Raw genomic sequence first — 83643 nt, forward strand, 5'->3', positions numbered from 1 at the left:
TACCTCACCTGGTTTTAGGGTTGGGGGGATTTCGGAGAGTGTCTCGCTGGTCTGCGGAATGCCCTTGATCTGCTTGAGTTCCTTGCGGCCGATCGAGGCCAGGACCGCGGCGATGATGCCCCAGATTACGGCGACGATCACGGCGGCCCAGCCCAGCGGAATCAGCGCGCCGAGGGCGAACATGAGGGCCAGGGACAGGAAGACCAGGACAAAGTGCCCGGCCACGCCGGCGCCGGCGAGCATGCCGGAGCCTTTGCCTGCCTTGGTGGCGGATTCCTTCAGTTCGGCCTTGGCCAGCTCGACCTCCTGGCGCATCAGGGTGGACAGGTCCCGGGTGACATCACCCAGCAACTCACCCAACGACGCGTTATCCGCCTTCACATGCGCCGCACTCGGCGGCGGTTCGGGAATGGAACTACTCATCAGAACCTGCCTGACTGGCCGTCCGCGCGGCGGTCCCGGGTGAGGGGATCGTCGGCCAGGGGATCATCGGCAAGCCTGCGGTCGCCAAGGGGGTCATCGGCAATCTGGTTGCCGGACCATGGTTCTTCGACCAGCTGGGGGCTGTCCAGCGGGCTGGCGGGTCGCGCAGCGTCCGGGTACGCGGTGCCGGGAGCGCCGCCGTCGTAACCAGCAGTAGTAGTGGCCGGGCCGGGGAGCTGGACCGGGGGAGGCGGGACGGTTCCGCCGGCGGGGCTGTATCCCTCGGTGTACTGGTCGCCGTATGGGCTGCCGGAGTACTGGCCGGCGAGACCTGCCGTGCCGGCATTGCCGGAGGTGGATGAGGTTGCGGTGGTACCTGCGGTGAGGCCACGGGTCAGGCGGCCCGCGAGGACGCCGGCGCCGGCGGCGAGCAGGAGGAAGGTGCCTGGCTTGTTGCGGGCGAACCGCTGGACTTCGCCGAGGAGGTCGCCTGGCTGTTTGTTCTCGAGCCAGGAAGCCACGGATTCGCTGCGCTGGGCAGCCTGCCGGATCAGGTCGCTGGCGACACCCTGCTGGTCCGGGGCGCTGGCCATGCTCTGAAGCTGGCTGGAGATGGTCCGAATGCCTTCAGCGGCCTTCTGCTGCTGCGTACCTGCCTGGCTGGAGAGCCCGGACTTCGCCTGGGACAGCAGGTCCTTCGCGCTGGACTTAGCCTCCGAGGCGACGTGTGCTGCTTCTTCCTTTGCCGTCTGGGCCACGTTCTGCGCGGAGCCCTTCGCGGTGCGTGCTACATCTGCTGCTTCTTCCTTCGCTGCGTCCTTGCGGGATGACCCGGAGGCATCACCGATGGGGGCGTCACCGTAGGGTGGAGTGGCGGCGGACGGGAAAGTGGTGGCGCTTCGCTCGCCCGGAATTCCTGTAGAGGCCGGGGGAGCCGTGTAAGCGGGATCCTCGGGCCATTGGTTCTCTGTCATCTTCGCTCTCTCTTTCCAAGAAGGCCGGTTGTTGATCAAGAACCAGCGATACTGGCCCTAAAATAATAAGCATGATTACTAATAAAAGGTAAGTACGCTTGCTAAGCGAGTTATAAACAGTTCCGAAATGTCAGCCGGAATGGCCTCCGCCGGACCGGTCACATCGAAGTGGAAGTGGTGGGTAATTTGGAAATAGCTCCGTGGGTTTGGGTGTTGATCGCCGTGATTGTGGTGGTGCTGATTGTGCTGCTGCTGCTCGCAACGGGACGGCGACGCAAGGCGATTCAGCAAAAGCGGGACGATGCACATCGCGAGAAGGCCGCGGAAATCCGTCGTGAGGCCAAGGACAGGGAACTCGATGCCCGGGAGCGCGAAGCGAAGGCGACGCGCGCCAGGGCGGATGCAGAGCAGGCGCAGGTTGAAGCTGCCCGGCTGCGGCAGCAGGCAGACCAGCAGGCCACAGAGGCCAAGACGCTCCGTGATGACGTCAGCGAACGGACGCGGAAAGCGGACGAGCTCGACCCCGACGTTAAGGGGGACCGCGACGGCGCCAACCGGGGCGCCACTAACGCCGGCAATGCGGCCCGGGATGCTGCTGACAATGCCCGCGGCGGCGGGGCCCGTGACGGTGCCCGTGATGACCGCCGGGACGACAGCGCGGATCGTCATTCCGTCGCCCGCGATGACCGGCGCGACGACGGTGCGGATACTCAGGGCGGTTCCCACGTGGATCGGGACAATCCGCGCTCCGGCATCTAAGCTGCGGGCCGCGGTACCTGCCCTCCGGCGTGGCGGCCCTAGCTCTTGGCTGGAATGCCGGGCCTCGGCTTCAGGACGGGGGAGGGAGTAACTCCTTCCCCCGTCCCCATGCCGTCGAGCACGTCAAGAATTGCAGCTAATGACGAGGTCTTCGGTTCCCAGCCCAGGATCCGTTGGGCGCGCCCGGTATCCATGACGGGGACTCCCGCTGCCATCTCCACCCAGCCGGAGTCGGTGGGTATCAGCCGGAGCCGCCAGGCAAGGCCAACTGCCCGGTGCAGCAGACCCATGGGGATGGGCAGGATTCTGTGTGCCCGCAGAATCCTGGCAAGTTCCTGCGGGGTGATGACCGGCTCGGCCGCCACGTTGAAGGCTCCGGAAGCCCGCTGGTCGATGACCCGCCAGTAGGCTTCGGCAACATCGTCCGCGTGGACCGCCTGGAAAACCAGGCTGTCCGGAGCGGGCAGCAGCGGCAGCCGTGGCCGCCTTGGCAGGAGCCGGGGAATCAGCGGCCCCAGGAAATACCGGCCGATCTCGCTCCCGGCGTCGCGCTGGAAGATTAACCCTGGCCGGAGCCTGGCGACGGCGATGCCCGGCTCGGCCGCCGCAAATTCGTCCAGGAGTTTTTCCTGCGCCGCCTTATGCCGGCTGTAGTGTGAACCGGCCATGCCCTGCACGGGCCAGGACTCATCCGTGCGCCGGTCCTTGGGGCCCTTGCTGTAGGCGCCGATCGATGACGCGCAGACGATCTGCTTGACCCCGGCCTTCTTCGCGGCCGCCAGGACATTGGCCGTTCCGGTGACGTTGGTCCGGTACAGCTGGTCCAGATCCCGGTTCGGCTGGATTTGCCAGGCCAGGTGGACAACGGAATCCACCCCTGCCAACGCCGATTCCAGCTTCGGCCGGTCGTGTTCCAGGCCAACATTGAGCGTGTGCCACTTTACGCCGGCATAGGGGGCGCGTGAGGTGTCCGGCAGGCGCCTGCTGATTCCTGTCAATTGCAGGCTTCCCGGCTTCCCGGCGAGCTGGCCCTGCAGGTTCCGCAGCAGTGCTGTTCCTGCGTTTCCGCTGGCTCCGATAACGGCGATGTGCATGGCAAAGACTCCTTGGCAGGAATGAGCGGTTGCGTCTTACATGTCGAGCCTAATGCCGCCAAGGATTGTTTTATAAGCAACCTTATGATTTCCTATGGCTAAGTCTTGCCGCAGGCTTTCGGAACCTGACCGAGGGAACCAACGACAATGCACGAATCTTTTTCCGCGCTTGCCGTGGACGTTACGCCTGTCCAGGAGCCGTGCCTGGAATCCATGAAGGACAACCGCTCCGACGCCCAGCCCGGGCGGTTGCGGGAGACCTTCGAAAATGACCTGGTCCTGAGCTACCTTGACCTTGCTGAGAGCTTGGCCGCCCGCTTCGAAGCCCGGGGCCGGGAACGGGCAGACCTGAACCAGGTGGCCTATCTCGGCCTGGTCAAGGCCGCCAGGGGCTTCGACCAGACCAAGGGGGAAAGCTTCCCTGCCTATGCCGCTCCCACCATCGCAGGGGAGCTGAAGCGATACCTGCGTGACCGCACGTGGGTGGTCCGGCCGCCCCGGCACATCCAGGACCTTCGCACCAGGATGTTCCGGGTTGAACCGGAACTGGTGCAGTCCTTGGGCAGGAATCCCAGTGTGGCCGAACTTGCCACTGAGCTGGAGGCGGAGGCCGCTGACGTCCAGGAAGCCATTTCGGCGTCCAGCAGCATGCACCCGGACTCCCTCGACGCGGCGAACCCCCACAGCGACGCGCCGTCGATCGGCGACCTGCTCGCCTGCCCTGAGACACCCCTGGAGCGACTGGAGGACCTCGCCTGCCTGCGGGAGGCGATGCAGGACCTGGATGCCGCGGACAGGGAACTTCTCTACCGCCGCTATTTTTGTGAGGAAACCCAGGTCCAGCTGGGGAAGCGGCTGGGAATGTCGCAGATGCAGGTTTCGCGGCGGCTGGCCCGGGTGCTCGTTGAACTCCAGCGCAGGCTCCTCAGCAGCACCCGGGGAGACGGCCTGGGTGGGGAACAGGAGCGCGCCACGGGCTCCACACCTTCCAGCCCGCCAGTCCGCCGGCCCCGGAGTTTCCGGTCCGGTTCCTGCCCGCCGTAGCGGCGCCCCAGACCAGGAGCGGCCGGGACGCAACGCTGGCCCTCCCGCCGGCGGGAGCAGGCTCCGGACTGACTGGAGAGAGCTCAGCGGGCCTATCTTGCCTGTTCAAACGCCCGGCCCTTTCACCAGCTGAAAGGCGAAAAAACCAGTGGCCCCTGTTTAGGGGCAATAGCAGTGGGGAACAGGGAGGGTATGGGAAGCTCCGAATCGTCCAAGCTCCGCGCTGTCCTGTTCGACCGGGATGGAACCCTGGTGGTTGATGTGCCCTACAACGGGGACCCCGGCCTGGTCACCCCGATGCCCGGTGCCAAGGCAGTCCTGGATGCACTCCGCGCCGACGGTATCGCGACTGGAGTCATCAGCAACCAATCGGGCATTGCCCGCGGCCTGATCACCGCCGCCAACGTGGCCGACGTCAACGCCCGGATCGAGGAACTTCTGGGTCCCTTCGATGTGTGGGAGGTCTGTCCCCATGCCGAACAGGATGGCTGCGCCTGCCGCAAGCCTGAACCCGGAATGGTGCACAGCGCCTGCCGGAAGCTCGGCATCCAGGAATCGGAAGCGGCACTCATCGGCGATATCGGTGCCGACGTCCGTGCCGCCGAAGCGGCCGGAGCCACCGGTGTCCTGGTGCCAACACCGGTAACCCGGGCCGAAGAAGTGGCAGAGGCCCCACTGGTGGCCCGGAACCTGGCCGAGGCCGTCTCGCTCCTGTCGGTGTGGCCCTGATGGGCCGCGTCCTGGTGGCACGCCTGGACAGCATGGGCGACGTCCTCCTGGCCGGACCCGCCGTGCGGGCCGTGGCCAACGGGCGGTTTCCGGACGGCAGTCGGCCGAACCATGTGGTGATGCTCTGCGGCAGGCAAGGCGAGGCGGCGGCGGGCATGTTGCCGGGCGCCGCGGAGGTTTACAGCTGGGACAGCCCGTGGATAATGAATCCCGCGCCCAAGATGACCGGCCCGCACGCTGACAGGCTCATCGAGTACGTACGGAACTCCAGGATCACCGAAGCGGTTATCCTCACCTCCTTCCACCAGTCACCCCTGCCGCTGGCCCTGCTTCTCCGGCTGGCCGGCGTCGAACGAATCACCGGAGCGTCCACCGATTATGCGGGCTCCCTCCTTGATGTCCGGCTCAAACCCGGTGAAGACTTCCCGGAGGACCAGCCCGAGGCCGAACGCGCATTGGGCATCGCGGAGGCAGGAGGATTCCGCCTGCCGCAGGGCGACGACGGGAAACTCCGCCTCACGTCCGTCCCCGACGCCCGCGGACTGGTAGGTGAAGACCCCTATGTGGTGGTCCACCCCGGAGCCGCCGTCCCCGCCCGGGCATGGCCGCCGCTGCACCACGCGGCCGCCGTCGAACTCCTCCAGGGCGCCGGCTACCGCGTGGTGGTGACCGGCGGTCCCGGGGAGACCTCGCTGACCGCCACGGTAGCGGGGCCTTCCGCCCTGGACCTTGGCGGGCGCACGGACCTGCACACCCTGGCCGGAGTCATGGCGGGTGCGGAGGCCGTGGTCACTGGCAATACCGGGCCCGCGCACCTCGCAGCAGCCGTGGGCACACCCGTTGCCTGCCTTTTTTCGCCCGTGGTTCCGGCCATCCGCTGGGCGCCGTACGGGGTTTCACTGGAGCTGCTCGGCGACCAGAACGCTGCCTGCCGGATGAGCCGTGCCCGTGTCTGCCCCGTTCCCGGCCACCCCTGCCTGGACTCCGTTTCGCCTGAGGAGGTGGTGGCGGCCGTCGAACGTCTGATCGGCGGGGTCAGCTCCTTCAGCACCCACGTCAGCACCCGTAGAAAGGCCCGCAACAGATGAGAATCCTGCTCTGGCATGTCCACGGTTCCTGGACCGACGCCTTCGTCCGCGGCCGTCATGAGTACCTCCTTCCCGTCCTGCCCGAGGGTGGTGCCTGGGGGCTTGGCCGTGCCGGCAGGGACTGGCCCGCATCAGTGCGGGAGGTGGACCTGGCAACGCTCGACGCCGAGGCCGTGGACGCCGTCGTCCTTCAACGTCCCGAGGAAATTGACGAAGTTGCCAGGTTGCTGGGGCGCAGGCCAGGCATGGACCTGCCGGCCGTGTACCTGGAGCACAACACCCCGAAGGTTGACTTTCCGTTCGCGCGGCACCCGCTCGCGGACCAGGACCGCATCCCCCTGGTGCACGTAACCCATTTCAACAAGCTGGCCTGGGACAACGGCTCAGCCCGCAGCCTGGTGATCGAACACGGCATCCCCGACCCTGGTCAGCTCTACACGGGGGAACTGCCGGAACTGGGAGTTGTGGTGAACGAGCCCATCCGCCGCGGCCGTGTCACCGGTACCGACCTGCTGCCCGCCTTTGCATCGGTGGCGCCGCTGCAGGTCTTCGGCATGAAGACTGACGGTCTGGGCGCCGCTGCCGGGATTGACGGGTCCAGGCTGACGGTACGCGGCGACCTGAAGACCCCGCAGCTGCACCGTGAGCTCGCCCGCTGCCGCGTTTATGTGCACCCCATGCGCTGGACTTCCCTGGGATTGTCCCTGCTGGAGGCCATGCACCTGGGCATGCCGGTGGTGGTGCTGGCGGCAACCGAAGCGCCGCGGGCAGTGCCGCCGGAGGCGGGCGCCGTTTCCGCCGACGTGGATGAGCTGCTCCGTTGCGCACGTCAGCTGGTCGCCAACCCGGATGAAGCCCGACGGCGGGGCGTTGCCGCCCGTGAGGCTGCACTGGAACGCTACGGCCTGGGCAAGTTCCAGGACCGCTGGGATGAGCTCCTGGCCGACCTGGGCGGCCGGGCCCGGCACTCCGATAACGATCGTTTGGACGGGAAGATCCTTGTTCCAGCGCGAGAGAGGAAGACGCCATGAAGATCTCCATGATTTCCGAGCACGCCAGTCCGCTGGCGGCTTTGGGCGGGGTGGATGCCGGCGGGCAGAATGTGCACGTTGCCGCGCTGTCCGAAGCCCTGGCCAGGCGGGGCCACCACGTGACTGTTTACACACGCGGGGATGCAACGGAGCTCCCGGCCAGGGTCCGCGTGGGGAGCCGCCTCGAAGTGGTCCATGTGGACGCCGGCCCGGCGCGCCATGTTCCCAAGGACGAACTGCTGCCCTACATGGGCGAACTTGCCGACGGCGTGGCCGGGGACTGGAGCCAGCGGCCGCCGGACGTGGTGCACGGGCATTTCTGGATGTCCGGCCTCGCGGCGCTGGACGCGGCGCGCCGGCCGGACCAGGGCTGGCGGGTGCCGGTCATCCAGACCTTCCACGCGCTGGGCACCGTCAAGCGGCGGCACCAGGGCGCTGAGGACACCAGCCCGCTGGAGCGCCGCTGGCTGGAGCCCGGCGTGGGGCGGTCCGCGGACCGGATCGTTGCCACGTGCTCCGACGAGGTCTTCGAACTCAAGGCCATGGGAATCGACACCGGCAAGATTTCCATCGCCCCGTGCGGTGTGGACCTTGGCTTCTTTTCCGACGAGGGGCCCGCAGCCGCCGGGAAGCGCACGCACCGCATCCTTTCTGTGGGCCGCCTGGTTCCGCGCAAGGGCGTGGACCTGGTGATCCGGGCGCTCCCGCACCTGCGCGCGGCGGGCTTTGACGACGTCGAACTCCTGATTGTGGGCGGCGGCGGAGACTCCGGTGCACTCCATGCAGACCCCGAGGTGCGCCGCCTGATGGACCTTGCAGCAGAACTGGGTGTTTCGGACCAGGTGAGCCTGCAGGGCCAGGTGCCCCGCGGGGAGATGCCCGGGATCTTCCGCAGCGCCGATGCCGTGGTGTGCGCCCCCTGGTACGAACCCTTCGGCATTGTCCCGCTCGAGGCCATGGCCTGCGGCGTTCCGGTGGTTGCTGCCGCAGTGGGAGGCCTGCGCGACACCGTGGTTGACCACGGAACCGGACTGCACGTGCCGCCGCGGGACCCCGAGGCCATCGCCTCCGCGCTCGCGCTGCTGCTGGAGAACCCCACGCTGCGGGCTGAGCTCGGCAGCGCAGGCAAAAAGCGTGCCCGCACCCGGTACTCCTGGGACCGGGTGGCGGCCGAAACCGAAAAGGCGTATCAGCTGGCGGTGGCCGGAGCTGCCGCCGGCGTTGTCCCGATGGAAGGAGCGGCACTATGACTGCGGAATCGTCCCTGCGGGAAGCGGACCGGCCAACGTTGCCCACACCCGAGGCATTGCCTGCAGTGCTGCCGGGTGCTGCCTTTGTGGACCCGGACAGTGCGGAAGCGGTCCGCGTTCACCTGGACAACGTGATACCGGCTCTCGATTCGCTGCGGAGCCAGTCCGGCCGGCTTGCGGCCTGGGGCGTGGAACTGGCCCAGCGACTGCTCCGCGGCCAGCGCCTCCTCGCCGCCGGCAACGGCGGCTCAGCCGCCGAAGCCCAGCACCTCACGGCGGAGCTCGTGGGCAGGTTCGACGGCGAGCGGGTTCCGTTTTCCGCCATTTCCCTGCATGCCGAGTCCTCAGCGGTGACGGCCATCGCCAACGATTACGGCTACGACGACGTCTTCGCCCGCCAGGTGCGGGCGCACGGCCGGTCCGGCGATGTGCTGATTCTGCTGTCCACCAGCGGCAAGAGTCCCAACCTGCTGCGGGCAGCCGAGGTTGCCTCACGCCTGAACGTGACCACCTGGGCGCTCACCGGGGCAGGCCCCAATCCGCTGGCCGATGCCTGCCACCAGGCCGTGACGATCGATGCCCTCAACGCCAATGCCCAGGAGGGGCACCTCATCGCCCTGCACGCGATCTGCCGGGCCTTTGACCTGGAAGTCGCCCGGCACAGTTCCACTGACGCGTGGAGCCTGCAGAACCAGGGCCTGCCGGGCCGAGGACTGCAGAAGCGGGGCCGGGCATGAGGATCGTCGTTGTGGGCGATGTGATGCTGGACGTTGACCTCTCCGGCGAAGCCACACGGCTGAGCCCCGACGCGCCCGTGCCGGTGGTGGATGTGTCCGGCATCAAGCGCCGTGCCGGCGGCGCCGGGCTGGTGGCCCGGCTGCTCGCCGGGGACAACTGGCCCGTCACGTTGGTGACGGTCCTGGGCGATGACGACGCCGGGCGGCAGCTTGAAGCGCACCTCGCCGGTGTGCGGCTCGTGACGGGTCCGAGCGGCCACCCGACCCCGGTCAAGACCCGGGTGCGGGCCGGTTCGCATCCGGTGGTCCGTTTCGACCAGGGCTGCGAAAAGGCTCCCGTCCCCGGGATCAGTACCGCCATGCTCCGCGAAGTGGAAAAGGCCGGGGTGATCATTGTTGCCGACTACGGCCGGGGACTGGCGGCCAACCCGCAGCTCCGGGAGCTCCTGGCCCGGCTTGCCGGTCACGTGCCCATCGTGTGGGACCCGCATCCTGCCGGGCCGGACCCGGTACCGGGAGTTGCCGTGGTGACGCCCAACCTGGCGGAAGCCCAAAAGGCCGTGCAGTCGCGAGGCCGGAAGCCAGCTGCCGGCCGCCCGGCCGCCGGGGATCCTGCCGCCGGGGTGGGCGGGGTCCTGCTGGAGGAATGGGGCAGCCAGGCCGTCCTGGTGACCAAGGGCGAGCAGGGCGCTGTCCTGTGCCGGCGTGGCCAAAGCCCCCAGGCGGTTCCCGCGCCGCGGGTGGAGGCCGGCGATCCCTGCGGAGCCGGCGACCGGCTCGCAGCCAGCCTCGCCGTCCACCTTCTGGCAGGACGGGACATGGTGGAAGCCGCGGAACTGGCCGTCCATGACGCCGCTGACTTCCTCGCCAACGGCGGGGTGTCTGCCCTTCCCGAGACCCACGGGGAACCTGCGCAGCCCAGGCCGCGCGTGAACGACCCCCTCCTGCTGGCCCGCGCGGTGCGGGAAAGCGGCGGCAAGGTAGTGGCTACCGGCGGTTGCTTCGACCTGCTGCATGCCGGGCACGTCCGGTCCCTGGCAGCGGCACGCGAGCTGGGGGACTGCCTGATCGTCTGCCTCAACTCCGACGACTCCGTGCGCCGGCTGAAGGGTCCGGAGCGTCCCATCATCGGCCAGCACGACAGGGCCGAACTGCTCCTGGCCATGGAATGCGTGGACGCAGTGATGGTCTTCGACGAAGACACCCCCGAGGCAGCCCTCGAACGCCTGCGCCCCGACATCTGGGTCAAGGGCGGCGACTACAAGGGTGCCAGCCTGCCGGAGGCCAGCCTGGTGGAGAGCTGGGGCGGACAGTGCCTCACGGTGCCGTACCACCCCGCCCGTTCCACTACCGGCCTCGCCGATGCCCTCGCCAAGGTCAGCTGAAGCCAAAAAAGTCGAACGCCGCCAAGGTGAACTGACCGCACACCACAAGTTTGTATTCCCCATTGAAAGGAACACCATGACTGCAGATTCACATTCACCCGGCCGCGTGCTCGTGACCGGAGGTGCCTCCGGACTCGGGGCCGCCGTCGTCGACGCCGTCCTGAAGGCCGGCGGCACGCCTGTGGTGCTGGACCGCGATATCAGCAACGTGTCCGCGGTGAAGGCCTTCGAAGTGGACGTCGCGGACCGGGTTGCCGTGGAGGCAGCCGTCAAGGAAGCCGCCGAATCGCTCGGTGGGCTCGAAGCAGTGGTGACCGCTGCGGGCATTGACCGGTGTGGCAAGCTGGCCGACGTCGAGGCCACCGAATGGGAAAAGGTCATCGGGGTCAACCTGATGGGCACCGTATCGGTCGTCCGTGCCGCGCTGCCTTACCTCAAAGCCTCGCACGGAAGGGTGGTGACCATCGCCTCCACGCTGGGCAAGCGTGCCGTGGCTGATGCCACCGCCTACTGCGCGTCCAAGTTCGGCGTGGTGGGCTTCAGCCACGCGCTGGCTGCTGAGACCGGCGGCGAAATCGGCGTGACCACCATCATCCCGGGCGGAATGAAAACGCGCTTCTTTGATGACCGCACCGAGCAGTACAAGCCGCAGGACGACTCGCGGCTCAACGACCCTGCCAACACGGCACAGGCCATCCTGTTCGCGTTGAACCAGCCCACCGGCTGCGAGGTCCGCGAAATGCTGATCTGCCACGAGGAAGAGGGCTCCTGGCCCTAAAGGCTGAACGCAACCCACGCCGGAACCGACGGGAGGAACATCATGCCCAGCATTGCCACAGAAACCACAGCACGTCCGGAAACCGCTGACAGCAGCGGCATCACCATCCGGAACCCCCGAACCGGTGAGGTCCTTTGGACTGTGCCGGAGGCCGAACCCAAGGCGGTATCGCATGCACTGGAGGTGGCCCGGAGCGCGGCAGCGAATTGGGCTTCCACTGCGCCGGCAGTGCGGGGTGCGGCAGTCCGCGCCGCTGCCAGGGCGCTCGCTGCGGCGGCCCAGGAGCTCGCGGAACTCAACGCCGGCGAAACCGGGCGGCCCGTGGAGGAATCCCTCGCCGGCATCGGTGCGGGGGTTTCCACGTTGGAACAGTACGCGGAGCTGTGGCCGGTGCACCGTGGCCACAGCCTGCGCGGAAACCGGTTTGCCTCCGATTACACGGTGGCCGAGCCGCGCGGCGTGGCTGTTGTCCTGACCCCATGGAATGATCCCGTGGCGGTGGCCTGCGGCCTGATCGGCGCCGCACTGGCCACCGGCAACACCGTGGTGCACAAGCCGAGCGAGCGCTGCCCGCGGCTGGGCGAGGCGCTGGGCGAAGTTTTGGCACCTGCCTTTCCTGCCGGCGTGTTCCAAACGGTTTCCGGCGGCGCCGGCGTCGGCGCGCTTCTGGCCCAGTCCGAGGTTGACGTCATCGCCCATGTGGGCTCCAGCGCGGCCGGCGCCCGGATCGCCAGGGCCGGAGCGGTAACGGGCGCCCACGTCATTCGGGAGAACGGCGGTAACGATCCGCTGCTGGTGGACCGTGACGTGGACCCGGTCTGGGCGGCCGGGCAGGCGGCAATCGGTGCGTTCAGCAACAGCGGTCAGATCTGCGTGGCCGTGGAACGGATCTACGTCCATGAGGACATCGCCAACGAGTTTTGCAAGGCCCTTGAAGCGGAAGCCGCGCTCCGCAACACCAAGGGGAGCGTTGCCCCCCTCGTTGATCTCCGGATGCGCGCGGAGGTCCACGCCCAGGTGGGCGATGCGTTGCAGCAGGGAGCACGGGCTGTGGAGGGCGGAACCCTTCCGGAGGGGCCCGGGTCCTTCTACCCGGCCACCGTGCTGCTGGATTGCACAGACGGGATGCAGGTCATGACGGAGGAAACCTTCGGGCCGGTTGCCCCCGTGCAGGTGGTGAAATCGTTCGACGACGGCCTCCGCCTGGCGTGCAGCGGCAGGTACGGCCTGGCCGCCACCGTCCTCAGCGCCAACATCGCCCACATCCAGCGTGCTGTCGCCGCGCTCCCGGTGGGAACCGTCAAGATCAACGCTGTGTTCGGCGGGGCGCCCGGCGGCGCTGCCCAGCCGCGAGGTGAAAGCGGTGCCGGTTTCGGGTACGGCCCGGAACTCCTGGACGAGTTCAGCCGGGTGAAAGTGGTGCATATTGAAGCACCGCCAGTGGCACCTGCTGACGCGGAGGAAGCGGACTCCGCACCTGAAAATTCCGATGTTGAACAGCGGGACGAGTCGTGAGCCTGTCACCGGAAGGCTTCTCAACTGACAGCACGCCTGCAGGCCTGCCAGCGGACATACCCGCCGAAACCGGCAACGTGGACCTTTCCACCCAGCGAGCGCTGTCCGAGTGGCTGCCGGGGCGGTTGGCGGCTGAGGAGCCGGCGGTCCTGGTGATCGGCGACCTGATGCTGGACGGCTGGTGGAGCGGCAGCATCGAACGGCTCTGCCGCGAAGCCCCCGCGCCGGTGGTGGACGTTCAGACCCGCGAGTCAGTCCCGGGCGGGGCGGCCAACACCGCCATGAACCTGGCCGCCCTCGGGGCAAGGGTCTCCGTGGCGGGGATTATCGGAACCGACGACGCCGGCATGGACCTGCGCAACCAATTGGTGGAAGCAGGCATTGACGTCAGCCACCTGCACAGCCACCCGGACATGGTGACCACCACCAAAATCCGGATCAGCAGCGGCGGACAGGTGATGCTCCGCATCGACGACTCCGCCAGGGCCGTCCCGGCCGAGGCGCTGGCGGCGCTGGCTGCTTCCGTGCGTGCCGCCGTCGAACAGCGGGACGCGGTGCTGGTCTGCGACTACGCCAACGGGGTGCTGGCGGACCCGGTCCGCTCAAGCCTGGTGGAGGCGCTCGCCGGCCCGGTTTCCGGGGCTCGGGACCGCCCGCTGCTGGTGGTCGATTCCCACGACCCCCGGCCCTGGGCGCCGCTCCGCCCTGACCTGGTGACGCCGAACGCGCAGGAAACGGCGAGGATGCTGGACCTCCGGCTACCCGACGGGCAGGAGAGGGTGGAGGCCGTCAGCAGGCATGCCGATGCGCTGCTGGACGCCACGGGGGCAGGGGCCGTGGTGGTCACCCTGGACCGTGACGGCACCGTGCTCCTCAGGCCCGACGGCGTGACGCACCGTACGTGGGCCCGTCCCGCCGCGGAAAAGCAGGCGTCCGGGGCCGGCGACACGTTTGTGGCGGCCCTGACCCTGGCGCGCTCGGCGGGGCTGCCGCTGACGGCGAGCCTGGACCTTGCGCAGTCGGCCGCGGACGTGGTGGTGCACCAGCCGGGCACCTCCGTTTGCAGTACCGGCCAGCTGAGCCGGTACCTCAAGGCCTTCGCTGACACTGCGCTTGGTGCCGACGAACTGCAACGGCAACTGGAGCTGCACCGGGTCCAGGGCCAGCGCATTGTGCTGACGAACGGCTGCTTCGACGTGCTGCACAGCGGCCACACACGCTACCTGAACCAGGCAAAACAGTTGGGGGACATCCTGGTGGTGGCGCTGAACAGCGACGACTCCGTGCGCAAGCTCAAGGGCTCCGGCCGGCCCATCAACGGGGTGGCGGACCGTGCCGCGGTGGTGGCCGCACTGAGCTGCGTGGACTACGTGACCGTCTTCGACACACCCACCGCGGCTCCGTTGATCACGCAGCTCCGGCCGGAGGTCTACGCCAAGGGCGGGGACTACTCCCCGGAGATGCTCGCCGAGACGCCGGCCGTGGAGGAGTACGGCGGAAGGGTTGCCATCCTGGATTACGTGGCTGAACGGTCCACCACGGCCGTGGTGAAGCGGATCCGGGAAGGCGAAGGAGCGGTGCCCACCAACTAAGGTTGATCCTTGGACTTGGTTGGACGGACTGAAGCGGGGCACGGATCATGGCAAAACGCGGAAAGTCCGGAGGCCGGAACGGCATGCGCCCGGTGGCGGGAGTGGTGGACGTTCCGGCGGGAGCGCGGTTCAGCGGCCCTGTTGAAGGCGTCTATTACATCGACACCGGGGACTGCGAACTGATAGCAGACCAGGACAACTCCACGGGCTGGCTCCTGAAGATCAACGGCGTGATGAGTTCCCACATCGACCTCGCGGATCCGCTGTTCCTGGACTTCGAATACATGCGCTGGATGGCTGCGCTCATCGAGTCACGCTGGCCGGCGTCGGGCCCTGCGGGGACCAAGCCCAAGCTGCGCGGCTTGCATCTTGGCGGTGGCGCCTGCTCCCTGGCCCGCTACTTCCACGCTGTCTATCCGGACGCCCGGCAGGTGGTGGTGGAGCTGGACGGCAAGCTGGCCGAATACGTGCGCGGCTGGTTCGATCTGCCCAAGGCGCCGCTGCTGCGCCTGCGGGTGGGCGAGGCTCGCGAGGTGACGGAATCGCTGACCGCCGAAACCCGGGACTTCATCATCCGCGACGTTTTCGCCGGTGCGCTGACCCCGCGCCCGCTGACCACGGCGGAGTTCAACCAGCACGTCAAGCGCGTCCTGGCGCCGGGCGGGCTGTACGTGGTGAACTCCGGCGATGCACCTGACTTGAAGAACGCCCGTGAGGACGCCGCCACCATAGCGGCCGCCTTCAAGCACACCATGATCATCGCCGACCCGGCCATGCTCAAGGGCCGCCGCTACGGAAACATGGTGATGGCCGGCAGCGATGTCCCCTTCGGAGACGACCCGAAGCTGGCCCGCAGGCTCCTGGGCGGCGCTGTTCCGGCGCATCTGTGGGACGACGCGCAGGTGCGGTCCTTCGCAACGGGATCACCCGTACGCCATGACCCTCCCCACCCGCACCCTAACCTCGCAAGCTCGGTCAGGGAATCCGGCGGGCGTGGGCCCACGTAGTTGTCGCTTTCGCGGCCCAAAACGGCAGTTACGGAGCAACCGATGGTGTTTTTCCCCGGCCCAGCAGCCACTCCCGGTGCCCGGCCATCTGCTCGCGCAGTGCCTGCACAACGGCTGCCACCGCGGGCCGGCGCAGCGAATCCGGCCGCAGCACCATCCAGTACGGCAGCCGCTCGGCCACCTCGGACGGCAGCAGCCGGACCAGGTCGTTATGCAGGTCGCCCATAAAACAGGGCAGGAAACCGATCCCGGCACCGGCACGCGTCGCCTCCACGTGGACAAACACGTTGGTGGAGGTGAGGCCGTCGCGCATGGCAGGCACCAGCCGGCGCGGTGCGTCCAGGTCATCCACCTGCAGCATCGAATCAACGAAGTAGACCAGCGGGTGCTCGTTGAGCTCAGCCACAGTGGCGGGCGTTCCGTGCTCCTCCAGGTAGGCGCGGGAGGCGTACATCCCCAGCACGTAGTCACCCAGCCGCACGGCCTCGGCCCGGTGCACCTGCGGTTCGCCCACCACCACTTCGATGTCCAGTCCGGACCGCTGCTGCAGCGCCCGCCTGGTCATGGTCACCACCTCCACGCACAGACCCGGGTGGTCGCGGCGCAGCCGCGCCACGGCAGGTGCGGCGATGTACGCGCTGAACCCGTCAGTGGCCGTCATACGGACGACGCCGGCAATCGGGTCGGGTGCCTGCCCTGCGGCCCCGAGCGTCCCCATCACCCCTTCCACCTGCTCGGCCACCTGTACGGCCCGGGCTCCAAGTTCCGTCAGCTCCCATCCTCCGGTGGCACGCGCCAGCACCCGTCCGCCGAGAGCCTTCTCCAGCGCCGCTATCCGGCGCGAGACAGTGGTGTGGTTAAGTCCCAGGGCCTGGGCCGCCGTCGTAAATTTTGCAGAGCGGGACACGGCGAGGAGTACCAGCAAATCATCCGGGTTGGCTTTCATATCTGCAATTGTGCACACGGTTAGTGCTGGTTTGGCTATTGAACGTGCATCTCTGCGCAGCAATACTCGGTGATGCCATGAGTGCTGGGGATCACAGCACGTGTCACCGTGGACACCGAGGAGCTTGCGATGGAAAACACTTTGAACGGACGTAAGGCCCTGGTCACCGGGGGTGCCAGCGGAATCGGCGCAGCCTGCGTCCGTGAACTGGCCGCACGGGGAGCGAAAGTGGTGGTGGCCGACGTCGACTCCGCCGGTGCTGCCTCCCTAGCCGACGAGGTGGGCGGCACCGCCTGGAACATTGACCTGCTGGACGTGGACTCGCTCGCCACCTTGACCCTGGACTGCGACATCCTGGTGAACAACGCCGGGATCCAGCGCATCAGCCCCATCGAGGAGTTCGATCCCGTGGAGTTCCGCAGGATTATCGCCCTGATGCTGGAGGCGCCGTTCCTGCTGATCCGGGCCGCCCTGCCGCACATGTACACCAACGGGTTCGGCCGCATCATCAACGTGTCCTCGGTTCACGGAATCCGGGCCTCGCCGTTCAAGAGTGCCTACGTCTCCGCCAAGCACGGGCTGGAAGGGCTCAGCAAGGTCACAGCGCTCGAAGGCGGGGATCACGGCGTCACGTCCAACTGCATCAACCCGGGGTACGTGCGCACGCCCCTGGTGGAGAAGCAACTCGCGGACCAGGCGCAGGTGCACGGCATCCCGGAGTCCGAGGTGCTGGCCAAGGTGATGCTCACCGAGTCAGCGATCAAGCGGCTCGTTGAGCCGGAGGAAGTCGCATCACTGGTCGCGTGGCTGGCCTCAGACCACGCAGGCATGGTGACCGGCGCCAGCTACACCATGGACGGCGGCTGGTCCGCCCGTTAGTCAGGCCTGCCTGTAGCTCTCAGCCGCTGGGCCGGCCGCATCTGCGGCTAGTCCAGCCTTTTGAGCTGCCGGTGGTCGTAGAAGAAGACTCCCTGAGCGGTATCCACGCCCGCGGACGTCCCCTGGAGGAATACCACCACACCCTCCCGCCGGCCCCTGAAGGGATCGTCGCCCACTACCGCATCCCCGATCCGGTAGGGGGACTGCGGGCTGAAAACACTTAGTGCCCGTCGCCACGCCCGCGCCACGAGCGAGGTCAGGCTGACGGGCCGTCCCATGGCGGACAGGTCAGGGACAATGGCTTTGACCATGCTTACCAACTCCTTGCGTGCGGCGTGTCAGCCGCTGCCTGGCGGTGCAGGTTTAACCGGAACGCTCCCAGCGTGAGGGCGGCCCTCCAATTCCGGCTGGCACCTGACGCCTAAGCTATTCGCTATTCACACCAGTCACACCAGTAACAGGTACTCATATTTTCAAAGCGCCGGTACTGGCCCGCTCCGAGTACCTGTGGAGGCGGTCCATCTGCCCTTATTGGTCCGCTCCGCCTGACGTTCAGCGCTGGCCGTTGATGATGTCGTCCGCGTTCTCGAAGGCCCAAGCCACCAGGGGCACCAGAAGTGCGCTCAATTCGTACCCGCGCTCCGTGAGGCTGTAGTCCACCCGGGGCGGAATGACGGGCTGGGCTGTCCGCGTGACAAGGCCGTCCCGCTCAAGGGTCTTGAGGGTCTGGGCCAGCATCTTCTCGCTGACGCCCTCGGCCCGCCGTCGCAGGTCGCTCCATCGCTGCTCGCCTTCGGACAGGGCCAGCAGGATCAGTACACCCCATTTACTGGTGATGTGGTCCAGGACGGTGCGGCTGGGGCACCCGGCCGGGAAAACGCCGTCGGCAAGGGTGGCAGGAAGGGGGGCTGCATGGGGCGTCCGGGCATGGGTACTAACTTTCATGTAAGTACCTTACTTGAAAGTGCGTACTCTCTACTGGGAAGTTATCAGGAACCTGTCTGGTTGTGCCCCGTGACAGACGCAGAACGGAAGGTAAATCATGACCATTGTTATCACCGGAGCAACCGGCCAGCTGGGCCGCCACGTCCTTGAGGCCCTGCTGGAGCGCAAGGTTCCCGCGCAGGACATCGTGGCTGCCGGCCGCTCCATCGAAAAGATCGCAGACCTGGCGGACCGCGGTGTCCGGGTCAGGAGCATGGACTACGGGAATGCAGCGTCTGTAGCTGCGGCCTTGCAGGGCGCATCAAAGGTGCTGCTCATCTCCGGCAGTGAAGTCGGCCAGCGGGTGGAGCAGCACCGTACGGTCATCGAGGCGGCGAAGGCGGCGGGTGTGGAGCTGGTCGCGTACACCAGCATCGCCAACGCGGATACCACCGGGATGAAGCTGGCCGCCGAGCACCAGGCCACAGAGGCCATTCTGCAGGAATCCGGTGTTCCTTTCGTCCTGCTGCGCAACGGTTGGTACCTGGAAAACTACACCGACCAGCTGCCCGGCACCCTCGCGCAGGGTGCCATCGCAGGCAGCGCCGGGGAAGGGCGGGTCAGCGCAGCGTCCCGCGTGGACTACGCCCATGCGGCGGCCGCAGTGCTGGTTGCCGACGGGCAGGCCGGCAGGATCTATGAGCTGGGCGGGGATGAACCGTTCACCATGGCTGAGCTTGCCGCGGAGATCAGTGCCGCGGCCGGCAGGAACATCTCCTACCAGGACCTTCCTGCCCGGGAGTACGCCGGCATGCTGGCCGGCTTTGGCGTGCCGGAGGCGTTCGCGGACATCCTCGCCGACTCGGACCTGGGGATCGCCCGCGGAGACCTCCTGGTGGGTTCCGGCGATCTGCGCAAGCTGATCGGACGCCCGGCCACTTCGCTGGCGGACGCGGTCCGCTCGGCTGCCGCCGCTGCGTAGCTGTCTGCTGCAGGGGAGCCCTGCTGGGGGGACCGGTGCTTCCGGGGTGCAGTTGTTCCCGCCGGGGCAGCCGCTTCCGGGCAGCCGCGCCTGCCGGCCCTGAAAGCGTCCCTCAGTCCTGGTTGCCCTGCCTTACGGCCGGGCAACCAGGACTTGGTGCCGGTCAAGGCCAGCGTGCCGCCCAAACCGGCGCGGAGCCCACGGGTTGTGGAACCGTGCCTGATCCCAACTCCGAAAGGCGGGTTGGCCCCCTGATCGTGGTCTTTAGTGGCTGTTGCCCACGGCGGTGCCCAAACTTTCGGTGTCCAAGCTTTCGGTGTCCCGGGCTGCGGTGACCACCGGAAGCGGCGGGGTTTCGTCCACAAGGTCGGCCCGGCGTCGTCCGTCACCCTTGACCCACAGCCGGTAGGCGAGGACCAGCAGCGCCAGCCAGGCGCCGCCCACGTAAAGCGCGATCCTGGTGTCTTCGAAGGCGCCGAGGACGGCGATCACCAGTGCCATAAAAGCTATGGTGAGCAGCGAAGCGGCGGGCCACAGCGGCGACGGGAATTCCGACGCCGGCAGGCCGGTACGCGCGATTTCGCGCTTCATCGCCACGTGGGAAGCAAGGATCATCACCCACACCCAGACGGTTGCGAACGTGGCGATCGAGGCAATGAGGACAAAGACGTTTTCGGGAATGATGGCGTTCAGGACTACACCAACCAGGAGGATTCCGGCCATCATCACCACGGTCATCCAGGGGACGCCGTGCCGGGATACCTTGCCGAAGGCCGCGGGTGCGTGGCCTTGCCTCGAGAGGCCGAAGAGGATGCGGCCCGCACCGAAGATGTCGCTGTTGATGGCGGAGAGTGCTGCCGTGATGACCACCGCGTTCAGGATATGGGGTGCGGCAGGAATGCCCAGTCCGCTGAAAATCTGAACGAAGGGGCTGCCGTTGCTGCCGATTTCATCCCACGGGAAGAGGCTCATGAGCACTCCCAGCGTCAGGACGTAGAACAGCAGGACACGTACCGGGACGGTGTTCACTGCCTTGGGGATGACCCTTTTCGGGTTCGCTGCCTCGCCGGCCGTGATGCCGAGCGTCTCGATCCCGCCGAAGGCGAACATCACCACCGCAAAGGACGCGAGCAGCCCCTCAAAGCCGAAGGGGAAGAAGCCGCCGTGCTCCACAAGGTTGCCCAGGCCAGGCGCCACGGTTGAGCCGCCGGCCTGGAAGCCGAACATAATGATCGCTGCGCCGCCGGCGATCATGGCGATGATGGCCACCACTTTGATCAGCGAGAACCAAAATTCCAACTCGCCGAAGACCTTGACGCTGAGCAGGTTCAGCGCAGCGAGGAAAAAGATGATGGCCAGGATCCACACCCAGCGCTCCACCTGCGGGAACCAGAAGCCCATGTAGATACTGAAGGCGGTAACGTCGGCGATAGCCACGATCGCCATTTCGAAGACGTACGTCCAGCCGGTGACGAAGCCTGCCAGGGGACCGAGGTAGCGGCTCGCGTACTGGCCGAACGAGCCGGAGACCGGGTGCCTCACGGCCATTTCGCCCAGGGCCCGCATCACCATAAACACTGCCGCGCCACCGATGATGTATGCCAGCAGGACTGCCGGGCCGGCCTTCTGGATGGCGGAGGCGGAACCATAGAAAAGGCCGGTGCCGATCGCGGAGCCGAGCGCCATGAACCGGATGTGACGCACATTCAACCCCCGGTTAAGGACGCTTCCGACGGCGGCCGTTGCGGTTTGTTTCCCGGCAGGACTGTGGTGCCTGGCAGGGCATGGTGCTGGTTGCATACAAATACCTTCTCGTCTTTGGGAGGGGAGCCGCTAACCAGCAGACCACTTTCGGCAGCGACGTGATGAGCCTCACGGGCCGTTGGTGTCTTTGATTCCAGACCGTCTAATTTCGGCCCATCGCGCAGCCGGGAAAGGCCGGGCAAACCGTCGGGTAAGCTTCTCGCAGTTAACTCCGGACACGGCACGGTGGCGTTCCCGTAATTCCACCCCGGCCGCTGTTTCCGTTCAGTTGCTTCCACGTCTCTTGGGGGAAATCTTGATTAGTGCACTGCCGCGCGCCCTGCGCAGCCTCGCTACTGCTGCCACGACGGTGATCTTCGTCGCCACCCTGGCCACGGCCGGACTGGCATTTTCGCCCGTCCCGGCGTACGCGGACCAGGCGCTCGATGACCGCATTCGCTGCTATCAGCTGATTGATACCGGCTCTTCGGCAGTGAGGCTCGCCGCGCAGTTGGCGCTGGACTCGGATTCGCCTGCAGTGATCCGGGAATTTCTCCGCTACGGACAGTACGTCGCCGCCGGCCACGATGCCGAGGCAGCGGAGATCGAAGGGCTGGTTGAGAAGGCCAGATCGGCAAGAGTGACGTCCGGCGCTCAGAAGGCTGTTGCTTTTGAGGCCCTGGCGCAGGCCGGCGATCCCGGCGATTCGACTGCCACCGGGCGTGCGCGTGTTGCCGCCGAGGCTGCGCGGGAAGCGGCGAACGCCGCTGCCGGGGCAGCTGAAGCTGCGTGGAAAACCGAGAAGGACGCCCGTTCGGCCGATGCAATGCGCCTGATGGCCGAGCGGGAGTTCGGCCTGGCGCAGGCCCCGATCGCCAAGCAGTTGGAAGACGCCCGGCTGGCGGCAGAAGCCCGGGAACGCCTGGACAATCCTGCCCCGGCGCCGGACGCACACCAGATCGCGGCCGACAGAGAGCGGGCGTACCAGTACTTTGCCACCGGAACACCGCACGTGAGGTCGTCTGCGGAAAAGGTGCTCGCGGCCAACGACCCCCTGGTCGTGCGGGAGTTCCTTGAGGCCGGTGTGTTCAGGACTCAGGCGCTGGACAACAGGATCGCGGCCTACCAACTGCTGGAGACCGCCGGACCTGAGGTCCGGATCGGCGCTGAGGTTGCCCTTGAAGGTTCCATGGACGCGCTCGGCGTCTTCATCGCTTCCGGCCAGTTCCGCCTCGGAGAGCGCGACCGGGGGACTGCGGCGCACGTTGCGGCTATCCAGGCACGGATTTCTGCTGCCGCTGCATTCGCCGCTGCGGCAGGGACAGATGCAGATGCCGCATCTCACGCCGCTGCGGCGGCGGAGGCGATGGCTGCCGGGGCCGCGGATGCCGCTGCTCAGCCGGCCACAGGCGGATCGTCCTCAACCGTAGAGGCCAACACGACGGATGCACCGCGGGATGCTGCGGTGGCCTTCGTGCCCCCTGCTTCGGCTGGTGGTTACGTGCAGCCTGGGGCAGCCGCAGCAGCCGTGTTGCCACCGGTGGCGCTGGCCAACGTCAGCGGCAGCGCCGTGCCGGAGCCAGCCAGGGCCACTGAGGCGTCTGCCGGGCAGTTCCCGGGCGGCGTATCTTCCCACGGGCAGTCCGCCGTCGAACCGGCGACCGCTGACCGAGCTTCTGAGGGCCAGCCGGGTGGTCTTGACGGCTGGACCATCCTGCTCAGCCTCGGTGTGGCTGCCGTTGGTGCCGGAGCCGTCTTTGGGGTACTGCGAATCCGGAACAGCATCCGCTAGGCCGCGCAATTCGGCGTCTCAGCGGTACCCGGAAGCGTTAGCCGGCGACTGGCCGCCTGACACCTTGAAAGCCAGGCTATCCGCAGGATATCCGGGGACCCCATCCTCTTCAGTCAGGGCACCAGATCACCGAGGCACCTCAGGGCTTGAAGGTGAGCCCGCGCTCCGCGGCGGCAGTTTCGAGGATCCTCACGGCCTTCGGTCCGATGCCGTGCATGGCCAGCAGCTTCCTTCGGCCCAGTGAAGCTGCCTCAGCCAGCGAAGTGATCCCCGCTTGGAGCAGGGCACTGTTTGCGGGCCGGCCAATCGGGGGCAGATCCCCGACCTGTGCAGGAACGTCCCGGGTGTTCATACCTGCCTCGCCGCAGCTTCGATGACGGCCCGGTGGGCGGCCCATTCATCAGGACTGCGCGCGGTGAGGTTGGGATCCCCCGGGCGTTGTCCGGCCATGCCGTCGATGAGTTCGCGCAGGATGTCGGCGTGGCCCAGATGCTGGGCGCGTTCGGCGAGCATATGGACAAGGACCTGGTGCAGGGTGACGTGGCGCCGTTCCTCCGGCCACCATGGAACGCTGCCGACGGCGTCAGAGGGCAGCGCCTCGATGGTTGCGTCGCTGTGGGCTGCGGCGAACTGGTGCAGTTCGATGATGTCTTGACGAGACTCATCAGCGGTCACCCACATATCAGCGTCGGGGCTTGCGTCATCGTCCAGCCACGGCAGGTGCCGCCCGCTGGGGCGATCGAACACCTCGCCAAAGTAGCCGAGCTCCATGCTTGCCACATGCTTGACCAGGCCCAGCAGGTTCGTACCGGTGGGCGTCAGGGGCCGGCGGATGTCATATTCATTCAGCCCATCCAGCTTGCCCAGCAGGTTTTGCCGGCGGACACGGAGATAGTGATGCAGCGTCTCTTTTCCGTCCATAGCCGGGACTCTACCCAACACGCTGGTGAGAAGATATCCGCCTCCGGCCCGTGCTGCACGGCTGCTTCACCCACCAAATTGAAGTGCGCAGCGCAGTTGACATCCACGCTGTCGCCGCGCTCGGCTGGTTTGAGGAGTCAGCCGCTTGGGGCCGGACACAACGGTGAGCCCCATCTGGTATTCCAGACACTAAAGAGTTCTGAGCAGGCGTGGAGCAGCCAGTGAGGACGCAAGCTTGAGTACGGGATCCCGGATAGCCCTGGGGTGTGCCGCTGGAAACCAAGGAGGAACGGGTGTTAGCTACGGAAGCGAGGCCGCAGGCCGGCGAACCAGGAAACTCCGCAAAGGTGACGTCGAAGGTGCCCGCCGCCGAGAACACACTGCGCATCCTCAAACTGCTCGCCTCGCGGCGTGGGCCGATGGCGGCGTCGCAAATTGCCTCTTCCCTCGGACTGCCCCGGTCCAGTGTCTACCACCTGCTGGGCGTGATGGAGGCCAACGGTTTTGTGCTCCATCTCCATGAGGAGCAGCGGTATGGGCTTGGTATCAGTGCCTTCGAACTTAGCTCCGCGTACTCGCGGCAGGAACCGTTGTCCCGGCTGGGCCGGCCATTGCTCGCCTCCCTGGTGGATGCGCTGGGGGAGAGCGCGCACCTGGCGGTGCTGCATGGGCGGGATGTGCTCTACATCGTGGAGGAACGGGCTAAGAACCGTCCCTCCCTGGTGACAGACGTGGGCGTCCGGCTCCCCAGCCACCTCACCGCCAGCGGGCGGGCCATCCTCGCGGCGCTGCCAAAGTCGCAGGTGCGGGCGCTGTACCCGAACGCCGCCGCCTTCACCGCCCGGCACGAGGTGGAAGGCGCCATCATGAAGTACTCGGCGCTGTCCTCACACCTCGACCAGGTGAGGCAGCGCGGCTACGCCACCGAGCACGGGGAAGTCACCCCGGGCTTCGGCTCCATCGCAGCCGCCGTCACTGATCACACGGGATGGCCGACGGCGGCAGTCGCCGTCACATTCCTCGAGGACAAAGTGCCCGCCCAGGAATGGCCCGTGCTGGCTGGCCGCGTCCAAAAGGCGGCCGACGACCTGTCGGTCCGGCTGCACGGCCGCCCGGGTAAGTAGCCCGGCCGCTTTTGACCTATCAGTTTTGGTACCCATCCTGGCCTTTTACGGACCAAAACTGATAGGGCATCGGGAGGGCGGAATGCGTCTGGAATACCGGACAGCACCCCATTGAAACCCCTGTGAAGCCCGTCCTCCAGAGGCTTTAGTTGATACAGAACTTCTTTTCAAACATAGGCACACGATGAAAGGAGCCACCATGGCACCCGCCAATTTCACCACCGGTGCCCGCCCGGTCAAAGCAGCCCGCGGCACCGAGCTCACAGCAAAGTCCTGGCAGACGGAAGCCCCGCTGCGCATGCTCATGAACAACCTGGACCCCGAGGTGGCTGAACGCCCTGATGATCTGGTGGTCTACGGCGGCACCGGCCGCGCCGTCCGCTCCTGGGCAGCCTTCGACGCCATCACCCGCACCCTGGAAACCATGGAAAAGGACGAAACCCTCCTGGTCCAGTCGGGAAAGCCGGTGGGAGTATTTCGTACCAATGAGTGGGCGCCGCGCGTCCTGCTGGCCAACTCCAACCTCGTGGGCGACTGGGCCAACTGGCCCGAATTCCGCCGGCTAGAGGCAGAAGGCCTGATGATGTACGGCCAGATGACCGCCGGGTCCTGGATCTACATCGGCACGCAGGGCATCCTGCAGGGCACGTTCGAGACCTTCGCCGCGATCGCCCGGAAGCTCACCGGGGACGAAAACGGCACCCTCGCCGGCACCCTCACCCTCACCGGCGGCTGCGGCGGCATGGGCGGCGCCCAGCCGCTCGCCGTCACATTGAACGACGGCGCCTGCCTGATCGTCGACGTCGACGAGACCCGCCTGCGCCGTCGCGCCGGCAAGCGCTACCTCGACGAAGTGGAAACGGACCTCGACGCCGCCATTGCCAAGGTGCTGAAGGCCAAGGAAGAGCGCCGCGGCTGGTCCGTAGGCTACGTGGGCAACGCCGCCGAGGTGTTTCCCGAAATCCTGCGCAGGCACAAAGCCGGCGAACTGGCGGTGGACATCGTCACCGACCAAACCTCCGCCCATGATCCGCTGAGCTACCTCCCCGAAGGCATTTCCGTGGGGGAATGGCAGGAAGAAGCCGCCGCCGACCCGGAGGGTTTCACCAAAAAAGCCCAGGCCTCCATGGCGCGGCATGTCCAGGCGATGGTGGAGTTCCAGGACGCCGGCGCCGAGGTGTTCGATTACGGCAACTCCATCCGCGACGAAGCCCGGAAGGGCGGCTACACCCGGGCGTTCGAATTCCCCGGCTTCGTGCCGGCCTACATCCGCCCGCTGTTCTGCGAGGGCATGGGCCCGTTCCGCTGGGTGGCCCTCTCCGGTGACCCCGAGGACATCGCCGTCACTGACAAGGCCATCAAGGAGCTCTTCCCGGACAACAAGCACCTGCACCGCTGGATCGACGCCGCCGGTGAACGCGTGGAGTTCGAAGGCCTGCCGGCCCGGATCTGCTGGCTTGGGTACGGCGAACGCCACAAAGCCGGGCTGCTGTTCAACCAGCTCGTGAAGGACGGCAAGGTCAAGGCCCCCATCGTGATCGGCCGCGATCATCTGGACTCCGGATCCGTGGCGTCCCCGTACCGCGAAACCGAAGCCATGGCAGACGGCTCTGACGCCATCGCCGACTGGCCCTTGCTGAACGCCCTCCTCAACACCGCCTCGGGAGCCACCTGGGTATCCCTGCACCACGGCGGCGGAGTGGGCATCGGCCGTTCCATCCACGCCGGCCAGGTATCGGTCGCCGACGGCACGGAGCTGGCCGCGCAGAAGCTCGAACGCCTCCTGACCAACGACCCCGGCATGGGCGTCATCCGCCACGCCGACGCCGGCTACGGCCGCGCCCTCGACGTCGCCACAGAACGCGGTGTCCGCATCCCCATGCAGGAAAACCGCTAACCACATCCCACTGACCCAACTAGGTCGCAGTAGATGTCGTTTTGAGCGTTCGTAACGACACCTACTGCCACCTAGTTGGGAGCAACCACCGAAGTAGGAATTATGACTGCCATTACCCACGAACCGCTGACCGTCACCCTCGGGTCCGGCGGCGTGACGCCCGAGGATGTGGTCGCCGTCGCGCGCCACCATGCCAAGGTGACCATTTCCCCGGAAGCGCTCGAGTCGGTAGCGAAGGTCCGTGCGCACATCGACGACCTCGCCGCCAGCGACGTCCCGGCGTACGGAATCTCCACCGGCTTCGGCGCCCTGGCTAACCGCCACATCCCCAAGGAGCTGCGCACCCAGCTCCAGAAAAGCCTGATCCGCAGCCACGCCGCCGGGATGGGCCCGGCGGTGGAACGCGAGGTGGTGCGCGGAATCATGTTCCTGCGCGCCAAGACCCTGGCCTCCGGCCGCACCGGCGTCCGCCCGGTGGTCCTGCAGACCATGGTGGACGTGCTCAACGCCGGCATCACCCCCGTGGTCCGTGAGTTCGGATCCCTGGGCTGCTCCGGCGACCTCGCCCCGCTGTCCCACTGTGCGCTGGTCCTGATGGGTGAGGGAGAAGCGGAAGGGCCCGACGGCGAACTCTATGGCACAACCGGCCGCCCCGCCGTCGCGGAACTCCTTGCAGCGCACGGCATCGAGCCGGTCACGCTCGCCGAGAAGGAAGGCCTGGCACTGGTCAACGGCACGGAGGGCATGCTGGGCATGCTTCTGATGGCCATTGCGGACCTTCGCCAGTTGCTGACGACGGCGGACATCACCGCCGCGATGAGCGTCGAGGCCCTGCTGGGCACCGACCAGGTGTTCCTGCCCGAGCTTCACGCCGCGCTCCGCCCGCACCCGGGGCAGGCGGCGAGCGCCGACAACATGCTGCGCGTGCTCTCCGATTCCCCGATCGTGGCATCGCACAGGGTGGGGGATTCGCGGGTGCAGGACGCCTACTCGCTCCGCTGCGCCCCACAGGTGGCAGGCGCCGTCCGTGACACGCTGGACCACGCAGCTTTGGTGGCTTCGCGCGAACTGGCGGCCGCGATCGACAACCCGGTGATCCTGCCCGACGGCCGGGTCAGCTCCAACGGCAACTTTCACGGTGCCCCGGTGGCGTACGTCCTGGACTTCCTGGCCATCGCCGTCGCGGACCTGAGCTCCATCGCCGAGCGGCGTACTGACCGGATGCTGGACCCGGCCCGTTCCCACGGCTTGCCTGCCTTCCTCGCCGCCGACCCGGGGGTGGACTCCGGGCTCATGATTGCCCAGTACACCCAGGCGGGGCTTGTCTCGGACAACAAGCGGCTGGCTGTTCCGGCATCGGTAGACTCCATCCCGAGTTCGGCCATGCAGGAAGACCACGTCTCCATGGGCTGGCACGCCGCCCGCAAGCTGCGGAAGGCAGCGGACAACCTCCGGCGGGTCCTGGCCATCGAGCTGGTGACATCGGCCCGCGCCCTGGATATCCGCACGCAGCTGTCCGGTGGGGTGCTGACGCCGGGACCGGCAGGTGCCGCCGTCGTCCTTGCCCTCCGCGGGGTGGTGGACGGGCCGGGCACGGACCGCTTCCTCTCTCCGGAACTGGAAGCGGCGGACCAGCTCGTCAGGGCAGGGGAGGTGCGCCGGGCGGCCGAATCTGCTGTGGGTGCGCTCGCCTGAGCGCGAAGAATCTTCACTTCTACCCGACAAAGCGTCCGCCTGGTGAAATTTACGGCGACACGGTCATCAGGCAGGCGGTGAGTGTAGTAGAACTGAAGGTGTAGTGAAAGTCACATCAAAGAGGCTGTGGCGCAGAACGTATACAAAGGGGTAGTAGTTCACATGAAAGCACGCGGGGCAGTCCTATCGAGGCGCAACGCCCATTCCGCCGCGGTTTCCGACTGGAGGACTCTTCAGGCCGGGGAACGCGTCGAGATCATCAAGCAGGCGCACGTGGTAGCCGCCGGGGAGGTGGAAGAAGTGTCCCAGAGCGGCAACGTTCTGTGGCTTGTGCCGGCTGGTCCGTCCGAGAAGGAGCTCTTTTTGAAGTCCGACGGCGTGCAGGTACGCCGCGGCTGACAGCCTTGGCCACCGCCAAACAGAAGTCCCCGCCACTGCTTGACGCAGGGCGGGGACTTCTGTTTGTGCGCGGAGAGGCATCCGTCGCAAACTGTCAGGCGGCGATGGCCTCATAGGTTTCACCAAAAGGCACTGATTCATCCAGCGCTACCGTGTAGCGTCCCGGGCGGAGCCGGGTTACCAGGATGCCGCACGAGGCGTCCTTGGCAGCTACCTCGATCAGCTCAGCGACTGCCTCTTCCAGGCCGGCGTGCATTTCGCCTGAAGTGGAAAACTCCAGGTCGATGGTGCGGCTCAGCGGCTCGTCCGTGGAGACGGAAGGGGCCGGAACGCGTTCCAGAGTGGCTGTAAACATTTACTGAACTTTCTGTGTTTTTGTCCCCCAGGGCCTCCCCAGTCTACCGTCTGCGCCGTCTAATGTCAGATGACTGCCCTATTCCGGCGGCGCAACAGGGATTGCAACGCCGTAAACCGCAAGAACAGGTGCAGTCATAATCGGTCCAGTGGCATATTCATCCCGGCCTCGGCCACCATGGGGGTAAGCCATCGTGACGGACGTCGGAGAGAAGGAAATCCAGTATGAAGATCATGCGCCTCGGGGACATTGGCAAGGAACAGCCCGCCGTTCTGGCGCCATCCGCGGACGGATCCGAAAAGTACTTTAGCCTGCTGCCCCTCACCGGGGACATCGACGGCGCCTTCCTCGCCGGCGGAGGGTTGGCGAAGGTGCGGGAAGCGCTGGCCGGTGGCACCTTGCCCGTCCTTGAGGGGGCAGGCAACCTTCGGGCCGGCGCCCCTGTGTCCCGTCCCGGAGCAGTAGTGGGAATCGGCATGAATTACGCGGCCCACGCGGCGGAGTCCGGCGCTGCGCCGCCCGAAATTCCCGTGGTGTTCCTCAAACCGACCAATACCGTCACGGGACCGTACGACGCCGCCCCGGTTCCGCCGCACTCCAGCAAATACGACTGGGAGGTGGAGTTGGGCATCGTGATCGGCAGGGAAGCCAGCTACCTGCAGTCCTTGGAAGAGGCCCGGGACTGCATCGCCGGCTACGTCACCGCCAACGACTACTCCGAGCGGGAGTACCAGATTCCGGGAGCGGCCGGGCAATGGACCAAGGGCAAGTCCCTGCCCGGATCCACGCCCTTGGGGCCCTGGCTTGTTCCCGCGGACGCGGCGGACGGCGGCAGCCTGCCCCTGCGCAGCTGGGTTAACGGTGAACCGCGGCAGGACTCCAGTACGTCCCGGCTGATTTTTGATGCCCCAACCCTGGTCCACCACTGCAGCCAGTACATGCGGCTGGAGCCCGGTGATGTGATCATCACCGGGACTCCAGAAGGTGTTGCCCTCAGCGGCCGCTTCCCCTATCTCAAGCCGGGGGACGTCGTTGAGGTGGAGGTAGAGGGGCTGGGACGCCAGCGCCAGGAACTCTTCCGCGCTTAGCCTGCCTTCACCGCCAGGACCGGGCAGTCCGCCTCCAGCAGGATCCGCTGGGACACGCTGCCCATGATGAGCTTGCCCACCGGCGTGCGGCGGCGCAGCCCGATCACGATCAGTTCGGCATTGTGCTCCTCCGCCGCGTCCAGTACCTCTGCGGCGGCATCGTGGCCACGGACCGGCTGCTTGATGATGTGCTGGATGCCCTGGGTGGCCAACCGGTCTTCAATGCTTTGGATTTCAGGCTCCTGGGCGTAGCGGTTGTCCACCAGCGCGTCGCCCTTGGACGAGTTGATGACCAGCAGGGTGGTGTTGCTCTTCCGGGCTTCGGTGATGGCCTGGGTCAGGGCTGCTTCGCCCTCGGGGGTTGGGACGTATCCCACCACGATGGTCATGGTGTCTCCTTGATTCTGCTGATTGTTGTTCAATATTGCCGCGAGGATGAGCGGGACCGCTTCTAGCCGTCGCCGTCCGCCGGTCCGTCCGCGCGATGGCTGCCATGGCTGATGCTGCCGCCGACTTCGCGGGGCGAAGTTGCACCGGAACCAGTGGCGGGCACAACAGCAGCTGCCCGGTTCCGCCGGACCAGCTTGTAAAGCAGCGGCCACAGCAGGATGAGTCCCACAATGATGTAGATAACGACGGCGATCGGCTCGCTGAAGAGCCCGGCCGGATCGCCGGCGCTGAGCTGCAGCGTCTGCCGAAGCTGCTTTTCAATTCGTGGGCCGAGAATCACGCCGAGGATCAGCGGCAGCACCGGCAGTCCGAAACGCCGCATCATGAAGCCCAGTGCGCCGAGCGCCAGTAGGAGCACCAGGTCAAACGCCTGCAGGTTCACCGAGTAGGCGCCCAGGGTGGCGAAGAACAGGATGCCGGCGTACAGGTACGGGCGCGGGATTTGCAGGAGTTTCGCCCACATCGGTGCCAGCGGCAGGTTGATCAGCAGGAGCAGCAGGTTGCCGATGAAGAGGCTGGCGATGAGGGCCCATACCAGCGGTCCCTCGCTTTCGAACAGCTGCGGACCGGGCTGGATGCCGTACTGCGTGAACGCCGCCAGCATCACCGCGGCCGTGGCGTTGGTGGGCAGGCCGAGGGCCAGCATGGGGGTCAGTGTGCCCGCGGCTGCAGCGTTGTTGGCTGCTTCGGGACCTGCCACACCCTCGATGGCGCCTTTGCCGAACTCCTCGGGGTGCTTGCTGAGGCGCTTTTCCGTGACGTAGGAGAGGAACGTGGGAATCTCGGCGCCGCCGGCGGGCAGTGCACCGAACGGGAAACCGTAGGCGGTGCCGCGGAGCCAGGGCTTCCAGGACCGCTTCCAGTCCTGCTTTCCCATCCACGGGCGTCCCACGGGAATGACCTGCAGCGGGTTGCGGCGGAGATGAGCGGCAACCCAGAGTGCCTCGCCCACGGCGAAGATGGCCACTGCCACCACCACGATGTCCAGGCCGTCCGCCAGGAGCGGCACGCCGAAGGTGAGCCGGGCCTGGCCGGTGACCACATCAAGGCCCACCAGGCCGATGGCGAGGCCGAGGCCCAGTGACGCGAAGCCCCGAAGCCGCGAGGAGCCCAGGACGGCCGTGACCGCCAGCAGGGCCAGGACCATGATGGCGAAGTAGCTGGGAGCGCCCAGGCTAACGGCAAAGTCCACCACGATCGGCGCGCAGACTGCCAGGAGAGCGGTGCCGATGGTACCGGCCACGAACGAGCCGATGGCCGCCGTCGCCAGTGCCTGTGCTGCCCTGCCGGCTTTCGCCATCTTGTTGCCTTCGATGGCCGTCACCACGGACGACGATTCGCCCGGCGTATTAAGCAGGATGGAGGTGGTGGAGCCGCCGTACATGCCGCCGTAGTAGATGCCGGCGAACATAATGAATGCGCTGGTGGGTTCCAGGGCGTAGGTGACCGGGAGCAACAGTGCCACGGTCATGGCCGGGCCGAGGCCCGGAAGGACGCCGACGGCGGTGCCCAGGATGACGCCGATGACGGCGTACATGAAGTTCATGGGGGTCAGGGCGGTGGCAAAGCCGTCCATCAGGGAGGAAAAGACATCCATCAGAGAATCCCTTCCAGGAGACCGGCCGGCAGGTTAATGCCAAGGCCCAGGTAGAAGCCATAAAAGGTCAGGAGGGACAAAGCCACGGAGATGAGGCCGTCACGGATGTAGTTCCGGCCGCCCAGCGCCCAAACGCTGCCCCAGAACAGGACGGTTCCCGAAATCACCCAGCCTGCCCAGTCGATCAGCAGGATGTTGGCGATGAAGGCTCCCACCAGCGGGAGGACGGTCTTCCAGTCGGCAGGGTGGGTGAGGTCCACGTCCTCGCCGCCTTCGGCTTCACCCTGGCCGCCGCGGAGTACGTTGACGGCCAGGAAGACAGCGCAGACCAGCAGCAGGCCGCCCACGATGAACGGCAGTGTCTTTGGCCCTACGGGATCAGACTGGGAGTAGGGGGTAACGATGCGGGCCGCGTCCGCAATGACCAGGGCCCCGGCCGCCCCGAGCAGGAGGACAACCCCCAGCTCGGAGCGGCCTTTGAGCCGTGAGGCCAGTGTTGGTGAGGAGCTCACGCCAGGCCAAGCTTCGTGAGGACGTCCGCCACCCGCTTGTCCTGCTCGGCAAGGAAGCTTTCGAACTCAGTTCCGGTGATGAAGGCGTCGGACCAGCTGTTGGTCTTCAGGGCTTCCTTCCAGGCGGCTGTGCCGTGCATCTTTTCGAGGGCAGCGATCAGCGTGGCCTTGTCGGCGTCGGTGATGCCCGGAGGGGCCACGATGCCGCGCCAGTTGGTGAACACCAGGTCGATGTTTGATTCCTTGAGCGTGGGAGCATCCACGCCTTCCAGCCGCTTCTCGCCGCTGGTGGCCAGAACGCGGACCGCTCCGGATTCGATCTGTTGGAGGTACTCACCGGCACCGGAGGCCGCGAAGCCCACCTTGTTGCCGAGGATGGCCGGGAGGAGGTCTCCGCCGCCGTCGTAGGACACAAAGTTCACCTTGGTGGCATCGATGCCGACGGCGCCGGCGAGCTGCATGGGCAACAGGTGGTCCGGGCCGCCGGGGGAGGAGCCGCCGCCAACACTGATGGAACCGGGGTCGGCCTTCCAGGCGGTGACCAGGTCATCGATGGTCTTGTAGGGCGAATCCTTGCTGACCATGATGGCGCCGGGCTCTTCGATCAGTTTGGCCAGCGGAGTGGTTGCCGTCAGCTTGGACTCTGACTTGTTCGTGTAGCTCGCTCCCACCACGCCCAGGCCCATGAGCATGGTGAGGTCGCCGTTGCCCTTTTCGTTGACGATACGGGCGAGGCCTACGGTGCCACCGGCGCCGGCCAGGTTGAAGACCTCGGGGTTCGTGGCGATTTTCTCGTCTTCGAGGACTTTGGCCGCCACGCGGGCGGTGGTGTCGTAGCCGCCACCTGCAGTATTGGGAACCATGATCTGGAGATTGGTCAACGGACCCGCAGCGGCGCCCGTGGTGGTGGAATCGGTGGAGCTTTTTCCGGTGGCACCGCAGCCGGTGGCCATCAGGGCGATGCCGGCGGCGACGGCGGCAACTCGCAATGCGCGGATCTGGCGCATGGTGTTCCTCTTCTCAGTAATACAAATCTCAACAGGATGGCCAGCAAACGTGGCCTGTGCTTCGATGCTAGGCCCGCCCGTGACGTCCATCACTCTTGTGTACGCAGAGAAAGTTAAGTTCATTGCGTTCACGTTTCCGGCGTCCCACCCGGTCGCCGGGCAGCGGCAGCTGCGGCGTCCCGGTGGGATATAGTTCCCGTTACCGCCGCAGGTTCAAGTGCCGGCATCAGAAACAAAAGGAACCCCCGCAGTGTCTCGACGAAGAGGAATGTCCCTCGCCGGGCAGTACCTTGTGCTGCAGCTGCTGATTGTCCTGGCCGTCCTGGTGGCAGTAGTTGCTATCTCCCTTGCCCAGTCCGCCGCGGCGTTTGAACGGATCGAGGGCCGACGGGCACTGTCCGCCGCCGAAGCCCTGGGCAACAACCCTGCAGTGCGGGCCCTGCTGCCGGATGCCCAGCCGCGCGGTGGCGCAGCCCTTCCCGCAGTGGCCGAATCAGTCCGTACCGTCTCCGGATCATCCCAGGTGGCACTCGCAAAAATCGACCGGACGGTGGTTGCAGCCAACGATCCGGGCTTGGTGGGGAACCCGCTGGAGCTTGGAGCCAGCAAGGTGATGGAAGGCCGCGCCTGGACCGGCGTCGTGGGAGGAAGCGGTGCCCCCGTACTGTCCGCCCACGTGCCGGTGCTGGATGACACCGGAAAAATGATCGGCATCGCAGCCATCAGCCGCAGCTACCCCTCCACCCTTGAGCGGCTGGGCGACGCCGTTCCCAACCTGTTGACCTATCTCGGCGTCGCGAGTGTCCTGGGTGTTGCCGGGTCCCTGCTGCTCTCCCGGCGCGTCAAGCGGCAGACCCTGGGCATGGAGCCCAGCGAGATTACCGGGCTGGTGGAAAACCGGGAAGCGATGCTGCACGGCCTCAAGGAAGGCGTGGTGGCGCTGGATCCCCACGAGCGCATCACCGTGGCCAACAACAGCGCCCGGGAGCTGCTCGGGCTGCCGCCGGACTGCGTGGGCAGGAAGCTCGGATCCCTGCCCGTGGACCCGGCGCTCAAAGAGGTCCTGACCCGCGAGCAGCAGGACCCGGACCAGCTGGTGCTCGTGGGGGAGCGTCTGGTGGTGGCGAACCGCGTCCCCATCCGCTCGCGCGGCCGCGACATCGGCTCGGTCACCACGCTCAGGGACCGGACCGAGCTGTCCTCACTGGAGCGTGAGCTCGGCGCCACCAGGACTGCCACGGACACCCTGCGCGCCCAGGCCCATGAGTTCGCAAACCAGTTGCACGTCATCTCGGGCCTGATCCAGATCGGCGAATACGATTCCGTGGTGCAGTTCGTCAACGGCGCCACGGTGGACCGAACCAGGCTGAATGATGAAGTGACCAGCCGCATCCACGATCCCGCGCTCGCCGCCCTGCTGATTGCCAAGTCCAGCCTCGCCACTGAACGCGGTGTGGCACTGAAGCTGGATCCCGAGTCTGCCCTGGCCCGGGTCAGCGACGAGTTGTCCCGGGACCTCACCACCGTAGTGGGGAACCTCGTGGACAACGCGTTCGACGCCGTCACGGGACTTCCGGAAGCCGCTGTCCGGGTATTGGTGGAGGATGGCGCGGACCAGGTGACCGTTACAGTCCGGGATACCGGTGCGGGCGTCCCGGCCGGGGCTGTCGAGGACATCTTCCGGCAGGGGTTCTCCACCAAGGAAGCGGCACCGGCCGATGGCCGCGGCTTCGGACTGGCTCTCTCCCGGGTGGTCTGCCGGCGCTCCGGCGGTGACCTCACCGTGGCCAACCACAACGGGGCCGTCTTCACCGCACGATTCACCCGGGGTGCAACCCAGCTCAAAAGAGGTAAAACACAGTGATCAAGGTACTGATTGTCGACGACGACTTTATGGTGGCCAAGGTCCACGCCGGGTTTATCCAGCGCACGCCCGGGTTCGAGGTGGTGGGGGTGGCGCATACCGGCACCCAAGCCGTGTTGGAAACGGGCCGGTTGAGCCCTGACCTGGTGCTGCTGGACATCCACCTTCCGGACATCAACGGGCTGGACCTTATGCACAGGCTGCGGGACGTCGCCCCGGAGCTGGACGTGCTGGTGATCAGTGCTGCCCGCGAGGTGGAAACGGTGCGCCGGGCCCTGCGCGGCGGGATCGTGCACTACCTGATCAAGCCGTTTTCGCAGTCCGACCTGCAGGAACGCCTGGAACACTACCGGAGCGCGTACCAGGGCCTGGACTTAGCCAAAGACGTGGCCGAGCAATCCGACGTGAACCGGGTGTTTGGCCTGGACAGGACAGAGCGGCCGCTACCGAAGGGCTGCAGTATCGAAACCCTCAAGCTTGTGGAAGCGGCGCTCCAAACGGCCAAAGGCGATCTGTCAGCGGCGGAGGTTGCGGAACAGCTGGGAACATCCAGGGTCAGCGCCCGCCGGTACCTTGAATACCTGCACGACGAAGGAACACTGGAGGTCCGGCTTAAGTACGGGGTGGGTCGTCCGGAGCGGCGTTACGTCCTCAAGGGCCCGTAAACCGCGGCCGGCGGCTCAACGTTCGCCGCCCGGCGTCGGGCCGGGAAGGAATTCCGAGGGCAGCTCCGCCACCGGGATGATCACCATGTCCTGGACCTTCCAGTCCATGGCCACGCAGGCGCCACGCGCTGCATCGAGCTGTTCAAGGGAAGGCGTGGTCTTGCCCGCCGGGACCACGAAGGACTCCACGTGGAAGACATGGCCCTCGTCGCGGATCCGCGACTTGGCGCCCTCCGTCCAGTCGAGGCTGCGGAGGTAGTCATCCAGTTGCCTGCTCAGCGGGTGGGGCTTCGCGTCGTCGTACGTCATGGCGCGTTTATCCATCAGCGCGGAAACCGCGGCGCGGGTGTTTTTGAAGCCGTCATGCAAAATGCTGGCCGAGATGATCAGGGCGGCAGCATAGTCGGCCCACCAGAGCCCGATGCCGATTCCCGCTACCCCGGCCACGGCTGCTATGGCCGTCATCCAGTCGGCTTTGTTCATGTCCGCGTCCGCGTAGAGAACCTTGTCGTGCAGCTTTTCTGCGAGCTTCATCTTGATCCGGCCCAGGATAACCGGCGGCGCCGCAGTCAGGATCATCACGGCCATCATCAGCCACCCCAGCCAGATGGTGGTGCCGAACAACTCGATGCCGCCAATGGTCGGATGTTCCGCCTGGAGCAGGCCCAGCCCGGATTCCACCAGGATGTAGCCGCCCATCACGGTCAGCGCGACCGCAGCCACGAGGTGTGCCACTCCGGTGGACCGGTGATAGCCGTAGGGATGCTGCTCTGAAGGAGGTTTGCGAATGGCATGCGCCGCCACCAGGAAGGAGATGGGCGGCAGGAAGGACAGCAGGTCCTCGATCCAGGCGGCCTTCATGGCCTGCGAGTTTCCGAGCACCAGGAAGACCATGGTGGCGGTGACCACCAGGAAACCTATGGTGGTCCATTCGATCCTGATGGCCTTGCGCAGCGCCTCCTGCTGTTCGGACGGCAGTTCGGTGTTCCCGAACCGGACGGCGTCACGGCCCTTGAGGTGTGTCATTTCCGCTCCTTTGCCGCCATCAGGAACTTATCGAGCTCCAGCAGGAAGGCGTTTTCACCCAGTGGCACCAGCATGACGTGTTTGTGGAGGCTCCCACGCTCGTCGCGCGATTCAGCGTAAGGGCGGGTAATTCCGGCGTGCGTCACCCACGGGGTCTTGTTATCCAGCCCGCCGATCACCAGGTCCAGTTCGCCGTGCTTGATCTCTTCGGCCAGAACCTGCTCGGTTCCGGCCACCCACTCGATGTCCGATCCCAGCTGCGCTGCGAAGTCCCTTACCAGGTCCGCCTCCGTACCCTGGACGTCGCTGCTGCGAACCTCCCCGCCGGCGTCCGCGGAAATGCGAACCCAGTCCCCGTTCATGCTCGCACCTACACGGAGGGTTCCGCCCTGTGCCTTCTCCAGTGTTCCCTGAGGATCGGCGGGAAAGCTGCCCGCGCAGCCAGTGACCAGCAACAGGGCGGCAAACAGCAGTCCTGCCATCCATCCTCTGCGCCGCATTCCGCTGTCTCCTTCCGTAAAGCTCAATAATAGACAGGCTGCTTACTTTTTGGCGTATGGCGCAGTTGCGGTAGGGCTGACCGCGTAAGGACCAGCTACAGGGGGCCAGTTAAGATGGGCCAGCAGAAGGATCAGCGCAGCAGCGTATCGATCAGGCGGGCGGCAACTTTAGCCGTCCTGCCGTCGATATCAAACTCCGGGTTCAGCTCTGCGACGTCAAGGTGGAGCAGCTTTCCGGACCGGGCCACCTGGCGGCACACGGCACTGATGACCGCAAGCGGCACACCGTACGCGGCAGGTGCACTGACGCCGGGGGCCACCGCTGCCGGCAACACGTCAAGGTCGATGGTCAGGTACAAGACATCAAGGTCCGCCAGGAACGCCGCCACGAAGTCCTGGACGCGCTCGGCGCCGCAGTCTTCGTCCAGCAGGTACCGGACGCCCAGCTTCTCCGCGGTGTCGAACAGGGCGCGTGTGTTGTTGGGTTCGGAAATTCCGACGACGGCGTACCGGAAGTCGCGGTCCGCGGCGGCTTCCGCCCGGGCCATCTGGAGGAACGGCGTGCCGGAACCCGGCTCGGGCTCGTCACGGAGGTCGAAGTGGGCGTCGAGGTTCAGGACACCGAGCCGCCGGCCCCCCTGGACAGCAGCGGATTCGGCCACGCCCAGGTAGCTGGCGTAAGCAGTCTCGTGGCCGCCGCCCAGCACGACGGGGAGGTGCCCGCCGTCGAGCAGTGCGGTCACTGCTTCGCCGATGCGTTCCTGGCCGGCCTCGAGACCGGTCCCGGAGACCACCACGTCCCCTGCATCGGCAACCGGGCGGTTAAGGTGGAACGCCAGCGGCCCCAGGGCGGCACGGACTGCGGCCGGAGCGGCGGCCGCTCCTGTCCGGCCCTTGTTCCGCCGCACGCCCTCGTCGCTGCAGAAACCGAGCAGGACAGCGTGTGGTGCGGCGGCTGGTTCGGTGCCGGCGTCGTACGGCGTTACCGCTTGCCACCACCGGCGGTGCTCCGCGCCGTCGCCGTCGAACCTGCCGGTCCAGGGTTTCGGCGGGACGTCGATGGCGGGGTGTGCGGCAAACATGTTCCAAGCTCACCGCATGCCCGGGGCGAAAACCAGCAGCGCCGCCGTCGTGATGTCTGGAATCCAAGAACCCGGCCCGGCGAAACTGAAGGGGCTAAGGTGGATCAATCCCTTCCCGGGACCGACATTCCATCTTGCCGCGCCGCTAAGGCGCAACGAATCAGGCCGGAGAACAGCAACGTGTTTGAAGCCCCCAACATCCTGTTTGCGGCCGCGGGCCTTGCGGTGTTCATCGCCGCGGTGCTCCCCAAGCTGCTGCGGGACATGCCCTTTTCCATGCCTATGGTTTTCCTGGGGGCGGGTATGGGGGCCTTCGCCCTGATCCCCACCCTTCCGGACCCGGACCCGGTAGCGCACGACGACTTCGTCCTGCACCTCGCGGAAGTCTGCGTGATTGTCTCCCTCATGGGCGCGGGGCTTGCCCTGGACCGGCCTGTGGGACGCCAGCGGTGGTCCACTACGTGGCGGCTGCTGGGAATTGCCATGCCCCTGTGCATTATTGCCCTGACCCTGCTGGGCCTGTGGTTCCTTGGCCTGGGCCTGGGCGCCGCACTGCTGGTGGCCTCAACCCTCGCGCCCACGGATCCCGTTCTGGCTTCCGAGGTGCAGGTGGGAGAGCCGGCAGACCACGACGACGCCGCCAACAAGGAGGACGAGGTGCGGTTCGGACTCACCTCCGAAGCCGGCCTCAACGACGGACTGGCCTTCCCGTTCGTTTACCTCGCCATCGCCATCAGCATCGCCGGGTCATCCCCGTCGGCCTGGTTCCCGCAATGGTTCGGGGTGGACGTGCTGTGGCGGCTCGCTATCGGGCTCCTGCTGGGTTTCCTCACCGGCAAGGTATTGGCCCGGCTTTTCTTCTCTGCACGCGCCGAAAGCCTGCGGCTGTCCAACCACTCTGAAGGCTTTGTGGCGCTCGCGGCCACGTTCCTCGCCTATGGCGTCACCGAAATGATCGAGGGCTACGGGTTCATCGCTGTGTTCGTGTGCGCTGTGACCATCCGCGCCGCTGAACGCACGCACGGCTATCACCGGGTACTGCACTCCTATGTGGAGCAGTTGGAGCGGCTCCTGACGGTGGTGATCCTGGTCCTGCTGGGCGGTGCCATTGCCCGCGGGCTGCTCGAGGGCATTGGCTGGGCGGAGGTGCTGGTGGCGCTGGCGTTCCTGCTGGTGGTCCGGCCGGCGGCAGGGTGGCTGGGGCTGCTGGGCGGAAAAACCGGGCCCCGCGAGCGGATCGCCCTCTCGTTCTTTGGTATCCGGGGGATCGGCTCGCTGTACTACCTCAGCTATGCACTGGGCAAGGGCAAGTTCGCGGACCAGGCGGAGTGGCTGTGGGCCTTTGTGGGCCTGGTGGTGGCGCTTTCCATCGTGATCCATGGCGCCACCACCTCGCCGCTCATGAACCGGCTGGACAAGCTCCGGGAAAGGAAAGCCCGCGCGGTGTCCGGTGACGAAGGTTTGGCCCCCAACACTCCTGTGTAGGCGGGCAACGCCCCGGCCAGCCCGGCCAGCCCGGACAGCCCATTCAGGCTGGGCTAGATCATGCCGATGGCGGCCTCGATCGGGCCGATCGCGAAGAACAGCAGGAACGCCCCGGCCACTGCCCACATCAGCGGGTGGACCTCCTTGATCCGGCCCTGCACGGTGCGGATCAGCACGAAGGCGATGAACCCGGCGCCCAGGCCGTTGGCGATGGAGTAGGTGAACGGCATCAGCGTGAAGGTCAGGAAGGCCGGGATCGCGATGCCCCAGTCCTGCCAGTCGATCTTGCCCACCTGGGAGACCATCATGAAGCCCACCACCACGAGCGCCGGGGCAACGGCTTCGAAGGGAACCAGGTTGATCAGCGGGGTGAAGAACATGGCCACCAGGAACAGCAGCCCGGTGACGATTGAGGCGACGCCGGTGCGCGCGCCCTCGCCGATGCCGGCGCCTGCCTCGACGTAGATCTGGTTGGAGGAAACGGAAGCCCCGCCGCCGGCGATCGCGCCGAGCGCGTCCACCTGCAGGACCCTGTCGACGTCGGGGATGTTGCCGTGCTCATCCACCGTGCCGGCCTCGTTCGCCAAGCCCACCATGGTGCCCATGGCATCGAAGAAGATGCTCAACAGGATCACGAAGGCGAGCAAAGTGGCGGCCACAAAGCCCAGGTGTTCGAAGGCACCGAACGGGTTGGCCTTGCCAATCAGGGACAGGTCGGGCGCAGCCCATTCCGAGAACGTCGGAGCCACCAGGGACCAGCCCTGCGGGTTAAAGGGCTGGCCTGGCTGGACGCTGGGGCCGATGCGCAGCGTCATTTCCAGGACCACGGAAATGACCGTAGAGGTGATGATTCCGATCAGGATGGCACCCTTGACCTTCCGCACCACTAGGGCGATGGTCAGGATCAGGCCAAACACAAACACGGCGGTGGGCCAGCCCAGGAGCTTGCCGTCATAGCCGAGTCCCACCGGCACGGTGGTGCCGGCCACGTCCGGGATACGGCGGACGAAGCCTGCATTGACCAGGCCGATCAAGGCAATAAACAGGCCGATCCCCACCACGATCGCCGTCTTGAGCCCCTCCGGTACGGCTTTGAACACGGCGGTCCGGAAACCGGTTAGCACCAGGATCAGCATCGTCACGCCGGACAGGACCACCAGGCCCATCATGTCCGGCCAGGTCAGGCCCGGGCTGGTGGAGACGGTGACCGCCACGAATGCGTTGACTCCCAGCCCGGTGGCCAGCGCGAAGGGATGCCTGGCCCAGGCTCCCATCAGGATGGTGAGGATGCCGGCAACAAAGGCAGTCACGGCCGCCACCGCCGGGAACCCCAGGGTGTTGCCGGCGGAGTCCGGGACGGAGAGGATCAGGGGGTTCAGCACCACGATGTAGCTCATGGCGAAGAAGGTGGCGAAGCCGCCGCGGATCTCGCGGGACCAGTTCGAGCCGCGCTCGGTGACCATAAAATACCGGTCCAGGGCAGAGCCTTGCTTAAGCATGAGTCCTCCGGGGGAGTCTGTGGGGATACCTGAATCCTATGGGGGCTCCGGCGGCGTGCCTGCCAATTTCGCCTAGTCTGTTAGGAAGCCAACACAAAGGGAGCAGTCCAAGCATGCATTCGATTCGCCGCCACCTACTGGGCCTTGTGCTCGGGTCCTTCGTTTTTGCTGCCGCTGTCCTCGGCCTTGCGGGGCCCGCCGCCGCGCACGACGCCGCCGAATCCAACACCCCTGCCCAGGGCGCTTCGGTGGCGGTGCCGCCGGAGCAGGTATCGGTGACCTTCAACAACAACCCGCTGGGCATTGGGTCATCTTTCTCGGTCAAGGATGCCTCGGGCGCAGAGTGGGCGGACGGGCCAGTGGAGATCGTGGACAACGTGGCCAGCCAGAAGCTTAAGGCGGGCGGTCCGGCAGGGCAGTACACAGTTGCCTGGCGGGTGGTCAGCTCCGATTCGCATCCCATAGAGGGGACCTTCACGTTTACGGCCTCGGCAGCAGGGCAAGGGGCTGATCCCGCAGCGAGTGCGACGGCGGGCGCTACAGTTCCGGGAATGGGAACCGCTGAGCCTGGGGTAACGGCCGCGCCGGAGACCGCAGGTTCCGGGGAGCCGTTCCAGTGGAGCATCGTTATTTTCGCTGCGGCTGCGGTTGGTCTGCTTGCCGCCCTTGCCATCATTGCCCGCCGCAGGCTCGCAGCAGGCGCCGACGACGAGGGCTGACGGGCGCTAGCAGGGCAGGATCGCCAGGCTTCTTGTGAACGGGGGAGCCCCGGCCTCGGGGTTGACCTTCGCGGAGATGGCCTGGCCCACCGTTTTGGCCTGGCGCAGGACCTCTTTGGGGGATGGCGTGATCAGCTCTCCCACTCCCACCAGATAGATGCCGATGGCCCGCATGGCAGCGACGAGGTTACGGCCCACCGAGATGCCGAAGTCATTGATCATCCGCCGCAGCTGGCTGTGGGCGCAGCGTGTGAGCACAATATGATCGGCCACCAGGATGCCGTTGGGTGTGTGCACCTCCCACTGCGGGACGGCGTCACCGGCGGATTTGCCGTCCACCATGGTCAGCTGGACGGCCCTGGTGGTGCTGCGGACGTCTACATCGTGGCTGGCTGCGTAGTTGCGCAGGTGCCGGAGGATTTCGTTCCGTTCCCGGAGCGTAGCCGAGTCCGCTGCGTCGCAACGCTGAAGGGAAGCTGTGTTGGCCGGCTGTGCGGCCCCCAGGATGTCCAGTCCGTCCACCACTATCGAGTCCACCCCGCGGCGGCACAGTTCGGCGGCCACGGCCAGGCCGGACAAGCCGGTGCCAATGATCACAGTGGTGGTCTGCTCGGTCCCGGCATTCCCAGGCATGCTTGACACAGTCTCCTCCTTCGAAGTTTCGGCAGGTGCGGGCGTCCTCGCCCGCGCGCGTCCCGTTACCCCCAAGGTTCGGCCGCAGTGCGTTCCCGGGCACCCCTGACAGGAAAGGCAGTCGGCGTCCCGGACCAACAATGTCCTGAAGACTACAGAAGATTCGCTGCGCTGGATAGCCCAATCCGAAAAGATTCCCCTACTGGTGAACACGCTTTCCAAGGCGCCGCCCGGGCCCTGTGGATAACTGCCGCTTCCGTCCCTGGACAGGCTTGCTAAGCAACCGCGGACGGAGAATAGTGAGAACTGGAAGCGGGCCCTCCTGAGCAGCGGCTGCTGCGATACGGGTGCACGGGGAGCGGCCTGTTTTCTGGCAGAATAGCCGCAACATAGGCAGTATCGCGAGGAGGCGGCCCAATGGGCGCACAGGAGTTGCATCCGGACCCGGCGCGGGACAGCGGTGGCTCTCATGCCGCTCCTGACGGGATCGTTGTTGGCGTGGACGGGTCGGACCACGGCCAGTGCGCCTTGGTGTGGGCAGCCAGGGAAGCCCGGCGCCGCCGTCGTCCACTGCACATAGTTACCGCTTACTCGGTGCCGATCTTCGCAGCGTCCGGCCTGGACGGCGGATACGCCACGGTGGATGATTCGGTCATCCGCGAGGGCGCCGAGGCCGTGGTGAAACAGGCCCTCGAAAAGGTGTCCGCCTATGACATCGACGTCAGCGCCTCCGTGGAAAACGGGGACGCGTCCGGAGTGTTGCTGGAGATGTCCCGAACTGCAGAGCTTCTGGTATTCGGGACGCGGGGCCGGGGCGGCTTCGTCGGAAGGCTCCTCGGTTCCGTCAGCAGCGCACTGCCGGCGCACGCGAAATGCCCCACAGTGACAGTCCCCCTTTTCTGCTCGGACCGGCTGGGCGAAACCACCGAGGACCGGCGGGTCAAGGCGGAACAGGCCAAGGCCGGGCACCAGCCCGTGGAGAACGTGGTGGTGGTAGGCGTGGACGGCTCGGAACAGGCGCGTGTTGCAGTGCTCGAAGCCGCGGACCAGGCTGTGCGGCTGGGTGCATCGCTCCGGGTGCTCTGCGCCGTTCCGCAATACAGCGGCTCGTTGGCGTGGGTTCCAGCCCCGATGGACCGTAAGGCACTGTTCGCTGACATCCAGCTGACCCTGGACGCAGGCATGGCATGGTTGCGGAGCCATTACCCCAACCTTCCGGCGGAAGCTGAGCTGCTGGACGGGTCGCCGGTGGATGTCCTGGTGGATGCGAGCCGGCACGTGGAGCTGGTGGTGGTTGGAACCCGGGGCCGCGGTGGCTTCACCGGCATGCTCCTGGGTTCCACTTCTGACGGCGTCCTCCATCACGCCAAGGGCCCCGTTATGGTGGTTCCCGACCGTGAGGACCCGCGCCTCGCCGACCGGGCCCGTTTCGGGCCCATCCTCGGCGCAGCCTGATCAAATCCTGCCGGAGGGAGCGTCCCGATGACCGCCTACCCACCAGGAAAGGCAGGGCAGGCTTCCGGCCAACCTGACGGGAACACCACCCCTGCCCTGGTCCTTCGGCTCAGCCACGTTGACGGCAGCATGCTTCCCCTGGTGGGGGGCAAGGCCGCGAACCTTGGTGAGCTGATAGCAACAGGGCTGCCCGTGCCGGACGGATTCTGCCTCACCACCGAGGCCTACCTGGAGGCCGCCGGGACGGTCCAGGAAGGGGTTCTTGCAGAACTCGGCAACCTCCAGGCCACACTGCAACCGGGTAATCCCGGCCGGGCCGCGGAACTGGCAGTGCTGGCCGGCAGGGCACGGGATGCCATTCGCGCCATCCCGGTTCCGCCGCGGATCGTTGCCGCCGTGGAGCAGGCGTACTCGGCCTTAGGGCATTCGACGCCGGTAGCGGTAAGGTCCTCGGCTACAGCCGAGGACCTTCCCTTTGCGAGCTTCGCGGGCCAGCAGGACACCTACCTGAATGTCGTCGGCATCGACGCCGTCCTCGAGGCCGTGCGCAACTGTTGGGCCTCCCTCTGGACGGACCGGGCGGTGGCTTACCGCGCAGCGCTGGGCATCGCGCCGCACGAAGTAGCCCTCGCCGTCGTCATCCAGCGCATGGTTGATGCTGCGTCGGCCGGGGTGATGTTCACGGCCAACCCACTCACCGGCAGGCGCCGGGAAGCCGTCATCGATGCCGCGCCGGGGCTCGGCGAAGCGGTGGTTTCCGGAGCTGTCAATCCGGACCACTTTGTGGTTGACACAGAAAAAGCCCGGGTCCTTGAGCGGAAGCTCGGCGACAAACGCGTGATGGTGCGCCCCCTTCCGGGCGGTGGAACGCGAACGCAGGACCTGCCGGACCGGACGGAAGCCCCCAGCCTCACAGACGAAGAGGCAGTTGATCTTGCGGCCCTGGGCGAGCAGGCCGAACGGCATTTCGGCTCGCCGCAGGACACCGAATGGGCCATTGACACCGGCGGGGCGCTCTGGCTGACCCAGTCCCGGCCCATCACCACCCTGTACCCAATCCCGGAGAGCCGGTATCCCGGCACCGGAACCAGGGTGTACCTGTGCTTCAGCCTGGCCCAGGGCCTCACCCGCCCCCTCACGCCCATGGGGCTGGCATCACTGCGGCTCGTGGCCTCCTCCGTAGCCAAGGCCGCCGCCTTCACGGTCCCCGACCCCCGGCACGGCCCGTCGCCGTACGCCGAGGCCGCCCAGCGCCTCTACTTTGACCTCACCACGCCGGTCAGGAGCAACGTTGGCCGGCGGATTCTTCCACGGGTCTTCGACGTGATGGAGGCCAGGTCCGCCTCGGTCCTGCGCCACGTTTTTGACGATCCCCGCTTTTCGGTGACCCGCAGGACCCCGCTCGGACTGGTGCGCCATGTCCTGCCGGCAGCGGTGCGGGCCCACGCCCCGGAGTCGGTGTTCCGGGGACTGTTCCGGCCCAAGGCTGCGCTGCGCAGGCTGGACCGTTTCACCCGGCAATTTGCGGACGATTTGGAGCTGGCGCCGGGGGCCGGGCCGGTTGATCGGCTCGACCACGCCGAGCGGCTCCTGGGAGGCCTGCTCTTTGCGATCGTTCCGGCCATTTTGCCCCTGCCCGCGCTGGGATTCGCGATGCTGTGGGCAGCGGGGAAGATGCTGGGCGGCGCGAACCGCGGGGAGGACCTGCAGAAAGTGCTCCGGGGCCTGCCGCAGAACGTGACCACCGAGATGGACCTCGACCTGTGGCGCCTTGCCTCAGCATTGAAGGACGACCGCGAATCCCGCACTGTCCTGGAAGCCCGGCCGCCGTCAGAGCTCGCAGCCGAGTTCGACGCCGGGCGCCTGCCCCCTGTCCTGCATGCAGGGCTGGTGCGGTTCCTCGAACGCTACGGGCACCGGGCAGTGGCGGAAATCGATGTGGGCATGCCGCGGTGGTCCGATGACCCCACCCACATCCTGGGTGTCCTGGCCAACTACCTGCGCCTGGCTGACCCCGCCATGGCGCCGGATGTGCAGTTCAGCCGGGCTGGTGCGGAGGCAGAGGCGGAAGTGGAGCGGCTGGTAGCCGAAGCCCGCCGCCGCGGCAGGGTGCGTGCGCTGCTGGTGGGCGCCGCGCTGCGCCGCACCAGGCTTTTCGCCGGGCTGCGGGAGCTGCCCAAGTATCAGCTGGTCCTGGGCTTCGCTGAAGTACGGAAGCAGCTGGCCCTCGTGGGAACCGCGCTGGCCGCGGACGGCCACCTGGAGAGTCCTGACGACATTTTCTTCCTCGACTTCGAAGAGGCCCGGCAGGCACTCACCGTCCGGAGCGAGGATGGGGCCAGCCAGCCGCGCAACCTGCGCCACCTCGTTGTGGAGCGGCGCGCGGCCTACACCAGCGAACTTGGCAGGCGCCACATCCCCAGGGTCCTGCTCTCGGACGGAACCGAGCCCGAGGTGCTGCACGCCGCGCGTGCCGGGGTGGCCGACGGCGCGCTGTCCGGAAGCCCGGCTTCCGCAGGTTCGGCCACGGCTCCTGCCCGGGTAATACTCGACCCTGTGGGTGCCCACCTCGAACCCGGGGAGATCCTGGTGGCGCCATCCACCGATCCCGGCTGGACTCCCTTGTTCCTTACGGCCGGCGGCCTGGTGATGGAGATGGGCGGGCCCAACTCGCACGGCGCGGTGGTGGCCCGGGAGTACGGGATTCCCGCCGTGGTGGGGGTTGCGGACGCCACCGCCCGGCTCGCCACCGGACAAAAAATAACTGTCGACGGCGGCGCTGGAACGGTAGTGCCTGCCTAAGCCCCCGGCGGAAGCCCGGGCAGGTGTAGGGATCCGTCCCGAGGCGTACCCTTGGACTATGGGCTCCAGCGAGGGAGACGGCCGGACTACGAACCGCCGGACCAGTAACGAATCGAACGTGGGCATACTTGTGCGGCGGGGAGCCAACCGTGCCTGGTTGAGGTGGGCTCCTGCAGTTGTAGTGCCCGCAGTGATCGCCGCCGGCGCAGTGGTGGGAACGCTGCCGGCGCGGGCCGGTGACCCACTCCCCGAAAAAACCGCGGCCGAGGTAATCGCACTGCTCGCCGGGCACCGGACGCACACGTTCTCGGGAACCATTGAACAGTCCTCGGAACTGGGGCTGCCGGACCTGCCGGCCACCGGTCCTACCTCCGGCCCTGCCTCAGCCGGCGGCGCAGCCTCCGTTATGGAGTTCCTCACCGGTGAGCACACGGCGAGGGTGTTTATGGACGGAAAGACGAAGTCGCGCGTCCAGGTGGTGGACCGGCTCGCAGAACGGGACATCATCCGCCGCGACAACGACGTCTGGTTCTACTCGTCAAAGGACAACAGTGCTGCCCATCTGATCCTGCCCGCCCACGCCACCGACCTGCCGCTCCCGCAGCCGCCGCTGACCGACCCGGGGAACACCGGGATGCCGCCCCTTGATAAGCCGCAGGCGGACACGGCTGTCCCGCGCACACCACAGGAGCTCGCCGAGAAGTTCCTGGCCGCAGCTGACAGGTCAACGGCTGTGACTGTGGGTCCGGACGTGGAAGCCGCCGGGCGCCCTGCGTACAACCTCCTGCTTGAGCCCCGCTCCGGGGCCACGCTGGTGGGGAAGGTGGCTATCGCCGTCGATTCAGGCAGTGGCATGCCGCTCTCCGTGGAAGTGACGGCCCGGGGTGCAGCCCAGCCTGCCTTCCGGGCAGGGTTCACCAGCCTGTCCCTGGAAGCTCCGGACGAGGCGCTGTTCAACTTCGTCCCGCCGCCGGGCAGCACGGTAGAGGAGTTGCACGTCCGCCACCCCGAACGCTGGCCGTCCGGTCCAGGTTTCCCTGCGAATCCCGGCACGCACGCCACACCGGATGACAAGGCAGGAAGCATCAAAGACAAAATCCGGCCCTACCTGACCGGCGCCGGCTGGGAAACGGTGGTGGAAGTCCCCGCCGAGGCAGGAGCCGCAACAGCTGCGAACACCTTGCTGGCACGGAATCCACTCCTGGCCCAGGCCGCCGTCGTAGTCCCCGGCGGGCGTTTGCTGTCCACCACGCTGTTCAACGTCCTGCTTACCGACGACGGCCGGATCTTCGCGGGCATGGTCCCGCCGGAGAGGCTGCAAGCCGCATCCAAAGCTCCGTGACCGGGGCCGCAGGAAGCCCCGGCCCCCGGACAAACGGCCTGGCCATCGAGACGCAGGGGCTGACCAAGCGCTTCGGGCAGCAGCTGGCCGTCAACAGCCTTGACCTGGCGGTGCCACCCGGCGCCGTCTTTGGTTTCCTGGGGCCCAACGGCTCCGGAAAGACCACCACCATCCGGATGCTGCTGGGCCTGGCTTCCGCGTCCGCAGGGTCGGTTCGCATGCTGGGAATGGACATGCCGGGTGCATTCCAGGACGTCCTCCCGCGGGTGGGGGCGCTGGTGGAAGGCCCGGCCTTTTATCCCTTTCTCTCCGGGACAGCGAACCTGCACCGCCTCGACGCCGCCACCCGGCATGCCGCCCCCGCCACCCGCAAAGCCCGGGTGAACCAGGCCCTCGAACGGGTGGGATTGGGCCACGCCGCGGGCAAACGGGTGCACGCCTATTCGCTGGGCATGAAGCAGCGGCTGGGCATTGCCAACGCGCTGCTGTCTCCCCGTGAGCTGCTGGTGCTGGATGAACCCACCAACGGGCTGGACCCCCAAGGCACACGGGAAGTGCGGAACCTCGTCCGTTCCCTGGCAGCAGACGGCACCACAGTTTTTGTCTCCAGCCACTTACTGGCCGAGGTCGAGCAGATCTGCACCCATGCAGCCATCATGAGCGCCGGCCGGCTTGTGGCCCAGGGCCCGCTGTCCGGGCTGCGCCAGTCCGGAAGCGCCGGCATCCGCCTGGTCACCCCGGACGCCGGGGCCGCGAAGACAGTCCTGGCACGCCTGGGGCTGTCCCCCCGGCCTGCAGCGGCACAGCCGGACGGCGAGGTGGTGACGGCGGCTCTCCCTGCCGGTCCCGCTGCCGGTCCCGCCGCCGGGAATGCAGCACCCGGGAACGCCGCCCCGGAAGACATCGTGGCCCGCCTGGTGGAGGCGGGCGTCCGGGTCCGTGGTTTCGCCGTGGAACGGGAAAGCCTGGAGGACCGCTTTGTTGCCTTGACGGGGGAGGGATTCGACGTTGCCCAGTAGCGCACGGCAGGAGACCAAAGAAACTACGGGAGGAGAGCCTGCGGGGGCGCCGCGCGGATCCGGGCTGTCCCTCCTGCTGTCCGAACTTCGGGTGCTCTTTGGGCGGCGGCGAACCTGGGCGCTGCTGCTGGCGCTTGCCGCTATCCCTGTGCTGATCGCAGTGGCAGTCAGGATTTCGTCCACGGTTCCACCGGGCAGGGGTCCTGCCTTTCTGGACCGCATCACGCAGAACGGGCTGTTCGTAGCCTTCACCGCAATGCTGGTGTCTGTTCCGCTGTTCCTGCCGCTCACAGTGGGCGTGGTGGCCGGCGACACCATCGCCGGCGAGGCCAACCTGGGCACGCTGCGGTACCTGCTGGTTGCACCTGCGGGCCGCGTGCGGCTGCTGCTCGTGAAGTACGCCGGGGCGCTTGCGTTCTGCCTGGCTGCGCCCATCACGGTGGGGCTTGCCGGTGCAGCCGTCGGGGCCGCGCTGTTCCCCGTAGGTCCCGTGACGTTGTTGTCCGGGGACGTGATCGAACCGCCGCAAGCCGCGCTGCGCCTCCTCCTGATTGCCGCCTACCTGGCCGTTTCCCTCGCTGGGCTCTCGGCGATAGGGCTGTTCCTGTCCACCCTCACGGTGGTTCCGGTGGGTGCCATGGCCGCCACGGTGGTGGTCTCGGTGGTGTCCCAGGTCCTGGACCAGCTGCCCCAGCTGGAGTGGCTGCACCCGTGGCTGTTCAGCCATTACTGGCTGGGCTTTGGCGACCTGCTCCGCCAGCCCGTGCTGTGGGACTCTTTCGCCAGCAACGCCTTACTGCAGGCGGGGTACATCGCCGTTTTCGGGGCGCTCGCCTACGGACGTTTCGTCACGAAGGACGTTTTGAGCTGACCGTCCACCGGTTCGCTGCCCGGATCAGTAACGCGCCGCGTAGCCGTAGAGCTGCATGCCGGCCATTGCGCTCAGCGATGTGACTCCGATACCCTCCTGCGGGTTCAGTGCGTGCACCACCTGGCCGTTACCCAGGTAAATGGCCACGTGGTAAAAGTTCGACGGCGATCCCCACACCAGCAGGTCGCCGCGCCGTGCCTGCGAGATAGGCACGTGGGTGGCAGCAGCCGCGTACTGCTGGGCAGCAGTGCGGGGAAGGTACTTTCCGGCCGCCGAAAAGGCCGTCTGCACAAGCCCTGAACAGTCGAACCCGTAAGGGCCGGTGCCGCCCCACTGGTAGGAGTAGGGCGCACCCACCTTGCTCAGCGCCACCGAGATGGCGGCCTCGTAGGTTCCGCTTCCCGTAGAGGGGGCAGGCGCAGGGGCCGGTGCGGGAGCGGGTGCAGGAGCCGGTGCAGGCACTGGCGCGGGAACCGGAACGGGTGCGGGAGCCGGTGCTGGTGCAGGCGCAGGAACCGGTGCCGCCGGTGCCGGACGGGGAGCAGGCGCAGGTGCAGGTGCAGGCGCAGGTGCGGCTGCCGGAGCCGGCGCGGGAGCTTGCGCCGCGGGTGCGGGTGCAGCAGGAGCCTGGGCTGCCGGGCCAGTCCGGCTGCCAGGAGCAGCCGGCTGCTCCTGGACAGACCGCTCCGCAGCTGCCAGTGCCGCCGCCAGCCGGGCCTCCTCGCGTTGCCGGTCCAGGGCATCCACCCGCGCCGATTCCAGTGCAACGGTGGTGTTCCGGAGCTGGGCGAGCTGGTCCACCAGGACCGTGCGCTGGGCTTTGGCGTCCGCTACAACTTTGGCCTGGGCTGCGTTGGCTTCATCCGCCTGGGTTTTCCTGGCTTCCGCCGTCCGCGCTGCGTCGTGGGCCGCTTCGGAGGCATCCTCGGCCGCCGTCGTCAGTGACCTCGAGGCCCGGGCTGCCTCATCGGCTGCCTCGAAGGCCCGGCTCCGGCCGGCAGACAGGGCCTGCAGTGTGGCTGCCTGCTGCAGGGTTTCCCCGCCGCCGCTGACAAAGGTGCCCAGGGTGGGGTTGAGCCCGCCGTGGCGGTAGAGGTCGCCTGCCAGTTGTCCTACATGCTTCCTGGCTATGTCCTGCTGTTCCTGCGCGGCAGTGGCCTTCGCCGAAGCGGCAGCCGCCGTTGATGAACGTTGCTGCAGCTCCACCAGGGCCTCGCTGTAGGCATTATTGGCCTGCAGCGAAACAGCGAAGGCAGCCTGCTGTGAGCCGGCCGCAGTCTCGAGGAGGCGTTCGATGGCGGAGACCTGGTCCGCCGTGGCGGATTCGCTTGCCTTGGCCGCGGTGATGTCCTCGGCGGACGGCGTTTCCGGAGCTGCTGGTCTGGAGATGTGCGGCGCCAACGGCGTAGCCGCAGCTCCTGCCGGGGCTGCCAGCGTTCCAATCAGTACCACGGCGGCGCACAGGATGGCCGCTTTGCGCCCGGATCCGGTCAAAACCATCTGCAGAAACCTCGAAGTTGTAAGGCTGGAGGTCCTGATAACGGCAGGGCGATTCCCCTGGTCTGCTCCCCAGCAGTCCCGAGGCTACGTCAGCTGGTGCACTTTAGCAACAGCAGTCACATCAATAACATAAACCACAATGGTGTCATTATGCGGGGAGCCGCGCTGGCGTGTCGCAACAAGCGGGCCAGCCATGCGGCAGGACCGGCGGCTAAGCGTGCTGGCGTGCCTCGTGCTCGGAGTGCGTGGCCGGTTCCAGCTGGAACGTGCAGTGGTCCGTGTCGAAGTGCGAGCCCAGGCAGGACACCAGTTTGTCCAGCAGCTGGTCCGCGCCGCGGGCGGTCAGCACACCGTCCTCCACCACCACGTGCGCCGAAAAAACGGGCACCCCGGAGGTGATGGTCCAGATGTGGATGTCGTGGACATCCGATACGCCCTCCACGGACAGGATGTGCTCGCGGATCATCTGCACTTCCACGCCTTTGGGGCTGGCTTCCAGCAGCACATCCACGACGTCGCGCAGCAGGCTCCACGCCCGCGGCAGGATCAACAGGGCAATCACCACGGACGCGATGGTGTCGGCGGCCTGGAAGCCGGTGAGCATGATGACCACCGCGGCGGCTATGACCGCAAAGGAGCCCATCAGGTCGCCCAGGACTTCGAGATACGCGCCGCGGACGTTGAGGCTTTCCTGGTGGGCGCCGTGCAGGATCAGGAGCGACACAACGTTGGCGGCAGCACCCAGGATGGCCGCGAACAGCATGATGTCCGTCTGTACCTCAGGCGCGGAACCAATGCGCCGGATCGCTTCGGTAAAGATGACCACGGAGATCACGATCAGGATCAGTGCATTGGCCAGGGCCGCCAGGACTTCGGCCCGCTGGTACCCGTAGGTCCGCTGGTCGCTCGCCGGCCGGCCTGCAATCCAGGCAGCAAGCAACGCGATGGTTACCCCGGCCGCATCGGAGAGCATATGGCCGGCATCGGCCAGCAGCGACAGTGAACCGGAGAGGGCTGCGCCCACCACCTGCACTACCACCACAACGAGGGTGATAACGAGGACGGCCACCAGGCGCTTGCGGTGCCGGCCCGTTGCGGTAATGCCGTGCGTATGGCTGTGGTCGTGTCCCATGCCTACAAGGCTAGCCCCAGCCGAGCTCGTGCAGCCTGTCGTCGTCGATCCCGAAGTGGTGGGCGATCTCGTGGACAACCGTCACCGCCACCTCGTGGATGACGTCCTCGCGCGAGTCGCAGATTTCAAGGATTGGTTCACGGAAGATCGTGATGCGGTCCGGCAGGGAGCCGGCATCCCACCATGAATCCCTTTCAGTGAGCGGGACGCCTTCATAAAGCCCCAGCAGCACCGTGTCCGCGTCTTCTCCCGGCCGGGGCACGTAATCGTCCTCAATGAACACCGCCACATTGTCCATTGCCCTGGCCAGTTTGTCCGGGATGCTGTCCAGGGCGTCCTGGACGGCGGCCTCGAACTCGTCCGCGGACATGCTGAAGTGTGGGCGTCCGGTGAAACGAACGGGCTCGCTGGGACCTTCAGGAACGATGGGGAGGCCCGGCGGCAGGCTGGCTGGCATACTCCGACTTTAGCGAAGAACCTTCTGCTTGGCTCCGCGTCCCGGCCGGGTCCGCCGCCTGGTCAATCCGACGCCCACCAGGCAGACCAGGCCGCCCACCAGGCCCAAGGTTGTGGGGATTTCGCCCAGGAGCAGCCAGGAGATCAGGATAGTGGTGCCGGGCACCAGGTAGGTGGTGGCGGCGAGCTTGCCGGCCTCGATCAACGAAAGCGCGTAGGCCCAGGTGGTGAAGGCGATCGCCGTGGGGAAGATCCCCAGGTAGGCCAGTCCCATCGTTGCTTCCGGTGGCGCCGCCTGCACTTCGGAGACCAGCTGTCCTGCAAATGGCAGGCAGCACAGGGCTCCAACCATGATCCCGAACCACGTGGCCTGCGCGGCGGGAAACTTGCGCAGCACCGGCTTTTGAATGATGACGCTGACGGCGGCGAGCACGGCGGCAAGGAGGCAGAGCAGCACACCTGCAGCATCCGCCGTCGGACTTTCCCCTGGCGCGGATGGCTGGCCCGTACCGACAGCGATCAGCGCCACTCCTGCGAAGGCAACCATGCTCCCGATGATCAGCCAGCGCGGGAAGCCCTCCTTGAGGACGAGGCCGGCCATGATGGCCACGAGGATTGGATTGACGTTGATGAGAAGGGCACTGGTCCCCGCATCCAGCACATGCTCGGCCGCGTTCAGCGCCACGTTGTACCCGCCGAACCACATCACCCCGTAGGCCAGGATGGGCCACCACTCGCGGCTCCGGGGAAGGAGCCGGCTCTTCAGCAGTTGGGGGAGGACCAGCACCGCCAGTACGACGGCGGCAATCGCCAGCCTGCCAAGCGTCAGGGAGCCGGGGGAGAAGTGGGGGCCGATGGCCCGGATGCCCACGAATGCTGAAGCCCAGAGGACCACGGTGACCGCCATGGCGGCCGCGCCGAGTGCTTTGATCCGGGACGCGGGAGCAGGCGGGAGTGCGGTTGTGCCGACGGGGGTGCTTGATGCCATGCTGCCAATCTAGCCGGGGGTGCGGGCCCCCGGCTGGCGGAAATCAGTCATGTGTAGCCAAGTTCCCGCCAAAGATTCGCCAAAGAAGCCTGAAGGAGGTCGAGGCGCCGGTTAGGATGCCGGTTATGGTCTCAAACCTTGTCTCTCCCCGTGATACCGCACGCCTGGTGCGGAAAGTCATCTGGATCGTCCTTGCCGCTGCGGTGGTGGCCGGTGTGGCCTGGTATGCCGTGCTGACGCTTGGGAAACCACAGCAGTCTTCGCCGCCGGCCGCGGGTGCTGAACAGCTGGTCCGGGCAGACAGCCACCGCTTGACCAGCCCGGCGGAGGAGAAGGCGCAGCTGGTGGAATTCCTGGACTTTGAATGTCCGTCCTGCGGCTCGGTCCACCCCGTCGTCGAGGAGTTCAAAGCCGAGTTCGGGGACAGGATCACGTTCGTGCACCGTCATTTCCCCCTGTCGGCGCACCTCAATTCCGGCCCTGCCGCGCTGGCTGCCGAGGCAGCTGCCCGGCAGGGCCAATACCAGCAGATGGCCAACAAACTGTTCGAAACGCAGTCCCAGTGGGCCGGCAGCCAGCAGTCCCAGGCGCCCCTGTTCCGGACGTATGCCGGGCAGCTGGGGCTGGACCTTGCGCAGTTTGATGCCGTCGTCGCAGATCCAGGGACGGAAGAGCGCATCCTGGCCGATATTGCGGACGGCAACGCCTTGGGTGTTACCGGCACCCCCACCTTCTTCCTCAACGGGGAGAAGCTCACCCTGTCCACCAAGGCCGATTTCCGGCAGAAACTCGTGGACGCCGTCAAGTAAAGCTGAGGCGATGCCGGAGTGCTAGTCCGCTCCGGACCACTCCAGCAGCCGCTCCACCGGCCAGGTAGTGATGATCCGGTCCGCCGGGACGCCGTTCTTCTCCGCGCGCTCTGCGCCGTACTGCAGGAAGTCCAGCTGCCCTGGCGCATGGGCGTCGCTGTCGATCGAGAACAGGCAGCCGGCGTCCAGCGCGAGCTGGATCAGTGCGTCGGGCGGGTCCTGGCGCTCAGGCCTCGAATTGATCTCCACTGCCACGTTATGTTCCGCACAGGCCGCGAACACCTCCTTGGCGTCGAATTCCGACGGCGGCCGTGTGCCCCGCGCTCCCTCCACCAGGCGTCCGGTGCAGTGCCCCAGCACGTTGGTCTGTGGATCCTCGATGCCCTTGAGCATCCGCCGCGTCATGGTGCTCCGGTCTGCGCGGAGCTTGGAGTGGACGCTGGCCACCACAATATCCAGACGGTCCAGCAGCTCAGGATCCTGGTCCAGCGCACCCGACTCCAGGATGTCCACTTCGATGCCGGTCAGCAGCCGCACCGTGTTGTCCTGCTGCCCGTCGGATCCGGGATGCGTACCGTTGTTGATTGCTGCCACGACGTCCAGTTGCTGCAGGAGCCGCTCCGCTGAGAGCCCGTTCGCGATGGTGAGGTTGGGGGAGTGGTCCGTCAGCGCGAGGTAGTCCCTGCCAAGGACCCCGGCGGCCGCCACCATCAGCTCAATGGGGGACCCGCCGTCGGACCATTCGCTGTGGCTGTGCAGATCCCCCCGCAGGGCCTCCCGGATGGCGGAGCCTCCCGACACCAGAGGCTGGGCGCCCTTCTCCCGGAGATCAGCCAGGTACTCCGGCACTTGCCCCTCCACGGCATCCTTGATGACCTGATAGGTCCTGTCGCCGATTCCCTTCATGGATTTCAGCCGGCCGTTCCGCGCCCGGGCTGCGACTTCTTCAGCCGGCAGCGGCGCGATCACCCCTGCGGCTTTCCGGAAGGCCTGGACCTTGAAGGTGGCAGCGCGTCCGCGCTCCAGCCAGAAGGCAATCTCGTTGAGTGCTGCAACGGCGTCCATCAGTCCATCTTCACCTGTTCTCGCCGCTCCGGGCGCGTGTTTTGGCCGATTTTGGATTATTCCCAAGTAGGCCCTATAGTTTTAGAGTCCAGTTCGGAGCAACGCAAAGGACAAAGACGGAAAGCCTCGCTTGACGCCTTTTATTTTGTTTCGAACGGGTTCTGGCCCCCATCGTCTAGCGGCCTAGGACACCGCCCTTTCACGGCGGCGGCACGGGTTCGAATCCCGTTGGGGGTACGCAAGGAACTGGTCAAACAGACAAAAAATGTCTGGTAGGCTGGAAGCCTTGAAAAAAGCGGTAGCGATACTGTGAAAGCAAGAAACGCAAGGCCCTGTAGCGCAGTTGGTTAGCGCGCCGCCCTGTCACGGCGGAGGTCGCGGGTTCAAGTCCCGTCAGGGTCGCTCTGATTGTTGGAAGCAATTCCGGCTGTCATGGTGACTAGTCACCTAGGCTCTGTAGCTCAGTTGGTAGAGCGTTCGACTGAAAATCGAAAGGTCACCGGATCGACGCCGGTCGGAGCCACCACTGGGAAGCACCAGTTCTTCGGAACGGGTGCTTTTCTTCTTTAACCCGGAGGCCGAGGTGCCGACGCCCGGTGCGAGCCCCTGTTCCTAGCCAACCCCTATCCCACTCCCATGAGTCCGGCTTTGCACCCTCCTTCGGACAGCACACGCGGGCATGCGAGGGTGGCGGGCTGGGTGGGGGATGAACCCCTGAACTGACGTGCAAAAAATTTGCCTGACCTTTCGAAACATTTGACCGCTGCCAAACGGTTGTGGCACGCGCACGCCTTTGCAATGTAAGCGCTTGCGCATTGACGCGGGATGCGGCGCTTTTGAGCCTGAAACACGGTTTGAATTACCGTCCACCGGCTGCCTAGCGTGGAGTCCGGCCGGGAAAGCATCACCCTCCCGGCCTACTTCTACGGGGTCCACCCAGCCCCGTTCCCCTCGATACAACGGCGTCCTCGATGACGCTTGCTGTGTTGTCGGGATGGCCGGAGTTTGAGGACCAGGGCCTATGCCCGTCTTCCACGAACAGCTTCAACTCCGCGAGAAGAGCAAAAATGCACAAGCACCCCCAAACCTCCCGGTTGCTGCGGTGGCGTCCTGCCACCGCAGCACTGGCGGCGGCCGTAGTGGCTTCGGCCTTCCTGGCCGTTCCCGCTGCGCAGGCAAACGAGCCGGCGGATCCGCCGGCCAGCCAGCAGATGCCTGCCCCCACCCCCGGGTTTCCCCTCCCGACGGAACACACGCAGGAAGCGTTCGACCCGGCGTCGGACTTTACGTCCAAGTGGACCCGCGCCGACGCCAAGCAGATCATGGCCCAGAGCGACACCACCGTCGCACCTGGCCAGAACTCCATGAGCCCTGACGTTTCCATGCCGGAGATCCCCGAAGATTTCCCCACCATGAACGATGACGTCTGGGTCTGGGACACCTGGTCATTGACGGACGAGAACGCCAACCAGATCAGCTACAAGGGCTACGACGTCATCTTCTCCCTGGTCGCCGACCGCCACGCCGGCTACGGCTTCGACCAGCGCCACTGGAACGCGCGCATCGGCTACTTCTTCCGCAAGACCAACGCCGATCCGGCCAAGGACAAGTGGAACTACGGCGGACACCTGTTCCTGGACAACACCTCCATTGGCAACACCGAGTGGTCCGGCTCCACCCGCCTGATGCAGGGCAACCACGTAAACGTGTTCTACACGGCCACCACCTTCCACGATGTGGCCGAGCGCAACGCTGGCGGCGGCGGCATCGCCCCGGACGCCGCCATCGCCAAAGCCCTGGGCAACATCCACGCCGACAAGAACGGCGTCACCTTCGACGGCTTCCAGCACACCAAGCTGCTGGAGCCGGACGGAAAGATGTACCAGACCAAGGCACAGAACCCCGGGTTCGCCTTCCGCGACCCGTACACGTTTGCTGATCCCGCCCACCCGGGCAAGACCTTTATGGTCTTCGAAGGCAACACTGCCGGGAACCGCGGCGACTACCAGTGCAAGGGCGAGGACCTGGGCTACCAGCCGGGCGACCCGCACGCAGAGAACGTCAACGACGTCCAGAACAGCGGTGCGCACTACCAGACCGCCAACGTGGGCCTGGCTATGGCAGACAACAAGGATCTGACCAAGTGGTCCTTCCTGCCGCCCATCCTCTCCGCTAACTGCGTGAACGACCAGACCGAGCGTCCGCAAATCTTCATCCAGAACGAAAACGGCAAGAACAAGTACTACCTGTACACAATCAGCCACCAGTTCACCTACGCCGCCGGCATGCGCGGGCCCGACGGCGTCTACGGCTTTGTGGGCGACGGCGTCCGTTCGGACTATCAGCCGGTGAACAACAGCGGACTTGCCCTGGGTTCCCCCACGGACCTCAACCTGCCGGCCAACAACCCGAGCGGCACCATCTCGGGCCAGCAGAACGGCCGCCAGTTCCAGGCTTACTCGCACTACGTCCAGCCGGGCGGCCTGGTGCAGTCCTTCATTGACAACGTCAACGGCGTACGCGGCGGATCATTGTCCCCGACCGTCAAGATCAACTTCAAGAACGGCGTGACCCAGGTGGACCGCAGCTTCGGCCAGAACGGCCTCGGCCCGTTCGGCTACCTGCCCACCAACGTCCGCGTTGGCGGGGAAGGCCACTACAAGTAGAACCGGATCTACGATCCAGGCAGGGACGTCCCGCATGTGCGGACGCCCCTGCCTGCTGCCGTTAAGTCGCGGCCAGGGGATAGGGTTGGGATCAACAGAAGGGGGAGTGCCTGATGGAATACCAGAACCCACAACCCAGCCAGGGCATCCATAGCCGCGCCGTCCCGGTTCCTGTGCCAGGGCCTGGTCATGGCCGCACAGTGATCTCCGAAACCGCTGTAGCCAAGGTGGCCGGAATCGCCGCCCGTGCCGTCCCCGGGGTCTACTCCCTGGGCTCCGGACCGTCCCGTGCGCTCGGCGCCATCCGGGACGCCGTCGGCAGTTCGGACCATGCCGCCGGTGTACGGGCCGAGGTGGGCGAGACCCAGGTCGCGGTGGATATTAGTTTGGTGGCGAGCTACGGAACCCCGCTGCACTCACTGGCCAACGAGGTCCGCGCAGCTGTTTACCGGGCTGTGGAGGAACTCGTGGGCCTGCAGGTGATCGAGGTCAATGTGGAAGTCACCGACGTCTACGTGCCGCCTCCGGTCAAGCCCATTGCCGGTTCCACCGAGAGGGAGGCGCTGCTGTGAACCTCACCGTGGCCGGCACCGCGATGGGTGCCTTCGTCGCCTTTATGTCCCTTCAGTTCGGTTTGTGGGGCTTCCTGATCTCCCTGCTGTTTATGGCCATCGGGGCACTCCTGGGCCGGGCCGCGGAAGGCAAGTTGGACCTTCGTGGCGTCCTGGACGCCATCATCGGCCGGCGCTCGTCCTCATGAGCTCCACCGCCCCGGCCGTCCGGGGCCAGGAGCTGAGCGGCCACAACCGCATCAGCACGCAGGCCCTGACAAGCCTCGCCAAAGCCGCGGCCGCCCAACTCCTGGGCGTGGACGCGGAGGACGTCCGCGCTGACTGGGCGGACGACGACGGCATGCTGGCGCTGTCCCTCGTCGCACCCATCAGCATCCCGCCTTTGAACGCCGTGGTCCTCGACCCCACCTGTGTGGAGGGCAGCGGCGGCTCCATCTGGGACCGCACAGTGAGGGCAAAGGCCCGCATCCTCGCCACCGTGACAGAGCTGAGCGGTGCACGGTTGAGCCGGGTGGACATCAGGATCAGCGGAGCAAGGATCAGCGAAGGGGGACGGGTGCAATGAGCCGGCGGATGGAAAGCCAAGGCCCGCATATGGGCCGGATCCTGCACCGGGAAACGCATTCCACACGGGCAGTGGTGGCCACTGCCGCTGCGGTCCTGGTCATCGGGCTGGCTGCGTACGGGCTCCTTGAGGCTGCTGTCCATGCCTTTGGCCAGCCGGCCTGGCTGATTGAGCCGCAAGTGGCAGCAGAACGACTGGTTGCCTTGCCCGCGGGCATTTCGCCCCTGCTGCTGGGCGCCATCGGAGCGGTGGTGGCCATGATCGGCCTGATCTTTTTCCTCAACGGCATCCTGCCCGGCCGCCGCGCCCGACACCTTGCGGGCGGCGGCAGCGGCGGTGGCCCCGCCGTGGTGGTGGACGACGAAGTCATTGCTTCCTCGCTGGCACGCCGCGCCCGGCTTGCCGCCAACGTAACACCCGAACAGGTGATGGTGGTCGTCTCCCGGCGTCAGGTAGTGGTGAATGTACGCCCCACCTCCGGCGTCCCCGTGAACCGGGATGCCGTGCTCGCGGCCGTCCAGAGCGAACTCGAAGGCATGGCGCTTGATCCTTCACCCGACGTGCAGGTCAATGTGGCGCCGTCAGGAGTGATCGGCGCATGAACAGTACCCCCACCCTCCTCAACCGGATCCTGATTGCGGCCCTGGGCCTGGTGCTGCTTGCCGTGGGCGGACTGCTGATGTTGCTGGCCGCTGTCCCGGCCGTGGCTTCCTGGTGGCATTCCTGGTCCCTCGGGGCCTGGAACCACATCAACCAGGCCTTCAACGCCACCAGGTTCCCCGGCCGCGCCGAAAGCTGGCTGTGGATCCTGGTGGCGCTGGTCCTGCTGGTGCTGATCGGACTCATGGTGGCCTGGGTCGCCCAGCAGGGTAAGGGCCGGGCAAACCTGCTGGCCGTCGAATACGATCCCGGTGAGGTCCCGGGCGATGTGCGGATCGGCGGAGGAGTGGCGGAGCAGGCACTTAAGCACGCACTGGCGAACCGTCCTGATTTAGCGGGTGCAACGGTGACCACTTACGACGTCAAGGGCAGCCCCGCCTTGAAGGTGCGTCTCCTGCCGCGCCACGGTGTTGCCCCGCACCTGCTTGCAGACGAGGTGCATGCGCTGGTGGCGGCGCTGGAGACGGTGGCTGGGAAGAGGATTCCGGTGCTGATCCATATCGGAGCCGGCGCACGGACGCGCTTCAGCAGGGCTGAGCGCGTCCGCTGACCGCCGGTGGTCCTTCAGTCCTTGACGAGGTAGACGGTGCAGTCCACTGGCACTTCGCGCAGGTCCGCCCATTCGCCGGCAGGCTCAGGGCCACTGGAGAGAACCACCGAGTACCCGTCCGGGACGGGGGCCGAGGCGAAGCCCAGGTTGCCCAGCACCAGGACGTCCCCGTTATGGAAGGCCAGCAGCCCACTGTCCGGCACGTGGCTTTCAGCCCAGGCAACGGAGCCCGCACCCAGCCGCCGGGCGGACCGGAAGGCAAGGGCAGCCCGGTAAAGCTCCAGGGTAGAGCCTTCCACTCCTTCCTGCTGGTCCGCCGCCAGAGGGCCAAAACTTTGCGGCTGGGGGAGCCAGGGCTGCGCAGCCCCGCCTTCGGGTACTACCGAAAAGCCGTAACCCGGCAGCTCCGCGGACCACGGCAAGGGGACGCGGCAGCCGTCACGGCCAATCTCTGCGCCCCCCGTCCGGAAGAACGTCGGGTCCTGACGCGCCCCGGCTGGAACGGTAGTGTGCTCGGGAAGCCCCAGCTCCTCGCCCTGGTACAGGTAGGCGGAGCCCGGCAGTGCCAGTGAAATCAACGTGGCTGCCCTGGCGCGGGCCAGCCCCAGGGCAGCGTCCGGCTGTTCGTCGTCCGCTCCCAGGCCCTTGGGGAACGTCGTTGGGTCCTTGAGTCCGAACCGCGTGGTGTGGCGGACGGTGTCGTGGTTGCTCAGTACCCACGTGCAGGGTGCACCGACGGAGGCAGAAGCTGCCAGGGAAGCGTCAATGGACTCGGCCATGCCCTCCGCGTCCCAGCCTGCCAGCAGGAAATCGAAATTGAATGCCTGCTGCGTTTCGTCTGGGCGGGTGTAGCGGGCCAACCGTTCCGCGGGCTCCACCCAGGCTTCGGCGACCATCATGCGGTCACCGCGGTACTCGGCGAGCACACGGTGCCAGTCCCGGTAGACGTCGTGCACCCCGTCCTGGTCAAAGAACGGCGAGGGGGGATACACCGGTGATACCGCGCGGTGTGGCTCTTCGGCGTCGGTGTGTGCCCCGGGTGCATCGCCTGGGCGGTGTGCTGCTTCCCGGGTCACTTCCGCGGTGCCTTCAACCATTGCGGCCACGCCTTCCCAGTCGGGCAGGCCGGGCTCTTTGACCAGGCCGTGGGCCACGTCCACACGGAAGCCGTCCACACCCCGGTCCAGCCAGAACCGGAGCACCGAGCGCATCTCCTCGTGCACCTCGGTGTTTTCCCAGTTGAGGTCCGGCTGCTTGGTGTCGAAAAGGTGGAGGTACCACTCGCCGGGAGTTCCATCAGCCTCAATGATCCGGCTCCAGGCCGGCCCGCCGAAGATGGATTTCCAGTTGTTCGGTGCCAGGTTGCCGTCGCCGGAGCCCGGGACCTTGTCCTTGCCCGGCCGGAACATGTAGCGGTCCCGTTCGGGCGAACCGGGCGACGAAGCGAGTGCCGCCTGGAACCATACGTGCTCGTCGGAGGTGTGGTTCGGCACCAGGTCGACGATGACCTTGAGTCCGCGCTCGTGGGCTTCCTGCAACATGGCGTCGAAGTTATCGAGCGATCCGAAGAGCGGGTCCACCTGGCGGTAGTCGGCGACGTCGTACCCGGCATCCGCCTGTGGGGATTTGTAGAAAGGAGACAGCCAAATGGCGTCCACGCCCAGCTGTTGCAGGTACGGCAGGCGGTCCGTGACACCGCGAAGGTCACCCATCCCGTCGCCGTTGCCGTCTGCGAAGGACCTGGGGTAGATCTGATAGACCACGGCGTCCGCCCACCATTCAGAGCGGGCCGTGCGGTCAACGGGAACCTGCGGGTTGGACATTTGGTTCCTCTCAGATAACTTTTTGATGTAAACGCTTGCATTATTCGCAGCAACCTTACTAGTGTGAGCGTCACCACATCAACCTCACCTAGCAAGCGCACTTTCTACTTTCTTGTACTCAGCGAGGAGCTTCAAGCTTATGAAAACCCCTAGATTCCTTCTGCCGGCTGCCACCGCCGGTGTCCTGGCCCTGACCTTGACCGCATGCGGCGGAGGCGGCGGCGGGACCACCGGCGGCGGTGGCGGGGACGCCGAAGCCAACCTCGACAGCCGGGGTCCCATCACGTACGTTCAGGGCAAGGACAACAGCAACGTTGTGCGTCCCCTGATTGAGAAGTGGAATGCGGCGCACCCCGATGAGAAGGTCACCTTCAAGGAGCAGACCGACCAGGCGGACCAGCAGCACGACGACCTCGTCCAGAACTTCCAGGCCAAGAATGCCGACTACGACGTAGCGAGTGTTGACGTTGTCTGGACCGCGGAGTTCGCTGCCAAGGGCTGGCTCCAGCCGCTCAAGGACAAGATGGCCGTCGATACCACGGGCATGCTCGAACCCACTGTCGAGGCCGGTTCATACAAGGGCAACCTGTACGCGGCCCCGGTGTCCTCCGACGGCGGCATCCTTTACTACCGCAAGGACCTGGTTCCCGAGGCGCCCAAGACCTGGGACGAGATGATGGAGATGTGCTCCATCGCCAAGGCCAACAACATCGGCTGCTACTCGGGCCAGTTCAAGCAGTATGAAGGCCTGACCGTGAACGCTTCCGAGGCCATCAACTCGGCCGGCGGTTCCGTCCTGAACGACGACGGAAAGCCGAACCTGAACACCGCAGAGGCCGAAGAAGGCCTGAACAACCTGGTCGAAGCCTTCAAGAACGGGAACATCCCCGCGGAGGCGATCACCTACCAGGAAGAGGAAAGCCGCCGTGCCTTCCAGGAAGGCAAGCTGCTGTTCCTCCGCAACTGGCCTTACGTTTACAACCTGGCCACCACTGAAGCTTCCTCGCAGGTCAAGGACGTGCTGGGCATGGCTGCCCTGCCGGGCAAGGATGGCCCCGGTGCGTCCTCCCTCGGCGGCCACAGCGCGGCCATCAGCGTCTACTCCGACCACAAGGCGACCGCCCTGGACTTCGTGAAGTTCCTGGTTGAAGAGGAACAGCAGAAGTTCTTCGCAACCCAGGGTTCCCTGGCGCCGGTGTTCGGCGCTCTGTATGAGGACCAGGAGCTTGTTGCCAAGCTGCCGTACCTGCCCGTGCTGAAGACGTCCATCGAGAACGCTGTTCCCCGCCCGGTGACCCCGTTCTACCCGGCCGTCACGCAGGCCATCCAGGAAAATGCCTACGCGGCATTGAAGGGTGAGAAGCCGGCCAAGGACGCGCTGTCAGATATGCAGAAGTCCATCGAGACCGCCGGCGCAGGATCGTAATAAGCCATGGCTACCGAATTGGGCCCGACGCCGGTCAAAGGACCGGCGTCGGGCGCCACCCCGGTCCACCACGGACCCAAGGGCGTAGGCGAAGACAACAAGATCCTGAGCCAGGGCAAGTGGGCCTCGTGGCTTCTTGCCCCCACCATCATCGCGCTCGGCATCGTGATCGTTTACCCGATCATCAGCGCGATCATCATGTCCTTCCAGAAGGACGCCGGACTGGATCCGGTCACCGGCCTTTTCACCGAGGGCGGCCCGGCTGGCATCCAAAATTATGTGAACTGGCTGGGGCAGCAGTGTGCGGCACAAGGCGGCGGCACCGTCGCCTGCCCGCCAGGCACCCTCGGCGGCCAGTTCTGGAGTGCCACGGGCACCACCTTCCTGTTCACGGTAATCACTGTGGCACTGGAAACCGTCCTCGGGTTCTGGATGGCCATGATCATGGCGCGGACGTTCAAGGGCCGCGGCCTGGTCCGTGCTGCCGTGCTCGTTCCCTGGGCCATCCCCACTGCAGTTACAGCCCAGCTGTGGCTCTTTATGTTCGATTTCAATGGCATCATCAACAAGCTGTTCAACGTTTCCATCCTCTGGACCGGCAGCGAATGGCCAGCCAAGTGGGCTGTCATCATCGCCGACACCTGGAAGACCACGCCGTTTATGGCGCTGCTCATCCTTGCCGGCCTGCAGATGATTCCCGCGGAAGTGTATGAGGCCGCAAAAGTGGACGGTGCCACCGCATGGCAGCGGTTCCGGATGATCACCCTGCCGCTGGTTAAGCCGGCGCTGATGGTGGCCATCCTGTTCCGCACCCTGGATGCGCTCCGTATGTTCGACCTGCCGTACATCCTGACCGGCGGCGCCAACAACACCACGACGCTGTCCATCCTGGTGATTAATCAGATCAGGCAAGGCTTCAACTCAGCAGCCGCCTTGTCCACCATCACGTTCATCATCATCTTCCTGGTGGCGTTCATCTTCGTCCGCTTCCTGGGAGCAAATGTTGTGGAACAAAGCGGAGCCACCGGCAAGGGGAAGAAATGACAACCACGGCTGACGCAACGGCATTGCGGGCGCAGCAGGACAAGGGACGAAAGACTGCCCAGAACCGGGAGAAGTGGGCAAGTGTCCGCACGTACGTCAGTGCGGCCGTCATTCTGGTCTGGTGCCTGGCTCCCGCGTACTGGATGGTGGTGACAGCCTTCCGCGATGTGGATTTCACCTATGACACATCGCCGTGGCCCACCCACGTGACGATGGACAACTTCATCACGGCCTTCGATACCTCGTTCGGCAACAGGTTCGGCCAGGCACTGCTGAACAGTATTTTCATTGGTGTCACGGTCACGGTGATCTCGCTGGTGATCGGCGTGTTCGCGGCCTACGCCCTGGCACGGCTGAACTTCCGGTTCAAGTACCTGGTGCTGGGCTTCATCCTGGGGGCCTCCATGTTCCCGGGCGTAGCCCTCATCACCCCGCTGTTCCAGCTTTTCACCAACATTGGCTGGATGGGCACGTACCAGGCGCTGATCATTCCGAACATCTCGTTTGTGCTGCCGCTCACCGTCTACACGCTGACCTCATTCTTCCGGGAAATGCCCTGGGAGCTGGAGGAGTCTGCGCGGGTTGATGGCTGCACCCAGGGACAGGCGTTCCGGAAGGTGATTATGCCTCTGGCCGCTCCGGCGATCTTCACCACGGCCATCCTGGCGTTCATCTCCTCATGGAATGAATTCCTGATCGCCAGCCAGCTGTCCAACGAGGCAACGAAACCGGTTACGGTTGCCATCGCCAGCTTCGCCGGCGCGCAGCCCAACCAGATTCCCTACACGGCCATCATGGCCGCAGGCACCATCGTCACCATTCCTTTGGTGATCCTGGTACTGGTCTTCCAGCGCAAGATCGTTGCCGGCCTGACGGCGGGTGCGGTCAAGTGACAGGCGAAGCTTCCCGCTCCCGGTCCGCCGGGGCGGGAAGCAACCGCCGCCGGATGAGGTCCGGCGAGGACTTTGACATCATCATCGGGTTCCTCGGATTTTGGGCGCTGGTACTGACTGTGGTCACTGTCTGGATGGAGGTGACGGCGCAGCCGGCACTCGGTTGGGCGTTGGGCCTCCTGGCTACGCTGCTCGCACTTTACGGAATGGTGCGGCTGCGCCGCCGCCTGCCGGACCGGAGATAGCCCACCCGGTGGCCCCGCCGTCGTCGGACAGCCGGCGGAATGGCAACACTGTGCGAAGGTAACACTGCGATGCACTCCGGCGCCCGAAATACTATGGCCCAGGGGTATCGCGCGAAGCAGGGCGGATGCCTGCAGGGAGTACATGAGGGGAAACCGTGGCACGCACAAGTGAGAGGTCGCAACGGGGCGGCCACAGCGGGGTCAGCATTGAAGACGTCGCAGCCGCCGCGGGAGTATCCACCGCCACGGTCTCGCGGGCGGTCCGGGGACTGCCCCGGGTATCACCGGCAACGCGGCAGAAAATCCTCGAGGTGGCCGGAGAACTGGGCTACGTGGCCTCCAGCTCCGCTTCAGGCCTGGCAACTGGCCGGACCCGAACCATTGGTGTCCTGGCGCCCTTCGTCAGCCGTTGGTTCTTTTCCAAAGCCATCGAGGGCGCAGACCGGGAACTGCACGCCCGGAACTATAATCTTTCGTTGTTTAACCTTGGCGGCCACGGCAGCAACCGTGAGCGGCTTTTCAGCAAGACCATGGTCTACAAGCAGATTGATGCCCTGCTGGTCCTGTGTATGGCGTTATCCCACGATGAACTGGAACACCTGCAAAAGATCGACATCCCGCTGGTGGTTGTGGGCGGCCATGTGGAGGAGTGTTCCTATATCGGCATTGACGACTACGCCGCCGCCTCCACTGCTGTCAGGCACCTGATCGACCTGGGCCACCGTGACATCGCCCTGCTCCACGGCGACGACGAAACAGACCTGAACTTCGATGTTCCCCGCGTCAGAATCCTTGCCTTCAAGGACGTGATGACCGCGGCCGGCCTTCCCACCCGCCCTGAATGGGACGAGTGGGGAGACTTTACGGTCCACAGCGGGCAGGAGGCCTTCCGGCGCCTCTGGGCAAAGCCGGGCAACAAGCCGACAGCAATTTTCTGCGCATCGGACGAAATGGCCATGGGCGTTATCTTCGAAGCTTCCCGGCTCGGTGTTCCCGTGCCGGAGGAACTGTCCGTGGTGGGCATCGACAACCACGATTTCGCTGACGCCGTGGGCCTGACCACCGTGGGCCAGCGGCCGGACGAACAGGCCGAGCTGGCCACCAAGATGCTCCTCGACGAACTGGACGGCGAGGCAGGCGCGGTACAGTCCGCCGTCGCACCCCATGAACTGATTATCAGGAGGACGACGGCGCCGCCCCCGTCCCAGCGCCCGAACCCTTAGTGCCGCCGGGCTTCAACGCGGCAGCTTTAAGAGGCGCGGGCCAGTTGCCGGATGGGGATCCAGCGGGATGCCAGGCGGCGGTACGCTGCAGCCGCGCCGGTCATGTCGCCCTCGGCCAGGCATTCGATGCCCAGCCTGATGTCCATGGGCGAATCGTCCGGGTACACCTTGTCTGCAACAGCCCCGTAGTCCAGCTCCACCATCGAATTCACATGGAAGAGCTCCAGCCACTCGGTGAGCTGCGCCAGATCGTCCAGCATGTCCAGGTCCGGTGCGGCCAGTGCCAGGTTGGCCACGGCGTAGCGCGCACGCTCAAGGGCTTCAGGGATGGGCGCCCATACCCGGACGGTGAGGATCCGGCCGGCGGCCTCCACCACGTCTTTATGGTCTGAATCCATGAACAGGGAAAACCAGCTGAAGGGGATTCCCCAGGTGGACGCCCGGGTGTGGACGCGGGTGGACCCGTCACGGGCCTTCACCTGGTCGATCCGCTCCTGGTGCCTGTCCCGCTGTTCCTCCGGGATCAGCAGTTCCGCCAGCGGGCCGTGTATGCCCTCCATCAGCGCGTTGGCCGCCAAGCCGGCCCGCAGCACCAACTGGCTGGGACAGTACAGCAGCTCAGGCTCGGCGTCAGCGCCGTCGTCGGACGGGCCTCCTTTAGGAGCCGGGGCAGTGGTGACCCGCACCAGGTCGGTCCGTCCGGTGGGGAACGGGTCGCCGCCGGAACGGGTGATCCGCCCCAGCGAGGCCAGCAGTTCCGCGTTTTCGACCGCGGCACGCGAGGCAGCCTTCGCCCCCGCCGCCGCGATGGCTTTCCGCTGCTCCTCGGGGAAGGCGTCAAGGGGTTCATAGACGCGAAGCGTTGAGGAGAACGGCAGGCCTGCCTGGCCCCGGTAGAGGTTTCCCGTCATCACGGTCTCCTTGGATGGGTCCAGGATGATGTCATCAGTCTGCCAGTTCCACCAGCACTGGTGCATGGTCCGACGCGCCCTTGCCCTTGCGCTCCTCGCGGTCGATCGAAGCGCCGGTCACGCGTGCGGCCAGGGCCGGGGAGCCCAGCACAAAGTCGATCCGCATGCCTTCCTTCTTGGGGAAGCGCAGCTGGGTGTAGTCCCAGTAGGTGTAGACGCCCGGGCCGGGGGTGTAGGCGCGGGCAACATCGGTGAAGCCGGCGGACTCGAAGGCATGGAAAGCGGCACGCTCCGGCGGACTGACATGGGTGTACCTGTTGTTGACGAACAAATCGATGTCCCACACGTCCTCGTCGAACGGTGCGATGTTCCAGTCACCCATCAGCGCCACCTGGGCCTCAGGGTTCTGCGTCACGAGTTCCTGGGCGTGCGTCTTCAGGCTTTCGAGCCACTTGAGCTTGTAGGGCATGTGTTCGTCGTCCAGCGAGCGGCCGTTGGGAACATAGAGGCTCCAGATCCGGACGCCTGCGCAGGTGGCAGCCATGGCGCGGGCTTCCTGCACGGGATCCTTGCCCGCCTTGCCGAAGGTGGGCTGGTCCAGGAAGGTCCGCTCAACGTCTTCCAGCCCCACCCGGGACGCGATGGCCACGCCGTTCCACTGGTTCACGCCGAAATGGGCAACCTCGTAACCCATCCGTTCGAAGAGTTCCCAGGGAAAGTTATCGTCCTTGCACTTGGTTTCCTGGATGGCCAGGACGTCGCAGTCACTGCGCTGCAGCCAGGCCTCCACACGATCGGCGCGGGCTCGGAGCGAATTCACATTCCAGGTAGCTATCTTCACAGCTCCTAACTTACCGTGGCCGCGGCACCGCACGTAAAGCACTGCTCCGGCTTCGGCACAGCCCGCGGCGAAGGTCCGGCGGGCGTGTCCCGCACCATTCCGGGCCCGGTGGAGTTCAGTAGGAAGTTGCGAGTATATTCGCAACCAGGAATGACCCGGGTCACACGCGAAGGAGCTTCCGGCCATGGTGCGCGAACTTTCCCACTACGTCGGCGGCCAGCACACGGCCGGCACGTCAGGCCGCTTCGGCGACGTCTTTGACCCCTGCACGGGGGCGGTCCAGGCCCGGGTGCCGTTGGCCGGCCGGGATGAGGTGGCCAAAGTAGTCGCTGCTGCGGCGAAGGCGCAGGAGGAATGGGCGGCCACCAACGCCCAGCGCCGCGGCCGGATCCTGCTCCGGTTTGTGGACCTGGTCAACCAGGACATGGACGCACTGGCGCGGCTGCTGTCCTCCGAACACGGAAAGACCCTCGCCGATTCCAGGGGAGACATCCAACGCGGACTGGAAGTGGTGGAGTTCGCTGCCGGCGCGCCGCACCTGCTCAAGGGTGAGTTCTCCACCGACGCCGGACCCGGGATCGACATCCATTCGCTGCGCCAGCCGCTCGGCGTCGTAGCCGGGATTACGCCGTTCAACTTTCCCGCCATGATTCCGCTCTGGAAGTCCGGTCCCGCCCTGGCGGCAGGCAATGCGTTCATCCTGAAACCCTCTGAACGGGACCCCTCCGTACCGCTCCGCCTGGCCGAACTGTACTCCGAAGCGGGTGTCCCGGACGGCGTCTTCAATGTTGTTAATGGCGACAGGGAAGCTGTGGACGCGCTCCTCGAGGAGCCCCGCGTCAGGGCCATCGGATTCGTGGGCTCCACTCCCGTTGCCCAGTACATCTATGCCACGGCCGCGGCCCACGGCAAGCGGGCCCAGTGCTTTGGCGGCGCCAAGAACCACATGGTGGTGATGCCGGACGCGGACCTCGACCAGGCCGCGGACGCCCTTATCGGATCCGGGTACGGCTCGGCGGGGGAACGCTGCATGGCTGTTTCGGTGGCCGTCCCGGTGGGGCGGGAAACGGCTGATCTGCTGGTGGCAAAACTCCGGGACCGGGTAAAAGGCCTCAAAGTGGGCCACAGCCTGGACCGGGACTCCGACTTTGGGCCGGTGGTGGCCGCCTCCGCCAAGGAACGCATCGAGGGGCTCATTCAGGCGGGGGTGGACGAGGGCGCCAGCCTGCTGGCAGATGGGCGGGGCATCACGGTGGAAGGCTACGAGGGCGGTTTCTGGGTGGGACCAACGCTTTTTGACCACGTCAGGCCGGACATGGGCATCTATCGGCAGGAAATTTTTGGCCCTGTCCTGAGTGTGGTGCGGGCGGCTGATTATGATGAGGCGCTGCAGCTGTGCAGCAGGAACGAGTTCGGCAACGGCGTGGCAATCTTCACCCGCGACGGTGATGCCGCCCGCGATTTCGCGAGCCGCGTGGATGTGGGCATGGTGGGCGTCAACGTCCCCATCCCGGTGCCTATCGCCTACTACACGTTCGGTGGCTGGAAGGCCTCGGGGTTCGGCGACCTGAACCAGCACGGCGCGGACGCCTTCCGTTTCTACACGAAAACCAAAACGGTCACCACCCGGTGGCCCTCGGGAATACGGCACGGAGCCAGCTTCGTGATGCCGGAAGGAAGTTGATGACGGACAGCCCGGAGACCGGTGCGGACAACCACGGCGAGGTGCTGTTTGAGCGCCGCGGCCAGCTGGGGGTCGTCACCCTCAACAGGCCCCAGGCCGTCAATGCACTCACCGCCGGTATGGTGGACGCGCTTCTGGACCAGCTCACAGAATGGGCGGACGACGACGGCGTTGCCACGGTCCTGGTGCGGGGCTCGGGTGAACGCGGGCTGTGCGCCGGCGGCGACATCGTGGCCATCTACCAGGACATGCTGGCCGGGGGAGGGCAGACGGCGGACTTCTGGCAAACGGAGTACCGGGTTAATTCCCTGATTGCCCGCTACCCGAAGCCCTATGTCGCTTTGATGGATGGGCTGGTCCTGGGCGGCGGCGTGGGCATCTCCGCGCACGGCTCCGTGCGGGTGGTCACAGAACGCACGCGCATGGGCATGCCGGAAACCACCATTGGGTTTGCGCCCGACGTCGGCGGGACCCTTTTGTTGTCCCGCGCACCGGGGGAGGCGGGAACCCATGCCGCGCTGACCGGCGCCCACCTCAGCGCAGCGGATGCGCTGCACCTTGGCCTCGCCGGCTACTACGTTCCGTCAGGCAGCCTTGGCGAACTGATGGTGGCGCTGGAAAGCGAAACAGCGGAAGCCGCCGTCGTGCGATACGCAGTGGAGGCGCCGGCCTCCGCGCTCGCCGGGCAGCGGGACTGGATCGACAGCTGCTACTCCTCCGGTGACGCCGAGGAGATTGTCCGCCGGCTCCGTTCCTGGGGCGGCGGGGACGCCGCGGAGGCCGCCCGCGCTGCTGACACCATCGAGGCGAAGTCGCCCACGTCCGTGAAGGTCACGCTGGCGTCCCTCCGCCGGGTGAAAGGCCGCACCTTGGATGAAGCCCTGGCGCAGGAATACCGGGTGGGGCTGCGGTTCCTGGCAGCGCCCGATTTCCGGGAGGGGATCCGGGCGCAGGTGGTGGACAAGGACCGCTCACCCCGGTGGAGTCCGCCCACCCTGGCGGAGGTGCCGCCGCAGCTGGTGGAGCGCTTTTTTGAACCCCTGGGCAACAAGGAACTGGACCTGCAGCTAAAGGAGAGGGACCATGCCTGACAAACCCGCCATCGCCTTCCTGGGCCTCGGCCATATGGGCGGGCCCATGGCCGTGAACCTGGTCAATGCGGGATATGCGGTAGCCGGCTTTGACGTGGTGGCGGCAGCAGTGGAGGACGCGCGGGCCCACGGTGTTCCAGCCTCGGCCAGCGCTGTTGAAGCGGTGTTCGGGGCGGACGTGGTCCTCACGATGTTCCCCAGCGGCAGGCATGTGCTCGACGCGTATCAGGGAACGGATGGCGGGCCGGGACTGCTGGCAGCGGCGGCCCCGGGAACCATGTTCCTGGACTGTTCCACCATCGATGTGGAGGACGCCCGCGAAGCGGCCAGGCTGGCCGTTGAAGCCGGCCACCGCTCTGTGGATGCCCCGGTATCCGGCGGAGTGGTGGGCGCCGAAGCCGGGACCCTCACCTTTATGGTGGGCGGCGATGCGCCGGACTTCGACGCGGTCCGGCCCCTGCTGGAGGTGATGGGCAAACGGGTGGTCCATTGCGGCGCGCACGGGGCGGGCCAGTCCGCCAAGATCTGTAACAACCTCATCCTGGGCGCCTCCATGATCGCCGTCAGCGAGGCTTTTGTGCTCGGGGAGAAGCTGGGCCTCAGCCACCAGGCGTTGTTCGATGTGGCGTCGGCAGCATCCGGGCAATGCTGGGCGCTCACCACCAACTGCCCTGTGCCCGGGCCGGTCCCCACCAGCCCCGCCAACCGCGATTACCAGCCGGGATTCGCCGGAGCGCTGATGGCGAAGGACCTCGGACTCGCCGTCAACGCACTGCGAAGCACCGGTGTGGCTGCCCGCGTTGGACCACTGGCTGCGGAGATTTACGATACGTTTGCGGCGGAAGGCGGCGCCGGCAGGGACTTCTCCGCGATCATCACCGATATCCGGGACAAGTCCGGCCGCCAGGACCAGCCGGGGAACGCAGCACCACCGGGGAACCAGGCGGCCGGGGTTACCCGCGAGGCAGCACAGCATGCAGCACATCAGGCAGCGCAGGACGACGGGAGCCCGGAATGACCGAATACACGAACATCCTTGTGGAGCAGCGGGGCCGGGTGGGCGTGGTGACGCTGAACCGGCCCCAGGCGTTGAATGCCCTGAATAAGGCCACCATGGAGGAGCTCGTGCGGGCCGTCAGCGTCATGGATGCTGATCCGGGGGTGGGGGCCGTGGTCATTACCGGCTCGGGCAAGGCCTTCGCCGCCGGGGCCGACATCAAGGAGATGGCCGCCCAGGGTTACATGGACATGTACGCGGCCGACTGGTTTCGCGGCTGGGAAGACTTCACCAGGCTGCGCATACCCACGATTGCCGCGGTGTCAGGATTCGCCCTCGGCGGGGGTTGTGAACTGGCAATGATGTGCGACCTCATCATTGCCGGGGACAACGCGAAGTTCGGGCAGCCGGAGATCAACCTGGGCGTGCTGCCGGGCATGGGTGGATCGCAGCGGCTTACCCGGGCCGTGGGCAAGGCCAAAGCCATGGACCTGATCCTGACGGGCAGGTTCATCGGGGCAGAGGAAGCTGACCGCTGTGGCCTGGTGTCCCGGGTGGTGCCCGCCGAGGATGTTGTGGATGAGGCGATCAAGGCCGCTGAGGTGATTGCATCCAAGTCCAAACCCGTGGCCATGGTGGCGAAAGAGGCCGTGAACGCTGCCTTCGAAACCGGCCTTGCCCAGGGAGTTCTCTTCGAGCGCCGGCTGTTTCACTCCCTCTTCGCCACGGAGGACCAGAAGGAGGGAATGGCGGCGTTCACGGAGAAACGCCAGCCCGGGTTCGGCCACCGGTAAGCCGTGCGGGTCCGCTCCCGGTGTCGCCCTGGTCCCAGTCTTTTTGCAGGTACGTAAGGTAGACAGGGCAGACCACCTTTGAACGCGAACGGGGAGTTGTATGTGGGGAACAGCGGCGGACGCAGGCGGCTCAACCGAAAATCTCACCGGGCTGGTGGGGGTAGCTGCCCGGGGCATCGAGCAGTTGGGCGAATGGGGAGTGGGGCTCTTCACCCTTGCCGAAACAGTGGTGCCGCCCATCCCCAGCGAGGTGATCCTGCCGCTGGCGGGCTACCTGGCAAGGCAGGGGTCCCTGCATCTGGTCCTCGTTTTTGTCACCAGCACGCTCGGAGCCTACCTGGGTGCAGTTTTCCTGTACTGGCTGGGCGCCAAGCTGGGATTTGAGCGTTCCATCCGCGGCTTGTCCCGGCTGCCGCTGGTGGACCGGGAGGACTTTGAGCACGCGGCGGGCTGGTTCCGCCGCCATGGACGGTCATCCATCTTCTTCGGCAGGCTGCTTCCGGGTGTGCGGAGCCTGATTTCCCTGCCCGCCGGTGCCTCGGCCATGCCGTTCGGAATGTTCAGCCTCTACACGCTTGCCGGCAGCGGGCTGTGGAACGGTGCGCTGCTGGGACTCGGCTACCTGCTCGGCACCCAGTACCGGGTCGTCGAGGAGTACTCAAGGTTCCTCAATTACGCCGTCTACGCCGCCCTGGGCGGCACGGTGGTGCTGCTCATCGTCAGGCGGGTCAAGCGCACAAAGGCAGCCCGCTGAACCTGCGGCGGAGCAGTCGCTTCAGGAGCGGCACAACTCAGGAGCCCGGGTGGGAATTGCGGAAGTCGCCTGCCTTCCGTCGGAAGTCCCGCAGGATCCGGATCAGCTGATCCACATCGTCCGGCTCAAACCCGGGGTCGCTGAAAACCCCGGTGTTCAGTGCAGCCGTTGAACGCTTCGCCAGGGAACGGCCCTCGTCGGTGAGCTCAACGAGTGTAGTGCGGCCGTCGGTAGGGTGCGGGGAGCGGCGCACCAGCCCTGCGTCCTGGAGCCGGTCCACCGCGTTGGTGATGGAGGTCGGGTGAACCTGGAGAAGGGTGCTCGCCTTCTTCATGGAAAGGGCCCCGTTCCTGGCGAAGCTCAACAGCGCGAGCAGTTCGTAGCGGGCGAAGGTGAGCCCAAACGGCTTGAGGCTCAGTTCGATCCTGGCCAGGAGGATCTGCTGGGTCCGCATGATGGCCGTGATGGCGGCCATGGGCGCAGCGACGTCCGCCCAGCCGTTCTCTTCCCAGTTGCGCCGGGCATCAGCAATGGGATCACGGGACAGCGGAGTGTCCACAGCCAGCCTTTCCGCGGGTGATGTACGCCACAAACGTGATGGGCCTGTGCAATATACTAGGACATCCAATGGTTCAGCAGGGAGCGGTTTGGTAAGGGGGTCGACGCCGATGCGGCCTCCAGCGCCTGAAGCCGGAGCTCCGCCCTTTCCGGAGGCGGACCTGATGTACATCGTGGACCTCCTGTCGCCGGCTGAGCGTGACAGGTATGTCAGCATCCGCCGGTTCCTCCAGGCATCCGTCCGGCAGTCCTCGCTTGAGTACTGGAACCGGGAGGAGTTTCCCTTTGGGCTGGTGGCGGAGATGGGAAAGCACGGCCTGGGCAACCTCCAGCTGGACGGCAGTTCCGCCCTCTTCAAGGGGCTGATGTATGTGGAACTTGCCCGGGCGGATGTCTCCCTGTCGGCGCTGGCCGGCATCCACAATGAGCTGATTCTCGGGATGATCAGCGAATTGGGGTCGGAGGAGCAAAAGGCGCAATGGCTGCCGGGCCTGAAGACCTTCCGCCACCTCGGGGCATTCGCACTGACGGAACCTGACCACGGCTCGGACATCGCCGGTGGCCTGGGTACTTCGGCCAGGCTGGAGGATGGTGAGTGGGTCCTCAACGGAGCCAAGCGCTGGATCGGGGCCGGCACTATCGCCGATTTCGCGCTCGTGTGGGCGCGGGACGAGGCGGACAGTGAAATCAAGGGTTTCATCGTGGAGACTGACCGTCCCGGCTACACGGCCACGAAGATCTCCAACAAAATTGGCCTGCGGATCATGCAGAACGCCGACATCGTGCTGGCGGGCGTGCGGGTCCCCGCGGCCAACCTGCTGCCCGGAGCCACCAGTTTCTCCCGGGCCAACGAGCTGCTCCGGGATTCCCGCGCCTGGGTTGGCTGGCAAGGCGCCGGCATCCAGCTCGCCGCCTTCGACGTCGCCCGTGCTTACACCCTGGGCAGGCGGCAGTTTGGCAAGGAGCTGGCCCGGTTCCAGCTGGTCCAGCAGCAGCTTGCCGAGATCCTTGGCAACGCGTCGGCCTCGCTGGCGCTGATGGCACAGCTGGCCCGTATCCAGCAGGAGGGAAAGCTGGAGATGGTGCAGGCCGCCATGGCCAAGTCCACCATCACCCGTTTGGCGCGCACCTCGGTAGCCATGGGCCGGTCACTGCTGGGCGGCAACGGGATCTGCAGCGATTACGAAATGGGCAAGCTGTTCGGAGACGCCGAAGTCCTGTACACCTATGAGGGCACGTATGAGATCAACTCACTGATCGTGGGCAGGGCCGTCACCGGGAAGTCCGCTTTCCGCTGACGTTCCCCTTTCCTGGCCCCGCCCGGCGCCGTTGTCCCGCGAGGCGCGCATGGGTACCATCGAACGCTAAGCCTGCTTAGTTTTTTTCGGGGTTGTTCGTGTGAAGGGGAGCCGGAATGAGTGTCAGGAATTCTGTTGTGGTGATCACCGGAGCGTCCAGCGGGATCGGCAGGGCCACTGCCCTGCGCTTCGCGGGCAAGGGAGCCCGGCTGGTCCTGGCCGCCCGCGGAGCGACATCCCTCGAGGCCGTGGCCGCGGAATGCAGGAAACGCGGTGCGAAGGCCATCGCCGTCCCCACGGACGTCACGGACGCGGACAGGATGGAGGAACTGGCATCCCGTGCCGTCGAGGAGTTCGGGCAACTGGACGTGTGGGTCAACAACGCAGCGGTGGGCGCTTTCGGGCTGCTGACCGAGATCCCGCCGAAGGACTTCCAGCGGGTACTGGACGTGAACATCCTGGGCTACGTCAACGGCGCCCGGGCGGCCCTGAGCCGTCAAACAGCCCAGGGTTCAGGCACCCTGATCAATGTCGCCTCGATCGTGGCGGAAACCCCGCTGCCGTACTCCGCCGCCTACTCCATCTCAAAGGCCGCGGTGCGTGCCCTCAGCGTCAGCCTGCGCTCGGAACTGGCCCGTGAGGGCGCCACCGGCGTGAACGTGTGCACAGTCCTTCCGGCCACCATTGACACCCCCTTCTACCAGAACGGAGCAAACTACACCGGCCGCCGCCCAAAGGCGATGCCACCCGTCTACACTCCGGAGCGGGTGGCCAAAGCAGTGGTAAAGCTGGTGGCCCGCCCGCGCCGGGAAGCCGTCGCCGGAGGGCTGGCGGGCCGCCTCCTGATCCTGCAGCGCAAGGTCACCCCGGGTGCCGTCGAGGCTGCGACCGCCCGCCAGGTGGACAAGCACCAGCTTTCCCGGCGGCAGTCCGCGCCCGCGACTTCCGGAAACCTTCACCAGGCCTCGCAGACTATTCGGAAAACATCCGTCACCGGCGGGTGGCACGGCCGGCGGCGGACCGCCCAGCGCACGCTGCTGGGGGCGGCAGCCCTGGCCGGTGCCGCGGCCGCCCTGCGGAAACGGCTGGGCTGATTGCCGCGCGCGGTATCCGGGCTCCAGTTGCCGGGAGCCGCCGTCGTTCCGGCTGCTTCCTCCTAGAGGTTCCTCTCGGCGTAGACACGGAGCGCGTCCCGCACGAAGCCGGCTCCTGCTTCGCCGCCATAATTGGCGGCGAACCGCGGGTCCGCAACGTACATCTCCGCCAGCCCCATGACGTAGCCCCTGACGTCACCGCCGCTCTCCGAAGCGGGAGTGCCGGGAATGGACGTCAGCCACTCGACGTGGCGCCGGGCCAGGTCCTGCGCTTCGGCGCTGTCCGCGGCAAGTCCTGATCCCGCAGCGGCGATCCAGTCGCTGCCAAGCTTCCCGGCGCGGGCCTTCCATGCTTGTTTTTGGTCGGCTCCCATGCCACGCCACCAGGCGTCGCTTTTGGCGTAAGCCTCCTTGCCCCAGCGTTCCTCCACCTCGTCCTTGTACTGGGTGTGGTCGAAGCCGTCGAACATCCTTTCGGCCATGAGTTCGCCTCCTCCTTTAACTGTTGCGATTGTTTGCTGGACGGACAGAACCTGCCGGGCCAGCCGCTCCTGCTCCTGCCGGAGCCAGTCCAGGTGGCGGCTTAATGCTTTGACAGCATCCGTCTCGTGCTGGAAGACCTCGGCGATGGCCGGCAGCCCCAGCCCAAGTCCACGGAGCAGGAGGATCCGTTGCAGCTGCAGGAGCGCCCCGCTGTTGTAGTAGCGGTAGCCGTTACTCCCAACGCGGCTGGGCTTCAGCAGCCCGATGTCGTCATAATGACGCAGGGTCCGGCTAGTGGTGCCCGCTATCCTGGCGACATCCTGGATGGACCAGTCCGTGCCTGCCTCCGCTTCCGTTGCTTCCATGCTTCGAGCGTAGGGGTTGACGCAACGTCAAGGTCAAGCAGCCGTTCCGGGGTATCGGTTCCCGTGCGGACGGTTGCGGGGCGAGCGGGTGCGGGCCTGGGCAAGGAGGCGTGTGAAAGCGAAGATGAAGACTGCTTCGATGAGGATCATCAGTGCCACCAGCAGCCACTGTTCCTCGGCCACAAAAACAACGCAGCCCGCCAGCGCGAGGACGGTACCGAGCACCAAGGTGTAGATAGCGAATCCGACTGCGACGCGTGCACTGCGGACTCCAGTCCGGAAACCGAAACCGTGCGGTTCCCCGCCGGGTTGCCCGGGAACGCGGTCGGGTACGGCTGGGGGAAGCGTGTCGAACTCCTCCCACGGGTCCTCTTCTGCGTCGTTGCCCGGAACCTTGTCCGGGTGCTGTCCGGTCATAGTCCAATTATCCCAGCACCGGCAGGGAACGGGAGCCGGTAACGGAAACTTGGATGTAGATGCAGACCCGGGAACCGGGGACACAAAACAGCGGCCCCGCCAACAGATGTTGGTGGGGCCGCTGCGGTGGCGGGTTCCTCCTGCAGGAGCGGGAGGAAAGCCGAAGCCTTAGAGCGGGCGGATGTTCTCCGCCTGCGGGCCCTTGGGACCCTGGGTCACATCGAATTCAACCTTCTGGTTCTCATCGAGTGAGCGGTATCCGCTGCTGGAGATTGCGGAGTAGTGGGCGAAAACGTCAGCGGACCCGTCATCGGGGGCAATGAAGCCAAAACCCTTTTCGGCGTTGAACCATTTAACTGTGCCTGTTGCCATGGCTGCATTCCTTCGTGTGACTCTGATTCTCTCCCCGGACCATCGGCCCGAAGTGCGCGGAGAACGTCCCCCGCAGTCCCCAACGTACGGGGCGGACGCCATCCTTGCAAGGGTAATGGCAATAAAGTGTCCTCAACGCATGCCCTCACGGCGGATTGCGGTGGCAATGGCAGCGGCCCTGGTATCCACTCCGAGCTTCGCATAGATGTGGGCCAGGTGGGTTTTGACCGTGGCTTCAGAGATGAAGAGCCGCTGTCCGAGCTCCCGGTTGCTGAGGCCCTGCGTGAGGAGGCTGAGCAGTTCGGCTTCGCGCGGGGTCAGGATCTCGTCCGGATTCCGCAGCTGCTGGAAAAGCCGGGACGCCACGGGCGCGCTCATCACGCTCTTGCCTTGGACCGCCCCGCGGATGGCCGCGAAAATTTCGTCAGGTGCGGCATCCTTCAGGAGGTATCCCATGGCACCGGCATCCACGGCCCGCACAATATCCGCATCGGAGTCGTACGTGGTGAAAACCAGGATGGCCTGGGTTTTGTTGCGCTCGCGGATGAGCCGTATCGCCTCGATCCCGTCCATTCCTGCGCCCATGGCGAGGTCCATGACCACAACCGCGGCGGCGTCGTGTTCCAGGCGCTGCAGGGCCTCCTCCCCGGAAGCTGCTTCCGCGACGACGGCGATGTCAGGCTGGGTGCCCAGCAGGGCCCGCAGTCCGCTTCTCACCACGAGGTGGTCGTCTACCAGCAGCACCGTTATGACGTTCATGCGGACTCTTCCGGACGGGCGGGCTCGTGGGTTTCTTCCGGGGCGGGCACCTGGGCTGCCACGATGGTTCCTTCGCCGGGTGCGCTTTCCACTGAAAAGATGCCGCCCAGCTGCTCCACCCGCTGCCGCATGGCCCGCAGCCCGTACCCGCCGGCGTCCGACGGCGGTGCTGCCGCCGCGGGATCGAAGCCGGCGCCGTCGTCGTAAACATCCAGGGTGATGGCGTCTTGAAGGTAGCCGAGGGTCACCGTGGCGGCGGCATCGCCTGCGTGGAGCTTGATGTTTGACGCTGCGCTTTGGACAACCCGGAGGAGGGCGTGGCGGACATCCGGGGGTACTGGCCGCTGTTCACCGGTGACCAGGAGCCTGGCATCCGGAACGTACTGCCTCGCCGAAAAAAGCAAGGCCTCAGGCAAAGCGGACGCATCCAGCCCGGGGGAGGCAAGTTCGTGTACCAGGCTTCGGGTTTCGGACAGGTTGACCCGCAGCAAGGCAGTGGCCTGGCTGAGTCCGGCTTGGGCTGAAGGGCTTGGCCACGCCCTGCCGGCCGCTTCGAGCAGGAGCACGCTGCTGGCCAGCCCCTGGGTGACGGTGTCGTGGATTTCCCGGGAAACACGCTCCCGTTCGGCGATGGTTCCGGCCCGGCGCTCACTGGCCGCGAGCTGTCCTTGGGCCAGGGAGACCTGGGCGTGCAGGCGGCGCTGTTCCTCGGCGTCGTGCTGGATCCTGTCGTAGATCAGGGTCAGCATCAGGCCCACGGCGAGCGGGCCGAGGAGCATGGCGAGGTCCGTGCCGCTGCTCAGCCGGAACAACCCCGCAGCCGTAGCAGCAGCGGTGGCAGCGGCCGCTGCGTACGCGGCCGCACCGCTCAGTGCACTGCGGCACAGGAAAAAGAGCGCGAAGGAGCACCAGGCAAAGCTCGGAGCCGCGATCACCAGGACGGCCCACACGACAACCAGTGTGAACACCCACGGTGCCCCTGGCTTCCCGCGGGATGCAAGGACGGCGACGGCGAAGTACAGCAGGGAGGCTGCTGCTGCAAGGGCCAGGACCAGGACGTTGTCCGCGGGGCTGTGCCGCATGACGTAGCGGACCAGGGACGCCACCAGCAGGACTGCAAAGCCAAGATGGACTGCTGCGTCAATAGTGCCGAAGCGGGCGCCGGTGCTGTTCCTGGATGCGGCGGTTCCGTTGTTGACGGGCCCGGCGGGGCCGGTTCCGCCGGCAGCGGTGTTGTCAGGGGAAGATGCAGGCTGGGCGGCGTTGGCTCGGGTAGGCATGGGAATTCCGGTTCCGGTGGGGGAGTGCTACCTGCCAATGCTATTGCCCCCTCCCTTGCCCCGTCTCTCAGCCTTTTGGCTGATACGGCTGGCTTTTCGGAGCAGGGCGGTACCGCCAAAGGCCCGATGCCACGAACACGGAACGCCGGAAGAATTGGACTGTACGCCGCTCCTCACGGTTGTTTGGGGCTCCGAGCAAAGGAAACAGCATGAAAAAGTCCACCAAAGTTCTTGCCGCCGCAGCCGCCGGCGCGCTCACCCTCACGGCAGGCGCCACGGCCGCCGCGAATGCCGGCTCCGCTCCTGCCGCCGTCCCGGCTGCCGACATCCAGCCCATCCCGGAGAACGTGGTGCAGCAGAACCGAATCTCGGTGGGCGCCTCTGCGAAGGCCGTGCAGGCGGCCCTGGCCAAATGCCAGGCGGACAAGCTGCCGTTCGTGACGGTGGCCCTGGTGGACCGCTTCGGGACGGTGCAGGCCCTGCTGCGTGGTGACAACGCGGCCGAACACACCATAGAGGCAGCCCGGCAGAAGGCCTACACCGCCGCCGCCTTTGGCACCCCCACCAGTGAACTGGCCAAGCGGATCAACGGCAACGGCCCCAGCATCGCGGACCTGCCCGGCACCCTCTTCCTTGCCGGCGGTGTCCCGCTGAAGGTGAACGGGGTTTCGGTGGCCGGCATTGGCGTCGGCGGCGCTCCCGATGGCGCACTGGATGAGGCCTGTGCCGCAGCCGGTGTGGAGGCCATCGCGGGTGCCGGTGCCCCTCAGTAAGCTGGGCGCATGATGAGGTCTGCGGCTCTGTGCATGGCACTCTGCCTGGCCATGTCGATGGCAGCGTGCCAGCCGGGGCCTGCGGCGCCGCCGCAGTCTGCACCGACGTCGAGCGTTGCCGGCCCGCCAGCCGACTCTGCCGGCGGGGCCACAAGCCCTGCCGTGACATCGCCGGAGCCACCCGCGCCCGCGGCACCGCCGGCGCTGTCCGCCGAAGCGCAGGCACAGCTCGATCAGGAGCTGGTGGCCGCCGCCAAGGCCAACAACGTTCCGTTGGTCAGTGAACTGATCGGACGCGGCGGCAATGTCAACGCCAAGGACGCCATCCAGGACTCGGCCTTCCTCTACGCGGGCGCCGAGGGATTTAATGAGGTGCTCCGGCTGACCCTGGCCGCCGGGGCAGACGTCGCCAGCACCAACCGGTATGGCGGAACCGCCCTGATCCCGGCGAGCGAGCACGGCCACGTGGAGACCGTGCAGATCCTGATCGCAGCCGGGGTGCCGGTGAACCATGTCAACAACCTGGGCTGGACCGCCATGCAGGAAGCCATCCTGCTGAACAGCGGCGGGCCCAGGCAGCAGGAAGTGGTGCGCCTGCTCCTGGCAGCGGGCGCCGATCCGGGCATCAGGGATCCGGAGGGACGGACGGCCCTGCAGAACGCCGAGCGGCTGGGCTTCGCGGAGATCGCCGCCTTGCTCCGCGGCCACGGCTGACCTCGGGAACCCCGGACGCTGAAATTCCCCACCTTCGCCGAAAAATACGACGGCGCGCCGCAACTTTTGGCTTGAGTTCTAGCGGTCGTTGCAACACCCATAGATTTTGGGAGTTGCAACGACCGTGCCGCATTTAAGCGATGTTTCAGCGGAGACCCGGAA

83 protein-coding genes and 3 tRNA genes are annotated in these 83643 nt (G+C 66.2%); 53 read left to right on the forward strand and 33 right to left on the reverse strand.

Features of this window, described 5'->3' with window-relative positions; all coding sequences use genetic code 11:
• On the reverse strand, positions 1-423 hold a 423-nt coding region (locus ACFVYC_RS19505; protein WP_387553371.1), incomplete at its 3' end, for a phage holin family protein.
• On the reverse strand, positions 423-1397 hold the full coding sequence (locus ACFVYC_RS19510) for a hypothetical protein (protein WP_387553373.1): 975 nt from the start codon (positions 1395-1397) through the stop codon (positions 423-425). The genes ACFVYC_RS19510 and ACFVYC_RS19505, both read right to left, overlap by 1 nt.
• A gap of 186 nt (positions 1398-1583) precedes the next feature.
• Here ACFVYC_RS19510 and ACFVYC_RS19515 point away from each other — a divergent pair, with 186 nt between their 5' ends.
• Positions 1584-2156, forward strand: a complete 573-nt coding sequence (locus ACFVYC_RS19515; protein WP_387553375.1) for a hypothetical protein — start codon at positions 1584-1586, stop codon at positions 2154-2156.
• 38 nt (positions 2157-2194) lie between these two features.
• On the opposite strand, the gene ACFVYC_RS19520 is transcribed toward ACFVYC_RS19515, so the two are convergent.
• The gene (locus tag ACFVYC_RS19520) at positions 2195-3250 is read right to left on the reverse strand and encodes an NAD-dependent epimerase/dehydratase family protein (RefSeq protein WP_387553377.1); all 1056 of its coding nucleotides are present in this window, start codon (positions 3248-3250) and stop codon (positions 2195-2197) included.
• 147 nt (positions 3251-3397) lie between these two features.
• Here ACFVYC_RS19520 and ACFVYC_RS19525 point away from each other — a divergent pair, with 147 nt between their 5' ends.
• From ACFVYC_RS19525 to ACFVYC_RS19575, 11 genes are all read left to right on the forward strand, one after another.
• A complete protein-coding gene (locus ACFVYC_RS19525; protein WP_387553379.1) occupies positions 3398-4294 on the forward strand; it encodes a sigma-70 family RNA polymerase sigma factor in 897 nt (298 codons plus the stop codon).
• Positions 4295-4486: 192 nt separating this feature from the next.
• A complete protein-coding gene (locus ACFVYC_RS19530) occupies positions 4487-5023 on the forward strand; it encodes a D-glycero-alpha-D-manno-heptose-1,7-bisphosphate 7-phosphatase (RefSeq protein ID WP_387553381.1) in 537 nt (178 codons plus the stop codon).
• Positions 5023-6111, forward strand: a complete 1089-nt coding sequence (locus ACFVYC_RS19535; protein ID WP_387553515.1) for a glycosyltransferase family 9 protein — start codon at positions 5023-5025, stop codon at positions 6109-6111. The genes ACFVYC_RS19530 and ACFVYC_RS19535 overlap by 1 nt, the downstream gene beginning before the upstream one ends.
• Positions 6108-7142 carry a glycosyltransferase gene (locus ACFVYC_RS19540; protein ID WP_387553383.1) on the forward strand — a complete coding sequence of 345 codons (1035 nt, stop codon included), beginning with the start codon at positions 6108-6110 and terminating at the stop codon, positions 7140-7142. The genes ACFVYC_RS19535 and ACFVYC_RS19540 overlap by 4 nt, the downstream gene beginning before the upstream one ends.
• Positions 7139-8392, forward strand: a complete 1254-nt coding sequence (locus ACFVYC_RS19545; protein WP_387553385.1) for a glycosyltransferase — start codon at positions 7139-7141, stop codon at positions 8390-8392. Before ACFVYC_RS19540 ends, ACFVYC_RS19545 begins: the two co-directional genes overlap by 4 nt.
• On the forward strand, positions 8389-9129 hold the full coding sequence (locus ACFVYC_RS19550; protein ID WP_387553387.1) for an SIS domain-containing protein: 741 nt from the start codon (positions 8389-8391) through the stop codon (positions 9127-9129). The genes ACFVYC_RS19545 and ACFVYC_RS19550 overlap by 4 nt, the downstream gene beginning before the upstream one ends.
• A complete protein-coding gene (locus tag ACFVYC_RS19555; RefSeq protein ID WP_387553389.1) occupies positions 9126-10514 on the forward strand; it encodes a PfkB family carbohydrate kinase in 1389 nt (462 codons plus the stop codon). Before ACFVYC_RS19550 ends, ACFVYC_RS19555 begins: the two co-directional genes overlap by 4 nt.
• A 76-nt stretch (positions 10515-10590) precedes the next feature.
• A complete protein-coding gene (locus ACFVYC_RS19560; RefSeq protein ID WP_387553391.1) occupies positions 10591-11292 on the forward strand; it encodes an SDR family oxidoreductase in 702 nt (233 codons plus the stop codon).
• Positions 11293-11334: 42 nt separating this feature from the next.
• Complete coding sequence (locus tag ACFVYC_RS19565; protein ID WP_387553393.1) at positions 11335-12807, forward strand: aldehyde dehydrogenase family protein; 1473 nt, start codon at positions 11335-11337, stop codon at positions 12805-12807.
• Between the two features lie 56 nt (positions 12808-12863).
• A complete protein-coding gene (rfaE2, locus tag ACFVYC_RS19570) occupies positions 12864-14399 on the forward strand; it encodes a D-glycero-beta-D-manno-heptose 1-phosphate adenylyltransferase (protein ID WP_387553517.1) in 1536 nt (511 codons plus the stop codon).
• A 47-nt stretch (positions 14400-14446) separates the two neighbouring features.
• A complete protein-coding gene (locus ACFVYC_RS19575; protein ID WP_387553395.1) occupies positions 14447-15406 on the forward strand; it encodes a spermidine synthase in 960 nt (319 codons plus the stop codon).
• 28 nt (positions 15407-15434) lie between these two features.
• Here ACFVYC_RS19575 and ACFVYC_RS19580 read toward each other — a convergent pair whose 3' ends face one another.
• Positions 15435-16352 carry a LysR family transcriptional regulator gene (locus ACFVYC_RS19580; protein WP_387553397.1) on the reverse strand — a complete coding sequence of 306 codons (918 nt, stop codon included), beginning with the start codon at positions 16350-16352 and terminating at the stop codon, positions 15435-15437.
• A gap of 129 nt (positions 16353-16481) precedes the next feature.
• Between ACFVYC_RS19580 and ACFVYC_RS19585 the strand changes: the two genes are divergently transcribed.
• Positions 16482-17231 carry a 3-hydroxybutyrate dehydrogenase gene (locus tag ACFVYC_RS19585; protein WP_387553399.1) on the forward strand — a complete coding sequence of 250 codons (750 nt, stop codon included), beginning with the start codon at positions 16482-16484 and terminating at the stop codon, positions 17229-17231.
• Positions 17232-17278: 47 nt separating this feature from the next.
• Here ACFVYC_RS19585 and ACFVYC_RS19590 read toward each other — a convergent pair whose 3' ends face one another.
• Positions 17279-17542 carry a hypothetical protein gene (locus ACFVYC_RS19590; protein ID WP_387553401.1) on the reverse strand — a complete coding sequence of 88 codons (264 nt, stop codon included), beginning with the start codon at positions 17540-17542 and terminating at the stop codon, positions 17279-17281.
• Between the two features lie 241 nt (positions 17543-17783).
• Complete coding sequence (locus tag ACFVYC_RS19595; protein ID WP_387553402.1) at positions 17784-18176, reverse strand: winged helix-turn-helix transcriptional regulator; 393 nt, start codon at positions 18174-18176, stop codon at positions 17784-17786.
• 97 nt (positions 18177-18273) lie between these two features.
• Between ACFVYC_RS19595 and ACFVYC_RS19600 the strand changes: the two genes are divergently transcribed.
• Positions 18274-19137 (forward strand): SDR family oxidoreductase, encoded by an 864-nt coding sequence (locus tag ACFVYC_RS19600; protein WP_387553404.1) that lies wholly within the window; start codon positions 18274-18276, stop codon positions 19135-19137.
• A 264-nt stretch (positions 19138-19401) separates the two neighbouring features.
• Here the strand turns inward: ACFVYC_RS19600 and ACFVYC_RS19605 are convergent, their stop codons facing one another.
• Positions 19402-20937, reverse strand: a complete 1536-nt coding sequence (locus ACFVYC_RS19605) for an amino acid permease (protein WP_387553406.1) — start codon at positions 20935-20937, stop codon at positions 19402-19404.
• 259 nt (positions 20938-21196) lie between these two features.
• Between ACFVYC_RS19605 and ACFVYC_RS19610 the strand changes: the two genes are divergently transcribed.
• The gene (locus ACFVYC_RS19610; RefSeq protein ID WP_387553408.1) at positions 21197-22672 is read left to right on the forward strand and encodes an ALF repeat-containing protein; all 1476 of its coding nucleotides are present in this window, start codon (positions 21197-21199) and stop codon (positions 22670-22672) included.
• Between the two features lie 139 nt (positions 22673-22811).
• On the opposite strand, the gene ACFVYC_RS19615 is transcribed toward ACFVYC_RS19610, so the two are convergent.
• The gene (locus ACFVYC_RS19615; protein WP_387553410.1) at positions 22812-23024 is read right to left on the reverse strand and encodes a hypothetical protein; all 213 of its coding nucleotides are present in this window, start codon (positions 23022-23024) and stop codon (positions 22812-22814) included.
• Complete coding sequence (locus tag ACFVYC_RS19620; RefSeq protein WP_387553412.1) at positions 23021-23593, reverse strand: DinB family protein; 573 nt, start codon at positions 23591-23593, stop codon at positions 23021-23023. The genes ACFVYC_RS19615 and ACFVYC_RS19620 overlap by 4 nt, the downstream gene beginning before the upstream one ends.
• A 293-nt stretch (positions 23594-23886) precedes the next feature.
• Between ACFVYC_RS19620 and ACFVYC_RS19625 the strand changes: the two genes are divergently transcribed.
• The 4 genes from ACFVYC_RS19625 to ACFVYC_RS19640 all read left to right on the forward strand — a co-directional run bounded on the left by ACFVYC_RS19625 (position 23887) and on the right by ACFVYC_RS19640 (position 28708).
• Positions 23887-24717, forward strand: a complete 831-nt coding sequence (locus tag ACFVYC_RS19625; RefSeq protein ID WP_387553519.1) for an IclR family transcriptional regulator — start codon at positions 23887-23889, stop codon at positions 24715-24717.
• Between the two features lie 199 nt (positions 24718-24916).
• Positions 24917-26614, forward strand: a complete 1698-nt coding sequence (locus ACFVYC_RS19630; RefSeq protein ID WP_387553414.1) for a urocanate hydratase — start codon at positions 24917-24919, stop codon at positions 26612-26614.
• Positions 26615-26716: 102 nt separating this feature from the next.
• Complete coding sequence (hutH, locus tag ACFVYC_RS19635; protein ID WP_387553416.1) at positions 26717-28309, forward strand: histidine ammonia-lyase; 1593 nt, start codon at positions 26717-26719, stop codon at positions 28307-28309.
• A 162-nt stretch (positions 28310-28471) separates the two neighbouring features.
• Complete coding sequence (locus tag ACFVYC_RS19640; RefSeq protein WP_387553418.1) at positions 28472-28708, forward strand: hypothetical protein; 237 nt, start codon at positions 28472-28474, stop codon at positions 28706-28708.
• 94 nt (positions 28709-28802) lie between these two features.
• Here ACFVYC_RS19640 and ACFVYC_RS19645 read toward each other — a convergent pair whose 3' ends face one another.
• The gene (locus tag ACFVYC_RS19645; RefSeq protein ID WP_387553420.1) at positions 28803-29063 is read right to left on the reverse strand and encodes a hypothetical protein; all 261 of its coding nucleotides are present in this window, start codon (positions 29061-29063) and stop codon (positions 28803-28805) included.
• A 224-nt stretch (positions 29064-29287) separates the two neighbouring features.
• On the opposite strand from ACFVYC_RS19645, the gene ACFVYC_RS19650 reads away from it, so the two are divergent.
• Positions 29288-30151: a fumarylacetoacetate hydrolase family protein gene (locus ACFVYC_RS19650; protein WP_387553422.1), complete on the forward strand. Its 864-nt coding sequence runs from the start codon at positions 29288-29290 to the stop codon at positions 30149-30151.
• On the opposite strand, the gene ACFVYC_RS19655 is transcribed toward ACFVYC_RS19650, so the two are convergent.
• The 4 genes from ACFVYC_RS19655 to ACFVYC_RS19670 all read right to left on the reverse strand — a co-directional run bounded on the left by ACFVYC_RS19655 (position 30148) and on the right by ACFVYC_RS19670 (position 33717).
• A complete protein-coding gene (locus ACFVYC_RS19655; protein ID WP_387553424.1) occupies positions 30148-30540 on the reverse strand; it encodes a universal stress protein in 393 nt (130 codons plus the stop codon). The genes ACFVYC_RS19650 and ACFVYC_RS19655 overlap by 4 nt on opposite strands.
• A gap of 62 nt (positions 30541-30602) precedes the next feature.
• Complete coding sequence (locus ACFVYC_RS19660) at positions 30603-32198, reverse strand: tripartite tricarboxylate transporter permease (RefSeq protein WP_387553426.1); 1596 nt, start codon at positions 32196-32198, stop codon at positions 30603-30605.
• The gene (locus tag ACFVYC_RS19665) at positions 32198-32710 is read right to left on the reverse strand and encodes a tripartite tricarboxylate transporter TctB family protein (protein WP_387553428.1); all 513 of its coding nucleotides are present in this window, start codon (positions 32708-32710) and stop codon (positions 32198-32200) included. The genes ACFVYC_RS19660 and ACFVYC_RS19665 overlap by 1 nt, the downstream gene beginning before the upstream one ends.
• The gene (locus ACFVYC_RS19670; protein WP_387553430.1) at positions 32707-33717 is read right to left on the reverse strand and encodes a Bug family tripartite tricarboxylate transporter substrate binding protein; all 1011 of its coding nucleotides are present in this window, start codon (positions 33715-33717) and stop codon (positions 32707-32709) included. Before ACFVYC_RS19670 ends, ACFVYC_RS19665 begins: the two co-directional genes overlap by 4 nt.
• 268 nt (positions 33718-33985) lie before the next feature.
• Between ACFVYC_RS19670 and ACFVYC_RS19675 the strand changes: the two genes are divergently transcribed.
• On the forward strand, positions 33986-35581 hold the full coding sequence (locus ACFVYC_RS19675; RefSeq protein WP_387553521.1) for an ATP-binding protein: 1596 nt from the start codon (positions 33986-33988) through the stop codon (positions 35579-35581).
• Positions 35578-36246, forward strand: coding sequence for a response regulator (locus ACFVYC_RS19680; RefSeq protein ID WP_387553431.1), 669 nt, complete (start codon positions 35578-35580; stop codon positions 36244-36246). Before ACFVYC_RS19675 ends, ACFVYC_RS19680 begins: the two co-directional genes overlap by 4 nt.
• Positions 36247-36261: 15 nt before the next feature.
• Here ACFVYC_RS19680 and ACFVYC_RS19685 read toward each other — a convergent pair whose 3' ends face one another.
• The 3 genes from ACFVYC_RS19685 to hutG all read right to left on the reverse strand — a co-directional run bounded on the left by ACFVYC_RS19685 (position 36262) and on the right by hutG (position 38854).
• Positions 36262-37272 (reverse strand): cation diffusion facilitator family transporter, encoded by a 1011-nt coding sequence (locus ACFVYC_RS19685; RefSeq protein WP_387553433.1) that lies wholly within the window; start codon positions 37270-37272, stop codon positions 36262-36264.
• Positions 37269-37754, reverse strand: a complete 486-nt coding sequence (locus tag ACFVYC_RS19690) for a transporter substrate-binding domain-containing protein (protein ID WP_387553435.1) — start codon at positions 37752-37754, stop codon at positions 37269-37271. The genes ACFVYC_RS19685 and ACFVYC_RS19690 overlap by 4 nt, the downstream gene beginning before the upstream one ends.
• Before the next feature lie 149 nt (positions 37755-37903).
• Positions 37904-38854 carry a formimidoylglutamase gene (gene hutG, locus ACFVYC_RS19695; protein ID WP_387553436.1) on the reverse strand — a complete coding sequence of 317 codons (951 nt, stop codon included), beginning with the start codon at positions 38852-38854 and terminating at the stop codon, positions 37904-37906.
• Between the two features lie 180 nt (positions 38855-39034).
• On the opposite strand from hutG, the gene ACFVYC_RS19700 reads away from it, so the two are divergent.
• Positions 39035-40339, forward strand: a complete 1305-nt coding sequence (locus ACFVYC_RS19700) for a cation:proton antiporter (protein ID WP_387553438.1) — start codon at positions 39035-39037, stop codon at positions 40337-40339.
• Between the two features lie 53 nt (positions 40340-40392).
• Here the strand turns inward: ACFVYC_RS19700 and ACFVYC_RS19705 are convergent, their stop codons facing one another.
• The gene (locus ACFVYC_RS19705) at positions 40393-41838 is read right to left on the reverse strand and encodes an NCS2 family permease (protein WP_387553440.1); all 1446 of its coding nucleotides are present in this window, start codon (positions 41836-41838) and stop codon (positions 40393-40395) included.
• A gap of 113 nt (positions 41839-41951) precedes the next feature.
• On the opposite strand from ACFVYC_RS19705, the gene ACFVYC_RS19710 reads away from it, so the two are divergent.
• Positions 41952-42557 carry a copper resistance protein CopC gene (locus ACFVYC_RS19710; protein ID WP_387553442.1) on the forward strand — a complete coding sequence of 202 codons (606 nt, stop codon included), beginning with the start codon at positions 41952-41954 and terminating at the stop codon, positions 42555-42557.
• A 6-nt stretch (positions 42558-42563) separates the two neighbouring features.
• Here ACFVYC_RS19710 and ACFVYC_RS19715 read toward each other — a convergent pair whose 3' ends face one another.
• Positions 42564-43190, reverse strand: coding sequence for an NAD(P)-binding protein (locus ACFVYC_RS19715; RefSeq protein WP_387553523.1), 627 nt, complete (start codon positions 43188-43190; stop codon positions 42564-42566).
• Between the two features lie 417 nt (positions 43191-43607).
• Here ACFVYC_RS19715 and ACFVYC_RS19720 point away from each other — a divergent pair, with 417 nt between their 5' ends.
• The 5 genes from ACFVYC_RS19720 (at position 43608) to ACFVYC_RS19740 (ending at position 50679) form a co-directional block, all read left to right on the forward strand.
• A complete protein-coding gene (locus ACFVYC_RS19720; RefSeq protein ID WP_387553444.1) occupies positions 43608-44645 on the forward strand; it encodes a universal stress protein in 1038 nt (345 codons plus the stop codon).
• Positions 44646-44672: 27 nt separating this feature from the next.
• Positions 44673-47447, forward strand: a complete 2775-nt coding sequence (locus ACFVYC_RS19725; protein ID WP_387553446.1) for a PEP/pyruvate-binding domain-containing protein — start codon at positions 44673-44675, stop codon at positions 47445-47447.
• 58 nt (positions 47448-47505) lie between these two features.
• The gene (locus tag ACFVYC_RS19730) at positions 47506-48789 is read left to right on the forward strand and encodes a hypothetical protein (RefSeq protein ID WP_387553448.1); all 1284 of its coding nucleotides are present in this window, start codon (positions 47506-47508) and stop codon (positions 48787-48789) included.
• Positions 48786-49808: an ABC transporter ATP-binding protein gene (locus ACFVYC_RS19735; protein WP_387553450.1), complete on the forward strand. Its 1023-nt coding sequence runs from the start codon at positions 48786-48788 to the stop codon at positions 49806-49808. Before ACFVYC_RS19730 ends, ACFVYC_RS19735 begins: the two co-directional genes overlap by 4 nt.
• A 64-nt stretch (positions 49809-49872) precedes the next feature.
• On the forward strand, positions 49873-50679 hold the full coding sequence (locus ACFVYC_RS19740; protein WP_387553525.1) for an ABC transporter permease: 807 nt from the start codon (positions 49873-49875) through the stop codon (positions 50677-50679).
• A 24-nt stretch (positions 50680-50703) separates the two neighbouring features.
• Here the strand turns inward: ACFVYC_RS19740 and ACFVYC_RS19745 are convergent, their stop codons facing one another.
• The 4 genes from ACFVYC_RS19745 to ACFVYC_RS19760 all read right to left on the reverse strand — a co-directional run bounded on the left by ACFVYC_RS19745 (position 50704) and on the right by ACFVYC_RS19760 (position 54755).
• On the reverse strand, positions 50704-52179 hold the full coding sequence (locus tag ACFVYC_RS19745; protein ID WP_387553451.1) for an NlpC/P60 family protein: 1476 nt from the start codon (positions 52177-52179) through the stop codon (positions 50704-50706).
• Positions 52180-52390: 211 nt separating this feature from the next.
• Entirely contained in the window at positions 52391-53311 is a 921-nt protein-coding gene (locus tag ACFVYC_RS19750) for a cation diffusion facilitator family transporter (protein ID WP_387553453.1), read from the reverse strand.
• A 10-nt stretch (positions 53312-53321) separates the two neighbouring features.
• The gene (locus ACFVYC_RS19755) at positions 53322-53768 is read right to left on the reverse strand and encodes a metallopeptidase family protein (RefSeq protein ID WP_387553455.1); all 447 of its coding nucleotides are present in this window, start codon (positions 53766-53768) and stop codon (positions 53322-53324) included.
• Positions 53769-53777: 9 nt separating this feature from the next.
• Entirely contained in the window at positions 53778-54755 is a 978-nt protein-coding gene (locus tag ACFVYC_RS19760; RefSeq protein WP_387553457.1) for a DMT family transporter, read from the reverse strand.
• 125 nt (positions 54756-54880) lie between these two features.
• Here ACFVYC_RS19760 and ACFVYC_RS19765 point away from each other — a divergent pair, with 125 nt between their 5' ends.
• Complete coding sequence (locus ACFVYC_RS19765; protein ID WP_387553459.1) at positions 54881-55564, forward strand: DsbA family protein; 684 nt, start codon at positions 54881-54883, stop codon at positions 55562-55564.
• A gap of 21 nt (positions 55565-55585) precedes the next feature.
• Here ACFVYC_RS19765 and ACFVYC_RS19770 read toward each other — a convergent pair whose 3' ends face one another.
• A complete protein-coding gene (locus tag ACFVYC_RS19770) occupies positions 55586-56629 on the reverse strand; it encodes a PHP domain-containing protein (protein ID WP_387553461.1) in 1044 nt (347 codons plus the stop codon).
• A 164-nt stretch (positions 56630-56793) separates the two neighbouring features.
• Here ACFVYC_RS19770 and ACFVYC_RS19775 point away from each other — a divergent pair.
• The 9 genes from ACFVYC_RS19775 (at position 56794) to ACFVYC_RS19815 (ending at position 61642) form a co-directional block, all read left to right on the forward strand.
• Positions 56794-56866, forward strand: a tRNA-Glu gene (locus ACFVYC_RS19775).
• Between the two features lie 91 nt (positions 56867-56957).
• A tRNA-Asp gene (locus tag ACFVYC_RS19780) sits at positions 56958-57031 on the forward strand.
• A 48-nt stretch (positions 57032-57079) separates the two neighbouring features.
• Positions 57080-57155: transfer RNA gene (locus ACFVYC_RS19785), tRNA-Phe, on the forward strand.
• A gap of 541 nt (positions 57156-57696) precedes the next feature.
• Positions 57697-59295, forward strand: coding sequence for a glycoside hydrolase family 68 protein (locus ACFVYC_RS19790; RefSeq protein ID WP_387553463.1), 1599 nt, complete (start codon positions 57697-57699; stop codon positions 59293-59295).
• 113 nt (positions 59296-59408) lie between these two features.
• Positions 59409-59867, forward strand: a complete 459-nt coding sequence (locus tag ACFVYC_RS19795; protein ID WP_387553465.1) for an Asp23/Gls24 family envelope stress response protein — start codon at positions 59409-59411, stop codon at positions 59865-59867.
• Positions 59864-60055 carry a hypothetical protein gene (locus ACFVYC_RS19800; protein ID WP_159823958.1) on the forward strand — a complete coding sequence of 64 codons (192 nt, stop codon included), beginning with the start codon at positions 59864-59866 and terminating at the stop codon, positions 60053-60055. The genes ACFVYC_RS19795 and ACFVYC_RS19800 overlap by 4 nt, the downstream gene beginning before the upstream one ends.
• Positions 60052-60432 (forward strand): hypothetical protein, encoded by a 381-nt coding sequence (locus ACFVYC_RS19805; protein ID WP_387553467.1) that lies wholly within the window; start codon positions 60052-60054, stop codon positions 60430-60432. The genes ACFVYC_RS19800 and ACFVYC_RS19805 overlap by 4 nt, the downstream gene beginning before the upstream one ends.
• Before the next feature lie 8 nt (positions 60433-60440).
• The gene (locus ACFVYC_RS19810) at positions 60441-61034 is read left to right on the forward strand and encodes a hypothetical protein (protein ID WP_387553469.1); all 594 of its coding nucleotides are present in this window, start codon (positions 60441-60443) and stop codon (positions 61032-61034) included.
• Positions 61031-61642, forward strand: coding sequence for a hypothetical protein (locus ACFVYC_RS19815; protein WP_387553471.1), 612 nt, complete (start codon positions 61031-61033; stop codon positions 61640-61642). Before ACFVYC_RS19810 ends, ACFVYC_RS19815 begins: the two co-directional genes overlap by 4 nt.
• Positions 61643-61656: 14 nt before the next feature.
• On the opposite strand, the gene ACFVYC_RS19820 is transcribed toward ACFVYC_RS19815, so the two are convergent.
• A complete protein-coding gene (locus ACFVYC_RS19820; RefSeq protein ID WP_387553472.1) occupies positions 61657-63465 on the reverse strand; it encodes a glycoside hydrolase family 13 protein in 1809 nt (602 codons plus the stop codon).
• Positions 63466-63604: 139 nt separating this feature from the next.
• On the opposite strand from ACFVYC_RS19820, the gene ACFVYC_RS19825 reads away from it, so the two are divergent.
• The 5 genes from ACFVYC_RS19825 (at position 63605) to ACFVYC_RS19845 (ending at position 68296) form a co-directional block, all read left to right on the forward strand.
• Positions 63605-64891, forward strand: coding sequence for an ABC transporter substrate-binding protein (locus ACFVYC_RS19825; RefSeq protein WP_387553474.1), 1287 nt, complete (start codon positions 63605-63607; stop codon positions 64889-64891).
• A 6-nt stretch (positions 64892-64897) separates the two neighbouring features.
• On the forward strand, positions 64898-65935 hold the full coding sequence (locus ACFVYC_RS19830; protein WP_387553476.1) for a carbohydrate ABC transporter permease: 1038 nt from the start codon (positions 64898-64900) through the stop codon (positions 65933-65935).
• Positions 65932-66828, forward strand: coding sequence for a carbohydrate ABC transporter permease (locus tag ACFVYC_RS19835; RefSeq protein ID WP_387553478.1), 897 nt, complete (start codon positions 65932-65934; stop codon positions 66826-66828). Before ACFVYC_RS19830 ends, ACFVYC_RS19835 begins: the two co-directional genes overlap by 4 nt.
• On the forward strand, positions 66825-67073 hold the full coding sequence (locus ACFVYC_RS19840) for a hypothetical protein (RefSeq protein WP_387553479.1): 249 nt from the start codon (positions 66825-66827) through the stop codon (positions 67071-67073). Before ACFVYC_RS19835 ends, ACFVYC_RS19840 begins: the two co-directional genes overlap by 4 nt.
• Positions 67074-67228: 155 nt before the next feature.
• Complete coding sequence (locus tag ACFVYC_RS19845) at positions 67229-68296, forward strand: LacI family DNA-binding transcriptional regulator (RefSeq protein WP_387553481.1); 1068 nt, start codon at positions 67229-67231, stop codon at positions 68294-68296.
• Positions 68297-68322: 26 nt separating this feature from the next.
• Here ACFVYC_RS19845 and ACFVYC_RS19850 read toward each other — a convergent pair whose 3' ends face one another.
• Together ACFVYC_RS19850 and ACFVYC_RS19855 are read right to left on the reverse strand one after the other, a co-directional pair.
• The gene (locus ACFVYC_RS19850) at positions 68323-69207 is read right to left on the reverse strand and encodes a hypothetical protein (protein WP_387553483.1); all 885 of its coding nucleotides are present in this window, start codon (positions 69205-69207) and stop codon (positions 68323-68325) included.
• Positions 69208-69241: 34 nt separating this feature from the next.
• A complete protein-coding gene (locus tag ACFVYC_RS19855) occupies positions 69242-70048 on the reverse strand; it encodes an exodeoxyribonuclease III (protein WP_387553484.1) in 807 nt (268 codons plus the stop codon).
• Between the two features lie 184 nt (positions 70049-70232).
• Here ACFVYC_RS19855 and ACFVYC_RS19860 point away from each other — a divergent pair, with 184 nt between their 5' ends.
• The 5 genes from ACFVYC_RS19860 (at position 70233) to ACFVYC_RS19880 (ending at position 75368) form a co-directional block, all read left to right on the forward strand.
• On the forward strand, positions 70233-71732 hold the full coding sequence (locus tag ACFVYC_RS19860; RefSeq protein WP_387553486.1) for a CoA-acylating methylmalonate-semialdehyde dehydrogenase: 1500 nt from the start codon (positions 70233-70235) through the stop codon (positions 71730-71732).
• Positions 71732-72823: an enoyl-CoA hydratase/isomerase family protein gene (locus ACFVYC_RS19865; protein ID WP_387553488.1), complete on the forward strand. Its 1092-nt coding sequence runs from the start codon at positions 71732-71734 to the stop codon at positions 72821-72823. The genes ACFVYC_RS19860 and ACFVYC_RS19865 overlap by 1 nt, the downstream gene beginning before the upstream one ends.
• Positions 72816-73841, forward strand: a complete 1026-nt coding sequence (gene mmsB, locus ACFVYC_RS19870; RefSeq protein ID WP_387553489.1) for a 3-hydroxyisobutyrate dehydrogenase — start codon at positions 72816-72818, stop codon at positions 73839-73841. The genes ACFVYC_RS19865 and mmsB overlap by 8 nt, the downstream gene beginning before the upstream one ends.
• A complete protein-coding gene (locus tag ACFVYC_RS19875; protein WP_387553491.1) occupies positions 73838-74614 on the forward strand; it encodes an enoyl-CoA hydratase in 777 nt (258 codons plus the stop codon). The genes mmsB and ACFVYC_RS19875 overlap by 4 nt, the downstream gene beginning before the upstream one ends.
• Before the next feature lie 100 nt (positions 74615-74714).
• Entirely contained in the window at positions 74715-75368 is a 654-nt protein-coding gene (locus ACFVYC_RS19880; protein ID WP_387553493.1) for a DedA family protein, read from the forward strand.
• 37 nt (positions 75369-75405) lie between these two features.
• Here ACFVYC_RS19880 and ACFVYC_RS19885 read toward each other — a convergent pair whose 3' ends face one another.
• Positions 75406-75927 carry a MarR family winged helix-turn-helix transcriptional regulator gene (locus tag ACFVYC_RS19885; RefSeq protein ID WP_387553495.1) on the reverse strand — a complete coding sequence of 174 codons (522 nt, stop codon included), beginning with the start codon at positions 75925-75927 and terminating at the stop codon, positions 75406-75408.
• Between the two features lie 109 nt (positions 75928-76036).
• Here ACFVYC_RS19885 and ACFVYC_RS19890 point away from each other — a divergent pair, with 109 nt between their 5' ends.
• Positions 76037-77224, forward strand: a complete 1188-nt coding sequence (locus ACFVYC_RS19890) for an acyl-CoA dehydrogenase family protein (protein WP_387553497.1) — start codon at positions 76037-76039, stop codon at positions 77222-77224.
• Between the two features lie 116 nt (positions 77225-77340).
• Positions 77341-78318 (forward strand): SDR family oxidoreductase, encoded by a 978-nt coding sequence (locus ACFVYC_RS19895; RefSeq protein ID WP_387553499.1) that lies wholly within the window; start codon positions 77341-77343, stop codon positions 78316-78318.
• 62 nt (positions 78319-78380) lie between these two features.
• Here the strand turns inward: ACFVYC_RS19895 and ACFVYC_RS19900 are convergent, their stop codons facing one another.
• The 5 genes from ACFVYC_RS19900 to ACFVYC_RS19920 all read right to left on the reverse strand — a co-directional run bounded on the left by ACFVYC_RS19900 (position 78381) and on the right by ACFVYC_RS19920 (position 81994).
• The gene (locus ACFVYC_RS19900) at positions 78381-79166 is read right to left on the reverse strand and encodes a MerR family transcriptional regulator (RefSeq protein ID WP_387553501.1); all 786 of its coding nucleotides are present in this window, start codon (positions 79164-79166) and stop codon (positions 78381-78383) included.
• 33 nt (positions 79167-79199) lie between these two features.
• Positions 79200-79583 (reverse strand): hypothetical protein, encoded by a 384-nt coding sequence (locus tag ACFVYC_RS19905; protein ID WP_387553504.1) that lies wholly within the window; start codon positions 79581-79583, stop codon positions 79200-79202.
• A gap of 168 nt (positions 79584-79751) precedes the next feature.
• Positions 79752-79955 (reverse strand): cold-shock protein, encoded by a 204-nt coding sequence (locus tag ACFVYC_RS19910; protein ID WP_069950491.1) that lies wholly within the window; start codon positions 79953-79955, stop codon positions 79752-79754.
• A 132-nt stretch (positions 79956-80087) separates the two neighbouring features.
• The gene (locus tag ACFVYC_RS19915) at positions 80088-80714 is read right to left on the reverse strand and encodes a response regulator (RefSeq protein WP_387553507.1); all 627 of its coding nucleotides are present in this window, start codon (positions 80712-80714) and stop codon (positions 80088-80090) included.
• A complete protein-coding gene (locus tag ACFVYC_RS19920) occupies positions 80711-81994 on the reverse strand; it encodes a sensor histidine kinase (protein ID WP_387553509.1) in 1284 nt (427 codons plus the stop codon). Before ACFVYC_RS19920 ends, ACFVYC_RS19915 begins: the two co-directional genes overlap by 4 nt.
• A 209-nt stretch (positions 81995-82203) precedes the next feature.
• Here ACFVYC_RS19920 and ACFVYC_RS19925 point away from each other — a divergent pair, with 209 nt between their 5' ends.
• Positions 82204-82767 (forward strand): heme-binding protein, encoded by a 564-nt coding sequence (locus ACFVYC_RS19925; RefSeq protein WP_387553511.1) that lies wholly within the window; start codon positions 82204-82206, stop codon positions 82765-82767.
• Between the two features lie 9 nt (positions 82768-82776).
• A complete protein-coding gene (locus tag ACFVYC_RS19930; protein ID WP_387553513.1) occupies positions 82777-83481 on the forward strand; it encodes an ankyrin repeat domain-containing protein in 705 nt (234 codons plus the stop codon).
• Positions 83482-83643: the final 162 nt, after the last annotated feature.

The organism is Pseudarthrobacter sp. NPDC058329, assembly GCF_042879835.1.
Taxonomy (GTDB): domain Bacteria; phylum Actinomycetota; class Actinomycetes; order Actinomycetales; family Micrococcaceae; genus Arthrobacter.

Bases quoted from the DNA above. Each gene is read 5' to 3' on its own strand.
- ACFVYC_RS19510 (WP_387553373.1), bottom strand. From the start codon at position 1,397: ATGACAGAGAACCAATGGCCCGAGGATCCCGCTTACACGGCTCCCCCG.
- ACFVYC_RS19520 (WP_387553377.1), bottom strand. From the start codon at position 3,250: ATGCACATCGCCGTTATCGGAGCCAGCGGAAACGCAGGAACAGCACTG.
- ACFVYC_RS19525 (WP_387553379.1), top strand. From the start codon at position 3,398: ATGCACGAATCTTTTTCCGCGCTTGCCGTGGACGTTACGCCTGTCCAG.
- ACFVYC_RS19530 (WP_387553381.1), top strand. From the start codon at position 4,487: ATGGGAAGCTCCGAATCGTCCAAGCTCCGCGCTGTCCTGTTCGACCGG.
- ACFVYC_RS19535 (WP_387553515.1), top strand. From the start codon at position 5,023: ATGGGCCGCGTCCTGGTGGCACGCCTGGACAGCATGGGCGACGTCCTC.
- ACFVYC_RS19540 (WP_387553383.1), top strand. From the start codon at position 6,108: ATGAGAATCCTGCTCTGGCATGTCCACGGTTCCTGGACCGACGCCTTC.
- ACFVYC_RS19545 (WP_387553385.1), top strand. From the start codon at position 7,139: ATGAAGATCTCCATGATTTCCGAGCACGCCAGTCCGCTGGCGGCTTTG.
- ACFVYC_RS19550 (WP_387553387.1), top strand. From the start codon at position 8,389: ATGACTGCGGAATCGTCCCTGCGGGAAGCGGACCGGCCAACGTTGCCC.
- ACFVYC_RS19555 (WP_387553389.1), top strand. From the start codon at position 9,126: ATGAGGATCGTCGTTGTGGGCGATGTGATGCTGGACGTTGACCTCTCC.
- ACFVYC_RS19560 (WP_387553391.1), top strand. From the start codon at position 10,591: ATGACTGCAGATTCACATTCACCCGGCCGCGTGCTCGTGACCGGAGGT.
- ACFVYC_RS19565 (WP_387553393.1), top strand. From the start codon at position 11,335: ATGCCCAGCATTGCCACAGAAACCACAGCACGTCCGGAAACCGCTGAC.
- ACFVYC_RS19575 (WP_387553395.1), top strand. From the start codon at position 14,447: ATGGCAAAACGCGGAAAGTCCGGAGGCCGGAACGGCATGCGCCCGGTG.
- ACFVYC_RS19580 (WP_387553397.1), bottom strand. From the start codon at position 16,352: ATGAAAGCCAACCCGGATGATTTGCTGGTACTCCTCGCCGTGTCCCGC.
- ACFVYC_RS19585 (WP_387553399.1), top strand. From the start codon at position 16,482: ATGGAAAACACTTTGAACGGACGTAAGGCCCTGGTCACCGGGGGTGCC.
- ACFVYC_RS19590 (WP_387553401.1), bottom strand. From the start codon at position 17,542: ATGGTCAAAGCCATTGTCCCTGACCTGTCCGCCATGGGACGGCCCGTC.
- ACFVYC_RS19595 (WP_387553402.1), bottom strand. From the start codon at position 18,176: ATGAAAGTTAGTACCCATGCCCGGACGCCCCATGCAGCCCCCCTTCCT.
- ACFVYC_RS19600 (WP_387553404.1), top strand. From the start codon at position 18,274: ATGACCATTGTTATCACCGGAGCAACCGGCCAGCTGGGCCGCCACGTC.
- ACFVYC_RS19605 (WP_387553406.1), bottom strand. From the start codon at position 20,937: ATGCAACCAGCACCATGCCCTGCCAGGCACCACAGTCCTGCCGGGAAA.
- ACFVYC_RS19615 (WP_387553410.1), bottom strand. From the start codon at position 23,024: ATGAACACCCGGGACGTTCCTGCACAGGTCGGGGATCTGCCCCCGATT.
- ACFVYC_RS19620 (WP_387553412.1), bottom strand. From the start codon at position 23,593: ATGGACGGAAAAGAGACGCTGCATCACTATCTCCGTGTCCGCCGGCAA.
- ACFVYC_RS19630 (WP_387553414.1), top strand. From the start codon at position 24,917: ATGGCACCCGCCAATTTCACCACCGGTGCCCGCCCGGTCAAAGCAGCC.
- hutH (WP_387553416.1), top strand. From the start codon at position 26,717: ATGACTGCCATTACCCACGAACCGCTGACCGTCACCCTCGGGTCCGGC.
- ACFVYC_RS19640 (WP_387553418.1), top strand. From the start codon at position 28,472: ATGAAAGCACGCGGGGCAGTCCTATCGAGGCGCAACGCCCATTCCGCC.
- ACFVYC_RS19645 (WP_387553420.1), bottom strand. From the start codon at position 29,063: ATGTTTACAGCCACTCTGGAACGCGTTCCGGCCCCTTCCGTCTCCACG.
- ACFVYC_RS19650 (WP_387553422.1), top strand. From the start codon at position 29,288: ATGAAGATCATGCGCCTCGGGGACATTGGCAAGGAACAGCCCGCCGTT.
- ACFVYC_RS19655 (WP_387553424.1), bottom strand. From the start codon at position 30,540: ATGACCATCGTGGTGGGATACGTCCCAACCCCCGAGGGCGAAGCAGCC.
- ACFVYC_RS19660 (WP_387553426.1), bottom strand. From the start codon at position 32,198: ATGGATGTCTTTTCCTCCCTGATGGACGGCTTTGCCACCGCCCTGACC.
- ACFVYC_RS19670 (WP_387553430.1), bottom strand. From the start codon at position 33,717: ATGCGCCAGATCCGCGCATTGCGAGTTGCCGCCGTCGCCGCCGGCATC.
- ACFVYC_RS19675 (WP_387553521.1), top strand. From the start codon at position 33,986: ATGTCCCTCGCCGGGCAGTACCTTGTGCTGCAGCTGCTGATTGTCCTG.
- ACFVYC_RS19685 (WP_387553433.1), bottom strand. From the start codon at position 37,272: ATGACACACCTCAAGGGCCGTGACGCCGTCCGGTTCGGGAACACCGAA.
- ACFVYC_RS19690 (WP_387553435.1), bottom strand. From the start codon at position 37,754: ATGGCAGGACTGCTGTTTGCCGCCCTGTTGCTGGTCACTGGCTGCGCG.
- hutG (WP_387553436.1), bottom strand. From the start codon at position 38,854: ATGTTTGCCGCACACCCCGCCATCGACGTCCCGCCGAAACCCTGGACC.
- ACFVYC_RS19705 (WP_387553440.1), bottom strand. From the start codon at position 41,838: ATGCTTAAGCAAGGCTCTGCCCTGGACCGGTATTTTATGGTCACCGAG.
- ACFVYC_RS19710 (WP_387553442.1), top strand. From the start codon at position 41,952: ATGCATTCGATTCGCCGCCACCTACTGGGCCTTGTGCTCGGGTCCTTC.
- ACFVYC_RS19715 (WP_387553523.1), bottom strand. From the start codon at position 43,190: ATGCCTGGGAATGCCGGGACCGAGCAGACCACCACTGTGATCATTGGC.
- ACFVYC_RS19720 (WP_387553444.1), top strand. From the start codon at position 43,608: ATGGGCGCACAGGAGTTGCATCCGGACCCGGCGCGGGACAGCGGTGGC.
- ACFVYC_RS19725 (WP_387553446.1), top strand. From the start codon at position 44,673: ATGACCGCCTACCCACCAGGAAAGGCAGGGCAGGCTTCCGGCCAACCT.
- ACFVYC_RS19730 (WP_387553448.1), top strand. From the start codon at position 47,506: ATGGGCTCCAGCGAGGGAGACGGCCGGACTACGAACCGCCGGACCAGT.
- ACFVYC_RS19745 (WP_387553451.1), bottom strand. From the start codon at position 52,179: ATGGTTTTGACCGGATCCGGGCGCAAAGCGGCCATCCTGTGCGCCGCC.
- ACFVYC_RS19750 (WP_387553453.1), bottom strand. From the start codon at position 53,311: ATGGGACACGACCACAGCCATACGCACGGCATTACCGCAACGGGCCGG.
- ACFVYC_RS19755 (WP_387553455.1), bottom strand. From the start codon at position 53,768: ATGCCAGCCAGCCTGCCGCCGGGCCTCCCCATCGTTCCTGAAGGTCCC.
- ACFVYC_RS19760 (WP_387553457.1), bottom strand. From the start codon at position 54,755: ATGGCATCAAGCACCCCCGTCGGCACAACCGCACTCCCGCCTGCTCCC.
- ACFVYC_RS19765 (WP_387553459.1), top strand. From the start codon at position 54,881: ATGGTCTCAAACCTTGTCTCTCCCCGTGATACCGCACGCCTGGTGCGG.
- ACFVYC_RS19770 (WP_387553461.1), bottom strand. From the start codon at position 56,629: ATGGACGCCGTTGCAGCACTCAACGAGATTGCCTTCTGGCTGGAGCGC.
- ACFVYC_RS19790 (WP_387553463.1), top strand. From the start codon at position 57,697: ATGCACAAGCACCCCCAAACCTCCCGGTTGCTGCGGTGGCGTCCTGCC.
- ACFVYC_RS19795 (WP_387553465.1), top strand. From the start codon at position 59,409: ATGGAATACCAGAACCCACAACCCAGCCAGGGCATCCATAGCCGCGCC.
- ACFVYC_RS19805 (WP_387553467.1), top strand. From the start codon at position 60,052: ATGAGCTCCACCGCCCCGGCCGTCCGGGGCCAGGAGCTGAGCGGCCAC.
- ACFVYC_RS19810 (WP_387553469.1), top strand. From the start codon at position 60,441: ATGGAAAGCCAAGGCCCGCATATGGGCCGGATCCTGCACCGGGAAACG.
- ACFVYC_RS19815 (WP_387553471.1), top strand. From the start codon at position 61,031: ATGAACAGTACCCCCACCCTCCTCAACCGGATCCTGATTGCGGCCCTG.
- ACFVYC_RS19820 (WP_387553472.1), bottom strand. From the start codon at position 63,465: ATGTCCAACCCGCAGGTTCCCGTTGACCGCACGGCCCGCTCTGAATGG.
- ACFVYC_RS19825 (WP_387553474.1), top strand. From the start codon at position 63,605: ATGAAAACCCCTAGATTCCTTCTGCCGGCTGCCACCGCCGGTGTCCTG.
- ACFVYC_RS19830 (WP_387553476.1), top strand. From the start codon at position 64,898: ATGGCTACCGAATTGGGCCCGACGCCGGTCAAAGGACCGGCGTCGGGC.
- ACFVYC_RS19835 (WP_387553478.1), top strand. From the start codon at position 65,932: ATGACAACCACGGCTGACGCAACGGCATTGCGGGCGCAGCAGGACAAG.
- ACFVYC_RS19850 (WP_387553483.1), bottom strand. From the start codon at position 69,207: ATGACGGGAAACCTCTACCGGGGCCAGGCAGGCCTGCCGTTCTCCTCA.
- ACFVYC_RS19860 (WP_387553486.1), top strand. From the start codon at position 70,233: ATGGTGCGCGAACTTTCCCACTACGTCGGCGGCCAGCACACGGCCGGC.
- ACFVYC_RS19865 (WP_387553488.1), top strand. From the start codon at position 71,732: ATGACGGACAGCCCGGAGACCGGTGCGGACAACCACGGCGAGGTGCTG.
- mmsB (WP_387553489.1), top strand. From the start codon at position 72,816: ATGCCTGACAAACCCGCCATCGCCTTCCTGGGCCTCGGCCATATGGGC.
- ACFVYC_RS19875 (WP_387553491.1), top strand. From the start codon at position 73,838: ATGACCGAATACACGAACATCCTTGTGGAGCAGCGGGGCCGGGTGGGC.
- ACFVYC_RS19880 (WP_387553493.1), top strand. From the start codon at position 74,715: ATGTGGGGAACAGCGGCGGACGCAGGCGGCTCAACCGAAAATCTCACC.
- ACFVYC_RS19890 (WP_387553497.1), top strand. From the start codon at position 76,037: ATGCGGCCTCCAGCGCCTGAAGCCGGAGCTCCGCCCTTTCCGGAGGCG.
- ACFVYC_RS19895 (WP_387553499.1), top strand. From the start codon at position 77,341: ATGAGTGTCAGGAATTCTGTTGTGGTGATCACCGGAGCGTCCAGCGGG.
- ACFVYC_RS19900 (WP_387553501.1), bottom strand. From the start codon at position 79,166: ATGGAAGCAACGGAAGCGGAGGCAGGCACGGACTGGTCCATCCAGGAT.
- ACFVYC_RS19905 (WP_387553504.1), bottom strand. From the start codon at position 79,583: ATGACCGGACAGCACCCGGACAAGGTTCCGGGCAACGACGCAGAAGAG.
- ACFVYC_RS19910 (WP_069950491.1), bottom strand. From the start codon at position 79,955: ATGGCAACAGGCACAGTTAAATGGTTCAACGCCGAAAAGGGTTTTGGC.
- ACFVYC_RS19915 (WP_387553507.1), bottom strand. From the start codon at position 80,714: ATGAACGTCATAACGGTGCTGCTGGTAGACGACCACCTCGTGGTGAGA.
- ACFVYC_RS19920 (WP_387553509.1), bottom strand. From the start codon at position 81,994: ATGCCTACCCGAGCCAACGCCGCCCAGCCTGCATCTTCCCCTGACAAC.
- ACFVYC_RS19925 (WP_387553511.1), top strand. From the start codon at position 82,204: ATGAAAAAGTCCACCAAAGTTCTTGCCGCCGCAGCCGCCGGCGCGCTC.
- ACFVYC_RS19930 (WP_387553513.1), top strand. From the start codon at position 82,777: ATGATGAGGTCTGCGGCTCTGTGCATGGCACTCTGCCTGGCCATGTCG.